Genomic DNA, 81,869 nt, shown 5'->3' on the forward strand with positions numbered 1-81,869 from the left:
CGATATACAGTCCGAGCCCCAGACTGCCGTCGGCATTTGTGCCTTGGTTCGGGCCGCGCTGGAGCGGGTTGAAAATGAGATTGAGAGTTGAACGCTCAATAGGGCTGCCAGTGTTCCTCACTTCAAGTAGGACTTCCGCGCCCTTGTCGGTCACTGTCACACATACGGGCGCGTCTTGCGCTCCGTACTTGATCGCGTTTAGTACCAGGTTGCCGACCAACTGTTGGAGACGTTGGTCATCCCAGACACCGGAGCAATCACCAACTACGTCCAGATTGATCTGGTGATCCGGATGTACTACCCGCAACTGGTCCAGCGTGTCGGCAAGTAACCGACCCAGATCGATATCGCTCGGCGCGATATGGAGACCAAGACCGAGTTTGGTTCGATTGAAATCAACCATATCGTCCAGCAGCGCCTGCATGCGAGCGCCGCTTCTGATCAAGCGGGACGCCGCTCCCGCCACCTTTTCGCCCGCATTCAGCGCTGCCAGATAGGCCGCCGTAGTCTGGATAGTCTGGAGCGGACTGCGCATGTCATGCCCCAACATTCCCAGAAACAAATTACGGGACAAGTCTACTTGCATGCTGAAAAACTCTACCGATTCGGCGATTGCTTGATCGATGGCCTCGTTGAAGCGGATCATGTCGTCCTCGCGATGACCGTCAGGCGCGCACTCGTCTATCCACAGTCGGAGTACGCTCGCGCGCAGGGCGCGGTACTCGGCAACCATCTGGTTGATATCGAAGCCGCTTCGCGCGCGCAGAAGGGCGTGCATCTGGGCGGCAGTCTCAGGCGCTCCGACTAGTTTGGAGGCGTGCCCCGTGGATTTTTCAAATTGCTCCCTCCTGGTTTGGGCTTGAGACAGATCCTTTGCCACGGCCACCAGAATCTGCTGCGCATGGTCCCGCAAGGCTAGTGGTTTCATTTCTGCCGCCGCCGGCAACTGGGTGCGTGCAAATGCCTCCCATTCCGACAGAACGGCGTCCATACGGCGGAGGATGAAGTCGGCTAATCGCATGTCTGCTCCCGTAAAACGGAAATACATCCCATAGCGCATTTTTTAGGATCCGGCGCGCAAATCTGCGGTCTGATCTTGTCGGGTACATCTATTGCGTATGGTAGGGCAACTGGAGCCCCTCATGCCTAGCCCAAGAGCTGTACGCCTCCTAATCGCGGACGATGACCCAAATGCGTTGAGAGCATACGAGTTGTTCTTTGGCGCTCATGGCTACGAAACCCGGACAAAAGAAGACGGCGCGGACGCGCTTGCGGAATATTGCGTGTGGTGTCCGGACGCTGTTGTTCGACGTTCAGATGCCCGGTTTGGACGGGCGCGCGGTGGCAAGGGAGATACGGCGCCTACAATTCGCGCCGGCCCCCTTGCTGGTAGCGATTACTGCTTTGACATCACCTACCGAGCAGGACGAATCAATCAGCGCCGGGTTCGATCATCATTTTGTAAAGCCTGCCGATCTGCATGCTGTCCACGCTGCAATAGCGGCCCGCCAAGGTTCTGGCGCCACGGGTGGTTCATGACAATCGACTCTGCAGTCCGGGCCGCTTCCGGCGCGCAAATGACTGGCCGTTCATGGCCGGTCTCGGCCTCCTGGGGTGGTGCTTCCCGTGTACGTTGCTGGCGTAGCGGCTCCCGCTGGTGTTGCGCATCGCCGCGCAGGGAATCCGCTGGATTCCTGCGCCCAGTTCGCTTGTATGCCTCTTCAGTAGGGTGAGGCCGGCGCCCGGAAAATCCGGTGAAACGCCGTGATGCCATATACGTACGAGCGCCACCGCGATCGGATTCACATGCCCGGGAACCTATGCCAGGCAATGCATGGCGTCTCGCGCGCCACTGTGAAGAACCGCGGCCCATGGTCCGGATTCCATGTGGCGAATTCAGCATTGCTAAGGTCTGTGTGCAGCCGAATTTACTACGGGGGTATTGGACGCCCCTTAACATGATGGGTCCTTCTCTTCCTGCCACGCGGCTGGACCGCCGTGGCCTCATATGTACGCGATTCTTCCCGCATTCGTCTCGGCGATTTTCCTCGGTTACGGCCTCTATGTGCTGGTGACCCGGGGCGTGACGCGCGTATCCGCATCGTTCTTCCTGCTGTGCTTCACCACGTTCGCCTGGCAGGGCACCTGGGCGTTCCTGTTCCAGGCGGCGCACCCCGATGTTGCGCTGGTGCTGGCCAAAGTGGGCTACCTGTTCATCATCTTCCTGCCCACCACGTTCTATCACTTCATCTGCGAGGTCACGGAGTGCCGGCGCGAGCGACCCGCGCTACTGGCATCGTACGGGCTAAGCCTGATCCTGGCCGTCCTGCTGCTGACCACCAGCAGCGTGGTGTCCGGCTACTACACGCTGTTCTTCGGGGACTATCCCAAGGCGGGGCCGTTGCACCCGTTGCACGTATTGCAGACGGCGATCCTGGTGTGCCGTTGCGGCTGGTTGCTGATGGTCGCGCGCACCAACGCCACGGCGGAACGGCGCCGCCGCTTCAACCTGTGCCTGCTGAGCCTGGCGCTGTATTCGCTTGCCGCGGTGGACTATGCGGTCAACTATGGCTTCGCGTTCTATCCGCCGGGCGTGATCTTCATTGCGCTTAGCCTCGGCATGCTTGCCCTGAGCGTGGTGCGCTACGATCTGATGCACCCGTATTCGCTCGCCGCCACGCTGGCCCACGAGGTACGCACGCCGCTGGCCACCATCCGCATGCAGACCCAGGAAATGATGCGGACCTTCCCGCAGGTGGTGCAGGGCTACCGGCTGGCCGTGGAGCAAGGGCTGGTCGAGGACCGCTTGCGGCCGGGGCAACTCGAACGAATGAGCCAGTTGCTCGAGGGCATCACGCGCGAGGTCGATGGCACCAGCACGGTCATCGACATGGCACTGGCGTCGGTGACGCTGGAGCGGCTCAATCGCAGCACCTTCGAGCCGCATGCGCTGGCGGCCTGCGTGGACAACGCGCTGGAGCGGTATCCGTTCCAGCCGGACGAGCGCGTGCGCGTGCGCGTGGCGGCGATCGATCCTGCCTGGCGCTTCGTGGGGAGCGAGACGCTGCTGGTCTACGTCCTGTTCAATTTGCTGAAGAACAGCCTGTACGCGATTCGCGTACATGGCGCCGGCCATATCGACATCACCGGCGAGGTCGAGCGCAACTGCTATTTGCTGCGTGTCCGCGATAGCGGCCCGGGCATTCCGGCCGACGTGCTGCCGCGTATCTTCGACCCGTTCTTCTCCACCAAGGCCCATGGCAAGGGAAACGGCCTGGGGCTGGCGTTCTGTCGTCGCGTGCTTGAGGCGTTCGGCGGCCGTATCGACTGCGTATCCGTGCCCGGCGTCCACACCACCTTTACGCTGCGCCTGCCGTGCTTCCAGCCGCTGGCGGATCTGCCGGAAAGCCGGTTTCCCGCCAGCGCCGCCGGCTGACCCAACGCCGGCGGGCACTGCGATTGTCGTCGTCGCTTAGTTGGCGAGCGGCGGCAGGATCAGTTCATATTCCCTGACTTTCTCGATGATCTCCTTTGGGAAGCGCGAGATGCGCTTGTCCCGCCCGGCGAAGACGATCTGCTGGTATCCCAGGGATACCGGCCGGCCGTCCACGCAGAAGCGGAACAGCAGATACGCGGAGCACTGGCGCACCTCGAAGGTGTTCAGATAGCAGTCAACATGCTGGAACGGGAAGGTTTCCTCCACGTATTCCTGATGCGCACGCTTGGTCACGAAGACGCCGCCGGTAGCCAGCAGGTTGCTGTGAATGCATTCGTGGAACCAGCGCTCGCGGCAGATGCCCTGCCACTCGAAGTAGCGGGCGAAATACGTGTTCATGAAGGCATTGGAATCCTTGAGGTAGATATCGATGGCATGGTGGAAGGTTTTCTGAGGCGGGGTCTCCAATCCGACCTGGGCAAGCAAGGCGGTACTGCGGTTCAGCACTTGGGGGATCACGTCTCGCATCAACATGGAACAACTCCTGTGTGACTGGCTGCGAGCGGCAGCCGACGCCTGCCCCGCCAGCAGTTGCGGGGCATGAGGCATTCTGCGTCACAGTGGGCGGCACGCGGGGGTGGCGACGAGGGAGGTGCTGCGCCTTTACACTTCAGTCCCTAACCTTGGGCAGAACATGGCACGTCACGAACTTGTAGAAATTGAACTGGGGGACATTGAATCCGTGGCGCAGTTGCACGCGAGATTGATGGTGCAGTTGCAGTTTCCAGATTGGTACGGAAAGAATTGGGACGCATTCTGGGATGCAATCACTGCGCTTGTCGAAATGCCGCTCGTACTTCGATTGAAAAGCTGGACGGAATTTGAACGGCGCTTTCCTGGCGACGCGCAGACAATGGCCAATTGCCTAGAGGATGCTGTTCGGCAGTATCCGTCCTTTGCATCGCGGATTGAGCGCGTTTGAACGGGCTGATTCGGGGCCAGAAGTTGCCATGAAACAGGAGGCGATAGTCGACCCTGAAGCGACAGTCGCCGGTCCAGAGAGCGGTCATTCAACGTGCGCATCGAAAAACGGGCGGATGCTTCGAACGCCTTCTTCGGCGAGGCAAGCCGATGTATCCCGGCGCATCGTCGCGCGCACAAATTTCGCCCGAGATCGAAACCCCGATGAGTTAGTTGGTGCTTAGCTACTACACCCCGGCTGTATCCGCATTCGACTCGCTATTGCTAACACCAATCTCCGTTCGTACCTTGTGCGGCGTTTTGCCAGTCCATGAGTGGAACGCGCGAGCAAAGGAATTGGAATCGTCGAATCCCAGTAGAAAGGAGATCTCGGCGCTGGACATCGTAGTGTTGCGAAGATAGTGATAGGCCAACGATTCACGCAAAGTGTCCAGCGTTTGCTGGAACGAGGTTCCCTCATCTTGAAGCCTGCGCTGCAACGTGCGGACGCTGACCGCGAGTTTTCGACTGATCACTTGCATGGACACCTCCCCTGCCGGGAGCGTCTCCAGCAGGGTGCTACGCACTCTTTCCGCCCATACTGGCCGTCCTATCCAAATCCGCTAGTCTCTGACGTAGCGATGGCTCGAAGAACTGCCACATTTTGTGGTTTTCGGTCAGGAATGGCCGCTCGATATCCTCAGCAGCGAAGACAACGGTGGCTAAGGGCGCATCTGTCACTGGCACGCCGAAATATGCTTGGTAGGCGGCCGCGCTGTCATTCAATGCGCTCGTCGCCAACGGCCAACTCACTCGCAATGGGCGTACCGGACTTCGTGTCGCCAAGCGTGCTAGTTGCACGAAAAAGACCAGCTTGAAAGTAAGAAATACATCGGGTGGCGGCAGGGTGTGATCCAAGAAGTCAATGGAAACTGTCGTGTGCCCGATCGCTCGATCGATCCGAATGATCATGGGCGCGATCAGTCTGACGTACTTCGCAATTCGGTCGAGTGCTCCGCCCATATTTGAACTACATAGCGCGGCGAAAAGCTCGGGATCGAACCAGTCCGACGACATCACCTTTGCGATTTGCAGCGCGGCCGGTACGTCCGCGTTGATTGTCGCTGCCTCGGCCTCAATGGCCTTCCACAGCATGAAGAAACTGGTCGGATCGAGGCGAACGTTCTGACGCGAAAACAGGTCCCCCGGTAGCTGCGCACGGCGCAAAACCGGCGAAGCTGCAATGCCTGCATCCTGCATCAACAAGCGCCATCCGGGCCAAATGGCATAGTCCGTCGGATGGCCGTGCCGACCGCTCGGGGGATTCATACTTTTCGTATTCATCGCATGAGTCTATCCCGCAGATCACGCCATCACAATAGCAAAATGCGCCACTCGGGACAGCGTAAATATTGGCGCGCTCGGCGAGTCCGTTGGCGTGATCGGCTAGGGTCCATGACGCGATCGGCAGGCAGAATGGCAGCAACCGTCAAGGGTCGCCAGAATTGGTTTGCACCTCGAATCGCGCGTCATGCCGTTGCCGAGCCAACATGGCCATCCACTCTAGCCAGCCCTCGCCGAGTCGTTCTTGAAGAGGCCGGCAATGACGAACTCGTATCCATCTACATCAACAATTTTTTGCAAGCCTTGATAGGTCATTTGAATACCGGGAGCTGGAGAGATGAAGAAGACAATTTTGATTACTGGGGCATCGTCGGGCTTTGGTTTGATGCTGGCGAACAAACTCCACAAGGACGGTTTTAACGTGATCGGCACCAGTCGTCAGCCGGAAAGATACGCGCGGAATGTGCCCTTCAAGTTACTGCGCCTTGATATCGACGACGACACTTCCATCGAGTCGTTCACGCATGAGCTTTTCACCTATACGAAGCAACTTGACGTTCTCGTCAACAATGCGGGCTACATGGTGACGGGTATCGCTGAGGAGACACCGCTTGAAGTCGGGCGGCAGCAGTTCGAAACGAACTTCTGGGGAACGGTCAAGGTCACGAACGCCTTGCTCCCCTACTTTCGCAAGCAAAAGAGCGGCCAGATCATCACCGTCAGTTCCATCGTTGGCTTGATCGGCCCGCCGAACCTGTCCTATTACTCGGCTTCGAAGCATGCGGTCGAAGGTTATTTCAAAGCCCTGCGTTTTGAGCTGAACCAGTTCAACATCAAAGTCAGCGTGGTCGAGCCGGTGTGGTTCAAAACCAACCTTGGACAAAATTCGGTTTCGTCTACAGGCGGCAATATCCCCGACTACGACGCTTACCGCAAACAGGTTCGTGCCGCCACGCAAAAAGGTATCGATGAAGCCGAGGCGCCTGATGCGGTTGTGCACACCATCACGAAAATCATCGGCACGAAAGAACCGAAGTTTAGCAATCCGGTTGGCAAGATGACGGGGATGATTCTTTTCCTGCAAAGCTATGCGCCCAAGATGTTCGAAAGCTCGATTCTCAAGAGCGTCAGGACCGCCGGATAAGCACGCCGGAGGCGAGTAGAACGAACCGCACCGTCAAGCTAGCACGGTTATGGTTCAGAACATTCAATAAGGAGTATTGATGAAATATTACCTGTGCAAGTTCATTCCTCCGCGCCCCGACTTTCTCGCGACGATGTCGGACGACGAGTTGAAGTTGATGAAGCGACATGGCGCCTTTCTCGATGAGTTGTTCGCGCAAGGCGTGATCGTGGCACACGGTCCTGTGATTGATGACACTGGTGGCTATGGTGTCTCCCTCTACCAAATTCCGGACGATGATGACATTGCCGCTTTCACCTCACAAGATCCCATCGTGCAAAACGGCGTCGGTCACTACGAGCACTACGTCATGCTGCGTTTGACATCGCACTACTGACACACTCTCTGTAAGGAAGTCTTCATGAAGATCCAAGGTTCTGTCGCGCTCGTTACGGGTGCCAATCGCGGACTGGGTGCAGCATTCACTCGCGCCTTGCTTGCCGCTGGCGCGGCCAAGGTCTATGCAGCGGCGCGTGATCCGTCTACCGTCACCGCATCTGGCGTGGTGCCCGTACGCCTCGACGTGACTCGGGCCGATCAGGTCGAGGCGCTCGCCCGCGAATTGGGCGACGTCAGCTTGCTGGTGAACAACGCCGGTATCGGAGGCTCCGGCGCGGTGCTTTCTCCATCATCGATCGATATGCTGCGACAGCAGTTCGAGACAAATGCCGTTGGGCCGTTACGGATGGCGCAATCCTTCGCGCCGATCCTGGCGGCGTCTGGCAGTAGTGCCATGATCAATGTCATTTCCGCGCTCAGTTGGGCGACTCTGCCAGGCATTACCGGCAGTTACAGCGCATCGAAGGCCGCCGCTTGAGCCTTGAGTAACGCGATGCGGCAGGAATTAAGTGCCCAAGGCACAGAAGTTCTTTCGCTGCATGTCGCCTTCATGGATACCGACATGGCGCGGGGCGTACCCGGCCCCAAGGCTTCCCCGGATGAGGTTGCGCGTATGGCTCTCGCCGCATTAGAGGCCGGTCACTCAAAACTCTTGGCGGATGAGGTTACCCGCAGCGTACATGCTGGCCTGACTGCAGTGCCACCGATGTATCTAGGAATGCTTGGATGACGTCCGGTCCGCGGTGCGCCCCGAGCCACGGGAATGCGCTGCACCGGCTATCCTCTCTCTTGGGACGATGTTTGTGATTAAAAGCGGAGTCAATCAACCGTTCGTACAGCCGCACCAATACGCGGTTGGCCATCGTAGTGGCCCTACCGCAACGACTTCGCGCGCAGGATCGCTGCTCGACGAGGACGCATCCAACGGGCGCTCAAGCAACTCGACCGTTGAGGGCGATTTCATGACCGTTCCTACCTTGAAGTAGTTGGCCCAGCCGCGCAGCATGCGGTTCAACTTGCCCACCATCGCCGTGGTCTCTTGCCATCCCGTCTTCAGGGCGGTCAGCGCATGGACCTTCTCGACCATCCGCCGGATACTCTTCTTCGACGGCCGCATTCCCATGCGGGGCTGGCCAGTCTTTGCCGAGTAAATCCGCCCAAACGTGTATCCCAGGAAGTCGAACTCGCAGCACCGGGGGCAAGCGTCGTTGGTTGCGGTACGTATCGACTGCGACATACACCCCGAAGCCTCGAAGGTTTTCCAGAGTTCGCACGTCACCACGCCTCGAAGTTAGCCTCAGAGACCATCTCTCAATTGCCACACGTTGTCGGTCCTGACGAGCCACATGTTCTGGTGGTCGAAGGTCACCGCGATCTTCCCGCTACCATCCCCTCCCTTGGTCACCAGGGTGTAGATCTTGTCATCCGGAACCTGCGGGCAGTCACGCTTGATGTCATTTCGCACATTTATCATCTGATTTGAGTCCTTCAGGCGATGGATCTGGTCCTTGTCCAGCCTCAGGCTAAGTTCATAGGTCGCCTGAACGAAGTAGAGGCTAACGTTGTTGCCTTGCGCAGCATCACCGATCTGCTTGAAATCCGACAGGCTGATGTATTTGCAGCCATCAAATTTGGCTGCGACTGCTTTCTTTGCGTCGGATTCAGATGGTTTGCCGTCTCCGCAGGCGACAAGTCCACCAAGGGCAAAAGCGGTTAGAAGAATGCATGCGGCCGGCTGTTTGAAGTTGTAATGCATGTCGCTTTGTTCGTTGATGTGGAAATGGGCGCTAAGGCGCAGGGCGGAATTGGAGGGAAATGGGAAGATAGATACTGTGTCTTGCACGTTCCGAAGCAATTGCCAGGAAAGGCTTTCTCCGATACGCATTGTCTAACGGCATAGCGGACTTCCAATTTATCCCCCGTCCGCAGGGTGGAGGCCTGAATGAATCCAATTTCCGTCGATGGTATTCAGCACGCTGGACCATCCTGGCGACGACATTACGCCACGTCTTTCGGCGTGGTTCTCTTTCGCCGGCTTGGGTAAAGGCGAGCGCCAAATTTTAGCTTTGGAAGCAGACGTTGGCATTCGGCGCGGGCAGTGCCGCCTTTTGGCCGAAACCGGTCGTGGATCTTCATTCACAGGCCAGGCTCGGTTCAATCGGCAGTTCGCGACCCGAAGCAGCCAACGGCGTCCAGCGAAAGCCGACAGCCGTACCACAGACTGGCAGCGATCTGCGTACCACACAATACACGCTATTTGCCGCGAGGCAGATTTACAGAGAACACCGTTTCTGCTGCGTCGGATCGCGCATCAATTTCGCCCCCGTGTGCCTTGGCAATCTCGCGCGCGATATACAGTCCGAGCCCCAGACTGTTGTCGGTATTGGTGCCTTGATGGTTCGGGCCGCGCTGGAGTGGATTAAAAATGAGGTCGAGGGTCGACCGCTCAATAGCGGTGCCGGTATTCTTCACTTCCAGTAGGACTCCCGCGCCCTTGTCGGTCATTGTCACACGCACCGGCGAGTCTTGCGCTCCGTACTTGATTGCATTTATTACCAGATTGCCCAACAACTGCTGGAGACGTCGGCCATCCCAAACACCGATGCAGTCACCAACCACCTCGAGATCGATCTGACGGTCCGGATGGACTACCCGCAACTGGTCAAGTGTATCGGCAAACAACTGGGCCAGATCGATATCGGTCGGCGCGATATTGATACCGAGACCGAGCCTGGTTCGATTGAAATCAACCATATCGTCCAGCAGCGCCTGCATACGAGCGCCGCTTCTGATCAAGCGGGAGGCGGCTCCTGATACTTTTCCCCCCGCGTTCAGCGCTGCTAGATACGACGCTGTAGTCTGGATGGTCTGGAGCGGACTGCGCATGTCATGCCCCAACATTCCGAGGAACAGATTGCGGGCCAAGTCGACCTGCATGCTGAAGAAGTCCACCGATTCGGCGATTGCCTGATCGATGGCCTCGTTGAAACGGATCATGTCGTCCTCGCGATGACCGTCAGGCACGCACTCATCTATCCACAGTCGGAGTACGCTCGCGCGTAGGGCACGGTACTCGGCAACCATCTGGTTGATATCGAAGCCGGTTCGCGCGCGCAGAAGGGCGTGCATCTGGGCGGCTGTCTCAGGGGCTCCGGCCAGTTCGGGTGCGTGCCCCGTGGACTTTTCAAATTCTTCCTTCCTGCTTTGGGAAGTAGACAGATCCTTTGCCACGGCCACCAGAATCTGCTGCGCATGGTCCCGCAAGGCTAGCGGTTTCATATCTGCCGCTGCCGGCAACTGAGTGCGCGCAAATGCCTCCCATCGCGACAGAATGGCGTCCATACGGCGGAGGATAAAGTCGGCTAATCGCATGTCGGCTCCCGAAGGACAGAAAAAAACATCCTATAGCGCGGTTTTGCGGAGTCCAGCGCGCAAAATTGCTGTCTGATTTTTCCGGGCACATCTATTGCGTATGGTAGGTAATTGGAGACCCCATGCCTACCCGAAGCGCCGTGCGCCTCCTAATCGCGGACGACGACCCAAATGCATTGCAAGCCTACGAGTCGTTCTTCGAAGCTCATGGCTACGAGACCCGGACAAAAGGAGACGGCGCGGACGCCCTTGTGGAGTACTGTGCGTGGCGCCCCGACGCTGTTGTTCTCGACGTTCAGATGCCCGGGTTGGACGGGCACGCAGTGGCAAGGGAGATCCGGCGTCTAAAATTCGTGCCAGCACCTTTGTTGGTGGCGCTAACTGCTTTGACATCACCTTCCGAGCACGACGAATCACTCAGAGCCGGGATCGATCATCATTTTGTAAAGCCTGCCGACCTACCGGCTGTCCTCGCTGTAATAGCGGCCCGCGTAGGCTCTGGCGCCACGGACGATTCATGAGCGTCAGCTCGGTCTGTGACCGCTTTTCGGCACGCAAATGACTGGCCGTTCATGGCCGGCAAGCGCCCGCTCGCCGGCCCGAGGCTTTTACACTTCAGTCTGCTCCGCCATCTCAAGCGCGTCGTCAACTTCGATGCCGAGGTAGCGAACCGTGCTCTCCAGCTTCGTATGGCCCAGCAGCAATTGCACGGCGCGGAGGTTCTTTGTTCTGCGATAAATGAGCGATGCCTTGGTCCGCCGCATAGTGTGGGTGCCGTACGCTGTGTCGTCTAGGCCAATGGAGGCGATCCAACGATGTACAAGCCGTGCGTACTGACGGGTGGACAGGTGGGTCGAGGCGTGAATCCGACTTGGAAACAGTGCATCCGACGAGCGCAATCCGCGATGGGCGATCCATGCCTCAAGACTGGAGCGCGTCTGCTCCGTAATCTCGAACTGGACTGGCCTATGCGTCTTCTGTTGAATCACCGTCGCTCGGGCACTAACGCGGCTACCCTGACAAACGTCGCGTACGTATAGCTTTGTGAGATCACATGCTCGAAGCTTGCTATCGATCGCAAGATTGAACAGCGCGAGCTCACGAAAATTTGACGACATCTGCAGCCTTGTCCGGACTGCCCAGATCTCGCAGAGCTTCAGCGGCGGCTTTTGTCCGGTGAGCTTACCCTTATTCCACGGTGCCCGCGGGGCGGCGGGTGAATTGGACGTCTCCATGATCATCTCCTTTCCAACGAAGGAAGGAACAGTTTGCTCGCCCTGCAGATATTCGCTGATGACACTGTCAGCCTGGTCTGCCACACGTGCCGCGAACCCTGTGCCGCCGACGGTCGCTGACCGACCCATCTGAGACCTTCGCTCAATCCGCGTCGACGGTCCGCTTAAGGGGGGTTCAGGGACATTCGAAACGCGACAGGAATCATGTCCGCAGTGCGATATATGGTTGAAGTCGCCAGGCTGGAAAACTTAGACTGACCTTATCAAGGCCGGACGTGCATCCCCGTATGTCATGCAGATCCGATCGCTGAAGTTGTGAAAGTGCCTGGGCCGCATGCCGAAGTCGTTGCGGCATCTCGCCTTCCCAATCTGGTGTCATGCGCGCCGCAGGCGATATGACGGAAAGCGCAAGAGCCATCTGTTTTTGGCGATCAGAGATGGGACGCTGAATGCGTTCACAGGTATATGGTGCAGCAGTGAGGGCGCCGTGTTTGTAGCGCGAGCGATGCCATGTGTATGTGTTTCGGACAATACCGCTTCAAGCGCTTCGTGCTGGGCTAGCGGTCCTCGCCCGGCGACCGATGCACGCGTGAACTCTGGCGAAAGGAACGCTGCGAATGCCTTGCCGGTAGCGCAATGAGTCAAGTAGCTTTCGACGTGCCAGGCCGAAAGGTGTTTTCGAGAATTTCGCCTGAGTACTGAGCGTGTTCCGCAACGGTCAACGCCTTCGACCGGTGCTACGCGTCGCTGTTGAAAGGTAAATCACCCGATCGCCCGCCGGCGAGGCTCAATGAGCAGCATATCCATCTGGCTCAACCGAGGACTCCTCCGGCAGGCGTCTGCCTCCTCATTGGTCGTCGAGCGATAACTGCATCGATGATAAAGGCGCCGCGGGGCAAGCGTCTGATCGATCGCGATTGACCGTAGGCAAGCGCCAGCCGACATGAGCCACTGCGCGGTCTTGCGAAGAACCACTCAATGCGGGAGACATACCCTACGGGAAGAACGGAGCGTGCAATTGGCGAAAATGGCAGAGTGCGTGAAGGCGCGCTTTTAGCCTGTCCACTTTTTGTGCATCGCAAAATATTCAGACGATACCCGACACACTTGCCGACGAGGGAGACCTAAAGTCAGGACGTGTGCGCGAATGTTTGTCCGTTCAGGCCCGACCATCTCCAGTGGCGGGCCTCCTTTTTGCATACCTCCCACTTGGGCGCGGAACTGGACGACTATCTGGCCCCGTGGGAATTGCGGCGCTCCGTCGCGGAGTAAGGGAATAAAAGATGAAACAGACATACCACGTCACTGGCGCGAGTCGAAGCCGTAGCGATGAATAGAATCTGGTGTTGGCCGTTTTACTTGCCTCCGAGCGTGGTGGAGACCCAGAGGCATCTACAGTTTGTGCGTGCCTACGAACTTTTCCAAGTGGCCAAGCGTTTCGTCGGTACGCCGGTGTTCGGGATCGAGACGGTTCTAAGCGAATCTGGAGAACCGGTGCCCGTTAGCGTGACCGCCGTGGCGCACCCCCCCGTTCTGCCGGCTTCTCCATTTCTCCGCGCACACAAGCACGGATGACAGGGTGCGTCCGAGGCTGATGTTGCGCACAACACACGCGGGCCACCCGGCGGCGCTGATGCGCGCTGTAGTGCGGTCACTCCTCAATGATTCAGACGTCTATGTAACCGAATGGATCGATGCCAGGGACATTCCTATGGAAGCCGGCATACTGGACCTCAACACCATGTTCTGACGCTAGAAAGTTTCATGTCTCGGCTCGGACCGGGGGAACTTGACGTCCTGGCGATCTGCCAATCGACGGTGCCGGCGCTAGCAGCGGCCGCGCGGTTGGCGGCCAGTGGCGCTTCCGAACTGCGCACCCTCGTCCTAATGGGCGGCCCCATCGACGCAAGAAATCACCCTACTGCGCTCGATCGTGCGGCCAGGTGGCTTTCTCGTGAATGGTTTGCACAGCGTTGCACTGGGCGCGTTCCGATCGGTTACCCAGGTGCCGGCCGACGAGTGTATCCAGGATTTCTTCAATTCTCCGCTCAGGCGGGTGACCCATCGGGACAAGTCGGACCGTTCCTCGAGGCGATGTGTCACGTGTCTCGGGGAGATACTGGAGGCATCGTGGCAAGCGTGGCGAAGGCAGCGGACTATTCGGTCCCACTTGACTTGCCTGCCGAGTTCATGGAAAGCACTATTGACGTGGTCTTTCGGCGCTTTCTGTTGCCGCGCGGAAATTGGCGCGTCGACGGCGCGCTTGTCAGACCCAATTGCTTGCGTAAAACCCGCCTGTTGACCGTAGAAGGCGCCGATGACGCCATTACGGGTGCACAACAGACGCACGCCGCGCATTCATTGTGCACACAGATACCTTCGTCAAATCGGGAGAGCATTACGCATTTCTCAATGCGACCATTACGGCCTATTCAGGGGCAACTCCTGGTGCGCACAGGTTTATCCTATGCTGCGACGGCGGTTAGCGGTTTGGCGCCGGATCGCCGATCGCGATTAGCTATCTTGAGTCGCGAGCAGCCGTAATTGCTCACGCTGGCGCGCCCAGTAGTAGTTCCGATCAGTGGCCAGCCACGATTGCAGCGCCTTTCCCCGCGTCATGCTCGTCCTGAGAGTCCTGGACGTCTTGGTGTTCTTGCTCGCTACTCTCATTCTCACGGCTATTTGGACGCGGATCAGGCCGGCCGCTCAGGCTATTCTTCCGTTCGTTTCGACCGCCACGTCGATCCTGCTCAACAGGCTGCCCGCCTATGGGACCATGGTTATCGTCCGGTTGACTCCTTTGTTTGGCATCTTGCTTAGCCTGTTGATCATCGGGTAATTGCTGCTGGGCGTGACCTGATTGCGGTTGCTGTGCCATGCTGGCTCCTGTCGAGGCGGCATTGCCTCCTAACCGAAGCGCAAGGGCCATACCAGGGCAGGGAGAGACGCCTGTATTGGGTTGCCCCGGCCGACGCTCGTCGCGTCCTGTGAGACGCCACCGAGGCGGCAAGGGAGAGCGCTATGGTCACTGTGGACGTCTAACAGCACTAAGAGCCAGCGTTCGCTGCTCGTCGCTTCCTACAAACACGCCTAAGTTACCGGGCATCCCTACCAAACTGGCATCGAACGACGGCAGCAGCACGTGAGGGAGTGTGCCCGCTTTGGCATTGGCAGCCGCCCGGTCGATCTTGGTGGTTACGATCATGCTGATTGGGAGGATGCCCGTACGTTCTACCTTTGCGCGATGGAGTAGACGCGCGCAACGTCGAGAGCGGTGCTGCTGCGTTTGCGTCGGTGGAGGGTTGGGAAACACATATGGTCGTCCTCGACAGCCTGACCGTGCGGATTCTCATCGACGACTGAGCGGAGACGCTCCAGCACGGCTCTGACGTTGTCATCGTGGCTCTGACTGATCTGGACGTAGCGCTGGTGCGAATGCACGACAAGGGATCCGATGGCTGTTGCCGAAAGGGGGCGAGACCGTCGACGTTGTGCGCTTTGCTGGAAAGCATTATGGTGCAGACACTGCATGGCGCGCGCACCCTGCGGACGCCGGTCGACTAGGGCGCACTTTGTAACCAGCAGGGAGGGGCGAAAATGCAGCGACTCGTTAGAATTGGCGAGTTTGAAGTATCGATTCAAGCTCGTTTGAACGACAACTCGGACCATCCGGGATACGTTGTTTCTTACTCAATTGTGCGTTCCGATGGAAGTCCCGTCAGGGATAACCTTCCTAAGGTGCAATCGAATGATCTGATTGATGGGACGGAGTTCTTCTCGGACCTCGAACTGGCGATGCAATATGCAGAGGATAAGGCCCGCGACAATGTGCAGACCCTAGTGCAGACCTAGAAAGACGCTGTGGACATGGAGCCATAGACACACTCGTCGGTGTCGACCGGCCCGTAGTGCTCGGGACGGGGGCGTACCGATGACCGGGCACTTTGCTTTCCCGAGCGCGCTCGAGCCGAACTACTGGGACTTCCTGTATTTCTCGTTCACGATCGCGTTAACCTCGCAGACGTCGGACGTGGCGCTAAGATCGCGGTCCATTCGCAAAGCGGGACTCGCTCAATCTGTGCTCTCGTTCTATTTCAATATCGCAGTGCTGGAGCTATGCGTGAACGTCGCGGCAGGTCTGATCAGTCTCTGAATGCGGCGACCTCGCATTCTTCAGGCCTTTATTTCCCACGGGCGCCGCCTGGTGCCAGGGAACGGTAATGCTTGCGTCCAGCGAAGATGAGGCAGGAAGTCCCCGTACTTGCCAATGCCAACTCCGCTCGATCTTGCAACGGTAGTTCGCGGCGGCCGGGACGTTTGCCTAAAACTCACCTCAGAGTCTGCTTGGCAGCAACAGGACCACACCAGGAGTACACCGAGTACGCCCGATGGCGCACATCCCTATCCGCTGCTGGTGGGGATTGCTACCACCTCAAAGGGAGGAAACATCATGCTCGGATTTGACCCACGTGCCGGCAGAATTGTCTGGACAGTTCTCTTATTCGCGCTTGCCGTATTGATTGTTTACAAGATTGCCTCCGTGCTGTTGGTCACGGTGTTCGCTGTGTTCTTCAGTTACTTGCTGTACCCGTTGGTCGAGCGTCTAGAGCGGCGCATGCCACGTAAGGTTCCACGTAGCGTATCGATCGGAATCGTCTTCATCCTGGTCGTTGTCGTGGCCATCGTCGCGGGCTCGTTGTTTGGCGTGACGGTTCAGGACGAAGCGGTCAGGCTCGCCGATCAGCTTCCAAAGCTGCTTGAGGCCAGCACCATGGCGGATCGCCTTGCGCTGCCGAGCTTCCTGGAGCCATTGCGTGCGCGCATCCTGGAGTTCATACGTGAGCAACTTTCGACGAACTCAGACCACGCCATGCCGCTGGTTCGCAACGTTGGATTGGGTGTCATGCACGCGGCAAGCAATCTCGTCTACCTCGTACTCATCCCAATCATGAGCATTCTGATGATCAACGAAGCACCAGCGATTAATGCCGCGCTGCTCTCGTGGATACGGTCTTCCGAGAAGAGAATGTGGGCGAGTATCATTCGGATCTGGACACGCTTCTGTCTCGCTATGTCCGGGCGCTGTTGCTCATGTCGCTGGCTACTCTGATTGCCTACAGCATCGCGTTTTACTTGCTGCGTGTGCCCTATGCGCTGCTGCTGGCAACCACGGCCGCAGTGCTGGAGTTCATTCCGTTCGCTGGGCCATTGGCCGCGGTAGTAGCTACGGTCACGGTCGCCGGCTTTAGCGGGTATCCGCACTGGCTCTGGCTGATTGGATTCATCGTCGCGTACCGCCTGTTCCAAGACTACGTCCTGAATCCCTATTTGATGAGTGAAGGGGTAAAGGTCAGTCCACTCCTCGTCATTGTAGGGCTGCTCGCAGGGGAACAGCTTGGCGGAGTTGTGGGGATTTTTTTGTCGGTACCCGTGATAGCCGCGCTTAAAATTGTGCTGTCACGAACGTGGGCCGCACAAAACCTAGCCAATGAGGTGCGTTGACCCACGGCAGCCATCGTTTCCGTAACCCCTACAGCAATGGATGGTTGGAATACAAATCCACGGCGAGTAGAAAGGAGGCTGCTACGGTGGCGCGACCGAGTCCGAAGCGGAACCATCTACTGTCCTTGATTCCTCCTGACGAGTTGTGGAGAATCGCGCGGGAGCTTATCATCGTCGACGTGCCGTCGAGCCACGTTGCCTAGGAATCGGGCGATCGGCCTTAGTTCGTCTACATACCCTCATATCCATCGTGTCCCTGCCTACGCTACGGAGGCCGACGCGCCGCGTACTGCCGGTGGTGTGTACGTTTGGAACGCTGACAGCCCCTCCACCAATGGAAGCATGCGAATTATTTGAGTCGAGATCCGTTGGGGGACGGTGCGCTGAATTCCCGGGCGCGCCATCCGGTGCAGCCAGCCGTTCATACTTGCGTTCAGCGCAGATGAGGCAGAAAGTCGTCGTGCTCGTCAATGCCGACTCCGCCTTGCTCATATAGCAAGGTCTTGATCGATTCCTTCTCGGATGATTTGCAGCCGACGATCATAATGATTTCATCCTGCGACAGTAGTGCCGTCTGTCGAGCGAGCCTTGAGCGTGTCAGAGTGGCGCCAATTAAGTCCCCAAGAAGCCAGCCACAGATTCCAAAGGCGACAAAGCCCAGGCCATAGGTGCTAAGAGCACTCAGGGTGCCGGAATGGTTGCCATAGTAGGCCGCCAGTACAAGGCCAAGTATCGCAAAGACGGCATAGCCCATGATCGAGCCTTCGTGTCGGAAGGTGGTGTGTGTGGTGTCGGCAGCGGGAAATCCATCAAATCGCTGCTGGCCTCGTCCCAGGAACCAGGGGCCAGTTACGTAGGCAGGCGCGTGCTCGAGGGAACGAAGTTTATCCCAGCCGTTCCGCGCGGAAGCGGCATTCGTAAAGCGTAGACAAAGCAGGGTGCGCATGATGGTTATCTCGACAACCCGGGCGTGCTGGCCCCGGAAGTTGAATCGGGGCCGCGCCGTCGTCAGTCTGAACCGCCTGCAAATGCAGGTAGTGTCCGGTGGGTGCTCAGCGCTGATGTCCACCAAACTGTCCTGTGTTCGCGGGATCAACTCAGCCTACGCAAAAGCGGATGGGATTGCGGTACGTTAGCGTACCGAGGAGCGCACGGACGCGAACTGCAGAACGCCGCGCATCGTTGCCAGCCATGGGGGCGCAGCCGCTGCGCTACTTGCCGACCTGATTGCCGACGACACCGCCGACGGCGGCTCCGCCAACAGTCCCCAACGCGCTGCCGCCGGTCAACACTGCACCGGCAACGCCCCCGACACCTGCACCCACTACCGTGTCGGTGTCTCGTCGGCTCATGCCGCTACAGGCGGCCATGCCGAGCAGACGGAGTGCCGCCGTTCTAGCGGATCGCGCTGTCGATGGCCACGTCATGGAATCCTGAGCACCGATTCGAGGGATTCGCTGAGGCTCGTTGCTGCTACATCTATCGATAGAAACGTCCTCATCCCGCCCGAAGGATAGTCGTGGCCGGATATCAAGTCAGTCCGGCGCCGTACGCGTGCAAGCGGATCTTCCGGCCGCCCGGCCCCACCCCGCTTAACGAAACTGCAGGGGGAAGAAGAGGCTGATTCCCGGCGTCGCCTCGGGTACATAGGTCACTGGCGGCGGGGCATAGACGTAAGGGTCGCGGTAAACGCCGTGATAGTCATTGCCGCCGTTGCGGTAGTACGTGTTGTGCTGAGTACGGTGGTTGTCCTGGTGGTAGTTGTCATGTGGACCTTCATGGCCCCTGCCATTCTGCTGCGGAGCGGATCCATGGTGATAGTCCTCGCTAAATGCCGGTATGGCCGACATGGTGGCCAGCGCTAGCACCACGCCAAATGCTGCCGTGATCCTGCCGCCGAACGGCCTGATGCGCGTGAGGCGCGCAGTCGCCGTGGTGATGGTCATGATGTTCTCCTGTCGCTTGTCGGAAGGCGCATGCCGGCGTGGTGGCCGGCCAGTGCGGGGCATCGCGCCAGGCGCTAGATGTGGTGCGGGTTCGTTCGGAAGACTGAATCGGCGTTGCGCTTCTGAACATCGGACATGCTGGCGTATAGGGCCTGGAATGCGGGACCAAGCTTCCTGACACCTTCAGCATGCGCATCTGCCATTGCCTTGTAGGAGCGCATGTCTTCGGCAGCCATCATGTGCCCGGACTGGTCAAGCCGGTCCTGCTTCAGGGTGTTCATGATGCTGGCGTTCTCGCGCATCACTGTTGCTACGTCTTGCCACAGGGCATTTTGTGCGGCGGTGATATGGAGTTTGGTGCGCAGATCGGCGATGCGTGTTTCGATCCGGTCATTGCTTACGACCCGCATTGCATGCGAGGACGTTCTCGCACTGCCCTCTGGTGCCGCGGTTGCGGGATTCGCAAAGGCCAGCGCGACAAAGAATGCGGCTGCGGTCAGCGACAGCGCAGCGTTTGCCCGGGTGGCATGGATGAATTTCATGGTGGATCTCCGAGGATTTTGGAATGACCTTGACGGGGACCCTCATGGGTGACGGGACGGTCGATTTCCGTATCTGTCTCCCGCCGCGCGTCTGTCCGGTGCCGGGCACTGCCGGTACGGAGGCGGGTAGGACATCAAAGCAGGACCACTAGCGTGTGCTCGCCCCCACCCAGCGGGGCGCTGACCAGGCCGTTGGCAAATGGGATGCCGGCGCCGTCAAGAAGCGCTCGCGAGATACCGTCCGCGTGGTGCAATCGCGTTTCCACGCTGATCTCGTAATGGGTCGACGCCACGTTAATGGTGGCCTTGAAGCCGGGCCACGAGGCCGGAATGCATGGAGCAACGATCAGGCGGTCTCCCTCTCTTCGGATGCCCAGGATGCCCTCCAGTGCGGCGCGATACATCCATCCTGCAGCACCCGTGTACCAGGTCCATCCGCCGCGGCCGATGTGAGGTGGCACCGAGTAGACGTCGGCCGCAACCACATAGGGCTCGACTTTGTAGCGCTCGACCGCAGCCGGTGTCAGTGCATGGTTGATCGGGTTGAGCAGCGAGAGAAGTTCGACGGCCTTGTTGGCCTCGCCGAGCCTGGCAAATGCGAGGACTGCCCACATTGCTGCATGGCTGTACTGCCCGCCGTTCTCGCGCAGGCCGGGCGGGTAGCCCTTGATGTAGCCGGGGTCAAGGGTGCCCTTGTCGAAGGGCGGCGTAAACAGCAACGCAAGCCCGTCCTCACGGCGCACCAGATACTTGTCCAGTGAGGCCATCGCCGCGCGGGCACGGACGGGATCGGCCGCGCCCGACAGTACGGCCCAGGACTGTGCAATGGCGTCGATCCGGCATTCCTCGCTGTCTTTAGAGCCCAGCCAGGTGCCCTCATCGAAGGTCGCGCGACGATACCAGTCGCCGTCCCAGGCTTCTCGCTCCAGCGCCTCGCGCAGCAAGGCCGCATGCGCGCGCCAGCGGCTTGCGCGCCCGGCATCGCGGCTCTGCGCCAGCGGCGCGAACATGACCAGGGTACGTAGCAGCAGCCAGCCCAGCCAGACGCTCTCGCCCTTGCCGCCGGCCCCGACAAGGTTCATGCCATCGTTCCAGTCTCCGCCACCGATCAGCGGTAGCCCGTGCTCGCCGGACAGCGCCATGCAACTGTCGATGCCGCGTGCGCAATGCTCGAACAGCGAGGCCGATGCATCCGAGACCATCGGCCGGAAGAATGCGTCGGCTTCGGCAGGGTCCAGCAGATGGCCCTCCAGGAATGGCAGCATCTCGTCCAGCACTTCGGTGTCGTTCGAGCCAGCAATGTAGCTGGCGGTAGCGAACGCCAGCCACACACGGTCGTCGGAGATCCTGGTCCGCACGCCCTGGCCGGAGTGCGGCAGCCACCAGTGCTGAACGTCGCCTTCGGCGAACTGCCGCCCGGCGGCGCGCAGCAGATGCCGACGCACTGCGTCGGGACTGGCAAGTGCGAGCGCCAGGCCGTCCTGCAACTGGTCGCGGAAGCCGTACGCTCCGCTTGCCTGATAAAAAGCCGAGCGCGCCCAGATGCGGCAGGCAAGCGTCTGGTAGAGAAGCCAGCCGTTAAGCATGATGTCCATGGCCCGGTCCGGAGTCCTGACCTGTACCGCGCCAAGCAGGTCTCGCCAGTACCGGGTCACGGCCGCCAGCGCGACGTCGAGATCCGTCTTGCGATAGCGCGCAACCAGCGCACTGGCTTCAGCAGCCGAAGCGCATTGTCCGATGAACGAAACGATTTCGACCGTCTCGCCGGCGGCGAGCTCGACATGGCACTGCAAGGCCGTGCAGGGGTCTAGGCCCGCTCCGGTAGCGCCGGACAAGGGCACCTCGCCGAGCAGCGCCGCAGGCGCTTCAGGGCCACCATTCCGGCCAAGGAATTCGGCACGGTTCGCGGTCCAGGCGGTTTGCTTGCCGCGCAGATCGGCAAAGGCCACGCGACCCGCAAACGCCGTGCTCCACGGATTGCGGATCAGGAGGGCGCCGGTGGTTGGGTCCGGCGCCGTCGTGATAAACGGCGCCGAGGCGCTCCGGGAGGTGCCCAGCACCCATTCCGTATAGGCTGTCACGGAAAGCCGGCGCGGGGTGCCGGAGAGATTGCGCAGCGTTAGGCGCGAGATCTTGATCGGATCGTCCAGGGCAACGTACTGCAGCAACGCCAGCGCGATCTCGTTGGCCTCATGCGTGAAGCGGCTGTAGCCGTGCCCATGGCGGGCCATATAGGTGCCGTTGTCCCGGATCGGTTGCGCGGTGGCGCTCCATATCTTGTGGGTATCCTCGTCGCGAACATAGATTGCCTCGCCGCACGGGTCCGTGGCTGCGTCGTTGGACCACGGCGTCAACTGGTTGTCGCGACTGTTCTCCGCCCAGGTGTAGCCGCTGCCGCTGGCCGACGCCTGGAAGCCAAAGCCGGGATTGGCGATCACGTTGATCCATGGGGCAGGCGTCGACTGGCCGGCGTTCAGTACGACCACGTATTCCTGTCCGTCCTGGTCGAAGCCGCCCAGGCCGTTGAAGAACTCGAGCCCGGGCACAGAGGACGCCGACGGCGCTGACTGTGGCGCGGGCCTGCGGCGCAGGACGGGTACGGAAAGTGGAGCTCGGAATGCAGGCAGCCGGGCGAGCTGGTTCGCGATCGGGCCACGTCGCGCAATCAACGCGACACGTGCGACCGACTGGAGCAGGGTGCGGGCTTCTGGAGCCATCATGTCGGCACGTAAGGAATATACCGATCCGCGCACTGATTCCTCGCCCGTCTGGCGTTGCGAATGGCTGCTGCGAACCGCGGTCTCGATCGCTATCTGCAGGTCCTGGATGTAAGACGAAGCGCGCTCGTTGACGATAACCAGATCGACGCCAAGTCCTTTCATGCGCCAGTACTCGTGAGCGCGCAGCAACTGGCGTACCTGCACGATGTCCTCGATCTCGTCGATGCGCATGAGCACAATCGGCAAGTCACCGGAGATCGCCAGCGGCCACAGTCCCGATTGCGGACCCGCGCCGCGAAGGATGGCGTCCGGCGGGGCCCGGAATCGGGCGTCGGCATAGAGCAGCGGGGCAGCCAGGCGCTGGAAGTCGGCCGCTTCCGCCGCATCGACGTCAAGGTGGCGAAGCTCGACCTGGGCCTGCGTCCAGGCCAGAGTCTTGGCCCGGTCGAACGCGTTGCGGTCCTGGTGCTTGTCGATGAGGGCCAGCAGTTCCGCATGCGACGACGCAATGACGGTCCAGAAGGCTACCCGCGCGCTGTCCCCGGGCGCAATCCGCACACGCTGCCTGAGCGAGAAGATCGGGTCGAGCACGGTGCCGACCGTACTCGAGAGCGGCAGTCCGGCTGTGACGACTGCGCACGCGACGGGCGCACGGCCGTCTTCGAGAAAGCGCCCCCGATCGGACTCATACTGCGGATCGGCGACAAGGTCGCCTTCCACCACGCTGAAGTGGGCGGCCCACACTGGTGACTCCCCGGGAGAGCGCAGGCGGCGCGTCGCGATCAGCGCGCCGGATTCCGGTAGGTGTGCGGTCTGGATGAACATCCTGGAGAAGGCCGGATGCGCGTCATAAGACGCGCGCGTGGCGAGCGCCACTTCAGCATAGGACGTCAGTTCAATCTCACGTGAGCGGCGTCCGTTGTTGACCAGCGATACGCGGCGGACCTCGCCGTCGTCCTCGCCGGAAACCAGGACTTCTAGGATGGTTGTCAGGCTGCCGTCGTGTCGCACGAACTCGGCGCAATCTTCGGCAAAAGCCACTTCGCCGGCGTGCTCGCCATCGGTGCCTGTTCGCGCGCTGGCAGACCAGGTGACGCCGCTTTGCGTATCGCGCAGGAAAATGAAAGAGCCCGAATCGTCGCGGGTGGCATCTTCGCGCCAGCGCGTCACGGCTAGGTCGCGCCAACGGCTGTAGCCCATTCCCGTGGTGGTCAGCATCACCGCGTAGCGTCCGTTGGACAGCAAATGGGTGACAGGGTTGCCACATGCCGGCGCTGCGAACCGTCGCACCGCGGAGTCTTGCGCCAGTACTGTCGCAGTCGAGGCCTTCACCTCCTCCGCGCGGGGATGCGCCACAGCGACGTTGCGCGGCATGCGTTCCTGCAGCAACAGTTCGCACGCCTGGATCATCGGCTCACGATGAAAGCGCTCGCGCATGCGGCCATTGTGCAGAGCATTGGCGATGGCAACGATGGTCATGCCCTGGTGGTGCGCCATGAAGCTGCGCACGATGGCAACCGTCTCGCTTTCGGCCAGGCGCGCGCGCGTGTAGTCTAGCGCCTCGTAGAAGCCGTAGCGTCCAAGAGCGCCGAGTTCGGCCAGGCGACGATAGTTGTCGCGTGCGGCTTGCGGATCGACCATGGCCGCCAGCCCCGTGGCATAGGGGGCGATCACTGCATTTTCGGACAAGCCCCGCTTGAGCCCCAGACCGGGGACGCCGAAGTTCGAGTACTGGTAGGTGAATTCCTTGTCGCGCGCGTTGTATGCCGATTCGGAAACGCCCCAAGGAATTCCTAGCGATTGCCCGTAGTCCCGCTGTCGCGCCACCACTAGGCACGCGGTCTGCTCAAGCAGGCTGCCGGCGGGAGCGCGCATCACCAGCGACGGCATCAGGTATTCGAACATCGAGCCTGACCACGAAATCAGTGCCGAGCCCTTGCCGAGTGGTGTCGCCATGCGCCCCAGCCGGAACCAGTGCGAGGTTGACACGTCCCCCTTGGCAATGGCGAACAGGCTGGCGAGGCGCGCTTCGGAGGCGAGCAGATCGTAGCAACTGGCATCGTGCCGGTTGTCGGCAAGCGAATAGCCGATCGACAGCAGCTTGCGCGCCGGATCGAGCAGAAAGGCAAAGTCCATTGCCAGCGCCAGTTCACGTGCAGTGTGCGCGAGTGCCCTCAGCCTGCCGGCCAGCGCCTGTGGCGCTTCCGCCTGCTGCCGCTGGTCGCGCTCATGCTCGGTGACAGCGCGTTGCAGCGCGTCGGTCCAGAAGGCCAGATCGGCAATGCTGTCATCGCCGGTGGCGCGCTGGATGTCATGCACCAATTGAGTGATCTTCTCTGTGAGGCGCAGGAGCTCTGGTGTTTCCGTCGCCCTTGTTGCCATGGTGAATGAGCCGGCGAGCACGGTGTCGATCTTGGCCAGTAGCCCACGAAGCTGACGTCCGGGGCCGCTTTGCGCCAGGGGGAGCGCGGCCAGCGCATCGTCTGCCAGCCGCGCGGTGTCCGACAGGCCGTGGCAAGGATCTGGCGCGGGGGCGATTGCCCATTGTTCGCAGGCATTGGCGACCACGATCAGGTGCGCGGCGAGATTGCCGCTGTCGACCGACGAAATGTAGGCGGGATGCAGCGCTTGCAGGCCCTGCGTCTCGTACCAGTTGTGGAAGTGGCCCCGGTAGCGCGGCAGCTTGCGCATGGCGGCGAACGCCGCTTCCATGCGCGCGACCGTCGCGGCGGTGCCGGCCCAGCCGAAGTCGCGCGCAGCGATTGCCGACAGCAGGTAGAGCCCGATATTGGTTGGCGAGGTCCGGTGCGCCACGACGGGCCTGGGCGTCTCCTGGAAGTTGTCGGGCGGCAGCATGTTGTCCGCCGGCGTGACGAAGGTTTCGAAGAAGCGCCAGGTGCGGCGCGCGGTGATGCGCAGCGCAAGCGCGTCGGTCTCCGGCAGGGTGAGCTGGCGTCCGAAGGCCGGCGCACGGCTGGTCCACAAGGCAAGGGCTGGCGCCGTCAGCCATAGCAGCGCAAAGGGCAGCACGAGCGGCCACGACGATGACAACAGCCCCACGCCGACGGCGGCCATCGACAGAGCAAGCAGGGTGCCGCCGACCATTAGCCGGTAAAAGCCGGCCAGGTCCAGCCGTGGGCGCGTGGCGGACTGCGCAGCCGTGGTCCACTCGAGCAGATAGCGGTGCGTGTAGAACAGCCGTGCCAGCGTCCGGGCGATGGCGTCACCCGTGCGCCAGGCCTGGTCAGGCACGAAGGCCAGCCCCAGCAGAATCTGCGTGGCGGCTAGCCGCAGGTCTGCGAGCAACGCTTGCACGTGGTTGCGCAGGCGGATGCCGCTACGGTGCAGCATCCCGGAGAGAATGCCGGGCAGGGCGGCGGGAATGGCCAGGGCAGACAGCGGCAGGATAGTTCCCAGTGGCCCCGCCGGCCAGGGCAGGAACCAGCACAGCACCAGGCTCGCGAACAGCAGGGGGGCGAGCAGCGATCGGCGCAGGTTGTCCAGCATCTTCCATCGGCCGATGGCTGGCACCGCATGGATGCCCTTGTGGCGCCCGAAGATCCAGCCAAGCAGTTGCCAGTCACCACGTGTCCAGCGGTGCTGCCGCCTGGCCACCACGTCGTAGCGTGCGGGAAACTCCTCGACCACCTCAACGTCGGAGGCCAGCCCGGCACGCGCGAACACGCCTTCGAACAGGTCGTGGCTGAGCAGCGTGTTCTCCGGCACCCGGCCGCTGAGCGCGGCTTCGAAAGCATCGACATCATAGATGCCCTTGCCTGTAAAGGAGCCCTCGCCAAAGAGATCTTGGTAGACGTCGGAGGCCGCTGCCGCATAGGGATCGATGCCGCCCGGCCCGGAGAAGACGCGCTGGAAAAGCGAGCCCTCACGGCCGATCGGCAGCGAAGGCGTGACACGCGGCTGGAGAATGCCGTAGCCGCCCACGATGCGCTGCCGGGCCGCATCGAACCGCGGCCGGTTCAGCGGATGGGACATTTTGCCGATCAGCCGCAGCGCAGCGTCGCGCGGTAGCCGCGTATCGGCGTCCAGCGTGATGACGTAGCGCACCCCGGCCGGCACTTGGGGCGCTTGGCCGTCGATGGTCACATAACTGGTGTCGCTGGCGCCGCGCAGCAGGCGGTTCAGCTCATGGAGCTTGCCGCGCTTTCGCTCCCAGCCCATCCACCGCCCCTGCACGGCATTGAAGAGGCGCCGGCGGTGGAGCAGCAGAAAGCGGTCGCCGGTCGGGCCAGGGCCGTGGCGCTGGTTCAGCCGGGCGATCGCCGTGCTGGCCACGGTGAGCAAATGGGCGTCGCCGGGCTTCACTTCCTGATCCGCATCGACGCCATCGGTGAGCAAGGCGAAGGTCAGGTCGCCACCCGCGCCGGCGAGGTGATGCACCTCCAACCGTTCGATCTGCTCGCACAGGTCGGCCTCGCCGGTCAGCAGGGTTGGCACCACCACCAGCGTGCGCAGCGAGGGCGGAACGCCTGCCTTGAGTTCCAGGCCAGGCAGGATCGTCGCGTTCAGCCGCCCAGCAAGCGCGCGATTCACCAGCGTGGCGGCAATCTCGCTGGCCGGCACGATCCAGATCAGCGCCAGCAGCACAAGCCAGCCGGGTGCCAGGCTGGCGGCCGGTAGCATCCACAGCGCGAATGCCAGCAGGCCAACCGTGACGAGCGAGAGCGCGCCGACATAGCCGCCAAGGCCCAGGTGCTTGCTGCAGCGACTGATCCACAGGCGGGGCGGGGCGCGAAACCCGATGGCACGTTCGAGAGCGCGCCGGCCCGGGCCGATCAGGTGATAGCCGGGATCGCGGCGGCGCTCAGCCTCGGCCGCATCGTCCGATGCGCAGGGCCCAGGCGTGCTGCTGAGCGCTAGCTCGACAACCCTGAGCTCCGGACACGAGGCGCTGCCCGCCAGTTGCTCGATCGCGCTGCGATATAAGTTGCGGGTCGGAAAATCCATTTTCGCAAAGGCGCTGCCCGCGCGCAGCCGCGCGTCGACGAGGCTGACGCTCTCGAACCACTCGGCCCAGTCGATATCGGAAATCAACCGCATGCTGGTGATGATGTTGCGCACCGTCACGTTGGAGGCACCCTGACGCTGTTGCGCGTGCAGCACTACTTCATCGATGGAAGTTCCCTGTAGCCTGAGGCGCAACTCAAGCCAGCCCAGCGCCGGCGTGGTCCTTGGGTCCTGGTCGCGCAGGCGCCTGGCAAGTTGCGCGGCAAACACCTCGGACAGTGGCGTGCTGGCGCGCAAGGCGATATCGGCCTCGAGTGCCGCGCTGGCACCTCCTGTGGTCAGCAGTCGTCCGGCAAGCGCATCGGCATCGGCGCGGGCAACCCGCCCGGCGGTGATCTGCCCGGTGAGCCTGCGCAGGTTCTCGACCAGGACAATGCGCAGCGTGATCGCCACTGCCCACAGTTCGCCGATCGTCAGCGGCTGGACGCGCTGGTAGGCAGCAATGAAGCGGCGCAGGATGTCGGGGTCGAGGTAGCTGTCCGTGTGGGCGACAAAGGCCCAGGTCACCCCGAAGACTCGCGGATAGCCGGCGAACGGCCCCTCCGAGAGCTTGGGAAGCTGGCGATAGTAGCCGGGCGACAGGTCGTCCCGGATCTCGCGGATCTGCTCCTCCACGATGTGATAGTTGTCGAGCAGCCATTCCGCGGCCGGCGCTACCTCGGCACCGCTTTCCAGCTCGGCGGCGTTCGCCCGATAGGCGGCCAGCAGGGCGGTCGCATTCTCGCTGAGGCGGCTGCGCAGGGACCGCACGCGTCGTGGCGACACCGTCACCGGCTGCGCCGTGGCGAGGCTTTGCGCGTGCAGTTCCAGCCGTTCAATGCCGAACAGCTCCTCTCGTATCGGCGCCGTGCTATCCCATGGCGGCACAGCGGAGCGCACGCCGAACGGGCGCAGCGGGAAGGCAAGACTCAGGTTCAGGATCATGGACGGGACCACACCGTGGGGTCCGGAAAAGAGGAGAACAGTCGCCCCGTTGGTGTCGCGGGCGCCCTAGTCACCCTTACCGGAGGCACCGGCAACATGGAGAAATATGGTCCGTGGAGCGGGTGAATGCCGTCCGCAGCCGTACGGATCGGGACTTTTATTCCATTGCACGCAGTTGTCCGAGCGGGCGGATCCGAGCTGGAATACGTGGAGGCGTGCCGACACTTGCTTGCCCGATCCACCGACCTATATTTAAAAGCGCAAGTGATCCTCTACCGTCCCGTGGTCCCGTGGTCCCGTGGTCCCGTGGTCCAGCGTCCGGCATCCGGCTCCGGGGTAGTCCGATGTCATCGATCTCAACCTGTTCTGGCCGGGGAGATGCGGCATGAGCCTCACGCATGATCCGAAATCCAACCATCTTCTCGCCGCGCTGCCGGGGGGCGACTGGGAGCGCCTTGCACCGCACCTGACGTTGGTTGAGTTGCCATTGGGCCATGTCGTCTATGAGTCGGGCGATCAGCTTCGCTCGGTCTATTTCCCGACCGATTCGATCATTTCGCTGCTGTATGTGATGGAAGACGGAGCGTCTGCCGAGATCGCAATCGTCGGCAACGAGGGGATGGTCGGCATTGCGATTTTCATGGGCGGGGAAACGACCCCGAGCCGCGCGATCGTGCAAAGCGCCGGACACGGATACCGCCTGAGCGCGGCGATCTTGAAACAGGAATTCGTGCGGGGCGGGCCCTTGCAGCATCTGTTGCTCCGATATACGCAGGCGCTCATCACCCAAATGGCGCAGACAGCGGTCTGCAATCGCCATCACTCCATCGACCAGCAACTGTGCCGATGGCTACTGCTGAGCATTGACCGGCTGCCCTCCAACGACCTGACGATGACACAGGAACTCATTGCCAACATGCTTGGAGTCCGGCGTTCCGGCGTGACTGAGGCCGCTCTGAAGCTCCAGGCTGCGGGCCTGATTCGCTACAGCCACGGGCATATCGCGGTACTCGACCGGGCAGGGTTGGAGAAGCGGGTATGCGAGTGCTACGCAGTCGTGAAGCGGGAGTTCGAGCGGCTGTTGCCGGATATATCGAAGATTTGAGCGGCAAGACGGGCCTCCCGGAGGCGCCACGCTGCATGCAAGTCACTACTGCTCGATTGTGTATGTATTGCGCGTCCCTGGCGTGTAGAGATGCTCTGCCAGCAGAAGTATCTGTTCGCGATAACGGTCGAACAGGGCCAGGAGGTCGGCCTCTTCGGAGGCTGACTCGTGACTCAGGCGCGAAAGCAGGTTGTCGGAAACCTGGAACGGGACTTCGCGTGCGTGGTCGTAGCCCCAGAAACAAACGCAGTGCCGCGAACATATTTAAAGTTCACGCTTGCCCCGTGCGCTGTCCGCCAGCGTACCGAAACGCCCGGATATTCAGTGTATCCGTCTCTTAAGTTCTGTCGCACATCACTCATGCTGATACGCTATGACCTTACCGTGCCATTGGAGCCGGTCAGGCGTGCTGACGAAGGAGAGCGACAGCAGGGCAGTGCGCTTCAGGCGCTTTGCCGAGGCTACGCTGTTGCGCCTGATTGTCGGTAGGTATTCCAATGACATTGAGAGCGATCCTGCTGGTTGTGCTCGCCGCCGCCGGTGGATGCGGTGTGCTGCCAACCATGGCGCCGGACATGGGGGCCAGTCGCGCTCAGGCTGTGCAACTCGGCGGCGCACATGGTCCCCTTTCGCCCCAGCAAAGCAAGGAAATTCTCAGTCGGCTCGAAAGCCACGGTGATGATACCAATATCTTCGATCGGCATTTGGCGTTCGAGGCGGCTATCGTGGGCAGCCCGCTGGTGGTCGGGAACAAGGTGTTGCTGCTGAAGGATGGTCCCGCCACATTCCAAGCCATGTTTTCCGCCATCCGCAGTGCGAAAGACCACATCAACCTGGAAACCTACATCATCGAGGACGATGCCGTAGGAAATCGCTTTGCGGACGAGCTCATCAAGAAGCAGGCACAGGGCGTGCAGGTGAATCTCATCTATGACAGCGTCGGGGCGATCAATTCACCCAAGGAGTATTTCAAGCGCCTTTCCGACAGCGGTATCAACGTGCTTGAGTTCAATCCGGTCAACCCGATGTCCGCAAAGAAGGGGTGGGACGTCAATCAGCGCGACCACCGCAAGCTGCTGATTGTCGATGGCCGGATCGCCTTTCTTGGCGGGATCAATATCAGCAGTGTCTATTCAAGCGGATCGTTCCGGCCGAAATCCAGGCCCCAGCCTGCCGGAAGCCCCGCCTGGCGCGATACCCACATGCGAGTGGAGGGCCCGGTAGTCCACGAATTCCAAAAGCTGTTCCTGGCAACCTGGGCGAAGCAAAAGGGAAAAACGCTCGCGCCTAGGAACTACTATCCCAAACTCGGCAACACCGGAACAGAGGTCGTGCGCGCCATCGGTAGTTCGCCTGATGAGCCCTACAGCCTCATCTACGCGACACTGCTTTCGGCAATCGGCAGCGCGGTAACCAGCGTGTATCTGACCAATGCGTATTTCGTTCCCGATCCGCAGTTGCTGGCTGCGCTCAAGGATGCGGCAACTCGTGGTGTCAATGTCAGGCTCATCCTCCCGAGTAGGACTGATTCCTGGCTGGTATTTTTCGCCGGCCGCTCCTTCTATGACGAGCTGTTGCGCTCCGGCGTAAAGATCTTCGAGCGGCGCGATGTGCTGTTGCATGCGAAGACGGTAGTGATCGATGGTATCTGGTCCACCATTGGATCGACCAACCTCGACTGGCGCAGCTTTCTGTACAACGACGAGGTAAACGCCGTTATCCTCGGACAGGAGTTCGGCGCGCAGATGCAGGCCATGTTCGATGTGGATCTTGCCGCGTCCAGTCCCATCACCCTTGAACAGTGGAACGACCGTTCGACTGCGATGAGCATGAAGGAAATGACGGCGCGCATGTGGGCTTATGGGCTGTAGAGCGCCGTCCGGCGCGCATTTCGCAAGATGTGATCAGATGGCGTTGCGCCTCCGGCCGGGCGCCTGAGGGCGGGCTCTTACTGCCGGCAGCCAGCTTCCAGTCTGTCTCGTCGCGCAGCGTACTGACCTGCTGTTCGGTGTGCATGGCGGCACCCGGCGAGATGGGATCGCTTGCCGGAAAAGTCATCTCCAACGACGCATCCACGGCGGATTGATAGGTATTGCCCTCCTCCGGGGCAGGCTGTGAGGCGCAGCCACCGGGCTCCGGCTTGCGGTGCGGTGCTGAGGCAATGCCCCTGTGCATGATTGCTCCTGTTTTGGTGTGAACCGACCGGTAGCCGTTGCGACCACCGGCAAGGTACGGCACGGCCTCTCCGACCGAACGAGGCGTGCCGGAAGCCCGCCAAGCCGTCAGGACTTGTGGATGCCCAGATGGTTCTCCACCGACGTCACGCCGGATACACGCTTGGCTACGTCGGTTGCCATGTGCCGTTCCGTCGTGGTTGGAACGGTGCCGGTCAGGCGTACCACGCCTTCGCGTGTGCGTACGTGGATGTGCACCGAACTCAGATCCTTCTGATCAAGCAGGCTGGCCTTGACCTTGGTCGTGATCGTCGTATCGGAAATGCCTTCGCTGACGTTCTCATGCGTGGGATTGGGGTTCGTGACCGTGGCAGGCGGTGCTGTCAGGCCAAGGGGAGCGTAAAAACCGGCAGTGAGCGCAAGAAACGCTGCTCCGGTGGCGAACGCGACGGAGTGGGTGGATCTCATTTGAACTACCTCGAATCGGACGAAATTTATGATTGCAGGCGCGGAGTGTCCGCGGGGGTATGCGAACCGCCCTGAACAGGCAGTCGCGCGCCGTGGCATCACGAAGGAAGCATTCCTTGGTCACGCAGCCCCGACAGACCAAGGCTGACGCGAATCGATGCTGAAGTCGGTACGCTGGCGGACAGGCAGGCGCTTCAGAGGCGAATCAGGCCGACGGCGCAGTCCACTGCAGAAGTTACCAGCAAAAGCGGTAGTCCCGGGCGGTATGCAGCGCCCAATCGCCGTCCCCCTTCAACTCGAGGACATGCTTGTGAAACTTGAGCAGGGTGGGGCGATGACTGATGCTGACGAGGGTAGTCGATGCAGTCGATAGTTGGAAGTACAGGCGCTGTTCATTGCTGATGTCCAGCGCGCTCGTGGCTTCATCAAGCATGGCGTAGCGCGGTTTGGCGAGTAGCACCCGGGCAAACGTCAGACGCTGTTGCTCGCCGACGGAAAGCACCTTGCCCCAGTCCAAGTTCGCGTCCAGGCCGCCAAGCCTTTTCACGACGTCGGACAGGTTGACCATGTCAATCAATTGCAGGAGTTCGTCGTCTGAGACCTTCCGCTCACTGTGATTGGGATACAGTAACTGGCTGCGCATGCTCCCGAGCACCATATAGGGATTTTGGGGCAGGAACAGCATCTGTTCGGCTTCCGGCCGCACGATGCGTCCCGTACCGCAGTTCCACAAGCCTGCGATCGCGCGCATCAACGAGCTTTTTCCGCCTCCGCTTGCACCAACGATCAGCAAGCCCTCTCCGGGATTGATCGACACGGTTAGATCCTTAATGAGGATCCGTTCGCGGTTCGGCGTCTGCAACGTGACGTGCTCCAGCGCCAAGCCGACGTCCTGTTCTGCTTCGATTCTGTCTTCCGCGAGGCGGGGCGCGTCTGGTGGGTCATCGAGGGAACGTGAGAATGTACTCAGCCGGTCCAGCCCTGCAACAAACCGGCTCAGACTCTCGAAGTTCTCGACGATGACCGCCAACGCCGCCAGCACTGCGGCGAATGCACCCGCCGCCTGGACCGCCCGTCCAATTTCGAGCTCTCCGGAAATCACGCGAGATGCAACAATCGCGCTCGGCAGCATGATGGTAAGGAACCCGTAGCCATACTGGAACAGGTTGAGGCTGAACTGCCATTTGATGAGTTTGTTGAAGTTTGTGAACACATGGTCGAAGCGTCCTCTCACGTGCGTGGACTCATGGGCTTCGCCACGATGAAAGGTAATCGATTCTGCGTTCTCGCGAACCCGGATCAGGCTGAAGCGGAAGTCAGCCTCTCTCCTCAGTTGAAAGAAGTTCAGCCCGATCATGACTCTGCCAAATACAAACGCTGAAATCAGGGTGCCGACGATGGTGTACAGGACCAGAAAATAGACCAGTTCATGTGAGATGGACCATAGGACGCCACTGAAAAGAATAAGCTGCAATAGCGCACCAAGAATGAGCAGGGCGAAGTACAGGGACTGGCGTGTGAACGTGTTGATATCCTCGGAAATTCTCTGATCAGGATTGTCCATCGCCCGATCATAGTTGAGCTTGTAGTACGTGTGGCCCTTGAAATATCTGTCGAGATATTGATTCGTCAGCCAGCGTCTCCAGTGGATGCCCAGGGTGTCTCTGACGTAGTAGTAGAAGGCGTAGACGGGAATCGCAGCGATCATGACGCAGAAACAGAGTGCAATGGCGTGCCAGAACCTGGGGCCATCCTTCGCCGCGAGCGCGGATGTGAATTCCCCGCTCTGGTTGTTGAACATGACATTGACCATGGTTTGGCCAAGCAACAGCAGGATCAATAGAACGAGGAGAATCCCGGCCTTCCACTTCTCCAGAGAGAACCAGTAAGGCTTCGCAATTTCCCAGAATCGGAGCCACAGATTGCCGCCATCGGTTACCCATGATGCCTTGCTCGGATGCGATAGGCCCGTGTCGGGAGCATCGCCCAAGGCCTGCTGCCCGGCGCCGGGCGTTAACCGACGCGTGCGCCTGGATCTCTGAACCCGTTCCATGACCAGTTCGGCAGACTTCAGCGCGGAGCGATGACCACGGTGCCATCCGATGCGAGCCCACTAGCGCCGTTGCCGCCGGTATTTCCGGTTACTCCTTGAGGTTCGGCCGGGCCCGTGCATGCCGTTACGGCGAGTATCAGTGGTACGGCAATCAGGTTCGAATAATTCATCGCAGTTCCTTTCTCGTAAGCCGGCTTGAACCGCCCACGGGATTGCGGGCAAGTTCCCAGTCCCGAAAAGGCTCGTCCGTAGGGCAGCGAGCCGACATCACCTGTGAACCTAAACGGGAACGGCTCTGGCGTCGGTACGGTAACGGGCATGCACCGGGGGCAATTCGGGCACTACTGACGTGCATCGACCCGCCGGCGCCCGACAATTGACTAAACTATGGATGGTGTAGACAAAGGCCGGGCCGAGTGTTTTCTAGTGTCGCCGCCTCCTCCTCCGAGCAGGAAGTGTTCGTCGAGCCTCGTGCTGCACTATGTCCGGGCGTTTATGGAACACGACATTGACCCGCCCACAGCGCCAGGCAGCGAAGCCGATTCGTGGTTTGCGAAGCTTGGACCAGGGCTCATCACCGGCGCAGCGGACGACGATCCGAGCGGTATCGCTACCTATTCGCAGGCGGGTGCGCAATTCGGCTTCAACATGCTGTGGACCGTCCTGCTGACGTATCCGCTGATGGTCGCTATTCAGATCGTGAGCGCTAGAATCGGTCGGGTGAGTGGCCATGGTCTCGCGACAAATCTGCGGCGCTATTACCCCAGGTCACTGCTGTATGGCACTGTCGTTCTCCTGCTTATTGCGAACACGATCAACATCGCCGCCGACCTGACGGCCATGGGTGCGGCCGTGAATCTGCTTGTAGGTGGGCCTACCCATGCCTACACGGTCGGATTGGGCGCGCTTTCGCTGGCTCTGCAGGTGTTCGTGCCGTATCGCAGGTACGTCCGCGTGCTTAAATGGCTCACCCTGACACTGTTCGCCTACGTCGGAATCGTTTTCGCGGTCCAGATCCCGTGGGCGACGGTGGCACTGCGCATGGTATTTCCGCAGGGGTCATGGAGCGCGGGCTACATCACGACGGTGGTCGCCGTGTTCGGCACCACTATCAGCCCGTATCTGTTCTTCTGGCAGGCGTCGCAGGAAGTAGAGGAATTGCACGCAAGAGAGGGGCAGGAGGCGCTGACGAAGGTGCCGTCGCAAGGCCCGTCGAACTTGAGTCGCATCCGCATGGATACGTCGATCGGGATGGCGTTTTCCAATGTTATTGCGTTTTTCATCATTCTCACCACTGCGGTCACGCTACATTCCCATCACATCACCGATATACAGACTTCAACGCAGGCTGCCTCCGCGCTGAAGCCGATCGCGGGAGATTTTGCCTTCCTGCTCTTCAGCCTCGGCATCATCGGCACAGGCTTACTTGCGCTGCCCGTCTTGGCCGGGTCGGCTGCCTACGCCATGGCGGGCACATTCCGATGGAAGAACAGTCTCGCACTCGAACCGCAACTGGCGAAGCGGTTCTACGGAATCATCGTGCTTGCGACAGTCGTTGGGCTGGCGCTCGACTTCACCTCGATTGATCCGATCAAGGCGCTGTTCTGGAGCGCGGTCATCAACGGCGTGACATCGGTGCCGATCATGGTGCTGATGATGCTGATGGCCTCGAATGCCAAGATCATGAGCTCATTTGTCGCGCCTGTGCCACTGCGGATTCTTGGATGGATTTCGGCCTGGGTGATGGCTGCCGCAGTAGTCGCAATGTTTGTTTTCATCTGGAAATGACGTCCTCACACAGGCCAGGACCAGCCACGGCAATGGTGCAGGTGCACATACAGAGGTTCTGCGCCTGCTGCCTTACAGACGTGGCCATTGCGCTGTGGGAAGTTATGTACATACCGTATGCGTTACAGCGACCCTATGGTGCTCTCGCGTGGCATACACGCGAGGACGGCCGGCAGGCGGCGCAATGCAGAAAGTTCCGTTCATGACAGCCCGATGGATGCCATTGCACGTTTCGCAATCGGTATGCGAGGTACGCGTTGTGCGGATGCGCATTCCGGCGACGAGGTCCAGATGGCCAAGAAAGGAATAACGGCCGGGAACAGGTAGTCGTCCGATGGCGACGCGCCCATGTCTCGCCATGGAGCAAGGCTACACAGGGTGTCGATCGAGACCGATCATGTCAGTTCATATATCTGGCTTTGTCCTGGACGCCGATTCGGCATTCTCACGTGCGCGCTTGCCAAGGACTTTCCGGCTGGCGTTCTATGGAGTTTCTGACTCGACGCTTTGCGAGCAAATTGAACGTCGCAAGTTGGCCGTGGAGCGGTCGTCGCTAAGCGGCCAACCAATGGCGGTAAATGGCCGGAAACGAGCAACTAGCTTTCCACCAGCCCCCGTCTTCGGTGCCATTCGTCGGCGACGTCACCCATGGTCTTGCCTGAGCCCGCGCGAATCCATGCCATGAAGGACCGATCGAACGCGAAGTCTGGGCCGCAATGCGAAATCATGAATCGCCGTACGTTCTGTGTATTGCGGTAGGCCTCGTCTACCAGCGTACTCCGCATGATTTGGCCGCCGTGCCAATCGAAGGGCATTGAGTCTCCGTCAAAATCTACGGGCTGAGTGAGGATGATGTGCTTTAAGGGAAGCGCTGCAAGCAGCGTTCTGTCTGAGACGGCGATTGTAGCAATGCCCGATGATCAGGCGACTTCCGAGGTTTCTGCCGTTAGGCGTTGCAAGCGCGAACGGCCGGATCCGGCAATCAAATGGTCATCGACTATCGTGTTGCTCTTCCAGCGCCGAACTAACGATCACCGACAGACCTATCGCCTGCTTTACCGTCCATCAGTTTTCTGAGCTTGAGTGACGTTATGCGCTGCTCTTACGGGCGAAGGTACTTTACTGATCTGGGTGATCACGAGACCCACAATCATGACCGACACTCCTACAACGCGGCCGGCAGTGATGTGATTGACTGAGAGTCCCAGGAGTCCGAAATGATCAAGCATCAGGGCAACCACCGAGCCAACAATGAGCCGTACGAACGCAAGTACGTCCACCTTCCGCCGCCGGACGTTTGAGTTCTCCATCCTCGCACCCGCGGAGAAGGGTAGTGAGACCGGCCGTTGCTCTGGTTGCTTTGCGTTTAGGGGTTGTGGCCTTCGACGTTGCCGTCTTGCTTGCCGCGAGAGAGAAAATGCCCGGCGGGCGGGGACCAATGCCGGGCCAAAAAGGCTTCAATCGACTTCACCCGTTTGCGTCAAGACAGGCGCGAATCAGTCTGTGTCGCGAGGGCACGAGGAAGAGTAAGTCACAAGTGCTCCGACATGGATACCTAAAATGAGGTAAAACAAGGGCCCTTGACTTAAGTCAAGGGCGTCCGGATCGTTGGGAGAACCGATTCCATCGCGGAAAAACTGGTAGATTTCGCATTGTCCGGTATCGCACGCCGGCTATCGGATCGAAAAGGTTCCGGGGCAAAGGGGGCGCAAGGAAGAGGGTAGGGAGAAAGCCGATAAAATTTTCGGTATCGTGCGTTAAGTCATTTTTATATAGTTAAGGTACGTGCCATTTTTTTGGCGGCGGAAATTTCGCCTTTCGGCCAAGTGATACGGGAATATTATGGTAATTTAATAATGCAAAGTTCGTCGCGTCAATTTCTCTGTCAAAAGAAACGGACCGGGAAGTTGAGTTGTCAAAAAATATTACAACAACGTGCCAGCGGCCATTGATATGTGAAATGAAGATGCGCTTGACTTTTTTTTCTACACACATAGCGGGTAAGAATGGTGTCTGGCGCTTTGACAGTGCACTTGGGTAGTGGAGGCAGCGACAGCGGCGCCACTCATGGGTCAACAGCGGCTAGGGGGCGCTTGCGTCATGCTCCTCATCGCGTGAAAATCGTCGATTGACGCGGCTGCTCGTCCCGATAGCGGAAAGCGGTGATTCGATTTTCCACGCAGATAATAGTGGTTCGAACTCGTCCACTGGCTTCTCCATGGAGGCGTGATTCCGCAAGAATTCTTCCGGTGGACCGCTTAAAGCAAGGATCGATAATGTATACCCGAATTTATGGAAATTCCTAAGAATTTTTGCTTCCGAGAGTTCTTTGCGAGCTCTTCCGAAGTCATGATTGGATAGCCAGCCCCTTTCGACGATTTCCCTGCGTGTGAAGCACTCCCCACCACGAAGCAAAGCGTACAAAATTTCGGCACACTCTTGATCGGATCTGGTTGATCTCAAAGCGGCTCTCCATCAGAAATAAACAAAGACGTAATATGTGGACCGGCGGACGTCGGGATATCTACGATTTTTCACGGAATTCCTAACGGAGAGCTTGGTGCTCGCTGAGGCGTCATGAATCGCGGAAACGTTGCCCACGCAATCTTAGAAAAACCCGTCGATGACTAGCGATCGCTCGTCGGCGCGCAAAGTGCGGACCTGACCCGTCGCACTACACAAGGAGCTGTAGGATGCGTCGGTGCTTGGTTTCCGACGGGTCGCGGGCGGCGTATATGTGATCCCCAACTTGTCGGCGCATCGCACTAGTTCTGCAAGGGAACCTACCTCCAGCTTGTTCATGATGTGGGAGCGATGGACCTTGACGGTTTTCTCGACGATGCCGAGAAAGTTGGCGATTTCCTTATTTCGGAGGCCTGTGGTGACCATTGCCATTACCTCGCGTTCGCGATTTGTCAGCCGTAGCATCTTTGCATCAAGCTCTGCCCTGATATCCCGTTCGATACCGCGTTGTTCCGCCAGTTCTAGCGCGTGACTCACCGCCATGACAAGTCGGTCCTCTGGCACCGGCTTTTCGAAAAGGTCGATGGCGCCAGCTAGCATCGTCTCAACGGTCTGTTTTACGTCTGCGTAGCCTGTGAGCATGATGAAGGGCACATGCGATGGCAGTAGCTTCAACAGTTCGTGACCACTAATACCTGGCAACATCAGGTCGGCTACCACGCAAGTCGGACCACAGAGGGCGTCGAGCGCGGGCAGACACTCCTCGGCCGAACAGACGGTCCTCGATGCGAAGCCTTTGGCTTGCAATAAACGACTTAAAGCTTTGCGTATGCTTTCATCGTCGTCCACAACAACCACGGTTCCGGCCATCGCGCTCACCCTCTTCGGTCTACTCCTCTCCACACTACCCAACGCTGCGTACGGCCACAATCGCTGCGCGACGGGCTCGAAAAGTTTCATCAGGACTAGTGAAATAATTTTTGATGATTGGTCGCTGGCAGAGACTTCCTGCCTCGTTCATGGGTACCACGTCCCCAATTTGAGACCGAATCCGGCAACGGCCGCCGTCCGACCCAGTCCGGCCCTAAACACGGGGCCAACCAGATATCCGTTTGCAATGCTCAAACCGACTTCCGCACCTAACCGGCATCCTGGGGCGCAGACGCCTCGGGCACATACACATGAACTCGGTTTCGCCCCGCTGCCTTGGCACTGTACAGGGCGGCGTCCGCCCGTTCCTGCACTGCTGCGAGGTCGGATTCGCCCTCGTGGTACGCCGCGATGCCAATACTCACGGTCTGCGAGATTGCCTCTCCAGACTCAAGAATGATCGGCGTATCCTGGATGGAGGCGCGGATGCGCTCGGCGATCACCTGTGCCTGTCCCAGCGCCGTATCGAACAAGATCGCGATGAACTCTTCTCCCCCAATTCGCACGCCAAGGTCAGTGTTACGCAATGCGCCTTCGAATTGCCGCGCCACCACCTGTAAAACGCGATCGCCGGCGGCATGGCCGTAGGTATCGTTGACCCGCTTGAATAGATCAAGATCGAGCGCGAGTATCGACAACGCGCTGCCTTGCTTGCGGGCGTGCATAACTGCCTTCTGGGCGGCGTTCTCGAAACAGCGGCGGTTGGCGAGCCCGGTCAGCGCGTCGAAGTCGGCTTGGGTTCGCAACTCCTTGAGCATCTTTTGCTGACTGTTGACGTCGACCAGTGTGACAAGTGCCGCTTTTGATGTGACTGATTCGCCCCCAAACTCAAGCTGAGCACAATGCACCAGCATGTACCGCGTTCCGTCTCGCGTGAGCATGGGAATGGCTTCATCCATACGGGTCGTACATACCTGCGACCAGTCTGCGGCGTTCGCAAAGAGCCGGGAGAATGATTGCCCCGCTCCGGCCACAGCGCCGAAGTCAGCGAGTAGCGCCTCGTTGGTCAGGAGGATCTTTTCTGTGTCATGGTCTACTACGGCAACGGGCGTTGGCATGTTCTTGACGATGGTTGACACCATGCTCGCGAACCTCTCGACCCGAGCCTGCAGACGACGCTCGTGGAGGATCAGCAGAATGCCGCTCACCAACATGAGAAGCATGACAGCAGCTCCGGCTGCATTGATGTAAGTGCTCCGCCAGAAGCCTTCCCGGAAATCGCTGACCGAATGTCCGACCGCCATCGTCCAGTGGTCGGGGGTCAGCCGTGTCGCAATGCTTCGTGTGGACACCAAACGCTCGATACCATCGATCTGCGAGGAAGCATACCTCGTTGCGGTAGTTGGTCCGGCCCGCCCGCCATCTTCAGGCAGGACCTGTCCAACGGCTAGTGTCGGATGCACCGGATCACGCATCACCAGGCGGTGCTCGCTATCCAATAGCAGAACGGAGGTGCCGGGTGCCAGGTTCACGCCGTCCAGCACAAGGCGTTCGTAGGTCAGGACGATGACGACCACCGCATCGAGGTCGATCGCCCGGTTCTGATGCCCTTTAGCGACCACAACCGCGCCACGCTCGCCCCACGCGACCGGAAGTATGACGGCGTTTGACGGATTGGCTCGCACTCTTGCCAAAATCTGGTCAAGAGGCGGCACGTCGTTCAAGAAGCCCGGACGGGAACTGGCAAGCAGATGCCCACCCAGCGGGTCGAACACTCCGATCAGCGCGTGTCTCAATGGGTTGTCCAGAGCCTCGGTGAGATTGACAAGTGTGGCGTCCGTGAGTGTGCCTGTATCGAGCAGACGGTCCGTTCCGCTCGTCAACGCACTCACGTCGCGGAACTGATCCGCAATACGTCCGGCCATCAGGGAAGATTGCACATCCAGTAGCCGGCCGGCCAGGGTGTTGATTGCACGAAAGTCATAGTAAGACTGCCATACGTTCACCAGGATATCGATGGCCACCAGCAGGGCCAGAATAGGTAACGCCCGCCGAAGCCACGACTTCTTCAAGCGCCGATCCATCGACCAGGAAGTAGCTGAACTCTGTGAACGGCCCATGATTTCCGCTGATGAAGCGCCTACGGCTCTCTCAGAATTGACGACGTTGCGCGAAGTCGTCATGCGCAGCGCACGTGCTGCATGGAGCACACGCAGGTGCTTGATCCTAATCAACCAACCGGCGCCCGATCAATCTTATATCGACAAAGGGGTGCCTCCAAAAATCAGCGCTGCGTCGGCGACCGGTATCGGGTGTGCAAGCGACACTCGATTGTCGCGCCATTGGTCGACGCAAACGGCGCTTCATGGCCGGGAAGAGCCGGATTGCCCCGACGGCGGGACAATCCGGCGACGACGGGCTGTAGCCGACCCTTCTCCGCTATTTCCGCTGTCAGATCTAACGACCGTAGTCGCACATAGTGCAGCCATTCAGCATCGGATGACGTCTCTGGCGTCGGAGAAATCGCCTCACTTTATTGCACGCCGTGTCGCAAAGTGTGCATCATTTATCGCTGAGGGGCGTCAACCCGGTTGCCCTAATAATCTTGCCATTTGGCGGCGCCGCCAGATACTGGATGAACGCCCTGGCCGCGGCGCGATGCGGGCTGCCTTTCACGATAGCGGCCGCGTACGGTGTGATGCGCTGAAGTTCGTCCGGCAGTTCGGCCACGATGTCGATACCATGTACCGGCTGCAGTTCACTATGTTGTTGGCATCCGAATGCAGCTTCGCCTTTTGCCAGTATCTCTCCGACGGGCGTTGCCGGGATCTGCTTGCCTTTCTTTTTCACTTCCGTCTCGATGCCTAGGCGAGCCAGTAGCTCGCCTTGAATGTACTCACCGCTTGCACTATCGGACCATGCAATGGAGGGCGCGTCGAGAAAAGCCTGACGCACGGATGCAACGGTGTGCAGGTCGGGTTGAGGCTTGCCGGCGGGCACAGCACAGGCAATCTTCGAATTGGCCAGAACGACTTTGCTACCGGGTTCTAGCCTGCCGCTATCCATGAGCTGATCTAGCGCGCCACCAACCATGATGACAACGTCGATCGGTTCCTGACGTGCCAAACGGGCCGGGATCGCGTTGTCAGTCTTGCCCATGGACGGACCAAAGGTGAGGGTAACGGGAGCAGAAGGGTTTTCTTTGTTGTAGAAACTCGTAAGCTGCTTGGACGCCTCAGCGAACCCTCCAGACGTGACGGCAAGAAGGTCGCCTGCGTGTCCGAGGGTGGGCAGGAGCAGTGCGAGTGCGGTGATCGTGGTGCCGGCGATGCGGGCGGCGATACGGGGATGGTTCGGAAGGGATGTGAGGATTCGTTTCATCTCAGCTCTATGGCGTGGTTCTAGGCGGATCTATACTCGCCCAGTGCCCGTCAGTCTTCTTTCATATTGGCCGCGCGCGCGATCGGGCCGAGGCGAGCCTTTTCGCCTGACAGGAACTTGGTAAAGTCAGCCCGCGTCCCACCTACCGGCTGGATACCTTGCGGGATCAATCTGGCGCGCAGCTCCGGTGACTTGATAGCGGTGTCGATGGCCTTATTCATCTTCTCTAGGATCGCGTCAGGGGTACCGCGCGGGGCGAAGACGCCGGACCAGTGACCGATAAATATGCCGGGATAGCCAAGTTCCGTGGCGGTGGGCACATCCGGCATCGCGGCAATGCGCGTATTCCAGGTGGAGGCGATCGCTCGCAGCTTGCCGCCCTTAATCTGTGGCAGCACCACGACGCCGGCCTCAGAAGTCGCGTCTACCTGTTTCCCGACAACGGCGACCATGCCTTCCGAACCGCTCTTGTAGGGAATGATCTCAAGCTTTGCGCCGGTCGCCAGCTTCAGCATCTCCGCGACGAAGTGTGGCGTGCTGCCAGTACCCGCGGTGGCGAAATTCAGGCTCTTTCCGCCTTTGCCGCTGGCAACCAGGCTCTTGAGGTCCTTGATTGGGGAGTCGGCGGGCACCACGATGACAGATGGGCTGACGGCCAGCATGGCGACGGGGACCAGGTCCTCCTCCTTGTAAGGCAGGTGGGCCTTGATCATCCCGTTGGTGAGCACGCCGGCCGCCGGAGCGAGAAACGTATAGCCGTCCGGAGCGGACTTGGCCACATAGTCGGCACCCAATACCGAGCCGGCGCCAGGCTTGTTCTCGACGATGATGGGTTGACCAAGCTGCTTCGATGCGGCCTCGGCGACGGCGCGGGCAACCAGATCGTTGGCGCCGCCGGGACCAAAGGGTACGACGAACTTCACCGGCTTTGCGGGCCAGGCTTCAGCCATGGCGTTCAGGGTGCACGCACTCAGAGTAAGGGCGAGCGCGAGATGGCGAACGATGAGTTTCAAGGTAATTGTCTCCGGAGCCTGTCTATTTGTGCGCCTTACGGTACGTCGCTACGTCCCAATCAGGCATTGCAAGCTTATTCCGGGGCGACTAATCTGTGAATTGCAATATTCTGATGATCCGATGCATGCTACACATTAATTTCGCATTGGAAGACCTGCAGGCATTCGTCGCGACTGCCAAAAAGGGAAGCTTCCGTATAGCCGCTGAGGCACTTCACATTTCACAACCAGCACTTAGCCGGCGGATCGAAAAGTTGGAAAAGACGCTCGGCGCCCGCTTGCTGGACCGGACGACGCGCCGTGTGGAAACGACGAATGTTGGCCGGCAGTTCCTTGAGGAGGTGCGAGCCGCATTGGATATCCTCGATAACGCGGTATTTCGGCTCGGCGACGAGACTACGCTTCGCCGTGGCCTGGTGACAGTGGCTGCCATACCGTCTGCCGCGCTGCATTTACTGCCCCATGCGATCAACGCTTTTGCCAAAAGACATCCGGGCGTGCGCGTCCGTGTTATTGACGAAAGCGCAAACGCCGTACTGACAAGCGTCATGTCGGGAGAATCGGATTTCGGGCTCAACTTCATGGGCGCCCTCGAACCTAGCATCGAGTTCCATGCGATCCGCGCCGAGCCCTATCGATTGGTGTTGCGGCAGGACCATGAGTGGGCCGGGCGGGACTGCGTGGCTTGGGAGGAGTTGGCGGGGCAACGGATGGTCAGCGTGTCGAAGCAAAGCGGTAATCGCGCCTTGATCGAATCTGCCATCGCCCACCTCGAGCGACGACCTACCATTCATTACGAAGCCAACCACGTCGTTGGGGTGTTAGCACTGGTTGACGCTGGTCTTGGCATGGCCGTGCTCCCAGGCATGGCGGTGCCGCGCGATCATTCCCGGCTTTGCGCAATCCCTTTGATCGAACCTAACGTGGACCGCGTCCTTGGGCTGATAAGCCGCCGAGACAGGCCATTACGGCCTGCCGCGGAGGCGTTATATGAAACAATCACATTGGAAGTGACGGGTATTTGATTGTCCAGTTGGTACGACTATTCCACCCGGAGATCAATAGCTCATTGATCTGGGGCCCCGATGGATGTCAGATGGGCTTTCTTTCGGTACCAACGGTCTGTGGGTGACGTTCTGTGAACGACCGAAAATAGACGGTCATACTTGCAAATCGGACGGCCAATCGCAGGCCGAAAGCCACGACCCGAGTTTCGGGAAGAGTCGCGGTCAAAGGATTCCCCATTCGAGGCTACCGCTCAAGAGTAAGCGGTTTTGCGGCCGCTCGCGGTATCTTCCCAGACGGCTGGGGGCGCGATCTTCTAGGGCTGAAGAGATCGCTTCTGAGACGAATTTCGCTCGTGCTGGTGGATAGAAGCCGACCCACTTTCGGCCGACGCGCGAACGGCTTGGCCCTCGGCACCGCACAGAATCCGCCTCGTCACGCCCAGCCTTGTCCGGCGGGGTCGGCGCGACTTCGGGTGCTTCTTGTGACACTTGAAATTGCGCTGGCTTTTACTATTTTATTTTTTGCTCAGGCAGTCGCGACGTCGCGCTGCGTGTTTCTGTTTGTTTGCCGGCAGCCAGGCAGGTGAATGGGAGCGCGTGATGCCCCTCACTCCTCGCTGCGCTCTACAGGAGGATACGACCATGACTGACGCATTCTTCGGAACCGACCTCTTCAGTGACTTCGATCGTCTGCAAAGGCAGATGACGAGCCTGTTCGGCGGGTTTCCTTCCAGCATCCGCGCCGGGCGCTCCGGCGCATTTCCTGCCATAAACATCGGGGCAACTGACGACTCTATCGAGATTGTGGCTTTTGCCCCTGGACTCAAGCAGGAAGCCATCGAAGTCACCATCGACCGTGGGCTCTTGACGATCAGCGGCGAACGACAACCGCTCTGCCAGGACGACATGCCGGAGTCACGGCATTACGCCCAAGAACGCTTTGTTGGCTCGTTCAGAAGGGTGATTGAACTGCCAGAGGGCGCAGATCCTGACAAGGTTCTGGCCCGATATGCCAATGGTTGTCTTTCAGTAAGCGTGGGTAAGCGCGAGGCGTCCAAGCCACGTGCGATCACCGTTCAGTAACGTCAAGGAGACTGCCATGAACAATAACACCCAACTCGCGCACCGTAACGATGGTGCAGTGGCCCAACGCTCTGAGGAGAAGGGCGCCCCACAAGTCACCCTGATCCCGGCAGTAGACATTATCGAAGACGCCAATGGCGTGACCCTGTGGGCTGACCTTCCTGGCGTGAGCCGCGAGAATCTCCAGCTCAGTTTCAACGACGGTGCGTTGCACATCGAAGGGCAAGCGGTCGTGCCGACGCCCTCGGGTCTTCGCGTGCAGCACGCGGAAATTCGCCAGCCTCACTTTGCGAGGTCTTTCTCGCTGAGCCCGGATTTGGATGCGGGGCAGATCGGGGCGCAGTTGCAAGACGGTGTGCTGAAACTCACTATTCCCCGGCGTGACGAAGCGAGACCGCGGCGCATTGCGATCAACTTGGCTTAGGCGCTTGGCGTCTGCCCGAGGGAGTTGACCCTCGGCGTGGGCCGGCGCCCCCTGGCAGACTGAGCGTATCTCGTGTTTCAACCGAGAATGACAGGAGTACGAGATGAAAACCGAAGTCGGAAAGTGGAATCCTTTCAAGTTTCTTCGCAAATCCTCCGGCGACGAGGCGAGCGTCAACGAAGCCACGGGTACAACGACGCCTCGCCATCGTGTGCCGGAGTGGCCGGATATGTCCCGGTTCTTCTCGGGTGAACCCTGGCGAGCGATGGGTGGGTTGTTACATGAACCCTTTGCCAGCTTTACGGGCTTGGATCGATGGTTTGGCGACTATAGTTCAGCCCGATTCCAGCCGCGCATCGACGTCGTCGACGATGGAAGCGTGTTGAGGGTCACGGCGGAACTCCCAGGAATGGAACGTGGCGAGGTGCAGACTACCATCGAGGATGGCGCTCTGGTACTCCGAGGCGAGAAAAGGCAAGACACCGAAACCGAGGAAAACGGATGCTACCGTCTGGAGCGGGCATACGGCGCCTTTATGCGGAGCGTTCCTTTGCCGGATGGACTGGATCTTGACCATGTCGACGCGCGATTTTCGAACGGCGTACTGACGATGCGCTTCCCGAAGATAGACCGGCCATCGTCGTCAGTTCGAAAGATCGACATCCAATAATCGCGTTCCGCGGCATACGAAGCGAAAGCGCCGTCCGGTCCAATTATCAGGGCGTTCCGATTAGTAAGACACGCGGCACGGCTCTAGGCCAAGGCGGGTCTCAGCGATCGCCTTGGCCGAGACTCTTCACAGCCTTGCGCTTCGTAGTGTTTGGTTGGAGAGCGCATTCCACGCGCATAGATGAGTAGCAGATTGACTTATTGAGGTTGTCATGGAATTCGATACCGACTGGATTACATTAGGTCCTCATCGGATACGCCTACGCTGCGTCCGTGGGTTTCCCACCGAGAAGATGCGCAGTATTGCAGAGCTTACTCGCATCGCAATCGAACACAATATGAGCGCCGCAGCGCGGTTGCTGGAAATTGTTGCGGATCGCTCCAATGCGTATTCGATAAGCATCGGCACGATCTTTCCGAAGGATAAGGATATGGTGACTGACCTCGAGTTGGCGCTCGCCACAATGTTCGGTCTGAAGGCGGATCAGATCAATATGGAGGTCACAGTCGTCAGCCAGGCTGAAGTCGACCTGCACTTCGGCGTGTACGAACGTATGCTTGCGGAGAGAATCGGGATCGTCCCTCTAATACAGTGATTCAGAGCACTTGGCCTGCTCATGGGGCAGGCCTCATCATCGGTGTGGGAGCATGGTTGGCGTCGCCTGAATAGAATGCTGCGTGGATGCACCCAATGGTGTGCGAAAGAAAATAGCCTGGCCAAGCATCATCCTTAGCTGAGAGACGTACTATTCTCGATTCAACGGCCGCGTTTACTAGCCAGAAGCTGTGCAACTGTTTCTATGATTGCCGACGGCAAACAAGGCTTCTCGAAGACTGCAACAAACAAATGCGGATGCCGACGACCGATATCGGCTTGAGCTGCTGTCAAGAGAATTACAGGGATATGAGCGGTAGCGTCGTCGGCGCGAAGCTTCTGGGCGACTTCCAACCCCGTCATCACGGGCATCATGAAGTCGGTGATGACCACATCAGGATGAACCTCGGCTACCAGACGTAGGCCCGCTTCGCCGTCCGCGCCCGTTCGAACTGACAACCCTTCCGCCGATAGCATGAACGCCAGCGCATCGGCATTCATTGTCTCGTCGTCGATCACAACAACTGTGGCCATGATTCAGGACTCGCCAGACGTTTGAGCGCCGGTTGATGGTACAACGGGATCCCGCTCGGACGTGCCGGGCAGAATCAATCGGTTCGCCACCTGCAAGCCGCCATCGCCGATAACGACGTCATGAAACGTCGTGTCAAACGCGCTATCGCGCATCTTTACCACACCAATGAACCGACGCAGTTCGCCACTCACACCTGCTTGCCGCAAGAGCACCAGGTTGTCCATAAGGCTAGCAAACTCTGGCAGGGGATCAGTGCCGGCCAATCCGTCCAGGTCGCGCATTTCGAGGCTGGCAATAGTCGATACGCATTGGCCTCTCAGTTCGTTTGCGAGGGCTGTGTAGAACTCTATCAGGCGCGGGGGATATACTGCGGCGCGCTGAAATCCGGTCATGCCGTCGATGAAAAGCCGGTGGATATGGCGTTCGCGTACCGCCTCAAGAAGCTGGTGTCCGAGGGAATCCAGCAAATTCTCTGTCATCGGATTCCAGAGAATCACCAGCGCGCCCGAGCGCTCCAATCCCTCGATATCGATTCCAAGAGCTCGCCCTTTGACGCGCAGACGCTGAGGCGACTCGTAGAAGCCAAAAAAGAGGGCAGGGCTCTCCGGCGTGGCGAGACTTAAGAAGTTCAACCCGAAGGTCGTCTTGCCGCTGCCAGCCGGCCCCAGCAGCAGGGTGACAGATGCAGGGGTAAGTCCGCCGCCTATGAGGGGAGCCAAACCATGAACTCCGACATCAACACGCTCCTGTTCCAACCATTCCTCCGCCGACGGCGTGCCAAGGAGCGCCTCCAGTCGTGGAAAGACGTCAATTCCCCGAGAAGATATCCGGTATTGATGCAGGCCTCCGAGCGCGGGACTGCCGCGGGACTTTGAAATTCGAAGCTGCCGGACGGTCCGTATGCCAGCCAGCTCCTCCTTGAGCTGAATGACGCCGTCTACCATGGTGTGTTCGGGGCTGACGTCGTCTATGCAGGCGCTGGTAAGGAAGAGCAAGGTGCAGCCGGTAAATGTCGCGTGGCTTTGTAGCTCTGCAACGAACGTTTTCACGTCTAGCGCAGACTCCGCCTTGTCCTTGGCGATCAGCAGACCGTCCAGAACGAGTGTTGTACAACGATGGCGCGCTAGTTCGCTACGCAAGGCGGTGACGAGTGCGCACAGCCCCTCGTCCTGGAGTACTTTGAACAGGCTGATGTAAAAGATGTCTCGTCCGACTGCTGCCGCGTCGTAAAAATCGAATGTGTCCAACGCCTGAAACAGACGATCGTGAGATTCGGCAAGAAGCGTTACATATAGGATCCTTCCGCCTCCCTTGGCCTGATGAAACGCAATCTGGTTGGCCAGAATTGTCTTGCCCGCGCCGGGGCTACCTTGAACGATATAGGAAGCTCCTTCTACCAGACCGCCGCAGAGGACGGTGTCGAGGCCTGCCACGCCGCTTAGCACGCGAACTAGCTGCTTTGTCATAGGTGTCTTTCACACAATAGAGCGGTGAACTGTATGAGTATAGAAAAACAGATCTTTTCCGTCCGCCTGCCAAGTGATGTAGGCGAGTGAGAGTGCTTCACGACGAGTGGTGTCCGCAGGCATCAAGCGCGCGAGTCTTGACAGGATCTATGTAGTGTGCGCGGAAAACGTTTGCATGGCCACCTTGCGGGCGTGCGTTGATTTGCACTGCTCCTGACCCACCCAAGGCAGGTTTTTGCGTCGAATGTTGACCCACGTGTAGAACACTTTCTCGCTTGGGAACGAGCGGGAGTTCGGAGTGATCGACGGGTGGCCATACTGAGCATCATTCGACGCGGGGATTTCGCGACTAGATCCCGTTACGCTTTGCCAAGGGCGAGGCGTTTCAGTTCGACTGGAGCGATGACTGGGCGGTCATCGCCGGCGAGCACACCAAGTTTCAGGTGGCGCAGTTCGAACTCAGCCATAGCCGAGCCTTCTTCCTGCGCGCCTATCTGGGCAGACCCACGAGATGCTGTTCGATGTCCCTCACCACGCCTTCGTGGTGGGGGGCATCACGCACCGCGGCATCTATGAAAGAACGGGACATCGCCAGCTCACGAGGCAATTGCCGATTCCCGCGAGTTCGTTTTGAAGTATGGTGATGGAGACGCACTGGTGCTTGGTGCATCGGGTACCTGCTACCGTAGAATTCAGACGATCGCGCGGGATTTTTTCGTGATCTCTGTCGAGAACTGTGGCTCAGCATTCCTTCCGAATTATTGGCTGGTACGCGGCGACCGCCTGACGCGACAGCTTGCCTTGGTTGATCACCTGTCGCCGTATATGTTTTTTGCGGCCGAGTTGCGGAAGGAGCTATCCAGTCTCTCGCGAGTGCGCCTTGTTTTCGCAGAGCAGCATCAACGCCCGTACTAGCCATCTCAATTGCGGATGCGAGTATCCACGCGTGGATTTCATTTTGGCAACCAGATCAGGAATGCTCCGGCGCGAGATGCCGGATACACGCTCTCCCGCTTGGTGCTTCGGGATCTTTATGACGCGGGCTTCGACGGCAGTCAGATAGCACGGACACCTTGCGGTGTGTTCTCGCAGGACAACCTCGGGGAAGCGAAAGTCGCTGAATTCGAGATATGCAGCAAACGTCAGGAGATCGCGTCGGCCATTAGGTATTTGAAGGCTAGCCCTTCTGTGAGGCTGGACAGGGAGGGGGCCTCCAATCGCATTGCGCCTGCAAACTGCGACGTGCGCGTGGATTCGAACAATCCATATGCCATGGGAATTGAAGGAAGTAGCCAGGAGTAATTCGTCCGCTTGCAGACCAAACCGGCCATCAAAATTCGAAAGGCCAATGACTCAAACTGGCCGACTCCGGAAGTCGAACGGAACTGGTCCCACATCGGCAAAGTCACTGAGCACGATTCGCGCGCCAAAGGGTGGGGGTAACGGCGTGGTTCAGAAGCAACAGCGAGCTGGCTGAATGCATCGGTTTCAAGCCACGTAAGCTCAACTTTCCCTCCGCAAAATGCGAAAATCCCGTGCCGGGGGGCAGTCGCCTACGCCGTTGCGGCTTTTCGCCGACGCCGCTGAGGTTCGCACGGGCGCCCGCACATTAAAACAATGAAAGCGCGGACATAGCCAGCAAGCAGACGGCTGCCGCGCGCAAAAAGGGTCGCCGGCTCGGCCGGTTAAAAATCCGCATGACAAGACATTCGAGTCTCTCCGCCGGTGAGCAGCCGTGCCTGCGCGCCATTGCCGGCGCCGTCGCCCTCTTCACGATGTCCGTTGCCGCGTCGCCGGCACAAGCCTCTGGCGGCAACGGCGGTGCCGGGGGCTACACCGCCTTCCTACCAGGTGGGTGGGGCGGCTACCTCGCTGGGCAGGCTGGGCAGAGCGGTCTTACGGTGTTCGATGGTGACGGGACTGGTGGCGGCGGTGGCGCTCGCAACGGGGCCGGTGGCTCGGGTGGCATCAGTTCGTCTCAGATAACGCCGCTGGGGCTGGCCGGCACAGCGGGTACCGCGCCAGGCCAGTTCGGCGGCAATGGTGGCGACGGGCAATTCGATTATGCCTCGTTCACAGGGGGCGGTGGTGGCGGCGGCGGAGGTGGGGCAGATGGCATGGTGAGGGCTGCCGTGCCGACCACCATCTCCACCGCAGTGTTCGGCGGCAACGGCGGCCGGGGCGGCAATGGTGGAAGCGATACCACCGACCCGCAAGCGGGCTACCAGGGCGGCGGCGGCGGTGGCGGCGAAGGCGGATACGGTCTGATCCACGCGGGTAGCGCCGATATCCTTGTGAAGGCGGGCGGCGCGGTGTACGGCGGCTCGGGTGGCAGCGGCGGGAATGGCGGCGCGTCAAAACCGATGTCCGGCTTCTCTGGCGCCGGCAACGGCGGCGACGGCGGTGTCGGCATATTGGTGAGCAATGCGGCCACCGTACATATCGAAGCAAATGCCGTGGTGGCGGGCGGCAACGGCGGGGCCGGGGGCAACGGCGGCGACGGCGTCTACGATCTCTACGGCAGCCTGGGAGGAAAGGGCGGCGTGGGGGGCAGCGGCATGGAACTGACCAGCGGGTCCACGCTGCTAAACGAGGGCATGATCATGGGTGGCGCGGGAGGCGCCGGTGGCTCGGGCGGCATGAACATGGATGGTTCGCGGGCCGCTAACGGCGCCGCAGGCGCCGGCGGCGTGGGCGTGCTCGGCAGCAACCTGACCATCGTCAACAAGGGGACCATCGTAGCAGGCGGCCCCGGCTTGGCGGCTGTCCAGTTCACGGGCGGCACGAACCGCTTCGAGTTCTGGACCAACAGCGTCGTGGGGAGAATCGAAGCCTACGGCACGGATGACACGTTTGTGCTGGCTGGCGACACCGGCGCTGCCACATTGACCGGCGGCATTGGCAACGCCGGCCTTTATCGTGGCTTCGAGCATTTCCAGAAAATCGGTGCCTCGGTCTGGACCCTCGCCGGTACCAACACCGATATCACAAGCTGGCAAATCCTGGGCGGTACGCTGGCGATTGCCTCAGACGCCAACCTGGGCGCGCCAGCCGGCACGCTTGGGCTGAACGGCGGCACGCTGCGCACAACCGCGGCCATGACCACCGCGCGCGCAACGACGCTCGGCGCAGGCGGTGGCACCTTCGAGGTGACAAATGGCACGCTGGCACACTACGGTGTCATCGACGGGCCTGGCAGCCTGACCAAGACGGGGAACGCTACGCTCGACCTGAACGCGGTGAACACCTATTCTGGCGGCACACTGGTTAACGCTGGCACGCTAAGCGCCAACGTCAATGGGGCCCTGGGTACTGGCGGGGTCAGTGTCGATGGCGGCACGCTTCGGCTGAATGGCAACTTCGATCTCGGTGCCCGGCAAGTGGTCAATCGGTCCGGCTACATCCAGCTATTTAGCGCAGGCAGCCTTGGCAATGCGCAGGTGACGAACCTCGGCGGGTTCACATACCTGCTCGGCAGCAGCACGGCGGCCAATGCGACGATCATCAACAACGGCGGCGTGATGTCGTTTCAGGAGGGCAGCACCGGCGGTAACAGCCAGGTGACGACCCGCAGTGGCAGCTACACCGAGTTCTGGGGCTGGAGTACCGCTGGCAACGCCTCGCTGGTGACGGAGGCTGGGGGCTGGGTCGATTTCTCGGGCACGTCCGGTCCGGGGTTCGACCATCGGATTACCGCCGGTGCCATCGCCGGGACGGGGCGCTTCCAGCTTGGCCAGAACGTCCTGACCGTAGGGGGCAACAACACGTCCACCACCGTAAGCGGCACGATCGAGGATGGCGGGGCCGGTGGCGGCAGCGGCGCGGGGCTGATCAAGATCGGCGCTGGCACGCTGACGCTGAGCGGCGCGAATACCTACACCGGAGCGACGACGGTGAACGCGGGCACGCTGGCCGTGAACGGCAGTGTGGCAGGGGCGGTCACGGTGAACAACGGCGCCACGCTGAGCGGCGCTGGCAGCGTCGGCAGTACCGTTATTGCATCAGGCGGCACGCTAGCACCGGGCAATTCCATCGGCACACTGACGGTCAACGGCAACTTGACGCTGGCGTCGGGTTCGACCTATCGAGTGGAAGCCGACCCGGCATCGTCGGCCAGCGACCGCGTTGCGGTGAGCGGTACAGCCACACTCGGCGGTGCGGTTGTCCATGTCGGCCCCGACGGCAACTTCGCGTCCACGCGCCGCTACAGCATCCTGACCGCCGGCACGGTGCAGGGCCGCTTTGCATCGGTCAGCTCGAACTACGCGTTCCTCGACCCGACGCTGACCTATGGCGCCAACGAAGTCACCCTGGCACTCACGCGCAAGGTGGTGACGGACCCCGTGCCGCCCGTCTCGCCGCTCGTTCCGGGCGCGGGTGGTGGCGCTGGCGGGGGCACCCCGCGTGCGATGCGCTTTGCCGATGCCGCAGTCACCGGCAACCAGCGTGCCGTGGCTAACGCACTGGAGACCCTGCCGGACAGCAACCCCGTGCACGAAGCCGTGGTGACGTTGCCCGAGGGCGCGCCGCCGGCCGTCTTCGACAGCCTTTCCGGGGAGGCCCACGCCAGCGTGTCCACGGGTCTGATTACCCTGGCGGGTGGGGCGCGGGCGCTGCCGCTGGCGCATTTGAATGACAGCCTGTCCGCCGGCATGCTGCCCGGCGCGCCCATCGCCCAGCTTGGTGGCCTCCTGCCGGCTGCCGCACTGCCCATTTCCGCCGCCCAGCCGCTGTGGGTGGAAGTGCTTGGCAACTGGCAGAACTTTCATGGAAGCGTAGATGCAGCGCGCTTGCGCCAGCAGACTGGCGGCTTCTATCTGGGTGGCGACGGTGCGGTGGGGCAAGGCTGGCGCATCGGCGGCGCGTTCGGCTACGCCAACAGTACGCTGCGAGTGAGCGAACGGTCGTCGCGCGCCATCACCGATTCATTCAGCGCCACGCTCTACGGCGGCCGCGCATTCGCGCTTGGCGGCGGCAAGCTCAAATGGCTGTTCGGTACCGCCTATAGCTGGCACGACGCCGACACGGATCGGCAGGCCAGCCTCGGCGGCAGTACGGTGCAGTCCCTGACCGCCAGCTATCACGCCAGCACCGCGCAAGTCTTCTTGGAAGCCGGCTTCGCCATGCCTCTATCGGCAACCATCCAGGTCGAACCGTACGGGGGCGTGGCGTGGAGCGACACACGCACGCGCAGCTTCGCGGAGACGGGCGGCTCGGCGGCCCTGCACAGCCCAGGCGATAGCAACACGTTGACCACCACAACGCTCGGCCTGCGTACCAGCGCGCGCGTCCAGTTTGGCGGCACTGACGCGGCGTTCTACGTCGGAGCCGGCTGGCGCCATGCGTTCGGCGACGTACGCCCGGCTACCACGCTGGCTTTCGATGGCAGCCAGCCGTTCACGGTGACGGGTGCGCCGATTGCCCAGAACGCGGCGCTGGCCGAACTGCGCGCCGACTTCGCCATCTCGGCCATGGCCACGCTTGGCTTGCGCTATACCGGCCAGTTCGGTGGCGGCAACCAGGACCATACCGGCACGGTGGGATTGCGCTGGAGGTTCTAGGGTTGAGGGCGAGCGAGGAGGGCGGTTCGGTCGCTCCGAAGGCGGCCTCTGCATGGCACCATCCGCAGGGTCATGCTAGGAGTTCGTGGCCGGTAGCAGCCCCCACCTTGCGATATCAATAAGGTGCAATTGCCGATCGTAAGGTGTGCTGCAGCGGGTCGACTTCTACGGATGGTTGTCCTTCATGCGACACGTTTGGGTCGTCTGTAACGCGGCCTTGCCTCTGCAGAAACACTCCTTACGGATTGTCACGAGTTAGCAGTCAACTGAGCGTGAAGCTGCCCCGTTTTTTGGCTAAGCGCGGCACATCGCAGCGCCTAAACCTCTCAGAAGGATTGTTGATCATGAAGAAGCTGTTCGCTGCCGTTGCCGCTTTCGCCATCACTGGTGCCGCTGTTGCTCAGGGCGTTGCCCCGGCCGCTCCCACGGCGCCGGCCTCTCCGGCTGCTACGGCGCCGGCTGCGAAAGCACCTGCTGCTACCGCGACCCACAAGCACGCAACCAAGCACGCCAAGGCAACAAAGGTGAGCGCCGAGAAGCCTGCTGCGCCGGCCAAGGCCGAGAAGGCTACGGTCAAGGCAGAAAACGCCGCGCCCGCAGCCGCCGTCAAGAAGCAGTAATAGCAAGCCAGTAGGTCTGCGGGTTGACGCCACGGGTGCGCGCAAAGAAAGCAGTCGACGATGTCGGCTGTTTTCTTTGGAGCAGACCGTAGGCGCTTTAGGAGGCGAGTGCCGCCGACCATAGCCTGCGGTAGACGCACTCAACCCAGAAAGGCGCGCCGTGGAGCTTGGTGGCTTGGTGTTGAATCGGACGTCTGAACGGCCGAGCAAATTAGCGATCGAACGACGCCTCTTCGTCGGTCTCAGCCCCCGGCCAACCCGCGGCAGGCGCTTGCCGGAGCTAGGGGCCATTTCCGACCCTCAGCGGCCAACCGCGTTCGTGCGGTCGCAAGGGCTGCTGCCTGGGGTACAGTCGCATCTTGCCGCCCGCGGGCCTGGTGTGCATTCACTGTGGTGGCCCAAAATCCGTCGATCGCCTGAGGGGCCAGCGCAGCCCTCATGCTCATTGAACGCTTCGGGGCTATGTTGACAAAGCCGTGGAGCGGCCCCAATGCCGGTCGGATCGTTGCACCATCATGGATAGCCCCACAGTCCTGCGCTCATCACTTGTCTGATCCGCTCCCACTGCCATCGTGCCCGAGAGAGCGCGGCAGATTCCACTTGTAACGCAGCGAGAGGTAACGCAGCGCGAAGCACGCCATCAAGGCGGCCCAGGTCCGCCCACTGGACACCCATCCCAGGCGCTCGCCGGACACCTCGATGACGGCACCCACCAGAGCCGCCGACGCATAGACCTCGCGCCGAAGGATTACCGGCACCCGATTGAGTAGCACGTCACGCGCCACGCCACCACCCACGGCGGTAACTACGCCGAGAAGCACCGCCACCTCGGCATTGTGGCCAAAAATCAAGGCCTTCTGCGCGCCGGTCACTGCAAACAATCCCAGCCCCAGAGAATCGAAGAAGGTCACCGGGTGTGCAAGGCGCACGACCAGCGTGCGCGCAGTGAGCGTCACCCATGACGCTGCCATTGCGACGGCGAGATAGCGCCAATCGGTTAGTCCGGCGGGCGGCACGGCGCCGATGCACAGGTCGCGCAGCACGCCCCCGCCGCAAGCGACCGCAAAAGCAATGACGATGACACCGAACCAGTCGAGTCCGCGGTCTCTGGCCGCGACCGCGCCGCTGAAGGCAAAGGCAAATGTGCCGGCCAGATCTAGAAACGTGAACAGACTGTGGTCATTCAGGCCGGCAAGGGCCAATTCGTGGACGTTCATACACTGGGACACAACCACGCGCTGGCGGCCGTCAGCATAGCCGCCAAGCCGGTCTCGAGCGTCGGATGAATCTGCGGCGCGAACTTCGGTGAGTGGTTGCTAGGGATTTTGTTGACAGCCTTCTCCTGTTCGGCCTTCGCGTACACCTCCGGGTTGGTACCACCGACGAACCAGAATACATAGGGCACGCCCCAAGCGCGACCGAAGATGCTGAAGTCTTCGCTGGCCGATGCCGGACCGGGTGCCTGCAACGCGTTTTCGCCAAACTGGCGGTCGAAGGCCTGCGCCACCTTTTCCGTAGCGGCCAGATCGTTCTCGGTCAACGGGTAGCTATTGATCGTGGTGAACTCGGGCGGACGCTCAGCACCGGAGGCATCGCACTCTGCGCAACAGATGCGGCGTATCGAATTTAGCATGTATTCGCGTGTGTCCTCGCTGAAGGTGCGCATGTTCAGCTTGATGGTGGCGTCGTCGGGGATGATATTCTCCTTGGTACCGGCCTGCAGCGAGCCGATAGTGAGCACCGCCGGTTCGGTCGGCGCGATTTCCCTCGAGACAATGGTCTGCAGGCGCAACGTGGTCGCTGCTGCCATGATGACCGGATCGATCGAGGTTTGCGGTTGAGAGCCGTGCGAACCGCGCCCGAACAGCTTGATCTTCAGGCTATCTCCGGCAGACAGCGTAATGCCGGGACGGTAGCTAACGGTGCCGGCAGCGCCGACCATCACGTGCTGCCCGAGGATGATGTCGGGCTTCGGAAAGCGGCCTTCGCCCCATTCGCCCACCATAGAGGATGCGCCCTCGGCCGTTTCCTCACCGGGCTGGAACACGATCATTAGTGTGCCTCTCCAGGCGGTGCGATTTGCAGACAGGATACGCGCGGCTCCGATCATCCAGGTTACGTGCATGTCATGGCCGCATGAATGCGCGACGCCGACCTCTACGCCTTCATCGTCGCGCGCGGTCACAGTGCTGGCATACGGCAGCCCGGTGTCCTCTGCCATTGGTAGCGCATCCATGTCGGCGCGTAGCATCACGGTCGGGCCTGTGCCATTCTTCATCACGCAGACCACGCCAGTCACGCCGACGTTGCGCGTCACCTCGTAGCCCAGACCTTCCATGGCATCGGCGACGATCTTCGCGGTGCGAACTTCGTGCATCGACAACTCCGGGTGCTGGTGGATGTCCTTGTAGAGCGCCTCGAGTTCGGCCACCAGGGCGGGATCGGCGCGGTCGAGGACTTCAGTGAGGGGATTCATGATGGCTCCAGAAGTTTCGAAGTGAAGTTGAGCAGGAGATTCAGGCTGCACCTTCATCCCCTTAGGCACCGTAAGCACGATCGAGGTTGGCCATCGCCACCGTCAGGACGTCGAAGCCCCGCGCAACGATGGCGGTTTCGCGCACGACCAGATTGTGCTGGCCGGCGGCGAAAGTGATCACGCCGTCGAGCCCGTTTACGCGTTCGCAGTTAGCTCCAAACGCGGTGAAAAATGGCCCAAAAAAACTCTAGCAAATTTCACCACCCGCTGACTGCGCGATTCACCCCATTCGCAAATGCGTCGAAAGGAGCGCATGCTTACCCTATGCGAAAGCCCTCCCGCCAACGGTATGTGCTTGGTCGCCCATCACTCCGCGTGGTGCTTTCGGTCGGCTGATGACGGGACGGCGTGTGTCGACGATCGAAGGACCGCTTCTAAAGTGGAATTGCCGTGTGAATGTCTCGACAGCGCATGGGACGAGAGTCTGCTGATGGCCGATTCTGTTGAAAAACCCGACTTCAGCATCGGCCAGAAGAGGTATGCGCGTGCGGAGAGACTCGCGTTGAGCCGTCGCACTCGAACTTCGAGGGTCTTTCGACCCGGCGCATCGCTTCTAGGTCGCCATCGCATCCCGATCTTCACCGAGTGGCATCAACCGCTTTGCCATTCGTCGCAGGTTTTGCGCCGTTGCCGCTAGTAAGAATTCATCCTGGGCTCCAGTCAGTCCCCGCAGCCGCAAGCGATCAAGCTTCAGGATTCGTTTCAGGTGAGCAAATAGCATCTCCACCTTCTTTCGATCCCGGCGCGACTGCTTGTACTCGGCTGTTCCCACAAGCTTTCGCGCTACGTCACGCGCATTCTCATGGACACTGCGCGCGATCTTGCGGAATGGCATGTTCGGGCAGCATTGATTCTTCATCGGGCATCCGCCGCAGTCATGCTGACTGGCTCGATAGATGACCGTGTCGGCCTTCGTGACGTGAGTGCGGGGGTTCACAAATGCACGCCAATCGCTGCGCAGCGCGTTCCCACCGGGGCAGCGGTACTCATTGGCTTGCTCGTCCCAACTGAAGTCGTCCCTCGGAAACGTACCGTCGTCGCGGCGGCTCTTGTCCCAGACCGGAACATGCGGCGAGATTGCCTTCTCTTCGACCATCCAACCAAGCATCGGCGCGGTCCCGTAGGCCATATCACCCGCAAGGCGATCAGGCTTGAGTGCAAAGCGTTCTTCGACACGATCGATCATTGTCTTCGCTGACTCGACCTCTGCGGTTCGATGCGCAGGCGTGGCCTCGACGTCGAGGATGATTCCTGCGTGCAGGTCTATCAGGTAGTTGGTCGAATATGCGAAGAAGGCTGGACCACCTGGTGCGGCGGTCCACCGCGACGCTGGATCAGTCAGCGAGATACTCTTCGGCGCTGTCGCGGGCTCAGCGGCTGGCGCGGTGTCATCCTTGGTTTGATTGACCTCGTCGAGCGCAGCAAGATATTCGCGCACCGCGCGGCTGGGACCTTCGCCCTTGCTCCAATCTACGGTCTCCGTGCCCGCAACGCCTTTGGAGCGATTGGCATCAGCCTTGATGATGCTTGCATCGACTGCAAAGCCCTCGCCTTGAACCAGGCCTTCGGTCATACAGCGACGGAGGACCGTTTCGAAAACGTATCGCAGCGCACCGCTATCTCGGAATCGGCCATGGCGATTCTTGGAGAACGTTGAATGATCGGGAATGGGGTCTTCCAGGCCAAGCCGGCAGAACCAGCGGTAAGCCAGGTTCAAATGAATTTCTTCGCAGAGGCGGCGCTCGGACCGAATGCCAAAGCAGTAGCCCACAATAAGCATGCGTACCATCAGCTCGGGATCGATCGACGGACGTCCGGTGTGGCTGTAATAGGGCGCCAGATGCTGGCGCAGATCGCCAAGATCAAAGAATCGATCAATGCCTCGTAAGAGGTGATTCGAGGGTACGTGGTCGTCAAGGTTGAATGAGTAGAAGAGCCGGTCCTGCATCCCACCTTGTTGACCCATCATGGCTGACGTCCTCATCGATCGATGATCTTAAGAATAGTTGCCGACTCCCGGCGACGCCGAGTTTTTCAACAGAATCGGCCGAGAGCTGCCTGTGAGAGGCTCGGTGCCGTCAGCTTGCCGGGGTGGAGTAGGGGATGCCGGCAGGCTTCCCCATTTTGATATTCCCGGCCTTATCGCAATGATCCCGTGACGAAGTCACTGCGGCGACGCCTAGGTTGGTGCAGATGACTTCGGCCCTGCGTCCGGATCGCTGCGCAGCGGCAGCGCGTTCTCATTTTGAATATTTCATTTCAAAAGCGGCGAGCATTTACCCTATGCCTCATCTTCGTCTGCAGAAGCAGCATTGCTCATTGACAGGCTGCTACAAAGGCGAAGGTTGATCTCGCGCAGCGCAGGGACTCGATCTCCGGCGCGCGACGGGAGATATCCGCCAAACTTTTGGCGTGCTGCCTCAAGCAGTTCTAACGCGAGGAGGCCGACGTGTGCACATCGACAGAGATCCGATTTGACTTGCGCGTGGTCGTCGAAGTCGAAAACCTCATTCCGGATGACGCGGACGGGATCTCCCTCCGTGGCGAACGTGTAAACACCATTGAGCAGATTCGCATGCGCCATCTGTGAATTGATGGCGGACTTCAGGCGTTTGAGTTCCGCGGATCTCGGCGCATCCTCGCGGTCAGTTGGTGGCCGACTATGTCAGCCATTACGACGCGTATTTCCAACGACTGCGCGAGGTTGATCTGCGAGCCTGAATGCCAATTCGTGCCATGGCATCCCGTTTGCACGCCTACCATCGTGCCAGCTTCTCGAGTATCGAAGCCCGAATATTATCGATGTGCTCGGCTGTCTGACGCGCGGCCTCCACTCCATCTCCTCGCTCGAGTGCATCGATCATCGCGAGGTGTTCATGGCAGACGGGTCCCAGACGTCTTTCCAATCGTTTGAGTGAAAACATGCGTGTCTTGCGTCGCACCTCCGCGATGATGCCGGAGAGCATCTCGTTGTCGCAGTACTTGCAGATGACCCCATGTAGGTCGGCGTCGAGCACCTGATGCTCGGGATTGCCGGGCTCGTTTCTCGCGAGCAGATCCTCAACCCGCTGGCGCAGCGTATCGAGTTCCGAGCGGGGAATCTGCCCCGCCGCCCGCGCGGCGGCATCGGGTTCCAGCAGGCGCCGTACATGCAGCGCCTCGAGAATTTCCTGGACTGTCACCTGCCGAACGAACAACCGGCTGTTCGCGCCGCGCTCCAGTAGACGTTCGCCTTCGAGCCGATGCAAGGCTTCGCGCAACGGCGTGCGCGAGAAACCGAGCTGGCTGGCAAGGGCACGCTCCTGGATCGGGTCTCCGGGATGCAGCCCACCCGAGACCAGCAGGTCGAGCACCGCTTCATAGGCCAGATTGCCCAAGGCACGTTCCTTGGGGAGTTCGTCGGTCAGCAGATCAACGTCTGGCTCGGTCTCCACGGCAGACGCTGAATAGGCGAGGGCGGTTTTTTTCGTCATGTCGCGAAGTATGGCACGCAGCTTGCTTGAATGCCAGTGGTATACCAATGGCATTCATAGGGAATGCCGCTACCGACGATACGCGATTTTCATGCCGACCTCCTCCGCTGTTCCCCGTCTCTCCGAACGCCTGTCCATGGCACGTCCGTCCGCCACCGGCGCCATGTCCGAGGCCGCCCGGCGCTTGGCCGATGCGGGCAAGCCGGTTATCAGTTTGTCCGAGGGCGAACTCGATTTCGACACACCGGCTCATATTCAGCTGGCCGCCATTCAGGCCATGACGGCGGGCGAGACGCGCTACACGAGCGTGGCCGGCACGCCCCAACTTAAGGCAGCGATTGCACGAAAACTGGCGCGCGACAACGGCTTGCACTATGACGATGCAGAAATCATCGCCGGCACGGGTGCCAAACAGATGCTGTTCAACGCGCTGCTTGCCACGGTCGACGCGGGCGACGAAGTCGTGGTCACCGCACCGTACTGGGTGTCGTACAGCGATATGGTGTATATCGCCGGCGGCACGCCAGTGCTGGTGTCCGCGTCACCCGACGATGACTTCAAGTTGACGCCCGCCGCACTGCGCGCAGCGCTCACGCCGCGCACGCGCTGGCTGATGCTCAATTCGCCTTGCAACCCGTCAGGTGCGCTGTACTCGGGCGACGAGCTGCGCGCATTGGCCGATGTCCTGCAAGACTACCCCGATGTGCTGGTGCTCTCGGACGAGATCTACGAAGAGATCGTCTTCGAAGGTGAGTTCATGTCCTTCGCGCAAGCCGCACCGGACATGCGCGACCGCACGCTGACGGTCAATGGTGTATCGAAAGCCTATGCGATGACTGGCTGGCGCCTGGGTTATGCCGCCGGGCCGGCCTGGCTGATCAAGGCCATGGCGCTGTTGCAATCCCAAAGCACCAGCAATCCGAGTGCTATCAGCCAGGCCGGCGCGGTCGCGGCCCTTGATGGTTCGCAGGATTTTCTGGATGGCTGGCGTGCCCGCCTGCGCGTGCGGCGCGATCTGGCGCTGTCGGTGCTTGCCGATGCCGCACCGGTGCTGACGATGCGCCGGCCGCCTGCGGCGTTCTATCTCTATGCGGATTGCGGTGCGGCGATTGGCATGCATACGCCCGAAGGCGCGCGCATCGGTACGGATACCGACTTTGCGATGTATCTGCTCCATGCCGCCAACGTGGCGGTGGTGCCCGGTTCGGCATTCGGATTGGCCCCTTATGTGCGGCTGGCCTACGCCTTGTCCGACGACCGTTTGCGCACCGCCTGCGAGCGCATCGTGACGGCGTGTGCCGCGCTGGAGCGTGCGTAATGGCCATCGCGCAACCGGAACCCGTATTGCTCGCGTTGACGAACTGGCGCATCGAGCCGGTCGGTGACCGCTGCCTGCAGATTCGCCTCGGGGATCAGGTCAGTGTGGCGGTCAGCCAGACGGTGCATGCGGTGACCGAATGGCTGCTGCAGCAGCAGTGGCCGGGCGTGCGCGATGTGGTGCCCGCATTCACCACAGTTGCCGTCCATTTCCGGCCAGAGCTGTTCCCGCGCGACAAGGGCGCGGCCTTCGCGCAGCTTTCCGCGCGCATTCGCGAGGTGCTGGTTGACGGTGTACCTGCCGTTGTTCAAACAGGCCGCGAGGTGGAGGTGCCCGCCTGTTATGGCGGCGAGTATGGCCCCGATCTTGACGATGTGGCGCGTGTCTGCGAGATCGACACTGCGGAGGTAATCCGTCTGCATTGCGCCACGCCGCTGGTGCTCTATACGTTCTTCTTCTCGCCGGGCAATCCGTTTGCCGGCCCCCTGCATCCGCGCCTGAACGTGCCGCGACGTGCCACGCCGCGCACGCTGGTGCCGGCCGGTTCGGTGGCGCTGGCCAACGGCATATCGTCGATCTATCAGAACGCGTCGCCGGGCGGATGGAACGTGATTGGGCGCACGCCCTGGAACCTGTTTCACGTCGACCGCAATCCGCCCACGCGGCTGCAGCTTGGCGACCGCCTGCGCTTCGTGCCCATTTCGCCCGCGGAATTCGACGCCATGCTGGAGCCACGGCCATGAACACGATGCGAGTGGACCGGCCCGGCATGTTGTCGGTGCTGCAGGACGACGGCCGCTACGGCTATCAGCGCTTTGGCGTGCCGGTCAACGGTGCCATGGACGAATGGTCGCACCGGCTGGCCAACGTGTTAGTGGGCAACGCCGCTGACTGCGCAGCGCTTGAGATCACGCTCAATGGCCCGACGGTGCGTTTCGCGCAGGACACTCTGATCGCCGTGACCGGTGCCGACATTGTCGTGACGGCGGCTGGCGTGCAGCTGCCCACCCACTGCGCGGTGATGGTGCGCCACGACGTGCCGATTGCGTTCGGCCACTGCCGTCGTGGGGCGAGGGCGTATCTGGCGGTACGCGGTGGCTTCTCGCCCGACGCGGTGCTGGGCAGCCGCAGTACGAACATGCGCGCCGGCTTTGGTGGCGTCGCAGGTCGCGCGTTGCGCACCGGTGACCGCGTGGCCGTAGCGTCGCCTTACCGTGAAATGCTGCCGCTGGCACGGATGATGGTGCAGAGTGCCATGGCGACCGTAGCGGCCCCGCGGCCAGCCGGCGTCGATGGCCCCGATGTGTCCGATGTGTCCGATGCGATCCGCTTCTTGCCGGGTCCGCAGTGGGACCGTTTCACGCCAGCCGCGCGCAAGGCGTTCGAGCAGGAGACCTTCACCGTATCGAGCCAGTCGGACCGTATGGGCTATCGACTGGAAGGACCGGCCCTGGCGTTGTCCGTGCCGCTGGAGATGGTGTCGGAAGCCGTCAGCTTTGGCACCGTCCAGGTGCCGCCCGGTGGCGCACCAATTGTGCTGATGGCCGACCGTCAGAGCGTCGGCGGCTATCCCAAGATCGCCTATGTCATCAGCGCCGACCTGCCGAGGCTGGCGCAGTCCATGCCCGGCACCGCGTTGCGTTTCCGGGCGGTAACGCCCGACGCCGCGCAACAGGAACTGTTAGCCATGGAAGACCGCCTGGGCGCCATTGCCTCCGAGGCAGCCCGCCTGCTCGGTCCGTCCCCCGCATGAACATCAGCAAACACGAGCCAACACGAGGAATTCATTCGATGCCGACTCTCGATATCAACTGTGACATGGGCGAAAGCTTTGGCGCCTGGCGCATGGGCGACGACGAAGCCATCCTGCGCCACGTCACGTCCGCCAATATTGCGTGCGGCTTTCATGCCGGCGACCCCGACGTGATGCTGGCCACGGTGCGCGCCGCTGCCAGCGCCGGCGTCGCCGTGGGCGCCCATCCCGGCTTGCCCGACCTGCAGGGCTTTGGCCGTCGCGCAATGGCGATGACCGCCACCGAGGTCTACGCGCTCACCGTGTACCAGGTAGGCGCCATGCTCGGCGTGACGCGCGCGGTTGGCGTGCCGCTGCACCATGTGAAGACGCATGGGGCGCTCTACAACATGACCGCGCGTGACGGCGTGCTTGCCACCGCCGTGGCTGATGCCGTGCGCGCCGTGGCGCCCAACGTCCTCATCTATGTGGCCAACGCCAATATGGCGGCAGCCGCCCACGCTGCCGGGTTGCGCATCGCCAGCGAGGTCTACGCCGACCGCTCTTACCAGGACGACGCCACGCTCACGCCGCGTTCGATGCCGCACGCGATGATCGAAGATGTCGACGCGTCGATTGCCCAGGTGCGCCGCATGGTGCTCGATGGCAGCGTGCAGGCGCTGTCCGGCAAGTCGGTGCCGATTGTGGCCGACACGCTCTGCATTCACGGCGATCAGCCCGGCGCAGTCGTATTCGCCGAACGTATCCGGCGCGCACTGGCCGCCGATGGCATCACCGTCCAACCGCTGTAACCCGCCTCTTGCCTTCACCGATAACCAGGTAATTCCATGACCTCCAAGCTGCCCCTGCCCACTGCACGTCTGCTCAAGATCGCGGCGTGCTCGATCGCCCTGACCGTCGGTATTGCCGCGGGCGCCCACGCTCAGACCCGTGGCGGTACACTGCGCGCCATCGCGCAACCCGAGCCGCCCACGCTGATGTTGGGCCTGAACCAGCAGACACCGACCCAATACGTCGCCGGCAAGATCTACGAGAGCCTGCTGACCTGGTCGCCCGACATGAAGCCCCAGCCGGGCCTGGCCAAATCGTGGACGATCTCGCCGGACGGCAAGGTCTATACATTCGAGCTGCAACCTAACGTCAAGTGGCACGACGGCAAGCCGTTCTCGGCGGACGACGTGGTGTTCTCGGTCGACAAGTTCCTGCGTACGGTGCATCCACGCGCCCGCGTGGTGATCGACCAATTCGTGCAATCGGTCAAGGCGCAGGGCCCGAACAAGGTAGTCATAACGCTCAAGGAACCGTTTGCGCCGTTCCTGAAGTCGTTCGTGAGCGACAACATGCCGATGGTGCCCAAGCACATCTATGACGGCACCGACTACGCGAAGAACCCGGCCAACCAGACGCCGGTGGGCACTGGCCCGTTCATGTTTAAGGAATGGAAGAAGGGCGCCTATATCGTGCTCACGCGCAACCCGAACTACTGGCAGAAGGGCAAGCCCTACCTCGACGAGATCGTCTTCAACGTGATTCCGGACGCGGCATCGCGCGCGGTGGCCTTCGAGCGCGGCGACGTGCAGGTGGTCAGCGCTGGCGACGTCGACAACGTGGAAATCAAGCGCCTGCGCGCGCTGCCCAACGTCGAATACACGACCAAGGGCTGGGAGATGTTCTCGAAGCTCGCCTATATCCAAATGAACCAGCGCAAGGCGCCTTTTAACAACGTAAAGGTGCGCCAGGCCGTGATGGAGGCCATCAACCGCAAGTTCGTCGTGAACAGCATCTTCTTCGGGTTGGGCAAGGTTGCCACCGGACCGATCTCGTCGACCACGCCGTTCTATGACGGCAACGTGCCGGCTTACGGATTCGATCTCAAGAAGGCCCGTGCGCTGATCAAGGAATCGGGCGTCGATCCGTCGAAGACCACGGTGCGCATCCTGTCCTACCCGTATGGCGCCACCTGGGACCGCCTGGGCGAGTACACGCGCCAGTGCCTGGAGCAACTCGGCTTCAAGGTGGAAATCGAGTCGGCCGACGCCGGCACATGGGCCAAGCGTGTGTCCGACTTCGACTTCGACCTGACCTTCAGCTTCACGTCGCAGTACGGCGACCCGGCGCTGGGTGTCTCGCGCCTCTACCTGGCCCGCAACCAGGTCAAGGGCTCGGCGTTCGTGAACAACCAGGGTTATGTGAATCCGGCCGTGGATGCGCAGTGGGACAAGGCCGCCGCAGCCACGTCCGACACCGAGCGCCAGCAGCTCTATTCGAGCATCCAGAAGACGCTGGTCCAGGAAGTGGCCAACGGCTACCTGTTCGAGATGGAATTGCCCACGCTCTACAGCGGCAAGGTGCACAACCTGATCCAGACGGCCATCGGCCTGAACGACACGTTCGCCGACGTCTACATCAGCAAGTAAATCTGCTGCAGGACGGTGCACCGCGCCTGCGGTGCACCGGATGTTCCAGTCACACAAAGGATCCGGTCACGTGGAAAAGGCACTCTCCATCCTGATCGCCAGGCTAGGCAAGGCGTTGTTTGTCGTGCTTGGCGTGGTCATCATCAATTTCATGCTCGTGCGCATGGCGCCTGGCGATCCCGCCGCGGTGCTGGCGGGTGAATCGGGATCGTCCGATCCGGCCTACGTGGAAGAACTGCGCAAGGAGTTCGGCCTCGATCAGCCGCTGCCCGTGCAGCTTGGCCGCTACCTCTGGGGTGTGGCGCACCTCGACCTCGGGTATTCGTATCGCGAACGGCTGCCCGTGCTCGACGTGATCCTCGATCGCCTGCCGGCGACGCTGCTGCTCATGTCGTGCGCGTTCGTTTTTGCGTTGGGCTTTGGTGTGCTGTTCGGCGTGATCGCATCGCGTGCCCGCTATGCCGGCCGTCGCACCTGGCTGGATAGCGCGCTCATGACCGGTTCGCTCCTCATCTACGCCACACCGCAATTCTGGCTGGCGTTGCTGGCTATCCTGTTCTTCTCGCTGCATCTTGGCTGGCTGCCGCCCTACGGCATGGAGCAGGTGGGCGGCAATCTGTCGGGCTGGGCGCGCGTCAGCGACGTGGCCCACCACCTGGTGCTGCCCACCGTGTCGCTCGGCTGCTTCTTCATGGCCGTGTATGCACGGCTGACACGGGCATCGATGCTCGAAGTGCTGGGCATGGACTTCATCAAGACGGCGCGTGCCAAGGGCGTGCCGCTTGGCGAGACCATTCGCCGTCACGCGCTGCGCAATGCCCTGCTGCCAGTGGTGACGTTCGCGGGTATCCAGTTGGGCCAGATGGCAGGCGGCGCCGTGCTGACCGAGACCGTATTCGGCTGGCCGGGCATTGGCCGACTGATGTTCGACGCGCTGATCCAACGCGACTACCAGTTGCTGCTCGGTGTGTTCCTGGTGACCTCGACGATGGTCGTCGTATTCAATCTGCTGACCGATCTGGTGTACCGCCTGATCGACCCGCGCATCGGCCGAGCCTGAGGAGTCGCAAGATGTCTTTTCTGAAACGTTTTGGCGCCAACCGTGGCGCTGCCGTGGGCCTGGTGCTGCTGCTGGTGGTGATGCTGACGGCGGCGCTGGCCTCCACGTTTTATCAAGATCCGCCCTGGATGATGGTGGCCGACCCGCTGCTGGCGCCATTCCATGACAGCGCCTATCCACTTGGCACTGACATGCTGGGGCGCGATATCGCGGCTGGTATTGCCTATGGCGCCCGTGTGTCGCTGATGATCGGCGTGATCTCGACGATGGTAGCCGTGCTGATCGGCATCGTGGTTGGCGCGCTGGCCGGTTACTACGGTGGCCGCATCGACGATGCGTTGATGCGCGGTACCGAGTTCTTCCAGACCATTCCGCAGCTTGCGATGGCCCTGGTGCTGGTGGCCATCTTCAAGCCGTCGCTCTATTCGATCGTGGGCGCCATTGCGATCGTGTCATGGCCGCCGGTGGCGCGGCTGGTGCGCTCCGAGTTCATGACGCTCAAGGAGCGCGAATTCGTCCAGGCGGCGGTGGTGATCGGGCAATCGCCCGCCCGCATCATCTTCACGCAGATCCTGCCCAACGCGGCATCCCCGGTAATCGTCACCGCGTCGCTGATGACCGCGACGGCAATCCTGACGGAGTCGGCGCTGTCGTTCCTGGGCCTGGGTGACCGTAACCTGATGAGCTGGGGCTTCATGATCGGCGCGGCGCGCACCATGCTGCGCGAAGCGCCGTGGATGAGCCTGTGGCCGGGCGTGGCCATCATGCTGACGGTGCTGGCGATCAACCTGATTGGTGAAGGGCTCAATGACGCCCTGAACCCGCAACTGCGCAAGCGAGGGAGCTGACCGATGAATGAATCCCGTAATCCCGCGCCGCTGCTGTCGATCCGCAACCTGAGTATCGCGCTGCCCAAGGGGGGCGACCGACCCCACGCCGTGCGCGACATTCAATTCGATATCGGTGCCGGCGAACTGGTCTGCATCGTTGGTGAATCCGGGTCTGGGAAGTCGATGAGCGCGAACGCGATCATGGGCCTGCTGCCCCAGTACCTGAAGCCGGAATCGGGCCAGATCCTGTTCCAGGGACGCGACCTGCTGACGCAGGACGAAGCCACGCTGCGTGGCATGCGCGGCAAGGACATGGCGATGATCTTCCAGGAACCGCTGTCCGCGCTCAATCCGCTGCATCGCGTGGGCGACCAGATCGCCGAAGTGATGCGCGTACACGGCGCGTTCGATCCCGAATCGCGCCGCGCAAGGGTGCTGGAGTTGCTGGCGTTCGTGGGTCTGCCGGATCCGCCATCGCTTTACCACGCCTATCCGTTCGCACTGTCGGGCGGCCAGCGCCAGCGCGTGATGATTGCCATGGCACTGGCGCTGGAGCCAGCGTTTTTGATTGCCGATGAGCCGACCACGGCGCTGGACGTGACTACGCAGGCGCAGATCCTGGCGCTAATCGCCCGCATTCAGAAGGAAAAGGGCATGGGCGTGATGTTCGTCACCCATGACTTTGGCGTGGTGGCCGAAATTGCCGACCGCGTGATCGTGATGGAAAAGGGCTGCATCGTCGAGCAAGGCCCGGCCGAACAGGTGCTGAACCGCCCCATGCACCCCTATACGCGCCGGCTGATTGGTAGTGTGCCGTCGCACCGGCCGCGTGCAGGCGCGCCAGACGCGGATGCCGCCGGATATCCGGTGCTGCGCGTGGAGGGCTTGCGCAAGACCTATACGACACCGGGCGGGCTGTTCCAGCGCAAGCGCGTGGTGGAAGCTGTCAAGGGCGTCAGCTTCGAGATCCGTGCGGGCGAGACGCTGGGCATCGTCGGTGAGTCCGGCTCGGGAAAGTCTACAATCGGCAAGTGCCTGCTGAAGCTGACCCACAACGATGGGGGCGTGATGGCGTTCGAAGGACGCGACATCGCGCCCCTCAGCGAACAGGCCTTCCGTCCGCTGCGCCGCCATATACAGATGATTTTCCAGGACCCCTTCGCGTCGCTGAACCCGCGCCACACGGTGGGACGAATTCTCTGCGACGGCCCCATGGCAAACGGCGTGCCAAGGGCACAGGCCGAGACCCGTGCCCGTGAGTTGCTCAAATTGGTGGAACTGGACGCCAGCGCCTTCGATCGCTATCCCAGCCAGTTTTCGGGCGGGCAGCGCCAGCGTGTCGGCATCGCGCGCGCGCTGGCCATGGAACCCCGCCTGATCGTGGCCGATGAATCAGTATCGGCACTCGACGTTTCGGTACAGGCGCAAGTGCTCAAGCTGCTGGCCGATGTGCAGAAGCGCCTGGGCATCGCGCTGATCTTTATTACGCACGATCTGCGCGTGGCTGCGCAGATCTGCGACAAGGTGCTGGTGATGCACCGGGGCAGCGTGGTGGAGCAAGGCACCCCCGCAGAAATCTTCGAAGCCCCGCGAGATGCCTATACGCGCCGGCTGATCGAGGCGATGCCGGGCAAGTCTTGGGACCCACAGGCTGTGCAGCCGCCGTCGGATGTACCCGAAGCCGAAGCGATGGAGGCATCATGAATCTGCGAGCGCAACGGGCAGAACCCGATGAGGCGTTGGCGGCCTCGCTGTTTGCCCAACTCGCGGCGCAGAGCCACGATGGTGTGGGTATGACGCGGGACAGCTATGGCGATGGCGAGAACGCAGCGCACGCACTGTTTGCCGTGACGGCCGGGCGCCACGGACTGGAAGTCCGGCGTGACGCCGCCAGCAATCTGTACCTGACCTTGCCAGGACGTGAGCGCATGGCGCCCGCCGTGATGACAGGATCGCACCTCGATTCAGTGCCGCGCGGCGGCAACTATGATGGCGCCGCCGGGGTGGTGGCTGGGCTGGCCATCCTGGCGGGATGGCGACGCGCTGGCGTCGTGCCGGAACGCGATGTGACGGTCATGGCCATCCGCGCCGAAGAAAGCGCCTGGTTTCCGGTGTCCTATGCCGGCAGCAAGGCGGCGTTCGGCTTGCTCGATGCCGCCGCACTGAACGCGCGCCGTGCCGATACCGGGCGCACGCTGGCCGATCACATGCGTGCGGCCGGCGGCGATCCTGACGTGGTGACGGCAGGTGTGGCCACGCTGACCGCCGCCGATATCGACTGCTTTGTCGAACTCCATATCGAACAGGGCCCCGTGCTGGAGGAAGGTGCCGACGTGCTGGGCGTGGTAACCGGTATTTGCGGGAGCCAGCGCTATCGGCATGCCACGATCCAGGGGCAGTACGCGCATTCGGGCGCCACGCCGCGTAGTCACCGGCACGACGCCGTAGTGGCCGCAGCGGCGCTGGTCACGGCGTTGCAACGCGCGTGGGTGGCGCTGGAGGCGGCGGGCCACGAGCTGACGGTGACGGTGGGCCAATGCATGACCGACGCGGCACAGGCCGATTTCAGCAAAGTGTCGGGACATGTCGCGTTCAGTATCGACATGCGCTCGCGCAGCCGTGAAACGCTCGATGCGATGGACGCCGCCGTGCAGGCGATACGCACAGACGTCATGCAGGCTTGCCGGGTTGAAATCGATCTTGGTCCGGTTACGGCCAGCGCGGCAGCGGCCATGGACCCGGTTTTGCAGGTGATGCTGGCCGCGGCTGCGGCAGAGGCCGGCGTGCCAGCGCGCGCCATGCCTAGCGGTGCGGGCCATGATGCCGCACTCTTTGCCGCGCAAGGCGTGCCCGCCGCGATGCTGTTCGTGCGCAACGCCCACGGTAGCCATAACCCCGACGAGTCTATGCGGCTCGATGATTTCGCGCGGGCTACGTGCGTGCTGGCCAGCGTGCTCGGCGCGCGAGCCGGTGTTTCTCTTCCCAATGCGACATGGAATTCATGCCAGTCTGTCTGATTACCCAGCCCATCCATCCTGTGGGGGCCGAACGCATGCGTGCCGCTGGCATCGACGTGCGCCATAGCACTGCCAGCAACGAGGCCGAGCGTATTGCCGAAGTCCGCGACGTGGATGCAGTGATTGTTCGCGAAGGCCTGTCGGCCGCCGTCATTGATGCCGCGCCACGCCTGGCCCTGATCAGCAACCACGGTACGGGCACCGATAAGATCGCGGTGACGCATGCCCATGCCTGCGGCATACCGGTGGTATCCACGCCGGCCGCCAACGTTCGCGCCGTAGCGGAGCACGCGATGATGCTGATGCTGGCCGTGGCGCGCAATGCGGTGCTGGCGGACGCTGCCACGCGCCGGTCCGACTGGCAGCACCGCTACACGGTGCCAATGCACTCGCTGTCCGGCAAGACACTCGGCATCGTCGGTTTTGGCCGTACGGGCCAGATCGTGGCGCAGATGGCGAGCGCCGGTTTCGGCATGCGCGTGGTGGTATGGTCGCCGCGCGTGAACGAAGCCGAGGTGGTGGCACAGCGCGCCGAGCGTGTCCCGACCTTGCAGGCGCTGCTTGAGATGTCCGATGTCGTGTCGCTGCATCGCCCGCTACGGCCCGATACCCGTCATACGATCGATGCCGCCGCGCTGGCGGTGATGAAGCCCGGCGCTATTCTGATCAATACCTCGCGTGGTGGCCTGATCGACGAACCTGCGCTGGTTGATGCCCTGCGCAACAGCAGACTATTCGGGGCGGGACTCGACGTGTTCGAGCGTGAGCCGTTACCGGTGGCGTCCGCGCTGGCGGCACTACCCAATGTCGTGCTGAGTCCACATCAGGCCGGGTCTACTCAGGAAGCGCTCGCCGCCACGGCCAGCCAATGCGCCACGCAGATCATTGACGTGCTCGCCGGCCGGCAGCCCGAGCACATGCTCGACCCGTCCGTATGGCTGCGCCGCCGGCACGCCACGACGGAACACACGACGGAGACACCGGCATGAACCCACCGGTTTGCAAGATCACGCAAGGCAAGCTGCCGCTTGTCATTTCGATTCCCCACGGCGGCGAGTTGCTGCCTGACTGGCTGGTACCACGGCTCACGCCCGTGGCTTGCGAACGCCCCGATACCGACTGGCACCTGCGCCGGTTGTATGCATTCGCGGCGGAGCAGGGCGCTTCGGTGGTCGAGGCCAACTACTCACGGTATGTCATTGACGTGAACCGGCCCGGTGACGGCAGCAGCCTCTATCCGGGACAGACCACGACCACGCTATGTCCCACGGAAACGTTCCGTGGCGAGCCGCTCTATCTGGAAGGCGCTGGACTGTCGGCCGACGAGGTCGAAGGTCGCAAGCGCAACTTCTGGCAACCGTATCATGCGGCGTTGGCGGCCGAGATCGCACGGTTGCGCGTGGAGCATGCCAATGTGCTGGTCTGGGAGGCGCATAGCATCGCGGGCGTGCTGCCCCGGTTGTTTGAAGGCAAGCTGCCTGATCTGAACATCGGTACCCACAGCGGTGCCAGCTGTGTGCCCGCCATGCGCGAGGCTGTGATCGCGGCGGCGGCCGCGAGTCCGTTCACCTCGGTGGCCGACGGACGCTTCCAGGGCGGCCATATCACCCGGCACTACGGCCAGCCCGCCCAAGGCGTGCATACCATCCAGCTTGAAATGGTGCAGGCCGTCTATATGGACGAGCGCGCGCCGTTTCCATATCTGCCGAACGCCGCGGCGCGCGTGCAGCCCGTGTTGCGCAACATGCTGGACGGCGCGCTTGCCGCCATGGCGGCGCTGTAGCCATGGTAGCGTCCGCACCGCCGCGCAGTCATGCCGTCGCACCGCTGAACCTGCGTCAGATCGAAGTGTTCCACGCCATCATGGTGGCGGGCTCGCTCAGCGAGGCCGGCCGCATGCTGTGCGTGTCGCAGCCGGCCATCAGCCGCGTATTGGCCACGATCGAGGCGCGCATGCGCTTTACGCTGTTCGACCGGGAGCGCGGCCGGTTGCGGCCAACGCCGGAAGCGCACCGGTTGTTTGCGGAGGTGCGGCCGATTCTCGATGGGGTAAGCCGATTCAACGCCGTGGCCGCCAGTCTGGCTGAGCACGGCGACGGCAAGCTGTCGATCGTATCGAGCCCCAGCTACAGCGAGTGGCTGATGCCGCGCGCCATCCAGCGCTTCCGGCATCGACATCCCTCGGTCCGCGTTCACTATCGTCCGTTGCCGTTCGACGCACTGTTGCCCTTTGTGGAGCAGGGGCACGCGGATCTTTGCATCGCCTCGATGGCGCCCCCCGAAGGCTCGCAGCTGCGTGCGCGCGAGATTGGTGAAGGCAACATCATGTGCGCCATACCGCGAGGCCACGCGCTGTCGGATTGTGACGAGCTGACGGTGGATGATTTGCGGGGATCCACGTTTATCGGCTACGGGGGCGACACGCCGTTCGGCAGGTTATCGGCGCAATTCCTGACGTCGGAGCGCGGCACGCTCGCCCCCGATATCGAAATCCGCTCGACACCCGAAGCGATGGCGCTGGTGCGCGAGGGCGTTGGCGTCGCGCTGATGGAATCGTTCGGGCACACCCCCGATGGGGCCGGCGATATCGTGCTGAAGCCCATCCGCCCCGTACTGACGCACAAGATCTACCTGATCCACGCGCGGCAACAGGCCATGTCGACACTTGCCAAGGGTTTTGTCGCGACGCTCACGCATCTGCTAGAGCGGCGCCCGGGCTGACTGTGGCAGCGGTGCGACGCACGGCCTTGTCACGGCATCAATGTTTGGCTGGCAACCATAACCCGAGGTTATAGGCGGGTCATCCTCGGGGCGCTTCCTCGCACGGAAATCTCCTTGTGAATCAACCGCATGACGCGATGGGCAGGCGTTGCGGCAGGCAGGTTCGGCGCGCAGGGCATGGACTGTCGGGACGTCGACGAGCTTTCTACACTGGCCCTGCCTTCAACGTCCGATGCTCCAAGCACCCCCCGATTCATGACCAGACTTATTACCGTAGCGGCTGCCCAACTTGGCCCGATCCAGAAACATGAAGGCCGTGATGTCGCGGTAGGCCGCATGGTGCGGTTGCTCGAACGTGCGCATCAGCGTGGCGCGCAGGTCGTGGTGTTTCCCGAACTGGCCCTCACCACATTTTTCCCGCGCTGGTATCACGAAGACCTGGACGAGGCCGACGGCTGGTATGAAACCGAACTACCATCGCCGGCGACGCAGCCGCTGTTCGACGCGATTCGCCGTTATGGCCTGACCGTCTACCTGGGCTATGCGGAAATCGCATTCGAGCCCGACGAGACGGGCGCGATGCGCAAGCGCAGGTTCAATACGTCGGTCGTAATCGCGCCGTCTGGCGAGATCGTGCTCAAGTATCGCAAGGTTCATCTGCCCGGACACGCCGAGTATGCGGCGCATCGCAAGGTGCAGCATCTGGAAAAACGCTATTTCGAGATCGGCAACCTTGGCTTTCCGGTCAAACGGGCGCCGATTGGCGACGCCGACGTAAACGTCGGCATGATGATTTGCAACGACCGGCGCTGGCCGGAATCCTGGCGGGTGCTGGGCCTGCAGCAGGTGGAACTGGTCATGCTGGGCTACAACACGCCGAGCATGAACCAGGAGAACCGCGGCTTCGAGGCGCACCACCTGCGCGTATTCCACTCGCAGCTTTCCATCCAGTCGGGCTGCTACCAGAACGCAACGTTCGCCGTGGCCGTCGCCAAGGCCGGCACAGAGGACGGCCACGAGATGTTCGGGCATTCGATCATCGTCAACCCACAGGGTGAAATCATGGCGCAGGCCACGACATGGGATGACGAACTGGTGGTCGCCGACTGCAACCTCGATCTTTGCGAACTGGGGCGCTCCACGGTGTTCAACTTTGGCTTGCACCGCCGCGTGGAAGCCTATGGCCGCATTACCGCACAGACCGCCAGCGAAGCCCCGCAGGTCTGGACGCCGGCTTCGGTCTGAAGGAGCCGCCTCATGCAAACCATCACCACCCGGACCAGGCCGGCGTTGCCAGCTTCGATTCACCACGAGATGCTTGGCGAGATGCGCCTGCCGGCATTTGCCGACGTGGAACGCGCTGCGCGAGCATTGTCCCCGCATATCGTCAGGACGCCGCTGCTGCGCAGTGCGCGGCTCGATGCACTGGCCGGCGCACCGGTCTGGATCAAGCCCGAATGCCTGCAGGTCACGGGGTCGTTCAAGGCGCGCGGTGCACTCAATGCGTTGCTCGCCATGGATGACGCGACGCGCGCGCGCGGCATCATTGCCTATTCCACCGGCAACCATGGCCAGGCGGTTGCCTGGGCCGCAAGGTTGCTCGGCGTGAACGCGACGATCGTGATGCCGGCCGATGCACCGCGCAACAAGGTGGAGCGCGCGCTGGCACAGGGCGCGCGCGTTGTGCATTACGACCGCCGTCATGAAAGCCGCGAGACCATCGGCATGCGGCTGCTTGAAGAAACCGGTGGCACGCTGGTGCCGCCAGGAGACAATCCGGATGTGCTAGCGGCACAGGGCACGCTGGCGCTGGAGGCGCTGCAGGACCTTCCACAGGCTGCACGCGACAACCTTGGCACCTTTGCCGCACCGTGCGGTGGCGGCGGCATGCTGGCCGGCTGCGGCCTGGCGATCGAGGCGATGAGCCCGCGCACGAAGCTCGTGGCGGCAGAGCCCGCGGCATTCGACGACACCGTGCGGTCGCTGTGCAGCGGCCAGCGCGAGACCAATGCGCCGGGTGCGACGTCGCTCTGCGACGCCCTGCAGGCTGTTACGCCCGCCGAACTGCCTTTCGCAATCAACTGCCGCTATCTCGATGCGGCGGTAGCGGTCGGCGACGAGCAAGTAGCCGCCGCAATCCGTTTTGCGCTGGAAGAACTGCGGCTGCTCGTGGAGCCTGGCGGCGCGGTGGCGCTAGCGGCGCTGCTGGCCGGGCGGATCGATCTGGCCGGACGCGATGCCGTCTTGGTGTTATCGGGCGGCAACGTTGACCTGCCGCTCCTACAAACGATGTTGCAGCCCACTGCAGCCGCCCCGCACGGGACTTGAGACGACCGTGCCCATGCCGGCGTGCCTGCCCGCGCGCCGGATTACTGCCAACCCCCGCTGATTCAGGAATTGTCATGGCTCTCAAGTCCAATCCGTTCCGCGCATTCGCGCGCATCGCTCTGACCGCTGCATCGCTGCTGCTGTCCACGCAGTCGTTTGCAGCCTACCCAGACCGGCCCATCACACTGATCGTGCCATTCAACGCCGGCACCACGCCCGATATCGTGTCGCGCCTGCTGGCCGACGCGGTAGGTCGTGACATCGGCCAGCAGATCGTTGTCATGAACCGTGTGGGCGCCTCGGGCATCATCGGCACGCAGGCCATTGTCAACGCACCGGCCGACGGCTATACGATTGGCTTTGCCAACGTGGCCACGCTTGCCATCAACCAGTCGCTGTACAAAAAGCTGCCCTACGACGCCGACAAGCAACTCGCCCCGGTGGCGCTGACGGGTTTCGTGCAGAACGTGCTGGCCGTGCGCAAGGACCTTGGCGTCAAGAGCGTGGCCGAACTGGTGGCCAAGGCCAAGGGCGCGCCCGGCAAGCTGGCCGTGGCTTCGGGCGGCAACGGCACCACGGGACACCTGAGCGCCGAGATGTTCAAGTCGATGGCTGGCGTGTCGATCACGCACATCCCATACAAAGGCGGCCCCGAAGCCGACCTGGCGGTGCTGCGCGGTGAGGTGGATCTGGTGTTCGAGAACATCACCTCGATCTCGCCGTACCTGAAGAATGGCAGTGTCGTGCCATTGGCCGTGACGGGCCGGCAACGTGACAGCCGTTTGCCGCAATTGCCGACGATGGCCGAGAGCGGGCTCAAGGATTATCAGGCCGTGGCATGGACCGGCTATGTCGCACCGGCCGGCACCGATCCGCAGATCCTGGACATGCTGAATCGCGCCTTCAACAAGGCTGCCAACGCCGAAGCCATCAAGGCACGGCTGGCCGACATGGCGTACGAGGTGACAACCGGACCGCGCAGCGCGCTGTTCGACCTAGCGCACAAGGAACGTCCGATTTGGGCGGGCGTCATTCGCACGTCGGGCGCCACCCTGGATTGATCGATATGGCCGATTTCGATGTGGTGCTGCGCGGCGGCACGGTGATCGACGGTACCGGTGCGCCACGCTTCGATGCCGACGTGGCCATGGACGGCAAGCGGATCGCGGCGATTGGCGACCTGTCCGGGGCACACGGCCGATGCGAGCTGGACGTACGCGGCCGCATCGTGGCGCCAGGCTTCATCGATGCGCACACGCACGACGACCGCTACCTGATGCAGGACCCGTTGATGCCCGCCAAATTGAGCCAGGGCGTGACGACGGTTGTCACCGGCAACTGCGGCATCAGCCTGGCTCCGTGGTGCGCGGCACCGGGGCAGGCCGTGCCGCCGCCGCTGGATCTGCTGGGCGACGACCCATCGGCCTTCCGCTACGCCGTGTTTGGCGAGTACCTCGATGCGCTGGAGCGCGCGGGCCCTGCAGTGAATGCAGCCTGCCTGGTGGGCCACACCACGTTGCGCGTGGCCGTGATGGATCGCCTGGACCGTGCTGCCACCGACACCGAGGTAGCAGCCATGCAGGCACTGCTGCGCGATGCGATGGTCAGTGGTGCGTGCGGTATGTCGACCGGTGCCGCCTATCCGGCCGCAATGTCGGCGCCCACCGATGAAATGACGCAAATCGCCACGGCACTTCACGGCTTTGGCGGCGTGCACGCCAGCCATATCCGCGACGAGGGCGACCGCGTATGCGAAGCCATCGACGAAGCCGTGGCCATCGGCGCGGCGGGGCAGGCGGGCACCGTGGTATCGCACCACAAGCTGATCGGACCGAAAAACCATGGCCGCTCGGTGGAAACACTCGGCCATCTTGCCCAGGCCATGCGCCATCAGTGCGTGGGGCTGGACTGCTATCCCTACCAGGCCGGCTCAACGATCCTGCGCAAGGACCGCCTGGCGGTGTCGAGCCGCGTCATCGTCACCCGTTCGCAACCGCATCCGGAATTTGCGGGACAGGATCTCGACGCGATCGCGGCAACGTTGGGGCTTACTGCCGAAGAAACTGTCGACGTGTTGCAGCCCGCTGGCGCGATCTACTTCCTGATGGATGAAGCCGATGTCCGTCGCATCCTGGCATTTCCGCAGACCATGATTGGCTCCGACGGTTTGCCGCATGATCCCGTGCCGCATCCCCGTCTTTGGGGAACGTTCCCGCGCGTGCTGGGGCATTACAGCCGCGATGTCGGATTGTTTCCGCTGGAAACGGCGGTCCACAAGATGAGCGGGCTCACGGCACGACACTTCGGGCTGACCGGCCGTGGCGTGCTGGCCGCGGGCAACTGCGCCGATGTGACGGTATTTGACCCTGCGCGCGTCACCGATACGGCAACTTTCGAGCAGCCGGTGGCACAGGCGACGGGCATCGCCCTGGTGTTCGTCAATGGAGCGATGGCCTGGCGCGACGGCGCGGCCACCGGCACGCGTGCCGGCACCGTCATCCGGCACGGCCATCGCGCATAATTTCACAATCCGCCAACCCAGCAACCTGAACAATCATGACGCAGTCCGTATTTCACCTGGCCTTCAATATCACCGATCTCGACGAGGCACGCCGCTTCTATGGCGGCGTCCTGGGCTGCAAGGAAGGCCGCAGTACCGACACCTGGGTCGATTTCGACTTCTTTGGCCACCAGATCTCGCTACACCTTGGCAAGCCGTTCGAAACGGCTCGTACCGGGCGCGTGGGAAATGCCCTCGTGCCGATGCCGCATTTCGGCATCATCCTGTTGCTGCCGGAGTGGCGCAGGCTGGCTGACCGCCTGGCCGCGGCGGGTACGGACTTTGTGCTGGCGCCCCAGGTGCGATTCGAAGGCGAGCCCGGAGAGCAGTGGACGATGTTCTTCATCGACCCATTTGGCAATCCGATTGAAGTCAAGGGATTCAAAACCTGGGAGGCGGTTTACGCGCACTAGCTTTACGTCTGATTCAGTGGGGGGCGAGCACGCTTTCGACTGCAACGGTTAATTCAGTGCCGAGCTGCGCGCCGTGCTCAATATGGCGGCCATCGGTCTGGCGGTATACACCCGCGCAGAGTGCCAGCCGTCTACGATGAAGGCAAAATAATGTGTCTTTGCTCACATTAGAGATACTTAATCGTCCGCTTTGACTGCAAGTCGTCGCGTTCGAGTCTCCGTCATAAAAACACCTTCCGACGGGCGGAGCCACAGGCGGCCGCTCGCCTCGCCCGAGAGTGTCTAGACTTGCTCAATGTCGGTGCAAACGTTCGAGAACTGGATGTGACTTCTGGGCCGTCTGCAAGCGGCCGAACTTTATTGCTCTGTCGTTGGGAGCGAGGATGCTCCGAAATGCGCCTCAGGAATCTTCGGATCGGTTCATGCCTGTGTCGGAACCTGCGCGATCTTGCAGAAAGTCGACCAATATCTTCCCGACTGGCGACAGCGTATTGAAGTCGCGCGAGCAGATGGCGAACCGACGTCGGGCCCAATCGTCCCGTAAGGGGATGGCTCGAATTCCAAGTGCGTGTGCGACGGGTTCCGCAATCTCCAGTGGGATGATGGCGATTCCCAGATCCGCGCGTACGCAGCGCAGCGCGGCATCGAATGTGGATACGACTGCACGGTAGTCGATACGTCGGCCGATAATTGCTGCATGTCGATTCAGCATTGTCTGGACGGCCGTCTGCGCCGGCATGCCGATATGCCGGTAATCCAGGGTTTGCTCGAACGAGCAATTGTCGGCTTGCGCGAGCGGATGCGAACCATGCACGATCGCAGCCAAATGGTCTGTTCGATACGGGCGAGTCTGGAATCCCTCCAAGTCTGCAGCATCCCAGCAAATCGCCAGCGGCGCGGAGCCTTCGCGCAGCGACCGCACCACGTCGATGCTCAGGCTTTCCTCGATGGTGATTCCCACATCCTGATGACCCGGGATCTGTAGGAATGCGGCGATGTCGTCCGGTAGCGATTCTGCCATAGACGAAACCGTGGCGAGCAAGCGCACCTGCCCTCGAATGCCCGAGCCAAAGTCAGCCATGTCGCGCGCCACGCGATCGGCTGCGCCCAGCATTGCGCGTGCATGAGTCAGCACAATTTCGCCGGCGGCGGTGGGTACTACACCGCGACGGCGGCGGTCCAGGAGCGTTGTGCCCACCGTCTCCTCGAGTTGAGCTAGCCGCTTGCTGATCGCGGATGCCACGATGTGTTGCTGCTCGCCGGCCCGGGCGATGTTCTGGGTTTCGCAGACGGCGACGAACAGCCGTAGGGTGGTCAGGTCGAGATCTCTCATGCCCGGATTGTAGGGCTAGGCATTCCGATATGGAACGATGGCGATGTCAAAAGACCGCTTCTTGTTGTTCTTGGAACGACATAGAGTCACGGGTATCGCGTGTCCTTTTCAGGCGCCCCCCGCCGCAAACTATGACTCCTGCCTCGCCCCATCCCCAACTGGCCATGTGGCCACCGCACGCCGTGATCCGAGAAGTCGGATTGCGTGACGGGCTGCAAAGCATCAAGACCGTCGTTCCGACGGAGCAGAAGAAGGCGTGGATCCGCGCGGCGCATGCCGCCGGCCAGCGCGAGATCGAGGTGGGCTC

Annotated in this window: 66 protein-coding genes and 4 pseudogenes (1 of these 70 cut by a window edge); 40 read left to right on the top strand and 30 right to left on the bottom strand. The window is 61.3% G+C overall.

Annotated elements, in window-relative coordinates; translation table 11 throughout:
* On the bottom strand, positions 1–1,021 hold the 5' portion of the coding sequence (locus CYJ10_RS24500; protein WP_101684104.1) for a sensor histidine kinase. 95 nt of this gene lie to the left of the window's left edge; 1,021 of the gene's 1,116 nt are visible here — the first part of the coding sequence; it begins with the start codon at positions 1,019–1,021; its stop codon lies beyond the left edge, outside the window.
* A gap of 296 nt (positions 1,022–1,317) precedes the next feature.
* Between CYJ10_RS24500 and CYJ10_RS34945 the strand changes: the two genes are divergently transcribed.
* Both CYJ10_RS34945 and CYJ10_RS24510 read left to right on the top strand, forming a co-directional pair.
* On the top strand, positions 1,318–1,539 hold the full coding sequence (locus CYJ10_RS34945; RefSeq protein ID WP_257993517.1) for a hypothetical protein: 222 nt from the start codon (positions 1,318–1,320) through the stop codon (positions 1,537–1,539).
* A 469-nt stretch (positions 1,540–2,008) separates the two neighbouring features.
* The gene (locus CYJ10_RS24510) at positions 2,009–3,436 is read left to right on the top strand and encodes a sensor histidine kinase (RefSeq protein WP_101684042.1); all 1,428 of its coding nucleotides are present in this window, start codon (positions 2,009–2,011) and stop codon (positions 3,434–3,436) included.
* 36 nt (positions 3,437–3,472) lie between these two features.
* Here the strand turns inward: CYJ10_RS24510 and CYJ10_RS24515 are convergent, their stop codons facing one another.
* Complete coding sequence (locus CYJ10_RS24515; RefSeq protein WP_101684043.1) at positions 3,473–3,970, bottom strand: acyl-CoA thioesterase; 498 nt, start codon at positions 3,968–3,970, stop codon at positions 3,473–3,475.
* Positions 3,971–4,130: 160 nt separating this feature from the next.
* On the opposite strand from CYJ10_RS24515, the gene CYJ10_RS24520 reads away from it, so the two are divergent.
* Positions 4,131–4,418 carry a barstar family protein gene (locus tag CYJ10_RS24520; RefSeq protein WP_101684105.1) on the top strand — a complete coding sequence of 96 codons (288 nt, stop codon included), beginning with the start codon at positions 4,131–4,133 and terminating at the stop codon, positions 4,416–4,418.
* Between the two features lie 226 nt (positions 4,419–4,644).
* On the opposite strand, the gene CYJ10_RS34950 is transcribed toward CYJ10_RS24520, so the two are convergent.
* Both CYJ10_RS34950 and CYJ10_RS34955 read right to left on the bottom strand, forming a co-directional pair.
* Complete coding sequence (locus CYJ10_RS34950) at positions 4,645–4,938, bottom strand: helix-turn-helix domain-containing protein (protein WP_257993509.1); 294 nt, start codon at positions 4,936–4,938, stop codon at positions 4,645–4,647.
* Positions 4,939–4,975: 37 nt separating this feature from the next.
* Positions 4,976–5,656: an AraC family transcriptional regulator gene (locus tag CYJ10_RS34955; protein ID WP_257993518.1), complete on the bottom strand. Its 681-nt coding sequence runs from the start codon at positions 5,654–5,656 to the stop codon at positions 4,976–4,978.
* A 216-nt stretch (positions 5,657–5,872) separates the two neighbouring features.
* On the opposite strand from CYJ10_RS34955, the gene CYJ10_RS33910 reads away from it, so the two are divergent.
* From CYJ10_RS33910 to CYJ10_RS24540, 4 genes and pseudogenes are all read left to right on the top strand, one after another.
* The gene (locus CYJ10_RS33910) at positions 5,873–6,160 is read left to right on the top strand and encodes a hypothetical protein (RefSeq protein ID WP_146002109.1); all 288 of its coding nucleotides are present in this window, start codon (positions 5,873–5,875) and stop codon (positions 6,158–6,160) included.
* A complete protein-coding gene (locus tag CYJ10_RS24530) occupies positions 6,078–6,884 on the top strand; it encodes an SDR family NAD(P)-dependent oxidoreductase (RefSeq protein WP_101684044.1) in 807 nt (268 codons plus the stop codon). Before CYJ10_RS33910 ends, CYJ10_RS24530 begins: the two co-directional genes overlap by 83 nt.
* A gap of 79 nt (positions 6,885–6,963) precedes the next feature.
* The gene (locus CYJ10_RS24535) at positions 6,964–7,260 is read left to right on the top strand and encodes a YciI family protein (protein ID WP_101684045.1); all 297 of its coding nucleotides are present in this window, start codon (positions 6,964–6,966) and stop codon (positions 7,258–7,260) included.
* Positions 7,261–7,284: 24 nt separating this feature from the next.
* Positions 7,285–7,992: pseudogene (locus CYJ10_RS24540) on the top strand (SDR family oxidoreductase).
* A 93-nt stretch (positions 7,993–8,085) separates the two neighbouring features.
* Here the strand turns inward: CYJ10_RS24540 and CYJ10_RS24545 are convergent.
* From CYJ10_RS24545 to CYJ10_RS24555, 3 genes are all read right to left on the bottom strand, one after another.
* The gene (locus CYJ10_RS24545) at positions 8,086–8,349 is read right to left on the bottom strand and encodes a group II intron maturase-specific domain-containing protein (RefSeq protein ID WP_257993510.1); all 264 of its coding nucleotides are present in this window, start codon (positions 8,347–8,349) and stop codon (positions 8,086–8,088) included.
* 210 nt (positions 8,350–8,559) lie between these two features.
* Positions 8,560–9,147, bottom strand: coding sequence for a hypothetical protein (locus CYJ10_RS24550; RefSeq protein ID WP_101684046.1), 588 nt, complete (start codon positions 9,145–9,147; stop codon positions 8,560–8,562).
* A gap of 368 nt (positions 9,148–9,515) precedes the next feature.
* A complete protein-coding gene (locus CYJ10_RS24555; RefSeq protein ID WP_101684047.1) occupies positions 9,516–10,634 on the bottom strand; it encodes a sensor histidine kinase in 1,119 nt (372 codons plus the stop codon).
* A gap of 122 nt (positions 10,635–10,756) precedes the next feature.
* Here CYJ10_RS24555 and CYJ10_RS24560 point away from each other — a divergent pair, with 122 nt between their 5' ends.
* Positions 10,757–11,155 (top strand): response regulator, encoded by a 399-nt coding sequence (locus CYJ10_RS24560; protein ID WP_101684048.1) that lies wholly within the window; start codon positions 10,757–10,759, stop codon positions 11,153–11,155.
* Between the two features lie 87 nt (positions 11,156–11,242).
* Here the strand turns inward: CYJ10_RS24560 and CYJ10_RS24565 are convergent, their stop codons facing one another.
* Complete coding sequence (locus CYJ10_RS24565) at positions 11,243–11,869, bottom strand: tyrosine-type recombinase/integrase (RefSeq protein WP_101684106.1); 627 nt, start codon at positions 11,867–11,869, stop codon at positions 11,243–11,245.
* A gap of 1,887 nt (positions 11,870–13,756) precedes the next feature.
* Between CYJ10_RS24565 and CYJ10_RS35270 the strand changes: the two genes are divergently transcribed.
* Positions 13,757–14,413 (top strand): hypothetical protein, encoded by a 657-nt coding sequence (locus CYJ10_RS35270; protein WP_374703305.1) that lies wholly within the window; start codon positions 13,757–13,759, stop codon positions 14,411–14,413.
* 34 nt (positions 14,414–14,447) lie between these two features.
* Here the strand turns inward: CYJ10_RS35270 and CYJ10_RS33915 are convergent, their stop codons facing one another.
* The gene (locus CYJ10_RS33915; protein ID WP_146002110.1) at positions 14,448–14,747 is read right to left on the bottom strand and encodes a hypothetical protein; all 300 of its coding nucleotides are present in this window, start codon (positions 14,745–14,747) and stop codon (positions 14,448–14,450) included.
* Positions 14,748–15,466: 719 nt separating this feature from the next.
* On the opposite strand from CYJ10_RS33915, the gene CYJ10_RS33920 reads away from it, so the two are divergent.
* The 3 genes and pseudogenes from CYJ10_RS33920 (at position 15,467) to CYJ10_RS24590 (ending at position 17,371) form a co-directional block, all read left to right on the top strand.
* On the top strand, positions 15,467–15,721 hold the full coding sequence (locus tag CYJ10_RS33920) for a hypothetical protein (protein WP_146002111.1): 255 nt from the start codon (positions 15,467–15,469) through the stop codon (positions 15,719–15,721).
* A 75-nt stretch (positions 15,722–15,796) separates the two neighbouring features.
* Positions 15,797–16,022: pseudogene (locus CYJ10_RS24585) on the top strand (DUF1345 domain-containing protein); the annotation flags it as partial.
* A 297-nt stretch (positions 16,023–16,319) separates the two neighbouring features.
* Positions 16,320–17,371 (top strand): annotated as a pseudogene (locus tag CYJ10_RS24590) (AI-2E family transporter).
* Between the two features lie 433 nt (positions 17,372–17,804).
* On the opposite strand, the gene CYJ10_RS24595 reads toward CYJ10_RS24590, so the two are convergent.
* The 5 genes from CYJ10_RS24595 to CYJ10_RS24615 all read right to left on the bottom strand — a co-directional run bounded on the left by CYJ10_RS24595 (position 17,805) and on the right by CYJ10_RS24615 (position 28,528).
* Positions 17,805–18,317, bottom strand: coding sequence for a hypothetical protein (locus CYJ10_RS24595; protein WP_146002112.1), 513 nt, complete (start codon positions 18,315–18,317; stop codon positions 17,805–17,807).
* A gap of 265 nt (positions 18,318–18,582) precedes the next feature.
* Positions 18,583–18,798 carry a glycine zipper 2TM domain-containing protein gene (locus tag CYJ10_RS24600; protein ID WP_101684053.1) on the bottom strand — a complete coding sequence of 72 codons (216 nt, stop codon included), beginning with the start codon at positions 18,796–18,798 and terminating at the stop codon, positions 18,583–18,585.
* A gap of 165 nt (positions 18,799–18,963) precedes the next feature.
* Positions 18,964–19,317: a hypothetical protein gene (locus tag CYJ10_RS24605; protein WP_101684054.1), complete on the bottom strand. Its 354-nt coding sequence runs from the start codon at positions 19,315–19,317 to the stop codon at positions 18,964–18,966.
* A 74-nt stretch (positions 19,318–19,391) separates the two neighbouring features.
* The gene (locus CYJ10_RS24610) at positions 19,392–19,859 is read right to left on the bottom strand and encodes a Spy/CpxP family protein refolding chaperone (RefSeq protein ID WP_257993511.1); all 468 of its coding nucleotides are present in this window, start codon (positions 19,857–19,859) and stop codon (positions 19,392–19,394) included.
* Positions 19,860–19,993: 134 nt separating this feature from the next.
* Positions 19,994–28,528 carry a GH36-type glycosyl hydrolase domain-containing protein gene (locus CYJ10_RS24615; protein WP_101684055.1) on the bottom strand — a complete coding sequence of 2,845 codons (8,535 nt, stop codon included), beginning with the start codon at positions 28,526–28,528 and terminating at the stop codon, positions 19,994–19,996.
* A 385-nt stretch (positions 28,529–28,913) separates the two neighbouring features.
* On the opposite strand from CYJ10_RS24615, the gene CYJ10_RS24620 reads away from it, so the two are divergent.
* Complete coding sequence (locus CYJ10_RS24620; protein ID WP_101684056.1) at positions 28,914–29,633, top strand: Crp/Fnr family transcriptional regulator; 720 nt, start codon at positions 28,914–28,916, stop codon at positions 29,631–29,633.
* 45 nt (positions 29,634–29,678) lie between these two features.
* On the opposite strand, the gene CYJ10_RS24625 is transcribed toward CYJ10_RS24620, so the two are convergent.
* Complete coding sequence (locus tag CYJ10_RS24625) at positions 29,679–29,897, bottom strand: DUF1488 family protein (RefSeq protein WP_101684108.1); 219 nt, start codon at positions 29,895–29,897, stop codon at positions 29,679–29,681.
* 233 nt (positions 29,898–30,130) lie between these two features.
* On the opposite strand from CYJ10_RS24625, the gene cls reads away from it, so the two are divergent.
* The gene (cls, locus tag CYJ10_RS24630; RefSeq protein WP_101684057.1) at positions 30,131–31,504 is read left to right on the top strand and encodes a cardiolipin synthase; all 1,374 of its coding nucleotides are present in this window, start codon (positions 30,131–30,133) and stop codon (positions 31,502–31,504) included.
* Between the two features lie 411 nt (positions 31,505–31,915).
* On the opposite strand, the gene CYJ10_RS24635 is transcribed toward cls, so the two are convergent.
* Together CYJ10_RS24635 and CYJ10_RS24640 are read right to left on the bottom strand one after the other, a co-directional pair.
* Positions 31,916–32,275, bottom strand: a complete 360-nt coding sequence (locus CYJ10_RS24635) for a BON domain-containing protein (RefSeq protein ID WP_180863050.1) — start codon at positions 32,273–32,275, stop codon at positions 31,916–31,918.
* Between the two features lie 235 nt (positions 32,276–32,510).
* Positions 32,511–34,328, bottom strand: coding sequence for an ABC transporter ATP-binding protein/permease (locus CYJ10_RS24640; RefSeq protein ID WP_101684059.1), 1,818 nt, complete (start codon positions 34,326–34,328; stop codon positions 32,511–32,513).
* A gap of 495 nt (positions 34,329–34,823) precedes the next feature.
* Between CYJ10_RS24640 and CYJ10_RS24645 the strand changes: the two genes are divergently transcribed.
* The gene (locus tag CYJ10_RS24645) at positions 34,824–36,116 is read left to right on the top strand and encodes an NRAMP family divalent metal transporter (RefSeq protein WP_101684109.1); all 1,293 of its coding nucleotides are present in this window, start codon (positions 34,824–34,826) and stop codon (positions 36,114–36,116) included.
* Positions 36,117–36,712: 596 nt separating this feature from the next.
* On the opposite strand, the gene CYJ10_RS34445 is transcribed toward CYJ10_RS24645, so the two are convergent.
* The 6 genes from CYJ10_RS34445 to CYJ10_RS24670 form a co-directional block, all read right to left on the bottom strand.
* A complete protein-coding gene (locus CYJ10_RS34445; RefSeq protein ID WP_101684060.1) occupies positions 36,713–36,931 on the bottom strand; it encodes a DUF6434 domain-containing protein in 219 nt (72 codons plus the stop codon).
* A gap of 240 nt (positions 36,932–37,171) precedes the next feature.
* On the bottom strand, positions 37,172–37,426 hold the full coding sequence (locus CYJ10_RS35275; protein WP_146002114.1) for a DMT family transporter: 255 nt from the start codon (positions 37,424–37,426) through the stop codon (positions 37,172–37,174).
* Between the two features lie 1,297 nt (positions 37,427–38,723).
* Positions 38,724–39,449 carry a response regulator transcription factor gene (locus CYJ10_RS24655; RefSeq protein WP_219621516.1) on the bottom strand — a complete coding sequence of 242 codons (726 nt, stop codon included), beginning with the start codon at positions 39,447–39,449 and terminating at the stop codon, positions 38,724–38,726.
* 269 nt (positions 39,450–39,718) lie between these two features.
* Complete coding sequence (locus tag CYJ10_RS24660; protein ID WP_257993512.1) at positions 39,719–41,521, bottom strand: sensor domain-containing diguanylate cyclase; 1,803 nt, start codon at positions 41,519–41,521, stop codon at positions 39,719–39,721.
* 490 nt (positions 41,522–42,011) lie between these two features.
* Positions 42,012–42,830 (bottom strand): substrate-binding domain-containing protein, encoded by an 819-nt coding sequence (locus tag CYJ10_RS24665; RefSeq protein WP_101684063.1) that lies wholly within the window; start codon positions 42,828–42,830, stop codon positions 42,012–42,014.
* A gap of 50 nt (positions 42,831–42,880) precedes the next feature.
* A complete protein-coding gene (locus CYJ10_RS24670; RefSeq protein WP_101684064.1) occupies positions 42,881–43,843 on the bottom strand; it encodes a Bug family tripartite tricarboxylate transporter substrate binding protein in 963 nt (320 codons plus the stop codon).
* Positions 43,844–43,968: 125 nt separating this feature from the next.
* Here CYJ10_RS24670 and CYJ10_RS24675 point away from each other — a divergent pair, with 125 nt between their 5' ends.
* The 5 genes from CYJ10_RS24675 to CYJ10_RS24695 all read left to right on the top strand — a co-directional run bounded on the left by CYJ10_RS24675 (position 43,969) and on the right by CYJ10_RS24695 (position 47,622).
* Entirely contained in the window at positions 43,969–44,868 is a 900-nt protein-coding gene (locus tag CYJ10_RS24675) for a LysR family transcriptional regulator (RefSeq protein ID WP_101684110.1), read from the top strand.
* 624 nt (positions 44,869–45,492) lie between these two features.
* Complete coding sequence (locus tag CYJ10_RS24680) at positions 45,493–45,933, top strand: Hsp20/alpha crystallin family protein (protein ID WP_101684065.1); 441 nt, start codon at positions 45,493–45,495, stop codon at positions 45,931–45,933.
* Positions 45,934–45,949: 16 nt separating this feature from the next.
* Positions 45,950–46,357 carry an Hsp20/alpha crystallin family protein gene (locus CYJ10_RS24685; RefSeq protein WP_101684066.1) on the top strand — a complete coding sequence of 136 codons (408 nt, stop codon included), beginning with the start codon at positions 45,950–45,952 and terminating at the stop codon, positions 46,355–46,357.
* Between the two features lie 103 nt (positions 46,358–46,460).
* Positions 46,461–47,027, top strand: a complete 567-nt coding sequence (locus CYJ10_RS24690; RefSeq protein ID WP_101684067.1) for an Hsp20/alpha crystallin family protein — start codon at positions 46,461–46,463, stop codon at positions 47,025–47,027.
* 211 nt (positions 47,028–47,238) lie between these two features.
* Positions 47,239–47,622, top strand: a complete 384-nt coding sequence (locus tag CYJ10_RS24695) for a hypothetical protein (RefSeq protein ID WP_101684068.1) — start codon at positions 47,239–47,241, stop codon at positions 47,620–47,622.
* 161 nt (positions 47,623–47,783) lie between these two features.
* Here CYJ10_RS24695 and CYJ10_RS24700 read toward each other — a convergent pair whose 3' ends face one another.
* A complete protein-coding gene (locus tag CYJ10_RS24700; protein WP_101684069.1) occupies positions 47,784–48,155 on the bottom strand; it encodes a response regulator in 372 nt (123 codons plus the stop codon).
* A gap of 3 nt (positions 48,156–48,158) precedes the next feature.
* A complete protein-coding gene (locus CYJ10_RS24705; protein ID WP_101684070.1) occupies positions 48,159–49,622 on the bottom strand; it encodes an ATPase domain-containing protein in 1,464 nt (487 codons plus the stop codon).
* 353 nt (positions 49,623–49,975) lie between these two features.
* Here CYJ10_RS24705 and CYJ10_RS24710 point away from each other — a divergent pair.
* From CYJ10_RS24710 to CYJ10_RS24725, 3 genes and pseudogenes are all read left to right on the top strand, one after another.
* Positions 49,976–50,199: pseudogene (locus CYJ10_RS24710) on the top strand (IS21 family transposase); the annotation flags it as partial.
* A 1,120-nt stretch (positions 50,200–51,319) separates the two neighbouring features.
* Positions 51,320–55,183 carry an autotransporter outer membrane beta-barrel domain-containing protein gene (locus tag CYJ10_RS24720; RefSeq protein ID WP_180863052.1) on the top strand — a complete coding sequence of 1,288 codons (3,864 nt, stop codon included), beginning with the start codon at positions 51,320–51,322 and terminating at the stop codon, positions 55,181–55,183.
* 344 nt (positions 55,184–55,527) lie between these two features.
* Positions 55,528–55,803, top strand: coding sequence for a cell envelope biogenesis protein TolA (locus tag CYJ10_RS24725; RefSeq protein WP_146002115.1), 276 nt, complete (start codon positions 55,528–55,530; stop codon positions 55,801–55,803).
* 542 nt (positions 55,804–56,345) lie between these two features.
* Here CYJ10_RS24725 and CYJ10_RS24730 read toward each other — a convergent pair.
* The 4 genes from CYJ10_RS24730 to CYJ10_RS24745 form a co-directional block, all read right to left on the bottom strand.
* A complete protein-coding gene (locus tag CYJ10_RS24730) occupies positions 56,346–56,990 on the bottom strand; it encodes a trimeric intracellular cation channel family protein (RefSeq protein WP_101684111.1) in 645 nt (214 codons plus the stop codon).
* 26 nt (positions 56,991–57,016) lie between these two features.
* The gene (locus CYJ10_RS24735; protein WP_101684074.1) at positions 57,017–58,279 is read right to left on the bottom strand and encodes a M20 family metallopeptidase; all 1,263 of its coding nucleotides are present in this window, start codon (positions 58,277–58,279) and stop codon (positions 57,017–57,019) included.
* Positions 58,280–58,892: 613 nt separating this feature from the next.
* Entirely contained in the window at positions 58,893–60,308 is a 1,416-nt protein-coding gene (locus tag CYJ10_RS24740) for an IS1182 family transposase (protein WP_101684112.1), read from the bottom strand.
* Positions 60,309–61,095: 787 nt separating this feature from the next.
* Positions 61,096–61,812 (bottom strand): GntR family transcriptional regulator, encoded by a 717-nt coding sequence (locus CYJ10_RS24745; protein ID WP_101684113.1) that lies wholly within the window; start codon positions 61,810–61,812, stop codon positions 61,096–61,098.
* Between the two features lie 136 nt (positions 61,813–61,948).
* Here CYJ10_RS24745 and CYJ10_RS24750 point away from each other — a divergent pair, with 136 nt between their 5' ends.
* From CYJ10_RS24750 to CYJ10_RS24830, 17 genes are all read left to right on the top strand, one after another.
* Entirely contained in the window at positions 61,949–63,130 is a 1,182-nt protein-coding gene (locus tag CYJ10_RS24750) for a pyridoxal phosphate-dependent aminotransferase (RefSeq protein WP_257993514.1), read from the top strand.
* Positions 63,130–63,873 carry a 5-oxoprolinase subunit PxpB gene (gene pxpB, locus CYJ10_RS24755; RefSeq protein ID WP_101684076.1) on the top strand — a complete coding sequence of 248 codons (744 nt, stop codon included), beginning with the start codon at positions 63,130–63,132 and terminating at the stop codon, positions 63,871–63,873. Before CYJ10_RS24750 ends, pxpB begins: the two co-directional genes overlap by 1 nt.
* Positions 63,870–64,883, top strand: coding sequence for a 5-oxoprolinase subunit C family protein (locus tag CYJ10_RS24760; protein ID WP_101684077.1), 1,014 nt, complete (start codon positions 63,870–63,872; stop codon positions 64,881–64,883). The genes pxpB and CYJ10_RS24760 overlap by 4 nt, the downstream gene beginning before the upstream one ends.
* 38 nt (positions 64,884–64,921) lie before the next feature.
* Positions 64,922–65,674: a LamB/YcsF family protein gene (locus CYJ10_RS24765; protein ID WP_101684078.1), complete on the top strand. Its 753-nt coding sequence runs from the start codon at positions 64,922–64,924 to the stop codon at positions 65,672–65,674.
* Between the two features lie 36 nt (positions 65,675–65,710).
* Entirely contained in the window at positions 65,711–67,300 is a 1,590-nt protein-coding gene (locus tag CYJ10_RS24770) for an ABC transporter substrate-binding protein (protein WP_101684079.1), read from the top strand.
* 40 nt (positions 67,301–67,340) lie between these two features.
* Positions 67,341–68,360, top strand: coding sequence for an ABC transporter permease (locus CYJ10_RS24775; protein WP_101684080.1), 1,020 nt, complete (start codon positions 67,341–67,343; stop codon positions 68,358–68,360).
* An 11-nt stretch (positions 68,361–68,371) separates the two neighbouring features.
* Complete coding sequence (locus CYJ10_RS24780; protein WP_101684081.1) at positions 68,372–69,208, top strand: ABC transporter permease; 837 nt, start codon at positions 68,372–68,374, stop codon at positions 69,206–69,208.
* Positions 69,209–69,211: 3 nt separating this feature from the next.
* Positions 69,212–70,894, top strand: a complete 1,683-nt coding sequence (locus CYJ10_RS24785; RefSeq protein ID WP_101684082.1) for an ABC transporter ATP-binding protein — start codon at positions 69,212–69,214, stop codon at positions 70,892–70,894.
* Entirely contained in the window at positions 70,891–72,207 is a 1,317-nt protein-coding gene (locus CYJ10_RS24790; RefSeq protein ID WP_101684083.1) for a Zn-dependent hydrolase, read from the top strand. The genes CYJ10_RS24785 and CYJ10_RS24790 overlap by 4 nt, the downstream gene beginning before the upstream one ends.
* Entirely contained in the window at positions 72,183–73,196 is a 1,014-nt protein-coding gene (locus tag CYJ10_RS24795; RefSeq protein WP_257993515.1) for a hydroxyacid dehydrogenase, read from the top strand. The genes CYJ10_RS24790 and CYJ10_RS24795 overlap by 25 nt, the downstream gene beginning before the upstream one ends.
* On the top strand, positions 73,193–73,990 hold the full coding sequence (hutG, locus tag CYJ10_RS24800) for an N-formylglutamate deformylase (RefSeq protein ID WP_101684084.1): 798 nt from the start codon (positions 73,193–73,195) through the stop codon (positions 73,988–73,990). Before CYJ10_RS24795 ends, hutG begins: the two co-directional genes overlap by 4 nt.
* A gap of 2 nt (positions 73,991–73,992) precedes the next feature.
* Positions 73,993–74,928 (top strand): LysR substrate-binding domain-containing protein, encoded by a 936-nt coding sequence (locus CYJ10_RS24805; RefSeq protein ID WP_101684085.1) that lies wholly within the window; start codon positions 73,993–73,995, stop codon positions 74,926–74,928.
* 255 nt (positions 74,929–75,183) lie between these two features.
* Complete coding sequence (locus tag CYJ10_RS24810) at positions 75,184–76,173, top strand: N-carbamoyl-D-amino-acid hydrolase (protein WP_101684086.1); 990 nt, start codon at positions 75,184–75,186, stop codon at positions 76,171–76,173.
* A gap of 12 nt (positions 76,174–76,185) precedes the next feature.
* Positions 76,186–77,256 carry a threonine ammonia-lyase gene (locus CYJ10_RS24815; protein WP_308302995.1) on the top strand — a complete coding sequence of 357 codons (1,071 nt, stop codon included), beginning with the start codon at positions 76,186–76,188 and terminating at the stop codon, positions 77,254–77,256.
* Positions 77,257–77,330: 74 nt separating this feature from the next.
* Complete coding sequence (locus tag CYJ10_RS24820; protein ID WP_180863053.1) at positions 77,331–78,317, top strand: Bug family tripartite tricarboxylate transporter substrate binding protein; 987 nt, start codon at positions 77,331–77,333, stop codon at positions 78,315–78,317.
* 5 nt (positions 78,318–78,322) lie between these two features.
* A complete protein-coding gene (locus CYJ10_RS24825) occupies positions 78,323–79,777 on the top strand; it encodes an N-acyl-D-amino-acid deacylase family protein (protein WP_101684087.1) in 1,455 nt (484 codons plus the stop codon).
* Positions 79,778–79,812: 35 nt separating this feature from the next.
* Positions 79,813–80,229: a VOC family protein gene (locus CYJ10_RS24830; protein ID WP_101684088.1), complete on the top strand. Its 417-nt coding sequence runs from the start codon at positions 79,813–79,815 to the stop codon at positions 80,227–80,229.
* Positions 80,230–80,629: 400 nt separating this feature from the next.
* Here CYJ10_RS24830 and CYJ10_RS24835 read toward each other — a convergent pair whose 3' ends face one another.
* Positions 80,630–81,562, bottom strand: coding sequence for a LysR family transcriptional regulator (locus CYJ10_RS24835; RefSeq protein ID WP_101684089.1), 933 nt, complete (start codon positions 81,560–81,562; stop codon positions 80,630–80,632).
* Positions 81,563–81,869: the final 307 nt, after the last annotated feature.

The organism is Cupriavidus pauculus (assembly GCF_002858765.1).
GTDB lineage: Bacteria > Pseudomonadota > Gammaproteobacteria > Burkholderiales > Burkholderiaceae > Cupriavidus > Cupriavidus pauculus_B.

Bases quoted from the DNA above. Each gene is read 5' to 3' on its own strand.
- CYJ10_RS34945 (WP_257993517.1), top strand. From the start codon at position 1,318: ATGCCCGGTTTGGACGGGCGCGCGGTGGCAAGGGAGATACGGCGCCTA.
- CYJ10_RS24510 (WP_101684042.1), top strand. From the start codon at position 2,009: ATGTACGCGATTCTTCCCGCATTCGTCTCGGCGATTTTCCTCGGTTAC.
- CYJ10_RS24515 (WP_101684043.1), bottom strand. From the start codon at position 3,970: ATGTTGATGCGAGACGTGATCCCCCAAGTGCTGAACCGCAGTACCGCC.
- CYJ10_RS24520 (WP_101684105.1), top strand. From the start codon at position 4,131: ATGGCACGTCACGAACTTGTAGAAATTGAACTGGGGGACATTGAATCC.
- CYJ10_RS34950 (WP_257993509.1), bottom strand. From the start codon at position 4,938: ATGCAAGTGATCAGTCGAAAACTCGCGGTCAGCGTCCGCACGTTGCAG.
- CYJ10_RS34955 (WP_257993518.1), bottom strand. From the start codon at position 5,656: ATGCAGGATGCAGGCATTGCAGCTTCGCCGGTTTTGCGCCGTGCGCAG.
- CYJ10_RS33910 (WP_146002109.1), top strand. From the start codon at position 5,873: ATGGCAGCAACCGTCAAGGGTCGCCAGAATTGGTTTGCACCTCGAATC.
- CYJ10_RS24530 (WP_101684044.1), top strand. From the start codon at position 6,078: ATGAAGAAGACAATTTTGATTACTGGGGCATCGTCGGGCTTTGGTTTG.
- CYJ10_RS24535 (WP_101684045.1), top strand. From the start codon at position 6,964: ATGAAATATTACCTGTGCAAGTTCATTCCTCCGCGCCCCGACTTTCTC.
- CYJ10_RS24545 (WP_257993510.1), bottom strand. From the start codon at position 8,349: ATGGTCGAGAAGGTCCATGCGCTGACCGCCCTGAAGACGGGATGGCAA.
- CYJ10_RS24550 (WP_101684046.1), bottom strand. From the start codon at position 9,147: ATGCGTATCGGAGAAAGCCTTTCCTGGCAATTGCTTCGGAACGTGCAA.
- CYJ10_RS24555 (WP_101684047.1), bottom strand. From the start codon at position 10,634: ATGCGATTAGCCGACTTTATCCTCCGCCGTATGGACGCCATTCTGTCG.
- CYJ10_RS24560 (WP_101684048.1), top strand. From the start codon at position 10,757: ATGCCTACCCGAAGCGCCGTGCGCCTCCTAATCGCGGACGACGACCCA.
- CYJ10_RS24565 (WP_101684106.1), bottom strand. From the start codon at position 11,869: ATGGAGACGTCCAATTCACCCGCCGCCCCGCGGGCACCGTGGAATAAG.
- CYJ10_RS35270 (WP_374703305.1), top strand. From the start codon at position 13,757: ATGGGCGGCCCCATCGACGCAAGAAATCACCCTACTGCGCTCGATCGT.
- CYJ10_RS33915 (WP_146002110.1), bottom strand. From the start codon at position 14,747: ATGGCACAGCAACCGCAATCAGGTCACGCCCAGCAGCAATTACCCGAT.
- CYJ10_RS33920 (WP_146002111.1), top strand. From the start codon at position 15,467: ATGCAGCGACTCGTTAGAATTGGCGAGTTTGAAGTATCGATTCAAGCT.
- CYJ10_RS24595 (WP_146002112.1), bottom strand. From the start codon at position 18,317: ATGCGCACCCTGCTTTGTCTACGCTTTACGAATGCCGCTTCCGCGCGG.
- CYJ10_RS24600 (WP_101684053.1), bottom strand. From the start codon at position 18,798: ATGACGTGGCCATCGACAGCGCGATCCGCTAGAACGGCGGCACTCCGT.
- CYJ10_RS24605 (WP_101684054.1), bottom strand. From the start codon at position 19,317: ATGACCATCACCACGGCGACTGCGCGCCTCACGCGCATCAGGCCGTTC.
- CYJ10_RS24610 (WP_257993511.1), bottom strand. From the start codon at position 19,859: ATGAAATTCATCCATGCCACCCGGGCAAACGCTGCGCTGTCGCTGACC.
- CYJ10_RS24615 (WP_101684055.1), bottom strand. From the start codon at position 28,528: ATGATCCTGAACCTGAGTCTTGCCTTCCCGCTGCGCCCGTTCGGCGTG.
- CYJ10_RS24620 (WP_101684056.1), top strand. From the start codon at position 28,914: ATGAGCCTCACGCATGATCCGAAATCCAACCATCTTCTCGCCGCGCTG.
- cls (WP_101684057.1), top strand. From the start codon at position 30,131: ATGACATTGAGAGCGATCCTGCTGGTTGTGCTCGCCGCCGCCGGTGGA.
- CYJ10_RS24635 (WP_180863050.1), bottom strand. From the start codon at position 32,275: ATGAGATCCACCCACTCCGTCGCGTTCGCCACCGGAGCAGCGTTTCTT.
- CYJ10_RS24640 (WP_101684059.1), bottom strand. From the start codon at position 34,328: ATGGAACGGGTTCAGAGATCCAGGCGCACGCGTCGGTTAACGCCCGGC.
- CYJ10_RS24645 (WP_101684109.1), top strand. From the start codon at position 34,824: ATGGAACACGACATTGACCCGCCCACAGCGCCAGGCAGCGAAGCCGAT.
- CYJ10_RS34445 (WP_101684060.1), bottom strand. From the start codon at position 36,931: ATGCCCTTCGATTGGCACGGCGGCCAAATCATGCGGAGTACGCTGGTA.
- CYJ10_RS35275 (WP_146002114.1), bottom strand. From the start codon at position 37,426: ATGGAGAACTCAAACGTCCGGCGGCGGAAGGTGGACGTACTTGCGTTC.
- CYJ10_RS24655 (WP_219621516.1), bottom strand. From the start codon at position 39,449: ATGGCCGGAACCGTGGTTGTTGTGGACGACGATGAAAGCATACGCAAA.
- CYJ10_RS24665 (WP_101684063.1), bottom strand. From the start codon at position 42,830: ATGAAACGAATCCTCACATCCCTTCCGAACCATCCCCGTATCGCCGCC.
- CYJ10_RS24675 (WP_101684110.1), top strand. From the start codon at position 43,969: ATGCTACACATTAATTTCGCATTGGAAGACCTGCAGGCATTCGTCGCG.
- CYJ10_RS24680 (WP_101684065.1), top strand. From the start codon at position 45,493: ATGACTGACGCATTCTTCGGAACCGACCTCTTCAGTGACTTCGATCGT.
- CYJ10_RS24685 (WP_101684066.1), top strand. From the start codon at position 45,950: ATGAACAATAACACCCAACTCGCGCACCGTAACGATGGTGCAGTGGCC.
- CYJ10_RS24690 (WP_101684067.1), top strand. From the start codon at position 46,461: ATGAAAACCGAAGTCGGAAAGTGGAATCCTTTCAAGTTTCTTCGCAAA.
- CYJ10_RS24695 (WP_101684068.1), top strand. From the start codon at position 47,239: ATGGAATTCGATACCGACTGGATTACATTAGGTCCTCATCGGATACGC.
- CYJ10_RS24700 (WP_101684069.1), bottom strand. From the start codon at position 48,155: ATGGCCACAGTTGTTGTGATCGACGACGAGACAATGAATGCCGATGCG.
- CYJ10_RS24705 (WP_101684070.1), bottom strand. From the start codon at position 49,622: ATGACAAAGCAGCTAGTTCGCGTGCTAAGCGGCGTGGCAGGCCTCGAC.
- CYJ10_RS24720 (WP_180863052.1), top strand. From the start codon at position 51,320: ATGACAAGACATTCGAGTCTCTCCGCCGGTGAGCAGCCGTGCCTGCGC.
- CYJ10_RS24725 (WP_146002115.1), top strand. From the start codon at position 55,528: ATGAAGAAGCTGTTCGCTGCCGTTGCCGCTTTCGCCATCACTGGTGCC.
- CYJ10_RS24735 (WP_101684074.1), bottom strand. From the start codon at position 58,279: ATGAATCCCCTCACTGAAGTCCTCGACCGCGCCGATCCCGCCCTGGTG.
- CYJ10_RS24740 (WP_101684112.1), bottom strand. From the start codon at position 60,308: ATGATGGGTCAACAAGGTGGGATGCAGGACCGGCTCTTCTACTCATTC.
- CYJ10_RS24745 (WP_101684113.1), bottom strand. From the start codon at position 61,812: ATGACGAAAAAAACCGCCCTCGCCTATTCAGCGTCTGCCGTGGAGACC.
- CYJ10_RS24750 (WP_257993514.1), top strand. From the start codon at position 61,949: ATGGCACGTCCGTCCGCCACCGGCGCCATGTCCGAGGCCGCCCGGCGC.
- pxpB (WP_101684076.1), top strand. From the start codon at position 63,130: ATGGCCATCGCGCAACCGGAACCCGTATTGCTCGCGTTGACGAACTGG.
- CYJ10_RS24760 (WP_101684077.1), top strand. From the start codon at position 63,870: ATGAACACGATGCGAGTGGACCGGCCCGGCATGTTGTCGGTGCTGCAG.
- CYJ10_RS24765 (WP_101684078.1), top strand. From the start codon at position 64,922: ATGCCGACTCTCGATATCAACTGTGACATGGGCGAAAGCTTTGGCGCC.
- CYJ10_RS24770 (WP_101684079.1), top strand. From the start codon at position 65,711: ATGACCTCCAAGCTGCCCCTGCCCACTGCACGTCTGCTCAAGATCGCG.
- CYJ10_RS24775 (WP_101684080.1), top strand. From the start codon at position 67,341: ATGTTCCAGTCACACAAAGGATCCGGTCACGTGGAAAAGGCACTCTCC.
- CYJ10_RS24780 (WP_101684081.1), top strand. From the start codon at position 68,372: ATGTCTTTTCTGAAACGTTTTGGCGCCAACCGTGGCGCTGCCGTGGGC.
- CYJ10_RS24785 (WP_101684082.1), top strand. From the start codon at position 69,212: ATGAATGAATCCCGTAATCCCGCGCCGCTGCTGTCGATCCGCAACCTG.
- CYJ10_RS24790 (WP_101684083.1), top strand. From the start codon at position 70,891: ATGAATCTGCGAGCGCAACGGGCAGAACCCGATGAGGCGTTGGCGGCC.
- CYJ10_RS24795 (WP_257993515.1), top strand. From the start codon at position 72,183: ATGGAATTCATGCCAGTCTGTCTGATTACCCAGCCCATCCATCCTGTG.
- hutG (WP_101684084.1), top strand. From the start codon at position 73,193: ATGAACCCACCGGTTTGCAAGATCACGCAAGGCAAGCTGCCGCTTGTC.
- CYJ10_RS24805 (WP_101684085.1), top strand. From the start codon at position 73,993: ATGGTAGCGTCCGCACCGCCGCGCAGTCATGCCGTCGCACCGCTGAAC.
- CYJ10_RS24810 (WP_101684086.1), top strand. From the start codon at position 75,184: ATGACCAGACTTATTACCGTAGCGGCTGCCCAACTTGGCCCGATCCAG.
- CYJ10_RS24815 (WP_308302995.1), top strand. From the start codon at position 76,186: ATGCAAACCATCACCACCCGGACCAGGCCGGCGTTGCCAGCTTCGATT.
- CYJ10_RS24820 (WP_180863053.1), top strand. From the start codon at position 77,331: ATGGCTCTCAAGTCCAATCCGTTCCGCGCATTCGCGCGCATCGCTCTG.
- CYJ10_RS24825 (WP_101684087.1), top strand. From the start codon at position 78,323: ATGGCCGATTTCGATGTGGTGCTGCGCGGCGGCACGGTGATCGACGGT.
- CYJ10_RS24830 (WP_101684088.1), top strand. From the start codon at position 79,813: ATGACGCAGTCCGTATTTCACCTGGCCTTCAATATCACCGATCTCGAC.
- CYJ10_RS24835 (WP_101684089.1), bottom strand. From the start codon at position 81,562: ATGAGAGATCTCGACCTGACCACCCTACGGCTGTTCGTCGCCGTCTGC.